The sequence below is a fragment of the Sphingomonas sp. DG1-23 genome, assembly GCF_030730875.1.
Classification (GTDB): Bacteria; Pseudomonadota; Alphaproteobacteria; order Sphingomonadales; family Sphingomonadaceae; genus Sphingomonas.
On the sequence record NZ_JAVAMA010000003.1, the window covers coordinates 274,914 to 390,256 of the forward strand.

Annotated in this window: 103 protein-coding genes and 3 tRNA genes (2 of these 106 cut by a window edge); 45 read left to right on the top strand and 61 right to left on the bottom strand. The window is 64.7% G+C overall.

Going from position 1 to position 115,343, the window contains the following annotated elements:
• The 6 genes from fabF to fabD all read right to left on the bottom strand — a co-directional run.
• A protein-coding gene (fabF, locus tag Q9Q95_RS06890; RefSeq protein WP_306095274.1) for a beta-ketoacyl-ACP synthase II crosses the window boundary here: on the bottom strand, positions 1-1,231 show its 5' portion. The gene continues 29 nt to the left of window position 1, outside the view; 1,231 of the gene's 1,260 nt are visible here — the first part of the coding sequence; its start codon is at positions 1,229-1,231; the stop codon falls past the left edge of the window.
• A 163-nt stretch (positions 1,232-1,394) separates the two neighbouring features.
• Positions 1,395-1,643: an acyl carrier protein gene (locus Q9Q95_RS06895; protein WP_056612581.1), complete on the bottom strand. Its 249-nt coding sequence runs from the start codon at positions 1,641-1,643 to the stop codon at positions 1,395-1,397.
• Positions 1,644-1,742: 99 nt separating this feature from the next.
• On the bottom strand, positions 1,743-2,267 hold the full coding sequence (locus Q9Q95_RS06900; RefSeq protein WP_306095279.1) for a hypothetical protein: 525 nt from the start codon (positions 2,265-2,267) through the stop codon (positions 1,743-1,745).
• Between the two features lie 2 nt (positions 2,268-2,269).
• Complete coding sequence (fabG, locus tag Q9Q95_RS06905) at positions 2,270-3,007, bottom strand: 3-oxoacyl-[acyl-carrier-protein] reductase (protein WP_306095281.1); 738 nt, start codon at positions 3,005-3,007, stop codon at positions 2,270-2,272.
• Positions 3,008-3,019: 12 nt separating this feature from the next.
• Positions 3,020-3,439 (bottom strand): GxxExxY protein, encoded by a 420-nt coding sequence (locus Q9Q95_RS06910; protein ID WP_306095283.1) that lies wholly within the window; start codon positions 3,437-3,439, stop codon positions 3,020-3,022.
• Between the two features lie 53 nt (positions 3,440-3,492).
• Positions 3,493-4,428, bottom strand: a complete 936-nt coding sequence (gene fabD / locus Q9Q95_RS06915) for an ACP S-malonyltransferase (protein ID WP_306095285.1) — start codon at positions 4,426-4,428, stop codon at positions 3,493-3,495.
• Positions 4,429-4,893: 465 nt separating this feature from the next.
• Here fabD and Q9Q95_RS06920 point away from each other — a divergent pair, with 465 nt between their 5' ends.
• The 7 genes from Q9Q95_RS06920 (at position 4,894) to Q9Q95_RS06950 (ending at position 9,129) form a co-directional block, all read left to right on the top strand.
• Complete coding sequence (locus tag Q9Q95_RS06920) at positions 4,894-5,247, top strand: RcnB family protein (protein ID WP_306095287.1); 354 nt, start codon at positions 4,894-4,896, stop codon at positions 5,245-5,247.
• A 131-nt stretch (positions 5,248-5,378) separates the two neighbouring features.
• Positions 5,379-5,906 (top strand): SPOR domain-containing protein, encoded by a 528-nt coding sequence (locus Q9Q95_RS06925; RefSeq protein ID WP_306095289.1) that lies wholly within the window; start codon positions 5,379-5,381, stop codon positions 5,904-5,906.
• A gap of 252 nt (positions 5,907-6,158) precedes the next feature.
• Positions 6,159-6,560, top strand: a complete 402-nt coding sequence (gene rpsF / locus Q9Q95_RS06930) for a 30S ribosomal protein S6 (RefSeq protein WP_306095292.1) — start codon at positions 6,159-6,161, stop codon at positions 6,558-6,560.
• A gap of 14 nt (positions 6,561-6,574) precedes the next feature.
• Positions 6,575-6,799: a 30S ribosomal protein S18 gene (gene rpsR, locus Q9Q95_RS06935; RefSeq protein ID WP_010543816.1), complete on the top strand. Its 225-nt coding sequence runs from the start codon at positions 6,575-6,577 to the stop codon at positions 6,797-6,799.
• A 12-nt stretch (positions 6,800-6,811) separates the two neighbouring features.
• A complete protein-coding gene (gene rplI, locus Q9Q95_RS06940; protein WP_306095336.1) occupies positions 6,812-7,414 on the top strand; it encodes a 50S ribosomal protein L9 in 603 nt (200 codons plus the stop codon).
• Between the two features lie 343 nt (positions 7,415-7,757).
• Positions 7,758-8,357, top strand: a complete 600-nt coding sequence (locus Q9Q95_RS06945) for a CAP domain-containing protein (RefSeq protein WP_306095338.1) — start codon at positions 7,758-7,760, stop codon at positions 8,355-8,357.
• Between the two features lie 82 nt (positions 8,358-8,439).
• Positions 8,440-9,129, top strand: coding sequence for a CAP domain-containing protein (locus Q9Q95_RS06950; protein WP_306095340.1), 690 nt, complete (start codon positions 8,440-8,442; stop codon positions 9,127-9,129).
• 18 nt (positions 9,130-9,147) lie between these two features.
• On the opposite strand, the gene Q9Q95_RS06955 is transcribed toward Q9Q95_RS06950, so the two are convergent.
• Positions 9,148-9,468: a hypothetical protein gene (locus tag Q9Q95_RS06955; RefSeq protein WP_306095342.1), complete on the bottom strand. Its 321-nt coding sequence runs from the start codon at positions 9,466-9,468 to the stop codon at positions 9,148-9,150.
• Positions 9,469-9,488: 20 nt separating this feature from the next.
• Positions 9,489-11,273, bottom strand: coding sequence for a DNA mismatch repair endonuclease MutL (gene mutL / locus Q9Q95_RS06960; protein WP_306095344.1), 1,785 nt, complete (start codon positions 11,271-11,273; stop codon positions 9,489-9,491).
• 147 nt (positions 11,274-11,420) lie between these two features.
• Between mutL and Q9Q95_RS06965 the strand changes: the two genes are divergently transcribed.
• The 6 genes from Q9Q95_RS06965 to Q9Q95_RS06990 all read left to right on the top strand — a co-directional run bounded on the left by Q9Q95_RS06965 (position 11,421) and on the right by Q9Q95_RS06990 (position 17,232).
• Entirely contained in the window at positions 11,421-12,461 is a 1,041-nt protein-coding gene (locus Q9Q95_RS06965; RefSeq protein ID WP_306095346.1) for a rod shape-determining protein, read from the top strand.
• 9 nt (positions 12,462-12,470) lie between these two features.
• Positions 12,471-13,385 (top strand): rod shape-determining protein MreC, encoded by a 915-nt coding sequence (gene mreC, locus Q9Q95_RS06970; RefSeq protein ID WP_306095348.1) that lies wholly within the window; start codon positions 12,471-12,473, stop codon positions 13,383-13,385.
• A gap of 20 nt (positions 13,386-13,405) precedes the next feature.
• Positions 13,406-13,894 (top strand): rod shape-determining protein MreD, encoded by a 489-nt coding sequence (mreD, locus tag Q9Q95_RS06975; RefSeq protein WP_306095582.1) that lies wholly within the window; start codon positions 13,406-13,408, stop codon positions 13,892-13,894.
• A gap of 1 nt (position 13,895) precedes the next feature.
• Positions 13,896-15,932, top strand: a complete 2,037-nt coding sequence (mrdA, locus tag Q9Q95_RS06980; RefSeq protein WP_306095351.1) for a penicillin-binding protein 2 — start codon at positions 13,896-13,898, stop codon at positions 15,930-15,932.
• On the top strand, positions 15,929-17,047 hold the full coding sequence (gene rodA / locus Q9Q95_RS06985; protein WP_306095353.1) for a rod shape-determining protein RodA: 1,119 nt from the start codon (positions 15,929-15,931) through the stop codon (positions 17,045-17,047). The genes mrdA and rodA overlap by 4 nt, the downstream gene beginning before the upstream one ends.
• Positions 17,048-17,156: 109 nt before the next feature.
• Positions 17,157-17,232: transfer RNA gene (locus Q9Q95_RS06990), tRNA-Lys, on the top strand.
• 289 nt (positions 17,233-17,521) lie between these two features.
• On the opposite strand, the gene Q9Q95_RS06995 is transcribed toward Q9Q95_RS06990, so the two are convergent.
• Complete coding sequence (locus Q9Q95_RS06995; protein ID WP_306095355.1) at positions 17,522-17,971, bottom strand: type II 3-dehydroquinate dehydratase; 450 nt, start codon at positions 17,969-17,971, stop codon at positions 17,522-17,524.
• A 166-nt stretch (positions 17,972-18,137) separates the two neighbouring features.
• Here Q9Q95_RS06995 and Q9Q95_RS07000 point away from each other — a divergent pair, with 166 nt between their 5' ends.
• From Q9Q95_RS07000 to Q9Q95_RS07035, 8 genes are all read left to right on the top strand, one after another.
• Positions 18,138-19,394: a hypothetical protein gene (locus Q9Q95_RS07000; RefSeq protein WP_306095357.1), complete on the top strand. Its 1,257-nt coding sequence runs from the start codon at positions 18,138-18,140 to the stop codon at positions 19,392-19,394.
• A gap of 258 nt (positions 19,395-19,652) precedes the next feature.
• Positions 19,653-21,158 (top strand): alkaline phosphatase family protein, encoded by a 1,506-nt coding sequence (locus Q9Q95_RS07005; protein WP_306095359.1) that lies wholly within the window; start codon positions 19,653-19,655, stop codon positions 21,156-21,158.
• Positions 21,159-22,901, top strand: a complete 1,743-nt coding sequence (locus tag Q9Q95_RS07010) for a B12-binding domain-containing radical SAM protein (RefSeq protein WP_306095361.1) — start codon at positions 21,159-21,161, stop codon at positions 22,899-22,901.
• Complete coding sequence (locus Q9Q95_RS07015) at positions 22,901-23,971, top strand: radical SAM protein (RefSeq protein ID WP_306095583.1); 1,071 nt, start codon at positions 22,901-22,903, stop codon at positions 23,969-23,971. Before Q9Q95_RS07010 ends, Q9Q95_RS07015 begins: the two co-directional genes overlap by 1 nt.
• Complete coding sequence (locus Q9Q95_RS07020; RefSeq protein ID WP_306095363.1) at positions 23,968-26,142, top strand: AMP-binding protein; 2,175 nt, start codon at positions 23,968-23,970, stop codon at positions 26,140-26,142. The genes Q9Q95_RS07015 and Q9Q95_RS07020 overlap by 4 nt, the downstream gene beginning before the upstream one ends.
• Positions 26,143-26,149: 7 nt before the next feature.
• Positions 26,150-26,431: a hypothetical protein gene (locus tag Q9Q95_RS07025; RefSeq protein ID WP_306095366.1), complete on the top strand. Its 282-nt coding sequence runs from the start codon at positions 26,150-26,152 to the stop codon at positions 26,429-26,431.
• Positions 26,431-27,150, top strand: a complete 720-nt coding sequence (locus tag Q9Q95_RS07030; protein ID WP_306095369.1) for an SDR family NAD(P)-dependent oxidoreductase — start codon at positions 26,431-26,433, stop codon at positions 27,148-27,150. The genes Q9Q95_RS07025 and Q9Q95_RS07030 overlap by 1 nt, the downstream gene beginning before the upstream one ends.
• The gene (locus Q9Q95_RS07035) at positions 27,147-27,857 is read left to right on the top strand and encodes a PIG-L deacetylase family protein (protein WP_306095370.1); all 711 of its coding nucleotides are present in this window, start codon (positions 27,147-27,149) and stop codon (positions 27,855-27,857) included. Before Q9Q95_RS07030 ends, Q9Q95_RS07035 begins: the two co-directional genes overlap by 4 nt.
• Here Q9Q95_RS07035 and Q9Q95_RS07040 read toward each other — a convergent pair.
• Positions 27,824-28,690, bottom strand: a complete 867-nt coding sequence (locus Q9Q95_RS07040; protein ID WP_306095372.1) for a glycosyltransferase family 2 protein — start codon at positions 28,688-28,690, stop codon at positions 27,824-27,826. The two genes, Q9Q95_RS07035 and Q9Q95_RS07040, sit on opposite strands and share 34 nt — an antisense overlap.
• Before the next feature lie 64 nt (positions 28,691-28,754).
• Between Q9Q95_RS07040 and Q9Q95_RS07045 the strand changes: the two genes are divergently transcribed.
• Genes Q9Q95_RS07045 through Q9Q95_RS21200 form a run of 4 tightly spaced genes read left to right on the top strand, consistent with a single transcriptional unit; the run spans position 28,755 to position 31,744 of the window.
• Positions 28,755-29,411, top strand: coding sequence for a hypothetical protein (locus Q9Q95_RS07045; RefSeq protein WP_306095373.1), 657 nt, complete (start codon positions 28,755-28,757; stop codon positions 29,409-29,411).
• Positions 29,335-30,366 (top strand): methyltransferase, encoded by a 1,032-nt coding sequence (locus tag Q9Q95_RS07050; protein WP_306095374.1) that lies wholly within the window; start codon positions 29,335-29,337, stop codon positions 30,364-30,366. The genes Q9Q95_RS07045 and Q9Q95_RS07050 overlap by 77 nt, the downstream gene beginning before the upstream one ends.
• A 53-nt stretch (positions 30,367-30,419) precedes the next feature.
• Entirely contained in the window at positions 30,420-30,920 is a 501-nt protein-coding gene (locus Q9Q95_RS07055) for a hypothetical protein (protein ID WP_306095375.1), read from the top strand.
• Entirely contained in the window at positions 30,917-31,744 is an 828-nt protein-coding gene (locus tag Q9Q95_RS21200) for an ROK family protein (protein WP_371876704.1), read from the top strand. Before Q9Q95_RS07055 ends, Q9Q95_RS21200 begins: the two co-directional genes overlap by 4 nt.
• Here the strand turns inward: Q9Q95_RS21200 and Q9Q95_RS07065 are convergent.
• From Q9Q95_RS07065 to Q9Q95_RS07100, 8 genes are all read right to left on the bottom strand, one after another.
• A complete protein-coding gene (locus Q9Q95_RS07065) occupies positions 31,719-33,587 on the bottom strand; it encodes a GMC family oxidoreductase (RefSeq protein ID WP_306095585.1) in 1,869 nt (622 codons plus the stop codon). The genes Q9Q95_RS21200 and Q9Q95_RS07065 overlap by 26 nt on opposite strands.
• A 2-nt stretch (positions 33,588-33,589) precedes the next feature.
• Positions 33,590-34,066 (bottom strand): hypothetical protein, encoded by a 477-nt coding sequence (locus tag Q9Q95_RS07070; RefSeq protein WP_306095377.1) that lies wholly within the window; start codon positions 34,064-34,066, stop codon positions 33,590-33,592.
• On the bottom strand, positions 34,063-35,391 hold the full coding sequence (locus Q9Q95_RS07075) for an FAD-binding oxidoreductase (protein ID WP_306095378.1): 1,329 nt from the start codon (positions 35,389-35,391) through the stop codon (positions 34,063-34,065). Before Q9Q95_RS07075 ends, Q9Q95_RS07070 begins: the two co-directional genes overlap by 4 nt.
• A gap of 118 nt (positions 35,392-35,509) precedes the next feature.
• On the bottom strand, positions 35,510-35,902 hold the full coding sequence (locus tag Q9Q95_RS07080) for a VOC family protein (RefSeq protein WP_306095380.1): 393 nt from the start codon (positions 35,900-35,902) through the stop codon (positions 35,510-35,512).
• Complete coding sequence (locus Q9Q95_RS07085; protein WP_306095382.1) at positions 35,895-37,112, bottom strand: DegT/DnrJ/EryC1/StrS aminotransferase family protein; 1,218 nt, start codon at positions 37,110-37,112, stop codon at positions 35,895-35,897. Before Q9Q95_RS07085 ends, Q9Q95_RS07080 begins: the two co-directional genes overlap by 8 nt.
• A 17-nt stretch (positions 37,113-37,129) precedes the next feature.
• Positions 37,130-38,194 carry a Gfo/Idh/MocA family protein gene (locus Q9Q95_RS07090; RefSeq protein WP_306095383.1) on the bottom strand — a complete coding sequence of 355 codons (1,065 nt, stop codon included), beginning with the start codon at positions 38,192-38,194 and terminating at the stop codon, positions 37,130-37,132.
• Between the two features lie 7 nt (positions 38,195-38,201).
• Entirely contained in the window at positions 38,202-38,471 is a 270-nt protein-coding gene (locus Q9Q95_RS07095; RefSeq protein ID WP_371876705.1) for a hypothetical protein, read from the bottom strand.
• Between the two features lie 167 nt (positions 38,472-38,638).
• The gene (locus Q9Q95_RS07100) at positions 38,639-39,343 is read right to left on the bottom strand and encodes an HAD family hydrolase (RefSeq protein WP_306095385.1); all 705 of its coding nucleotides are present in this window, start codon (positions 39,341-39,343) and stop codon (positions 38,639-38,641) included.
• Positions 39,344-39,593: 250 nt separating this feature from the next.
• Here Q9Q95_RS07100 and Q9Q95_RS07105 point away from each other — a divergent pair, with 250 nt between their 5' ends.
• Genes Q9Q95_RS07105 through Q9Q95_RS07115 form a run of 3 tightly spaced genes read left to right on the top strand, consistent with a single transcriptional unit; the run spans position 39,594 to position 42,557 of the window.
• A complete protein-coding gene (locus tag Q9Q95_RS07105; protein WP_306095387.1) occupies positions 39,594-40,907 on the top strand; it encodes an alkaline phosphatase family protein in 1,314 nt (437 codons plus the stop codon).
• The gene (locus Q9Q95_RS07110) at positions 40,904-42,154 is read left to right on the top strand and encodes a class I SAM-dependent methyltransferase (RefSeq protein ID WP_306095390.1); all 1,251 of its coding nucleotides are present in this window, start codon (positions 40,904-40,906) and stop codon (positions 42,152-42,154) included. Before Q9Q95_RS07105 ends, Q9Q95_RS07110 begins: the two co-directional genes overlap by 4 nt.
• Positions 42,147-42,557 (top strand): hypothetical protein, encoded by a 411-nt coding sequence (locus Q9Q95_RS07115; RefSeq protein WP_306095391.1) that lies wholly within the window; start codon positions 42,147-42,149, stop codon positions 42,555-42,557. Before Q9Q95_RS07110 ends, Q9Q95_RS07115 begins: the two co-directional genes overlap by 8 nt.
• Here the strand turns inward: Q9Q95_RS07115 and Q9Q95_RS07120 are convergent.
• From Q9Q95_RS07120 to Q9Q95_RS07155, 8 genes are all read right to left on the bottom strand, one after another.
• Positions 42,535-43,719, bottom strand: a complete 1,185-nt coding sequence (locus Q9Q95_RS07120) for a nucleotide disphospho-sugar-binding domain-containing protein (protein ID WP_306095393.1) — start codon at positions 43,717-43,719, stop codon at positions 42,535-42,537. The two genes, Q9Q95_RS07115 and Q9Q95_RS07120, sit on opposite strands and share 23 nt — an antisense overlap.
• 5 nt (positions 43,720-43,724) lie before the next feature.
• Complete coding sequence (locus Q9Q95_RS07125; protein ID WP_306095395.1) at positions 43,725-45,875, bottom strand: beta-ketoacyl synthase N-terminal-like domain-containing protein; 2,151 nt, start codon at positions 45,873-45,875, stop codon at positions 43,725-43,727.
• A 211-nt stretch (positions 45,876-46,086) separates the two neighbouring features.
• The gene (locus Q9Q95_RS07130) at positions 46,087-46,875 is read right to left on the bottom strand and encodes an alpha/beta fold hydrolase (protein WP_306095397.1); all 789 of its coding nucleotides are present in this window, start codon (positions 46,873-46,875) and stop codon (positions 46,087-46,089) included.
• Positions 46,876-47,880: 1,005 nt separating this feature from the next.
• A complete protein-coding gene (locus Q9Q95_RS07135; protein ID WP_306095400.1) occupies positions 47,881-48,609 on the bottom strand; it encodes an ABC transporter ATP-binding protein in 729 nt (242 codons plus the stop codon).
• Positions 48,599-49,336, bottom strand: a complete 738-nt coding sequence (locus tag Q9Q95_RS07140; RefSeq protein ID WP_306095403.1) for an ABC transporter permease — start codon at positions 49,334-49,336, stop codon at positions 48,599-48,601. Before Q9Q95_RS07140 ends, Q9Q95_RS07135 begins: the two co-directional genes overlap by 11 nt.
• Before the next feature lie 68 nt (positions 49,337-49,404).
• Positions 49,405-49,851: a hypothetical protein gene (locus Q9Q95_RS07145; RefSeq protein WP_306095405.1), complete on the bottom strand. Its 447-nt coding sequence runs from the start codon at positions 49,849-49,851 to the stop codon at positions 49,405-49,407.
• Positions 49,852-49,854: 3 nt separating this feature from the next.
• Positions 49,855-50,466 (bottom strand): SCO family protein, encoded by a 612-nt coding sequence (locus Q9Q95_RS07150; protein ID WP_306095407.1) that lies wholly within the window; start codon positions 50,464-50,466, stop codon positions 49,855-49,857.
• Positions 50,467-50,468: 2 nt separating this feature from the next.
• Positions 50,469-51,482, bottom strand: a complete 1,014-nt coding sequence (locus tag Q9Q95_RS07155; protein ID WP_306095409.1) for an ABC transporter substrate-binding protein — start codon at positions 51,480-51,482, stop codon at positions 50,469-50,471.
• A 276-nt stretch (positions 51,483-51,758) separates the two neighbouring features.
• Here Q9Q95_RS07155 and Q9Q95_RS07160 point away from each other — a divergent pair, with 276 nt between their 5' ends.
• A complete protein-coding gene (locus Q9Q95_RS07160) occupies positions 51,759-52,208 on the top strand; it encodes a copper chaperone PCu(A)C (RefSeq protein WP_306095411.1) in 450 nt (149 codons plus the stop codon).
• 49 nt (positions 52,209-52,257) lie between these two features.
• The gene (locus tag Q9Q95_RS07165) at positions 52,258-53,919 is read left to right on the top strand and encodes a M28 family metallopeptidase (RefSeq protein ID WP_306095413.1); all 1,662 of its coding nucleotides are present in this window, start codon (positions 52,258-52,260) and stop codon (positions 53,917-53,919) included.
• A 207-nt stretch (positions 53,920-54,126) separates the two neighbouring features.
• Here Q9Q95_RS07165 and Q9Q95_RS07170 read toward each other — a convergent pair whose 3' ends face one another.
• On the bottom strand, positions 54,127-54,705 hold the full coding sequence (locus tag Q9Q95_RS07170) for a TetR family transcriptional regulator (RefSeq protein WP_306095415.1): 579 nt from the start codon (positions 54,703-54,705) through the stop codon (positions 54,127-54,129).
• 168 nt (positions 54,706-54,873) lie between these two features.
• Here Q9Q95_RS07170 and Q9Q95_RS07175 point away from each other — a divergent pair, with 168 nt between their 5' ends.
• Positions 54,874-55,539 (top strand): O-methyltransferase, encoded by a 666-nt coding sequence (locus tag Q9Q95_RS07175; protein WP_306095416.1) that lies wholly within the window; start codon positions 54,874-54,876, stop codon positions 55,537-55,539.
• Positions 55,540-55,610: 71 nt separating this feature from the next.
• Here Q9Q95_RS07175 and Q9Q95_RS07180 read toward each other — a convergent pair whose 3' ends face one another.
• The 5 genes from Q9Q95_RS07180 to Q9Q95_RS07200 form a co-directional block, all read right to left on the bottom strand.
• Entirely contained in the window at positions 55,611-56,033 is a 423-nt protein-coding gene (locus tag Q9Q95_RS07180; protein ID WP_306095418.1) for a YbaN family protein, read from the bottom strand.
• 395 nt (positions 56,034-56,428) lie between these two features.
• Positions 56,429-56,641, bottom strand: coding sequence for a 4-oxalocrotonate tautomerase family protein (locus Q9Q95_RS07185; RefSeq protein ID WP_306095420.1), 213 nt, complete (start codon positions 56,639-56,641; stop codon positions 56,429-56,431).
• Positions 56,642-56,660: 19 nt separating this feature from the next.
• Positions 56,661-57,122 carry a DoxX family protein gene (locus Q9Q95_RS07190; protein ID WP_306095422.1) on the bottom strand — a complete coding sequence of 154 codons (462 nt, stop codon included), beginning with the start codon at positions 57,120-57,122 and terminating at the stop codon, positions 56,661-56,663.
• Positions 57,123-57,125: 3 nt separating this feature from the next.
• Complete coding sequence (locus tag Q9Q95_RS07195) at positions 57,126-58,025, bottom strand: SDR family NAD(P)-dependent oxidoreductase (RefSeq protein ID WP_306095424.1); 900 nt, start codon at positions 58,023-58,025, stop codon at positions 57,126-57,128.
• Between the two features lie 11 nt (positions 58,026-58,036).
• Positions 58,037-58,774, bottom strand: a complete 738-nt coding sequence (locus Q9Q95_RS07200) for an SDR family oxidoreductase (RefSeq protein WP_306095425.1) — start codon at positions 58,772-58,774, stop codon at positions 58,037-58,039.
• 95 nt (positions 58,775-58,869) lie between these two features.
• On the opposite strand from Q9Q95_RS07200, the gene Q9Q95_RS07205 reads away from it, so the two are divergent.
• Positions 58,870-59,763 (top strand): LysR family transcriptional regulator, encoded by an 894-nt coding sequence (locus tag Q9Q95_RS07205; RefSeq protein ID WP_306095426.1) that lies wholly within the window; start codon positions 58,870-58,872, stop codon positions 59,761-59,763.
• 11 nt (positions 59,764-59,774) lie between these two features.
• On the opposite strand, the gene kduI is transcribed toward Q9Q95_RS07205, so the two are convergent.
• The 4 genes from kduI to Q9Q95_RS07225 form a co-directional block, all read right to left on the bottom strand.
• Positions 59,775-60,611: a 5-dehydro-4-deoxy-D-glucuronate isomerase gene (gene kduI, locus Q9Q95_RS07210; protein WP_306095588.1), complete on the bottom strand. Its 837-nt coding sequence runs from the start codon at positions 60,609-60,611 to the stop codon at positions 59,775-59,777.
• A 17-nt stretch (positions 60,612-60,628) separates the two neighbouring features.
• Positions 60,629-61,780 carry a glycoside hydrolase family 105 protein gene (locus Q9Q95_RS07215; protein WP_306095427.1) on the bottom strand — a complete coding sequence of 384 codons (1,152 nt, stop codon included), beginning with the start codon at positions 61,778-61,780 and terminating at the stop codon, positions 60,629-60,631.
• Positions 61,781-61,890: 110 nt separating this feature from the next.
• Positions 61,891-64,839: a TonB-dependent receptor gene (locus Q9Q95_RS07220; protein ID WP_306095428.1), complete on the bottom strand. Its 2,949-nt coding sequence runs from the start codon at positions 64,837-64,839 to the stop codon at positions 61,891-61,893.
• A 231-nt stretch (positions 64,840-65,070) separates the two neighbouring features.
• Positions 65,071-65,865, bottom strand: coding sequence for a FadR/GntR family transcriptional regulator (locus Q9Q95_RS07225; RefSeq protein WP_306095429.1), 795 nt, complete (start codon positions 65,863-65,865; stop codon positions 65,071-65,073).
• Positions 65,866-65,948: 83 nt separating this feature from the next.
• Here Q9Q95_RS07225 and Q9Q95_RS07230 point away from each other — a divergent pair, with 83 nt between their 5' ends.
• The 3 genes from Q9Q95_RS07230 to Q9Q95_RS07240 are packed head-to-tail and all read left to right on the top strand — an operon-like array spanning position 65,949 to position 71,403.
• The gene (locus tag Q9Q95_RS07230) at positions 65,949-69,179 is read left to right on the top strand and encodes a glycoside hydrolase family 2 TIM barrel-domain containing protein (protein ID WP_306095430.1); all 3,231 of its coding nucleotides are present in this window, start codon (positions 65,949-65,951) and stop codon (positions 69,177-69,179) included.
• The gene (locus tag Q9Q95_RS07235; protein WP_306095432.1) at positions 69,176-70,105 is read left to right on the top strand and encodes a DUF4861 family protein; all 930 of its coding nucleotides are present in this window, start codon (positions 69,176-69,178) and stop codon (positions 70,103-70,105) included. Before Q9Q95_RS07230 ends, Q9Q95_RS07235 begins: the two co-directional genes overlap by 4 nt.
• A 29-nt stretch (positions 70,106-70,134) precedes the next feature.
• Positions 70,135-71,403, top strand: a complete 1,269-nt coding sequence (locus Q9Q95_RS07240) for a DUF2264 domain-containing protein (protein WP_306095434.1) — start codon at positions 70,135-70,137, stop codon at positions 71,401-71,403.
• 168 nt (positions 71,404-71,571) lie between these two features.
• Here Q9Q95_RS07240 and Q9Q95_RS07245 read toward each other — a convergent pair whose 3' ends face one another.
• The 12 genes from Q9Q95_RS07245 to Q9Q95_RS07300 form a co-directional block, all read right to left on the bottom strand.
• Positions 71,572-72,231, bottom strand: a complete 660-nt coding sequence (locus tag Q9Q95_RS07245) for a hypothetical protein (RefSeq protein WP_306095436.1) — start codon at positions 72,229-72,231, stop codon at positions 71,572-71,574.
• 62 nt (positions 72,232-72,293) lie between these two features.
• Positions 72,294-72,602 carry a hypothetical protein gene (locus Q9Q95_RS07250; RefSeq protein WP_306095438.1) on the bottom strand — a complete coding sequence of 103 codons (309 nt, stop codon included), beginning with the start codon at positions 72,600-72,602 and terminating at the stop codon, positions 72,294-72,296.
• 128 nt (positions 72,603-72,730) lie between these two features.
• Positions 72,731-73,366 carry a hypothetical protein gene (locus tag Q9Q95_RS07255; protein WP_306095440.1) on the bottom strand — a complete coding sequence of 212 codons (636 nt, stop codon included), beginning with the start codon at positions 73,364-73,366 and terminating at the stop codon, positions 72,731-72,733.
• 104 nt (positions 73,367-73,470) lie between these two features.
• Entirely contained in the window at positions 73,471-73,659 is a 189-nt protein-coding gene (locus Q9Q95_RS07260) for a hypothetical protein (protein WP_306095442.1), read from the bottom strand.
• A complete protein-coding gene (locus Q9Q95_RS07265; RefSeq protein ID WP_306095444.1) occupies positions 73,656-76,736 on the bottom strand; it encodes an efflux RND transporter permease subunit in 3,081 nt (1,026 codons plus the stop codon). The genes Q9Q95_RS07260 and Q9Q95_RS07265 overlap by 4 nt, the downstream gene beginning before the upstream one ends.
• Entirely contained in the window at positions 76,733-77,854 is a 1,122-nt protein-coding gene (locus Q9Q95_RS07270) for an efflux RND transporter periplasmic adaptor subunit (RefSeq protein ID WP_306095447.1), read from the bottom strand. The genes Q9Q95_RS07265 and Q9Q95_RS07270 overlap by 4 nt, the downstream gene beginning before the upstream one ends.
• Positions 77,851-79,323: an efflux transporter outer membrane subunit gene (locus Q9Q95_RS07275; protein WP_306095449.1), complete on the bottom strand. Its 1,473-nt coding sequence runs from the start codon at positions 79,321-79,323 to the stop codon at positions 77,851-77,853. The genes Q9Q95_RS07270 and Q9Q95_RS07275 overlap by 4 nt, the downstream gene beginning before the upstream one ends.
• A 125-nt stretch (positions 79,324-79,448) precedes the next feature.
• Positions 79,449-80,273: a MipA/OmpV family protein gene (locus Q9Q95_RS07280; RefSeq protein WP_306095451.1), complete on the bottom strand. Its 825-nt coding sequence runs from the start codon at positions 80,271-80,273 to the stop codon at positions 79,449-79,451.
• A 34-nt stretch (positions 80,274-80,307) separates the two neighbouring features.
• Positions 80,308-80,676 (bottom strand): hypothetical protein, encoded by a 369-nt coding sequence (locus Q9Q95_RS07285; protein ID WP_306095452.1) that lies wholly within the window; start codon positions 80,674-80,676, stop codon positions 80,308-80,310.
• A 124-nt stretch (positions 80,677-80,800) separates the two neighbouring features.
• A complete protein-coding gene (locus tag Q9Q95_RS07290; protein WP_306095454.1) occupies positions 80,801-83,161 on the bottom strand; it encodes a TonB-dependent receptor in 2,361 nt (786 codons plus the stop codon).
• A complete protein-coding gene (locus tag Q9Q95_RS07295; protein WP_306095456.1) occupies positions 83,148-84,113 on the bottom strand; it encodes a FecR domain-containing protein in 966 nt (321 codons plus the stop codon). Before Q9Q95_RS07295 ends, Q9Q95_RS07290 begins: the two co-directional genes overlap by 14 nt.
• Complete coding sequence (locus tag Q9Q95_RS07300; RefSeq protein WP_306095458.1) at positions 84,103-84,669, bottom strand: RNA polymerase sigma factor; 567 nt, start codon at positions 84,667-84,669, stop codon at positions 84,103-84,105. The genes Q9Q95_RS07295 and Q9Q95_RS07300 overlap by 11 nt, the downstream gene beginning before the upstream one ends.
• A gap of 475 nt (positions 84,670-85,144) precedes the next feature.
• On the opposite strand from Q9Q95_RS07300, the gene Q9Q95_RS07305 reads away from it, so the two are divergent.
• Positions 85,145-86,029 carry a DUF3313 domain-containing protein gene (locus tag Q9Q95_RS07305; protein WP_306095461.1) on the top strand — a complete coding sequence of 295 codons (885 nt, stop codon included), beginning with the start codon at positions 85,145-85,147 and terminating at the stop codon, positions 86,027-86,029.
• 182 nt (positions 86,030-86,211) lie between these two features.
• On the opposite strand, the gene Q9Q95_RS07310 is transcribed toward Q9Q95_RS07305, so the two are convergent.
• Both Q9Q95_RS07310 and Q9Q95_RS07315 read right to left on the bottom strand, forming a co-directional pair.
• The gene (locus tag Q9Q95_RS07310) at positions 86,212-86,805 is read right to left on the bottom strand and encodes a hypothetical protein (RefSeq protein ID WP_306095462.1); all 594 of its coding nucleotides are present in this window, start codon (positions 86,803-86,805) and stop codon (positions 86,212-86,214) included.
• A gap of 82 nt (positions 86,806-86,887) precedes the next feature.
• Positions 86,888-87,817 (bottom strand): formylglycine-generating enzyme family protein, encoded by a 930-nt coding sequence (locus tag Q9Q95_RS07315; RefSeq protein ID WP_306095591.1) that lies wholly within the window; start codon positions 87,815-87,817, stop codon positions 86,888-86,890.
• Between the two features lie 199 nt (positions 87,818-88,016).
• Between Q9Q95_RS07315 and Q9Q95_RS07320 the strand changes: the two genes are divergently transcribed.
• Together Q9Q95_RS07320 and Q9Q95_RS07325 are read left to right on the top strand one after the other, a co-directional pair.
• On the top strand, positions 88,017-89,534 hold the full coding sequence (locus Q9Q95_RS07320; RefSeq protein WP_306095464.1) for a sulfatase-like hydrolase/transferase: 1,518 nt from the start codon (positions 88,017-88,019) through the stop codon (positions 89,532-89,534).
• A 17-nt stretch (positions 89,535-89,551) separates the two neighbouring features.
• Positions 89,552-90,829 carry an MFS transporter gene (locus tag Q9Q95_RS07325; protein ID WP_306095466.1) on the top strand — a complete coding sequence of 426 codons (1,278 nt, stop codon included), beginning with the start codon at positions 89,552-89,554 and terminating at the stop codon, positions 90,827-90,829.
• 9 nt (positions 90,830-90,838) lie between these two features.
• Here the strand turns inward: Q9Q95_RS07325 and Q9Q95_RS07330 are convergent, their stop codons facing one another.
• The 7 genes from Q9Q95_RS07330 to Q9Q95_RS07360 form a co-directional block, all read right to left on the bottom strand.
• Positions 90,839-92,263 carry a sulfatase gene (locus Q9Q95_RS07330; RefSeq protein WP_306095467.1) on the bottom strand — a complete coding sequence of 475 codons (1,425 nt, stop codon included), beginning with the start codon at positions 92,261-92,263 and terminating at the stop codon, positions 90,839-90,841.
• A 30-nt stretch (positions 92,264-92,293) separates the two neighbouring features.
• Complete coding sequence (locus tag Q9Q95_RS07335) at positions 92,294-95,377, bottom strand: TonB-dependent receptor (protein ID WP_306095469.1); 3,084 nt, start codon at positions 95,375-95,377, stop codon at positions 92,294-92,296.
• 75 nt (positions 95,378-95,452) lie between these two features.
• Positions 95,453-96,397: a FecR family protein gene (locus Q9Q95_RS07340; protein ID WP_306095471.1), complete on the bottom strand. Its 945-nt coding sequence runs from the start codon at positions 96,395-96,397 to the stop codon at positions 95,453-95,455.
• A complete protein-coding gene (locus tag Q9Q95_RS07345) occupies positions 96,381-96,947 on the bottom strand; it encodes an RNA polymerase sigma factor (protein ID WP_306095473.1) in 567 nt (188 codons plus the stop codon). Before Q9Q95_RS07345 ends, Q9Q95_RS07340 begins: the two co-directional genes overlap by 17 nt.
• An 86-nt stretch (positions 96,948-97,033) precedes the next feature.
• Positions 97,034-98,935, bottom strand: a complete 1,902-nt coding sequence (locus Q9Q95_RS07350; RefSeq protein WP_306095593.1) for a family 43 glycosylhydrolase — start codon at positions 98,933-98,935, stop codon at positions 97,034-97,036.
• 22 nt (positions 98,936-98,957) lie between these two features.
• Positions 98,958-100,079: a hypothetical protein gene (locus Q9Q95_RS07355; protein WP_306095475.1), complete on the bottom strand. Its 1,122-nt coding sequence runs from the start codon at positions 100,077-100,079 to the stop codon at positions 98,958-98,960.
• Positions 100,080-100,096: 17 nt separating this feature from the next.
• Positions 100,097-101,674 (bottom strand): arylsulfatase, encoded by a 1,578-nt coding sequence (locus Q9Q95_RS07360; protein ID WP_306095477.1) that lies wholly within the window; start codon positions 101,672-101,674, stop codon positions 100,097-100,099.
• Between the two features lie 118 nt (positions 101,675-101,792).
• On the opposite strand from Q9Q95_RS07360, the gene Q9Q95_RS07365 reads away from it, so the two are divergent.
• Positions 101,793-104,540 carry a TonB-dependent receptor gene (locus Q9Q95_RS07365; RefSeq protein WP_306095479.1) on the top strand — a complete coding sequence of 916 codons (2,748 nt, stop codon included), beginning with the start codon at positions 101,793-101,795 and terminating at the stop codon, positions 104,538-104,540.
• A gap of 84 nt (positions 104,541-104,624) precedes the next feature.
• Here the strand turns inward: Q9Q95_RS07365 and Q9Q95_RS07370 are convergent, their stop codons facing one another.
• Complete coding sequence (locus Q9Q95_RS07370) at positions 104,625-105,785, bottom strand: MFS transporter (protein ID WP_306095480.1); 1,161 nt, start codon at positions 105,783-105,785, stop codon at positions 104,625-104,627.
• 217 nt (positions 105,786-106,002) lie between these two features.
• On the opposite strand from Q9Q95_RS07370, the gene Q9Q95_RS07375 reads away from it, so the two are divergent.
• The 6 genes from Q9Q95_RS07375 to Q9Q95_RS07400 all read left to right on the top strand — a co-directional run bounded on the left by Q9Q95_RS07375 (position 106,003) and on the right by Q9Q95_RS07400 (position 114,719).
• Complete coding sequence (locus Q9Q95_RS07375; RefSeq protein ID WP_306095482.1) at positions 106,003-106,734, top strand: FadR/GntR family transcriptional regulator; 732 nt, start codon at positions 106,003-106,005, stop codon at positions 106,732-106,734.
• 247 nt (positions 106,735-106,981) lie between these two features.
• Positions 106,982-108,616 (top strand): sulfatase, encoded by a 1,635-nt coding sequence (locus Q9Q95_RS07380; RefSeq protein WP_306095484.1) that lies wholly within the window; start codon positions 106,982-106,984, stop codon positions 108,614-108,616.
• Between the two features lie 209 nt (positions 108,617-108,825).
• Positions 108,826-111,114, top strand: a complete 2,289-nt coding sequence (locus Q9Q95_RS07385) for an FdhF/YdeP family oxidoreductase (protein WP_306095595.1) — start codon at positions 108,826-108,828, stop codon at positions 111,112-111,114.
• A 53-nt stretch (positions 111,115-111,167) separates the two neighbouring features.
• Positions 111,168-111,890, top strand: coding sequence for a formate dehydrogenase accessory sulfurtransferase FdhD (locus Q9Q95_RS07390; RefSeq protein ID WP_306095487.1), 723 nt, complete (start codon positions 111,168-111,170; stop codon positions 111,888-111,890).
• Complete coding sequence (locus tag Q9Q95_RS07395; RefSeq protein ID WP_306095489.1) at positions 111,887-112,426, top strand: molybdenum cofactor guanylyltransferase; 540 nt, start codon at positions 111,887-111,889, stop codon at positions 112,424-112,426. The genes Q9Q95_RS07390 and Q9Q95_RS07395 overlap by 4 nt, the downstream gene beginning before the upstream one ends.
• A gap of 148 nt (positions 112,427-112,574) precedes the next feature.
• On the top strand, positions 112,575-114,719 hold the full coding sequence (locus tag Q9Q95_RS07400; protein WP_306095491.1) for a TonB-dependent siderophore receptor: 2,145 nt from the start codon (positions 112,575-112,577) through the stop codon (positions 114,717-114,719).
• 221 nt (positions 114,720-114,940) lie between these two features.
• On the opposite strand, the gene Q9Q95_RS07405 is transcribed toward Q9Q95_RS07400, so the two are convergent.
• The 3 genes from Q9Q95_RS07405 to Q9Q95_RS07415 all read right to left on the bottom strand — a co-directional run.
• Positions 114,941-115,017, bottom strand: a tRNA-Pro gene (locus tag Q9Q95_RS07405).
• 84 nt (positions 115,018-115,101) lie between these two features.
• Positions 115,102-115,177, bottom strand: a tRNA-Ile gene (locus Q9Q95_RS07410).
• Positions 115,168-115,343: the 3' end of a polysaccharide deacetylase family protein gene (locus Q9Q95_RS07415; protein ID WP_306095494.1), read on the bottom strand. 826 nt of this gene lie beyond the right edge of the window; only the last 176 of its 1,002 coding nucleotides appear in the window; its start codon lies beyond the right edge, outside the window; the stop codon is at positions 115,168-115,170. Before Q9Q95_RS07415 ends, Q9Q95_RS07410 begins: the two co-directional genes overlap by 10 nt.

A 115,343-nucleotide genomic window follows, 5' to 3' on the forward strand; every position in this document is an offset into this window, starting at 1 on the left:
TGGTGCCGCCGAAGCCGAAGCTGTTGTTCAGCACCGCCTTGACCTTGCGCTCCTTCGCCTTGTGCGGGACCAGATCGACGCCGGCGCAATTCTCGCTCGGATTGTCGAGGTTGAGCGTCGGCGGCACGACCTGATCGCGCAGCGCGAGGATGCAGAAGATGCTTTCGACCGCGCCGGCGCCACCGAGCAGATGCCCGATCGCCGACTTGGTCGAGCTCATCGAGAGCGTTTCGATCGCACTCCCGAACAGGCGGCGGACTCCGCCGAGTTCGAGTTCGTCGCCGAGCGGCGTCGAAGTGCCGTGGGCGTTGATGTAATCGATGTCGCCGAAGTCGAGACCCGACTTCTTCATCGCCATCTGCATCGAACGGAACGCGCCCGAGCCCTCGGGATGCGGCGCGGTCACGTGATAGGCATCGCCCGACAGGCCATAGCCGATGACTTCGGCATAGATCTTGGCGCCGCGCTTCTTCGCATGCTCATATTCCTCGAGCACGACCACGCCGGCGCCTTCGCCCATGACGAAGCCGTCGCGGTCCTGGTCCCATGGGCGGCTGGCCCTGGTGGGATCGTCGCGGAAATTGGTCGAGAGCGCACGCGCCTGGCCGAAGCCGGCGATGCCGATCGGGCAGACCGCGCCCTCGGCGCCGCCCGCCAGCATGATGTCGGCGTCGTCCATCGCGATCATCCGCGCGGCGTCGCCGATCGAATGCGCGCCGGTCGAGCAGGCGGTGACGACGGCGTGGTTGGGGCCCATCAGCCCGTATTTGATGCTCACCTGGCCCGAGATCAGGTTGATCAGGCGGCCATGGACGAAATGCGGCGAGACGCGCTTGGGGCCCTTTTCGGCGAGCACCAGCGATTCGCTCTCGATGCCCGGAAGCCCGCCAATGCCCGCACCGATCGAGCAACCGGCGCGGAAGCGCGTCGCCTCGTCCATGTCCAGCAGCCCGGCATCTTCGATCGCCTGACCGGCGGCATCGATGCCGTAGACGATGAACGGATCGACCTGGCGCTGGACCTTGTGATCGACGCGCTTGTTGGGATCGAAGCCGTATTCATGCCCCGCCGGCTTCACTTCGCACGCGTAATTGCTGTGGAAATCGGTCGCGTCGAAGCGCGTGATCGTCGCTGCGCCGGACTTGGCGGCGATGATGTTCTTCCAGGCCGTCTCGACATCGGCACCCAGCGGGGTGACGAGCCCAAGGCCGGTTACGACTACGCGGCGCATGGCGTTCTCTCCGTCAAACGTGGCGATCACTGCCCATAGCGGGCGCGAACGCGGAAAAACTCGTTACGAAAACGAAACGGCTCCCCGCCCTCTCTTTCGAGCCCGGACGGGAAGCCGCTATATGGCAGTGCCGGCCCATCCGGGCAGGTCGCCGGAAAGGCAATCAGCCTTCCTGGTGCTCGCTGATATACGAGACCGCGTCGCCGACCGTGGTGATCTTCTCGGCTGCGTCGTCGGGGATCTCGACGCCGAACTCTTCCTCGAACGCCATGACCAGCTCGACGATGTCGAGGCTGTCCGCACCCAGATCGTCGATGAAGCTCGCTTCGGGCTTCACTTCGCCGGCATCGACGCCCAGATGGTCGACGACGAGCGCGGCAACGCGCTGGGTGATCTCTTCCTGGTTGGCCATAGTCCCTGTTTTCCTTTGTCTGGGCTCTGAATTCCGTGTGAACGCACCTAGAATGCCGCCGGTGCCGTTGCAAGGGGGCACGCCCCCGCGCCGCAAGCTTCACGCCTGGGAAAAATCGAAACTCGCATATTGGATCGTGCTGAGGAAGGCGAAATATTCGGCGAGCAGTTCGGCATTCTCCCGCGTCTGCTTCGCTTCCTCGGTCACCGAGACCTTGATCAGTTCCTGGTTCTCCGTCGGGGTGAGCGGGCGATTGCGGGTCTCCTCGGGCAGCGCCTGGAACCGGTCCTCGAGCGTCGCCGCCTCGAATCCGCGCGCGCCGATCACGCGCTCGGCGACGGGCAGGCCGAGCTTCGCCAGCGTATAGATGCGCGCCGCCTTCACCGCCGCTTCCGACCAACCATGTTCGGTGCCGCACGCCGCGGCGGCGCTGGCGATGCTGCCGCCCACCGCGGAGTCATAGCTCGGCCGTTTGCCGCTCTCGGTCATGTTGCGCGAGACGTCGGCGTGGAGCTTCGCAGTGGCCGCGGCGCTCACCTTGCCCGCGACGCAATCGATCGTCGCGAGATCGGCGGCGTTGGCAGGCGCGGCCAAAAGCAGCAAAAAGGGGACGAGGATACGCATGCTCAGAGCATCGCCATCCCGCCATTGACGTGCAAGGTCTGGCCGGTGACGTAGCCAGCCTCCTTGCTGGCGAGATACACGACCGCGGCGGCGATGTCCGCGCCGTCGCCGAGATCGCCCGCGGGGATGCGGGTGAGCAAGGCGGTCTTCTGCGCCTCGGGCAGCACGTCGGTCATCGCCGAGCGGATGAAGCCGGGCGCGACGCAATTGACCGTGATGTTGCGGCTGGCAAGCTCCTGCGCCAGCGCCTTGGACATGCCGACAAGGCCCGCCTTGGACGCGGCATAGTTCGCCTGGCCCGGATTGCCGGTGGCGCCGACCACCGAGGTGATCGAGATCATCCGGCCGAACCGCGCCTTCATCATCGGCTTGGCGGCGGCGCGCATCAGGCGGAACGCGGCCTCGAGATTGACGCGGATCACCGTGTCCCACTCCTCGTCCTTCATCCGCATCGCCAGATTGTCGCGGGTGACGCCGGCATTGTTGACGAGGATGTCGAGCTTGCCGAGCGCCTCGACCGCCTGCGGCACCAGCGCGTCGACCGCGGCGCTGTCGGAGAGGTTGCACGGCAAGGCGACATGGTCGCCGCCGAGTTCGGCGCGAAAGGCTTCGAGCTTGTCGGCATTCGAGCCCGACACCGCGAGCCGGGCGCCTTGCGCGGCGAGGCCCTTCGCGATCGCCGAACCGATCCCGCCCGAAGCGCCGGTAACGAGGGCGGTCATGCCTGTGAGGTCGAACATACCAGATTTTCCTTAGTTTATTTCGCGCAGAGGCGCAGAGGACGCAGAGGGGTTGTGATTGTTGACGAGCCGGCGGATGCCCTCTTTGAGCGTTTCACCACCGAAGTTGATCAGCAGCCCTACGGGCTGCCCGGTCAAACGAAGGTAGGTCAAAAGCTGCTTCGCATGCACCGGGGCGAGACGCTCCACCGACTTGATCTCGACGATCAAACGCTCGTCGATCAACAAATCGATCCGGAATGCGCAGTCGACCCGCACGCCTTCAAATTCTATATCGACAGCGCGCTGCGTCGCGACGGCGTACCCCATCGTCCGAAGGCGTGCAGCGAGAACAGCTTCATATACGCTTTCAAGAAGCCCGGGGCCGAGCTCGCGATGCAGACGCATTGCTACATCGACAACGTCGCCGCTGATCCGATCGATGTCCTTCAATACACCGCTCTCTGCGTCCTCTGCGCCTCTGCGCGAACCTCATATTTTCTATCTTACAGTGTTTTCGCCAGCGCTTCCACGTCGGCCATGGTGGCGAGGCTGGTGGTGGTGGCTTCGGGGGCGATGCGCTTGACCATGCCGGCGAGGACCTTGCCGCCGAATTCGACGAACTCGGTGACGCCCGCTTCCTGCATCGCCAGCACCGATTCGCGCCAGCGGACCATGCCGGTGACCTGCTCGACCAGCAATGTGCGGATCGTGGCCGGATCGCTGACCGGCGCGGCGGTGACGTTGGCATAGACCGGGACGAGCGGCGACTGGATCGCAACCGCGGCGAGCGCCGCCTCCATCGCGTCGGCGGCGGGCTGCATCAGCGGGCAATGGAACGGCGCCGAGACCGGCAGCAGCAATGCGCGCTTCGCACCCATTTCCTTGGCGAGCGGCAGCGCGCGCTCGATCGCGTCGCGATGGCCCGAGATCACGACCTGGCCCGGATCGTTGTCATTGGCGACGGTGCAGATCTCGCCTTGCGCGGCGGCGTCGGCGATCGACTGCGCCTTGTCGAGATCGACGCCGAGCAACGCCGCCATCGCGCCCAGGCCGACCGGCACCGCCGCCTGCATCGCGTTGCCGCGGGCGCGCAGCAATTGCGCGGTGGTAGCGAGATCGAACGCCCCGGCGGCGCACAGCGCGCTATATTCGCCGAGGCTGTGGCCGGCGACGAAATCGGCTTTCTCCGACAGGCGGATGCCGCCGTCCTTCTCGAGCACGCGCAGCACCGCGATTGCATTGGCCATGATCGCCGGCTGGGCGTTGGCAGTGAGGGTGAGCTGATCCTCGGGGCCTTCCGCCATCAGCTTCGACAGCTTCTGGCCGAGCGCCTCGTCTACTTCCTGGAAAACTTCGCGCGCATGCGGGCTCGCGGCGGCGAGCGCGCTGCCCATGCCGACGGCCTGGCTGCCCTGCCCGGGGAAGATGAACGCGCGCATGTGCCTCTCCTTGGTGAAGCGGCGCGGGTTAGAACCGTTGCGGGTGCGGGGCAAGTCCGGCCCGATTGGGCTGGCCGGTGTTTCACGCGAACGCGCGAAGGAAGAGAAGAGGTTCGCGCAGAGGCGCAGAGGACGCAGAGAGCGCCTGCGGGCACGACAGACGCCGCGTCGGCGGCAGCAAATGTGTCCAGCGAGCAACCCTGCCGCTGCCGCGGCGGCTGACTATCTCTGCGTCCTCTGCGCCTTTGCGCGAACCACCATTGTCCCGCGCCCCGAGAGTGCGCTGCACCTAGCCCTCTCCCCGGCCCTCTCCCGCAGACGGGAGAGGGAGAAGAAGATGAACGGAGGGGGCGCGGCTGCGACAATTGGTGACCATTTCGCCGCCCGGCCGGGACAGGGCTGCGACAACCGGCTCCTAGATTGGGTTCAACGCCAACGGATGGCGCGAACAAGAGGAGTGAAGACATGAAGAAGTTGATCCTCGGCCTGGTCGCCGCTTCGATCGCCGCCACCCCGGCCATGGCGGCCGCGCCGCAGCAATATCGCGGCCATGACGCGCCGCGCCACCACGTCCAGCGCGACGACCATCGCGGCTATGGCTATCAGAATCGCGGCAGCTATCAGACCCGCAGCTGGCATCGCGGCGACCGCTTCGACAGCCGTTATGCCCGCAACTACCGGCAGATCGATTATCGCCAGTATCGCGGCCTGCGGGCCCCGCCGCGCGGCTACCGCTATGTCCAGTCGGGCAACGACGCGGTGCTCGTCGCGATCACCAGCGGGATCATCGGCGCGGTGTTCGCAAACATGATCCGCTAAAACGCCGGCCTGTCCCCGGCACAAGGACGGCGGGGCCCTCGGGCTCCGCCGTTTTTGCGTCCCTTTTCGGGACCGGGGTGGAAATATCGGGGGCTCGTGCGTTAACGGTCGTTAACCGTAACGAGCCGCGCGTGAACCAGTCCGATTCTCTCTATCCGATCGCCCTCATCAAGCGCCCGCGCCGGCGCATCTGGCTGTTCGCCGCATTGGCCAGCCTGCCCCTGCTCGGGGTGATTCCGATCCTCGGCATCGCGCAGGCGTCGCGGCAGGCCCCTGCCCCGCGCGCCGCGGCGCCCATCGCCGCGATCGAGCCCTCGCCTTATTCGGTCGACCGACCTGCGACGATCACGCTCGGCGCGTTGATCGAAGTCCAGCGCCGCGCCCGCGAACAACGGCGGATGATCGCCGCGACCGAACAGCGCGCGGCGGAACTTCCCCCGGGCGAAGGCTGGCAGGCCCAGCTCGGCGCGTTCAGCTCGGCCGATGCCGCCGAACGCCAGCGCGCGCGGCTGATCGAGGCGGGGGTGCCGGTGATCGTTCGGCAGGAAGGGACGCTGCACCGGCTGCACAGCCTTCCGGCGATGCGCGCAGAAACCGAAGGGCTTTGCGCGCGGGCGCAAGCGAACGGCGTGGATTGCTTCGTGCGGCAGGCGATCTAGGGCGCCGTGCTCCTGCGCAAGCAGGAGCCCAGAGCCGCGCGGGATTCCCTTTGTCTCTCTGGGCTCCTGCTTCCGCAGGAGCACATGGTTTTGACGAGAGCTTCCTCCGCGCTTGCATTTCCCGCGCTTTGCCCGCATAGGCGCGCCAGCCGGGTGGAGACGTGTCTCCGCCCGCTTGCTTTTGAGACGACAGCCGGAGGGGCGCTGCACATGGGGTGCGCGTCAGCGATCGGCCAACATGGAAGAGAATGCATGGCTCTGTACGAGCACGTGTTCCTTGCGCGCCAGGATCTGGCACAGGCGCAAGTGGACGCTCTGGCGGAAACCGCCACCAAGATCATCGAAGACAATAAGGGCAAGGTCGTCAAGACCGAGACCTGGGGTCTTCGTTCGCTCGCCTATCGCATCGCCAAGAACCGCAAGGCGCATTACGTGATGCTCGAAATCGATGCCCCCGCGGGCGTCGTCGCCGAGCTCGAGCGCCAGACGCAGATCAACGAAGACGTGATCCGCTACATGACCGTCAAGGTCGACGAGCTGGAGCAGGGTCCGACCGTGATGATGCGCAAGGGTCAGGACCGCGAGCGCGGCCGCGGCCGTCGTGATCGCGACGATGCCGGTGGCAATACCGGTTTCGGCGGCGGCAGCGAATAAGGAGCAAAAGACACATGGCACGCCCGTTTTTCCGTCGCCGCAAGAGCTGCCCCTTCTCCGCGAAGGACGCTCCCCGGATCGACTATAAGGATGTCCGTCTGCTCCAGGGCTTCGTGTCCGAGCGCGGCAAGATCGTCCCCTCGCGCATCACTTCGGTGAGCGCGAAGAAGCAGCGCGAGCTGGCCCAGGCCATCAAGCGCGCCCGTCACCTGGGCCTGCTGCCCTACATCGTCAAGTAAGGAGCAGAGCATATGGAAGTCATCCTGCTTGAGCGCGTCGAGAAGCTCGGCGCCATCGGCGACGTGGTGAAGGTCAAGGACGGGTTCGCCCGCAACTTCCTTTTGCCCAACAAGAAGGCGCTTCGTTCGAACGCCGCCAATCGCAAGGTCTTCGAGGCCAATCGCGCGCGCATCGAAGCCGAGAACGCTTCGCGCCGCAGCGACGCCGAGAAGGAAGCCGGCAACTTCAACGACGTGTCGGTGACGATGATCCGTCAGGCATCGAACACCGGCCAGCTCTACGGCTCGGTCGCGGTTCGCGACCTGGTCGAGGCGATCACCGCCGACGGCCACAAGGTCAACAAGAGCCAGATCGTTCTCGACCGCCCGATCAAGTCGATCGGCGTGTACGAGATCAAGGTCGCGCTGCACCCCGAGGTTTCGGTGACCGTCAAGGTCAACGTCGCCCGTTCGCCGGAAGAGGCCGAGATGCAGTCGCAGGGCGTCGACGTGATGTCGGCGATGTTCGAGAAGGACGAGACCGGCTTCGTCGAGGATTACGATCCCAACGCCGAGCCGGGCGCGACCGCCGAAGTGCAGTCGGCACCCGCCGAGGACGAGAACGCCGAGGGCTGAGGCTTTCGATTTGCGCGAAAAACAGGCCGTCCCGGAACATCCGGGGCGGCCTTTTTCTTTGCGTGTCCGGGTATCGGCCAAGAAAAAACTCGCCGCACCGGGTGCGACGAGCCAAAGTGGGGGTTTCGGGGGCTTTATCCGCGCGCTGTTACGGGCACGAAACGCAGGCGCCGATCACCGCGGCGAGCGGGATCAAAGCGAGGACTAGAGGCAGCATCTTGGCCATCGGGCTTCAACCTTGTTCGACTATTCGAGATCAAAACGAGCCGGGACGAACAAGGTTGCAGCGCTTTGAACGCGATATTCGGCTTGCGTTCATCCCGGAGCCGCACAGATCAGGGCGATGCTGATCGCGCTCCTGCCCATCGTCGCGGCTTTCGCGCCGGCCCCGACGCTGGAACGCGATATCGTCGCCGAACTCAATTTCGCCCGATCGCAGCCGCGGCGTTACGCCGAACGGCTGCGCGACTATCGCCGCTATTTCCACGGCAAGATCGTGCGCTATCCCGGCAAGCCCGAGGGGTTGCGCACCGCCGAGGGTATCGCCGCAGTCGACGAGGCGATCGCCTTTCTCGAACGGCAGGCGCCCGTGGCTGCGCTCGCTCCCGCCCCTTTGCTCGCCCAGGCAGCGGGCGATCATGTCGCCGATCAGGGACCGCGCGGGGCGACCGGGCATCATTCGAAGAATGGCGACGATCCGCGCGACCGGGTCCGGCGGCGCGGCGGCGGCAATTACGTCGCCGAGACGATCACCTATGGGCCGCCCTCCGCGGAAGAAGTCGTCCGCCAGCTGATCGTTGACGACGATGTGCCGGGGCGCGGGCATCGCCGCACGGTGTTCGCCGCCGAAATGCGCTTCGTCGGGGTACGCTGCGGGCCGCATAAGACCTATCGCGTGATGTGCGTCGCCGAGTTCGGGCGCAAGGCGGACGGGCATTATTGACGGGTTACGGTCAATCCCGGAATATCGTCCGGGGCCGTCGGCGACCTAACATGGCAACGACCTTCCCGGGGGGAATTGTATCGTGCGTATCGGGCCACTTGCCGCCGGCTTCCTCGCCGCCTGCTCGACTCTGTCGGTCGCCGCCACCGACGCGCCGCGCGGACGCGGGCTCGAGGCGCAGGTGCTCGAACGGATCAACCATGCCCGCCAGAATCCGCGCGACTATGCCGACGAGCTTCGCGACTATCGCCGCTATTTCGAGGGCGACGTGGTGTTTGCGCCCGGCGATCGGAACGGGGTGTATACCCGCGAGGGGGTGTCCGCCGTCGACGAGGCGATCGCCTTTCTCGAACGGCAGGCGCCGTTGCCGCCGCTCGACCATGGCGATTTGCTCGCGCTGGCGGCGCAGGATCATGCCGGGGACCAGGGCGATGCCGGCGCGACCGGGCATCGCTCGCGCGACGGCGCCGGTCCGGGCGAGCGGGTGCGGCGCCGCGGCGGCGACGTCTATGTCGGCGAGAGCATCTCGTACGGCATGGCCGATGCCGATGCGGTGGTGCGCCAGCTGATCGTCGACGACGGCGTTCCCGGCCGCGGGCATCGGCGCCTGCTGTTCCAGAACGACTTCCGCTTCGCCGGGGTGGGCTGCGGCGCGCACCGCCGCTACGGCCATGTCTGCGTGGTCGATCTCGCCGCCACGCGCGACGGCGGACCGGCGCTGCCGCAAGTTGCGAACCGCGCGCGAACCCCTGCCCGCGCCCGCGCCCGCTGAGCGGGGCGCTGCTCACCTTCAGAATTCGATATTGTAGTTCGCGATCCGGCAAAAACCGCTCTGCAGAACCGCCTGAACCTGTATCGACCGGTTCGTCGAGGCGGCCGCGAGCAGTCCGGCCGTATAGACCTGATAGTTCGGGTCCGTCGCATCGACATAGAAAAACCCGTCGACACACTCCGGCACCGGCACATTCAGGAGGATTCGAAAAGCGTAGTTACCCGCCGCGAAAACGGAGACCCGCACAATCTTCCCCGATTTCAGGACGGTCTGGGCAGAAGCTTCCGTGGACGGAAACAACGCGGCGGCAACGAGACAGAAAAACAGACACGATCGCATTCCAATCCCCTTCACACTATTCACTTCCGGCCGAACAATTTCTCGATGTCGCCATGCGCGAGCTTCACCCAGGTGGGGCGGCCGTGGTTGCACTGGCCCGAATGCGGGGTGACTTCCATTTCGCGGAGCAGGGCGTTCATCTCGGCGACCGAGAGGATGCGGCCGGCGCGGACCGAGCCGTGGCACGCCATGGTCGAGGCGACGTGATCGAGGCGCTCCTTCAAGGACAGCGCCTCGTCGAAGCTGGCGAGCTCGTCGGCGAGATCGGTGACGAGGCCGTGGACGTCGCCCTGCCCCAGTGCCGCGGGGGTGGCTCGGACCAGCATCGCGCGCGGGCCGAAGCGTTCGAGTTCGAGCCCGAACTGGCCGAGCTCCTCGATCCGCGCCTCGAGCCGGTCGCAACCGGGTTCGTCGAGCTCGACCACTTCGGGGAGCAGCAATGCCTGGCTGGCGACGCCGCCGCCCTGCATCGCGCGGCGCATCCGTTCGAGGACGAGACGTTCGTGCGCGGCGTGCTGGTCGACGAGGACGAGACCGTCCTCGGCCTCGGCGACGATATAGGTCTTGGCGACCTGGCCGCGGGCGACGCCGAGCGGGAAGTCGATCGTCTGGGGCACCGGGGCGTGCGCGGGCTCGGCGCGGGCCTGGGGCGGCGGCGTGAAGAAGGTGGGGCGATCGCGCACCGCCATCCCGGCGAAGGCCGGGATCGCGGGCGACGCGCGATACGGCTCGAGATCCCCGCCTTCGCCGGGAGGACGGCTGTATTCCGGGCCCGGCTGCCACATCCCCAGGGCCGCCTCGCTCGGGCGCTGGGCGCTACGATGGCCGGCCTCGTCGAGCGCGCGGCGGAGGCCGCTGACGATCATGCCGCGGACGAGAGCGGGATCGCGGAAGCGGACCTCGGTCTTGGCGGGATGGACGTTGACGTCGACCTGATCGGCCGGGATTTCGAGGAACAGGGCGACCACCGGATGGCGATCGCGCGCGAGCATCTCGGCATAGGCGCCGCGCACCGCGCCGGCGAGCAACCGGTCCTTCACCGGCCGGCCGTTGACGAACAGATATTGGTGGTCGGCGACGCCGCGGTTGAAGGTCGGCAGCCCGGCGACGCCGCCGAGCGTCAGGCTCTCGCGCGCGAAATCGATCGCGACGCTGTTTTCGGCGAGATCGCGATCGGTGAGCGCCGCGACCCGCTCGGGACGGGACTCCTCGCTTTGGACCGCCAGCACCCGGCGGCCGTCATGCTCGACCGAGAAGGCGATATCGGGGCGCGCCATCGCCAGCCGCTTCACGACGTCGAGGCTCGCGCCATATTCCGCGCGGGCCGAACGAAGGAATTTCCGACGCGCCGGCACACGGCCAAAGAGCTGCTCGACGCGCACCCGCGTGCCGGGCGGCAGCGCCGCGGGCCCTTCGGCGACGACCTCGCCATTGTCGACGGTGCGCGACCAGCCATCGGCACCGCGCACCCGGCTCTCGATCGTCAGCCGCGCGACGCTGGCGATCGACGGCAACGCCTCGCCCCGGAAACCCAACGTCGCGACCGCTTCGATCGCGTCGTCGGGGAGCTTCGAGGTGGCGTGGCGCTCGAGCGCGAGCGCCATGTCGGCGGGCGCCATGCCGCAACCGTCATCGATAACCTCGATCAATTCGGTGCCGCCGGCGACGAGGCGGACGGCGATGCGGGCCGCGCCGGCATCGATTGCGTTTTCAACCAGTTCTTTCAGCGCACTGGCAGGGCGTTCGACCACTTCTCCGGCTGCAATTCGGTTGACAAGGTGCTCGGGGAGACGGCGTATTGACATGGCAGTCTGTCTAGCCCAACGGGCGGCATCCCGCGACCCGCAAGCGCAGCACCGAGGTGGATTTTTCGTCCGTCCGGAAGGGTCCGGACTAAAATCTGGTGCGAACAGCCGGCGGCGGGCGCCCGATCGGCAGGACGGAACTGAAGTATGGCTTTTTCCCGCTTTTTCAAATTCATGTCTCACGACATGGCGATCGATCTCGGCACTGCGAATACCGTTGTCTATCTTCGCGGACGCGGCGTCGTCCTCAACGAACCGTCGGTGGTGGCGGTCGAGACGCTGAACGGCGTCAAGCGGGTCAAGGCCGTCGGCGACGACGCCAAGCTGATGATGGGCAAGACTCCCGGCTCGATCGAGGCGATTCGTCCGCTTCGCGACGGCGTGATCGCCGACATCGATGTCGCCGAGCAGATGATCAAGCACTTCATCCAGAAGGTTCATGGCCAGCGCCGCTTCATGCGCTGGCCGCAGATCGTGATCTGCGTGCCCTCGGGTTCGACCTCGGTCGAGCGCCGCGCGATCCGCGATGCCGCGTCGAATGCCGGCGCTTCGCAGGTCTGGCTGATCGAGGAGCCGATGGCGGCGGCGATCGGCGCGGGCATGCCGGTCACCGAGCCGATCGGCTCGATGGTCGTCGACATCGGCGGCGGCACCACCGAAGTCGCAGTGCTCTCGCTGCGCGGCCTCGCTTATTCGACCTCGGTCCGCGTCGGCGGCGACAAGATGGACGAGGCGATCGTCTCGTATGTCCGCCGCAACCATAATTTGCTGATCGGCGAAGCCACGGCCGAACGGATCAAGCAGGAAGTCGGCGTCGCCCGGCCGCCCGTGGACGGCATCGGCACGACGATCCACATCAAGGGCCGCGACCTCGTCAACGGCGTGCCCAAGGAAATCCAGATCAACCAGGGCCAGATCGCCGAGGCGCTCAGCGAGCCGGTCGGGACGATCGTCGAGGGCGTACGCATCGCGCTCGAGAACACCGCTCCCGAACTGGCCGCCGACATCGTCGACCAGGGCATCGTGCTCACCGGCGGCGGCGCGCTGCTGGAAGGCCTGGACGAAGTGCTTCGCGACGAGACCGGGCTGCCGGTGACCGTGGCCGAGGATCCCCTGACCTGCGTCGCGCTCGGCACCGGGCGGGCGCTCGAGGATCCGATGTTCCGCGGCGTGCTCATCCAGGTCTAGGAAGCGGGAATGGCGCCGCCACGCAACCGGCGCCCCGGATTTTCGCGGCGGGCGCATTACGGGCTCTTCATCGGCTATGTCGTTGCCGCGGGCGGTGCGCTGTTCGCCGCCTTGCTGCTGCTGCTGTCGACGTTCAATCCGTCGGCATTCGCGGCGGTGCGCGGCGTGTTCGCGGAGATCACCACGCCGATCTCGTCGGGGCTCGATTGGGTCCGGCGCGGTCTCGGCGGCATTCCCGCGGGCGTAGGCAGCTATTTCAACGTCCATGGCGAAAATGCCCGGATGAAGAAGCAGCTCGCGGCCGATGCCCTGACGGTGGCGCGCGCGCAGACGCTCGAACAGGAAAATCGCCGGCTGCGCGAACTGGTCAAGTTGCGCGACGTGACCACCGACGCGATCGTCGCTGCGCGGCTGGTCAACAGCTCGTCGTCGAGCACGCGGCGTTACGCGACGCTCAACGCCGGATCGTGGCAGGGGGTCAAGCGCGGCCAGCCCGTGCGCGATCCCTCCGGCCTGATCGGCCAGGTGATCGAAACCAGCCCCAACAGCGCGCGCGTGCTGCTGCTGGTCGATCCCGAGAGCATCGTGCCGGTGCGCCGGGTCCGCGACGGGCTGCCGGCGATCGCCTCGGGCCGGGGCGACGGGCTGATCGACATCCGTTCGGCGAGCGTCGCGACGATGGGGTTCAAGGTCGGCGACGTCTTCGTCACTTCGGGGACCGGCGGAGTCTTCTCGCCCAACATCAGCGTCGCGCGCGTGATCCGCACCCAGGGCGACATCGCCATCGGCCAGCCTGCGGCCAATCCCGACGCGCTCGACTTCGCCCTCGTCCAGCAGACCTTCCTGCCCGAACCGACGCCGACGCCGACGCCGACTCCCACCCCCTCCCCTTCGCCCGCCGCGCAGCCGAGGCCGGCGCCGTGACTCCGATCGAGTTCATCCCGATGGGCCAGTCCGAGAAACCGCCCCGGGCGGTATGGCTCGCGCCGCTCTCGGTGATGCTGGGCTCGCTGATGACCTTGCTCCCGCTGGTCGCAGTGGTGCCGTTCCTGCCGCCGTTCGGGCTGATGGTGCTGCTCGGCTGGCGGATGCTGCGCGCCGATTCGATGCGGGTCTGGGTGCCGGTGCTGCTCGGCTTCTTCGACGATATGGTCAGCGGCCAGCCTTTGGGCTCGGCGATGCTGCTGTGGACCCTGTGCGTGCTGGCGATCGACGTGCTGGATACGCGGCTGGTATGGCGCGATTTCTGGCAGGATTGGCTGATCGCTTCCGGCGCGATCGGCTTCTGCCTGATCGCCGGCCGGCTGGTCGCCTCGCCGTTCGGCTCGCATGTCGATACCGCGTTGCTGCTGCAGGTCTTGACCTCGGCGGCATTGTTCCCGCTGATCTACCGGCTCTGTGCCTGGTTCGATCGCGACGTGAGGAAGCATTGAGGTGCTGAAGGTCACCGAAGCTTCGCAAACCTATAGTTTCTCGCGGCGCGCCGTGCTGATGGGCGGCGCACAGGCCGCAGTCGCGCTGGTGCTCGCCGGGCGGATGACCTGGCTCTCGGTGTTCGAGAACGAGCGCTACAAGCTGCTCGCCGAGAGCAACCGGGTCAATCTGACGCTCAGTCCGCCGCGCCGCGGCTGGATCGTCGACCGCAACGGCCAGCCGCTCGCCAACAACCGCACCGATTTCCGCGTCGACCTGATCCCCGACCGGCTGGAGAGGCGCGAGGAGACGCTCGCCGCGCTTCAGCAGATCCTCGGGCTCACCCCCGAGGACATGGCCCGGGTCGCCACCGACCTGAAGCGGGCCCAGGGCTTCCAGCCGGTGCAGGTCAAGGAAAGCCTCGACTGGGAACGCTATGCCAGAGTGCTCGTCCGGCTGCCCGAATTGCCGGGCGTTCAGGCGACGCAGGGGTTCACGCGCAACTACCCGCTCGGCGCCGGCGTCGGCCATCTGATCGGCTATGTCGGCGGCGCCTCGGCCGAACAATATAAGGAAACCAAGGACCCGCTGATGGTCACGCCCGGCTTCAAGCTGGGCAAGGACGGGATCGAGAAGACGCTCGAGGACCGGCTGCGCGGCAAGGCCGGCGCCAAGCGGGTCGAAGTGACCGCGCGCGGCAAATTGGTGCGCGAGCTGGCGACGCGGCCCGACGTGCCGGGGCAGACGGTCAAGCTCACCATCGACGCGGGGCTGCAGGAATATTGCGCCCGGCGCCTCGCCGACAATTCGGGGTCGATCGTGGTGCTCGACTGCATCACCGGCGACGTGCTGTCGATGGTGTCGATGCCGGGCTACGACCCCAACAGCTTCTCCGACGGGATCAGTCAGAGCGAGTGGAAGATGCTCGCCGAGGACGATCACATCCCGCTGATGAACAAGGTGCTGCAGGGGCTCTATCCGCCGGGCTCGACCGTCAAGCCGATGCACGCACTGGCCATCCTGCGCGCCGGCATCTCTCCGAACGCGACGGTGCATTGCGGCGGATCGCTGCAGGTCGGGCGGCGCGCCTTCCACTGCCATAGCCGGCGCGGGCATGGCGCGGTCAACATGGAACGCGCGGTCGCGCAGAGCTGCGACATCTATTTCTACGCGATGGCGCGCGAGCTCGGTTACGATGCCTTCGCGCCGACGGTGCGCGAGATGGGGCTCGGCGCGCGCTTCGACCTGCCTTATCCCAGCCAGCGCTACGGCACCGTCCCCGACAGTGCGTGGAAGCTGAAGAAATACAAGCAGCCCTGGACCATCGCCGATTCGGTCAACGCGTCGATCGGCCAGGGCTATGTGCTCGCCAATCCGCTCCAGCTGGCGGTTATGGCCGCGCGCATGGCGCAGGGCCGCGCGATCGTGCCCCGCCTGCTGCTCGATACGCCGCACGAGCCGGCGCCGTCGCTGGGGATCGACCCGCAGCACATCCAGACGGTGCGCCAGTGCATGTGGGCGGTGATCAACGGCGGCGGCACCGCCGGCAAGGCGCGGCTGCCGATCCCGGGGATCGAGCTCGCCGGCAAGACCGGCACCGCGCAGGTTCGCGCGATCACTGCCGCCGAGCGGCGTTCGGGCGTGCTCGGCAACGCCTCGCTGCCGTTCCGCCTGCGCGACCACACCTTGTTCGTGTGCTTCGCGCCATGGGACAATCCGCGCTATGCCGCTTCCATCGTGCTCGAGCATCACGGGCATATCAACCCGCTCACCGACGTGTCGCCCACCGCGCGCGACATCATGACCTTCCTGTTCGATCGCGAGAAGGCGATGGCCTCGCTCCACACGCTCGAGCAAGGCTGGGGCGGCACCTATAAGGAGCGGATGGCGAAAAAGGCCGAAGCGTTCAACGCCGCGCAGGCGGCGGCGCGCGCCGCCCCGCCGCCGCCGGTTCCCGAGGATGCCGCCGCGGCGGCGAGCAATGTCGCTTCCGAGGCGGCCAATGCCACCGTGCCGGTGGGCGACGTCGCCGGCCGGGCCGAGGATCGCGCCGAATGAGCAAGCTCGGTCCAGGCATCGTTCCCGCCCCGCTGGCGCAATTGCCGTGGAAGATCATGGTGCTGGTGCTCGCCATCGGCTGTTTCGGACTGGTCGTGCTCTATTCCGCCGCGGGCGGCAGCCTCTATCCCTGGGCGTTCTCGCAGGGGACCAAGCTGTTCGTGTTCTTCGGCATGGCGATCGCGCTGTCGCGCGTGCCCGAAAGCTGGTGGGCGATCGGCACCTTCCCGATGTATGCCCTGGTGCTGCTGATGCTGATCGGCGTCGAATTGCTCGGCGCGGTCGCCGGGGGCAGCCAGCGCTGGCTCGATCTCGGGATCATCCGGCTCCAGCCTTCCGAGCTGATGAAGCCGATCATCGTGCTGACCATGGCGCGCTTCTACGAGATCCTGCCGGCGAGCGAGATCCGCAAGTTCGGGGCGATCTGGCCCGGAGCGGTGCTGATCGGCCTGCCCGCGGCTCTGGTCATGCTCCAGCCCGATCTCGGCACGGCGCTGATGATCACCGGCGGCGGGATCGCAGTGATGTTCCTCGCCGGCATCCCGCTCCGGCTGTTCATCGGCGGCGGGCTGGCGCTGGCCGCGGCGATCCCGCTCGTGGTCAATTTCGTGCTCCACGACTATCAGCGCAACCGGGTATTGGTGTTCATGAGCCCCGAAAGCGACCCGCTCGGCACCGGCTATCATATCAGCCAGTCCAAGATCGCGATCGGATCGGGGGGCATTTTCGGTAAGGGCTTCCTCAACGGCACCCAGAGCCATCTCGACTATCTCCCCGAAGGCCATACCGATTTCGCGCTGGCCACGATGATGGAGGAATGGGGGCTGATCGGCGGGCTGTTCGTCATCCTCGCCTTCGGCTGCCTGATCGGCTGGGGGATCAGCGTGAGCATGCGCGCGAAGAGCCGGTTCGGCCGGCTGACCGCGGCCGGGCTGTCGGCGACGATCTTCTTCTATTCGTCGATCAACATGCTGATGGTGATGGGGCTCGCCCCCGTCGTCGGGATTCCGCTGCCGCTGATCAGCTTCGGCGGCACCGCGCAGATGACCTTCATGATCTGCTTCGGCATCCTGATGTCGATCGATCGCGAGAGCCGCCGCAAGCAGCGCTGGTAGAATTTTGGGTGCGGCGCATTTTAGGGTTTGCAAGCTGCGAAAGCTTTGCTAACCGCGCCCCTCCAAACGCGGCGGCGCACTCACCAAGAGCGCCGGAAACGCCCGGAATGGACGCATAGCTCAGTTGGTAGAGCAGCTGACTCTTAATCAGCGGGTCCTTGGTTCGAGCCCAAGTGCGTCCACCATTCTTTCTACTAGCATCTCGACATCTCACGCTGTCCGGTGACGCGCGCGACTGCGCGGGGATGCGGGTGATTTTGCACCATCGGCTTCAGCAGTTTTCTGCGCCTTACCGCCTGCGCGCCCTGCCGAAGAGCGATGATGTCATGATCGGCGCCTTTGCGAGCACCCGGTCCCTGTCCGCGATCGCCTCGTCGATGCGGCCGAGGCGAGTCTGCGACTGTCGATGCAGCCGGCGCCTTCAGGCTGGCGCCTGGCGTTCGATAGCACCCCGCACCCGGGACAGGCGCGATCCTAGCCGGCGCGCTCGCGCAGCCATGCGATGTGACGGACCGCCAGTGGATACCCGTTGATGCCAAGACCCGTGATGATGCCTGTCGCCACCTGGGTGATGATGGACTTCGATCGCCACTCGGCCTCACGCTGATAGATGTTCGAAATGTGGACTTCAACGACCGGGCTATCAACGAGCCTCAGCGCGTCCAGAATCGAATAGCCGCAATAAGTGAACGCCGCCGGGTTGATGACGATCCCGGCCGCACCTCGACGCGCAGCCTGAATCCAGTCGACCATCTCATGTTCGGCATTGGTTTGGCGAAAAACCAGTTGATAGTTAAGCAGTTCCGTCTCGACCCGGCATAGCTCTTCGACACTGCGCAACGAGTCATGCCCGTAAATTGCCGGCTCCCGCTCGCCAAGCAGATTGAGGTTTGGTCCGTTCAATACATGGATCGTATCAGTCACGTCACCTATTCCTTCTACCTGTTCGGACAGCGACGTTTTTAGTACGTGTCTTATGTGTTACCTTATACTTTCTACTCAGATACCAAGCAACCCGACCGTGCCCCGCCGCTTACGATTCATCGTAAGCATCGAGAAAAAAGCATCTATCTTTTACGGAGATTTTGCCATGATCGAGAGCGGAAAAACAAAGGACGAGATCAACGACCGGGAAGATGCCGACAGCGGTCAGCGGCCTTTCAGCGACACCTTCGCGCCTGACATACCCGAACTTACCCAGCCGGTCATGCAGGCATGGATGCAACATGAGATCGGCGAAACCCTGCCGGTCATCCCGAGCGTAATCGTCCCCGATATTGCAGCCACCCCGGTCGACGTCGAAATATCTTCGAGGTTGCTAAAGTCCTACGCCGCAAGCTCGAGGGAACTGAAGAACCATCCTTTGGCCGCACCCGACCTGTGGTCGTCCATCTGCAAGCTTCAGCAACATTTCTTCTCGCTTCTGGAGCAAGGAAATCCAGAAGCTCTCGCCGGCTATCTCTGCAACATGGCCCGGCACGACGCCACGATTGGCATTACGCAGGGGATACAGGAGCATGACCTGATCGCGTCGAATTCGGACTACGCCTATTTCAGGCGGCTGTTGATAAAGGACAAGTTGATCTCGTTTGCTGAGGCGGTGGGCGCGATCAGATATGAGTGTCCCGAGCAAGGCCCCTGGGGTGAGCATCTCCACAGCGACCTCGACAATTTGCTCCAGACGCTGGAAGCACATGTGGGGATTTCATTGACACCGCCACCGATTGATGGAGGCTTGCTAAAGATACCCGCAGGAGAAGGTTTATTCCATGATCGAGACCTGCATGCGCAGTTCGCGGCATGGAGCATGCGCGCCCTGGTCGGACCGGGCGCCGCCGTTTGCGAAATCGGCGGCGGAGTCGGACGATGCGCCTATTGGGCACAGCAATTTGGGCTCGGTCAATTCACTCTTATCGACCTGCCCCACATCAACGTCCTTCAGGGCTACTATCTGCTGAAATCGCTTCCATGGAACCATGTTCAACTTTTTGGCGAGACCGACGGAAATGCAAGGGTCAGGATCTGGCCGAATGCTGCCAAAGATCAAGTCTCGACAGAGGAAGTCGAAATAGTATTCAATCAGGACGGCCTGCCGGAATTTCACCCTACCGTCGCCCTGGACTATATCGCCTGGAGCAGGCGCATCTCGCGCAAATGGCTGTATAGCATCAATCAGGAATCCGCTGCCGCATACGCGCAGGAATTTTGCGCGCCTGCCGGGGAAGGTGACACCAAACAGAATGTCGTGGGCACGCTGGTCGCGCAGAGCGATGGTTTTCAGCGCACCATGCGCGCCCCCTATTGGTTGCGGAAGGGATATGCCTCCGAACTGTTCCGGGTGACGTGATCGTTTGGATCGCGGCCCAAGCCGAGAGCGGCAGCATTGAACCATTCGACCAACGGCATTCGATACGATCTGAATACGGATCTCAAACCGCTGGTATATACAGATAAAACCCAAGAAATCATAATAGCGATATCATCGCCTTCCCGCGGATTTGCCGGGTTCAGATGAACATGCGAAGTTCCGCCTAGGTCGAATCTCCGGCTGTGTTGCGTGCGTCTATGCAATGAGCTATGATTTGTCCGTAGTCGGGAGGGTGTCGTGAATGCACTCAAACTATGTTTTATTGGGATAGATGGCGCTCCGTTTCCACTTATCATGGAGATGGCTCAATCGGGGCAACTTCCCAACATTACAAAGCTTTGCGAGCGAGGATCGGTTGGCCCGCTTGCGTCGACCATTCCTCCGCATACGGCACCTGGCTGGACTTCGATGTTTACCGGCGTTTCGCCTGGCAGCCATGGCATCTTCCAATTCTGGAAACTCCAGTCGAACAGCTATCGGCACGACATCGCAGGGTCGGCGGACTGGTGCTACGAGCCGATATGGCAAACGCTCGGCAAAGCGGGAATTGCCTGCGGGGTCTTCAATGTCCCGATGACCCATCCTCCCGAACCGCTCCCTGACGGCTGGATGGTGTCCTGGCCGCTCGCACCGACGCTTCACTACACCGCCCCCCCATCGTTGTTGCAGGAGCTACGGGACGCAGGACATCGGCCGAACACCGACTTCATGATGATGTGGGCGGGCCTTGAAGAATATCCGGCTGCGGCATTGGCTGGAATCGGCGAGCGGCTCGAGATGACTCGCTATTTGCTCGGTCGACATCCGGTCGATGCCCTTTTTCTGGTGCTCACCGAGTTCGACAGAATTGCCCATTACCACACGACCCCCGCCGGCTTTGGAGAACCGGCCAGGGCGGCGCTGCGCGAAATGGATCGGGCGATCGCAACCCTGATTGCGGAATGCCCCGATGACTGCACGATCATCTTCGCATCCGACCATGGTTTCGGGCCGTGCCTCGGCGACGTGAGCATCAACGCCTTGTTGCGCGAAGCCGGACTCATCCATCAGACACGGCCGCTGGCCTCCGAACGGCTGGAGCGTGGACTCGACGGTATTGCGCGCGAAGATCATGCCATCGGCTGGTCATGGAGCGAGGACGCCCAAGGATCCGTGGTCGATTGGAAACGCACGCATGCCTATATGCCGGTGCCCGGATGCTATGGGATCAATCTAAATCGCAAGGGCCGACAGCGCGAGGGCGTGATTGAATCTGCCGACATACCGCATGTCGAGCGCGATCTTTCCGATTTGCTGCGGACAGTACGCGATCCCCGGGGTCGGCCCATTTTCGACCTCATCCCTGCCCGCGACGTCTATTCGGGACTGCAGGCGGGCGCCGCCACCGATTATTTGCTCATCCCGTCCGACTGGGGCTGGATGGCCAGTTGCGCACTGGAGGGAGCCGTGATGGCTGCGCCTCAGCAGCCTGGCGTCCACCGAAGAGAGGGGTTCGCAATGGTCAGGTCTCCGTTCACGCGCACGGAGATCGGGGGGGCGGCGCAAATAACCGCCGTCTATTCCACTATCCTGGCAGCGTTGGGCGTACCCCCCGCATTCGAAACCGAATGCGAGCCGCTCTGCGGCATCCCGCCGGCCGGGCGGCCGTCCGAAAGTCGCCAGACTTTTGCGGCGAGGGCGACATCCGACATCGCGTATCAGGCACTGGCAGAGCGCCATCTGCATGCGCTGGGGTACCTCTAGATGATCGGCGCATCGACGCTGCCCGAGGTCGAATTGGGCGGCGCGCGCCCGTTCCGCGTATATCTGCCCGTCCTGCTTTCGGGCGACCTCGTGCAGAGTGCGGAACATCTGGGTCCAGCCTATCTGGCCGCCGTGCTGCGCAACGCCGGCGCCGAGGTGCGAATTCGGACGCTTCCCGGAATCCATCCCGCACACTGGCACGAAGATATCCTGAAATTCGCCCCCGACCTGGTCGGACTGAGCCTGACAATGGTCGCCAATGCCGATGCGCAGGCCTTTGGAGCGATGCTGCGCCAATCGCTGCCGAATACACCGATCGTCGGAGGCGGACCGCTGGCAACGCACCTCGGCGAGGCGCTGCTGCGCACTCCGGGCTGGGATTTCTTTGACGGACTGGTGCGCGGTGAGGGCGAGGCCCCAATTCTGATGCTTGCCGATGCGCTGAAGCACGGACACGAACTTTCGACGGTTGGCTCCCTGGTGTATCGCAGCGACGATCGAGTAATTGCCAATCCCGTCACCTTGGGCGTCGGCAATCTCGACCTGCTCCCTCCCCCGGCGCGCGACCAATTCCTGGAATCGGGCAATGCCCTGCCCTATCTCAGAATCAGCACCAGCCGAGGGTGCACATCGCACTGCACTTTCTGCAACGCGCCGCACGTGCGCAATCGAGTGGGATCAGCCACGAAGCCGTGGCGTGGCGCAAGTCCCGGCAAGATCGTCGACGAGATCGAAGATCTGGTGCGCCGTTACGGAGTCAACACATTCGATTTCGTGGATTCGACGTTTGAAGACCCGGGGGGCGGCAAGATCGGTAAAGCCCGGATCGCGGCGATAGCCGAAGGCCTGCTCGATCGCGGGATCTCCATCTATTACAATGCCTGCATGCAAGCGGCCAACTGGAATGAGGGCGATCGCGATCTGCTCAACTTGCTATGGCGCTCGGGGCTCGAGAAAGTGCTGGTCGGGATCGAATCGGGCTCGGATCTGGGGCTCGCACGCTGGCAAAAGAAATCCACCGTTGCCGACAACGTCCGGATCATCCGTCTCTTGCGGGAGGCGAACGTCTATGTCGCATTTGGATTTATCGCCTTCCACCCGTGGATAACCTTGGAAGAATATGAATCCAACATTCTCTTTCTCAGAGACAGTTTCGGACATAATCTGCGTAGATTCACGACGAGACTGGAACTATATCCCGGTTCGGAAGTGATCGGCCAGCTTCAACAGGACGGCCTGCTCGACCAAAGTTACACTGAAAATCTCAACATCTATGGATACCGCTGGGTTGATGAACGGCTCGAGCGCATCGCCAACACGCTCAACGGTCTCTATGGAACGGAATATGCCGAAACCGGCAAGATAGACCGAGAACCGGCCGTCTTCCGATTTGAGACATTCGACATTACTACGCACAACTTTTCCTCACGGTTGGCGCGAGCGCTGCAAGATCACCGAACCGGCAGCGCAATATTGCGCGAGTTCGACGTGGAAACGGAAGAAATTCGCAAAGAATTGGCGGATTTCAATTTCGCGCTCATCAGTGACATTATCGAGTCTACACGCGCCGGTCATCTCGACACCGCCGCGGTTCACGCGCGCGCCCCGGAGATCGAAACAGTCTTTTCCCAAGCCATGGCACGCATCGAGCGACTGAAATTGATAGCTGGAATGAATCTACGCCGCGCCGGGATAGATACGCGCAACATCCTGTTCAAGACATCGGTCGCAGAGGTGGCGTGATGCGCCTGTTATGCAACGATCTGGTCATCAAGGAAGAGAGTTGCAATCTCAGCTGCAATTATTGTCTGACCGGCCAGAGCAATCTCAAGGCGTCGCACGGCGACCATCTGATTTTCGACCCGCCCCGACGTGAATCGCTCAACGATCCGGGTCTCATCGCCCGACTGCTGACCATCCTGGACCGTTTCGACGCACTCTACGAGCCCGCGATGCTGAAGATCACAGGCGGAGAAGTTTTTCTTATTCCTGAAATCACAACTTTCATCGATGAATGCGCAAAGCGCTACAAGCGACTGCTCGTACAAACAAATGGGGTCGTTGCGAGCGACCGTCAGATCGCCAGCATGGCGCGTCACGACAACATCGTCATCCAGGTTTCTCTCGACAGCCATCTGCACCATGGCAATTCCTATCGAGTCCGGGATGCGGGGCAACATGGCAAGGTGCTGGAGCGCATCGAACGCTTCTTCGTCAGCCCGCTCCCGATAGAGGTTTATTGCGTCATCAATGACAGGAGCATCGAAACGCTGCTTCAATTCGCACATTATCTCGCAGACCGAGAGCACCCCCCGCAACTGACGCCCTTTCCGGTGCGCGGCCCCGATGCTCAAATGTACGCGCCACGGCCTGAGCAACTCGGCCATTTGCGCGCATTCGCGACCGGCGTTGCGGCGCTTCCGGAAGTCGCGCCACCAAGAGCATATCTCGATCGACTGGTCAGCTTCTATGCGGCAGGCCAAAGAACGTTCGCCTGCCATCTGCCTAAACTGGTGGCGTCCACGTTCGACGACGGCATGCTCACGCCTTGTCCGAACATCTGGTTTTCCGATGCCGGCAATCTGACACAGGCCGGCTGGCACGAAGCCGGGACACGCATGGAACGATCCGGGATACGGAAGGCGCTTCTCGAAAAATCGCCGAGGCTGTCGGCGTGCAAGGGATGCCTCACGCCGTGGGACACCTTGAGCATGTACATGGATGGTGAGCTTGGCCTCGACCAACTGTGCCGTTCCCACGCCTATCGCGGCCTCGAGGGCGAAGTTGAACGGTTCAAGGCGGACACGCGGTGATCCGCGAACCCGGTTTAACCGGCCGACGGCTCACCGTCGGCGATGTCGCGACGCGATTGGACCCGGAACAATTTGCGGATGCGATCGAGCGGGAACGGGCATGCGAGCTGCCAAATGAACACCGCGGAAAACTGATTGCCGTGCCGTTGCGGAATGCTGCCGCGGATTTCGCTCGTTATCTCGCAGCGCTGAGCGATGGACTGGTGCCGCTGGTCCTCCCTTCGAATTGCCAACCGGCCATCCGCGACGCCTTGCTGGACAGGGCCGCCAAACAGCTGGGGGCAAGCGGGAGCGTCGGCCCATTTCCATGCACTTCGCGTGAACCGGGGATTGTCTTGCCGAGCTCGGGATCGACCGGAGAACGCAAAACGATATTTCGGTCGCTGGCCAGTCTGCACGCGGAGGGTCGTCGTTATCGCAGCCTCTGGGGGATGCTGACCGACAAGAAGGTCCTGATCATGGCGCCGCTGCATCATGCCTACGCGCTGGGCGTAGCGCATGGCTGCCTGGCCGCGGGCGCAGACATCCAGTTGTGCGAGCCGAACCAGCTCGACGCGGCGCTCGAGGCCTTGCGATCGTGCGAGCATGCCGCACTAACCCCCGCAATCGCCCGATTGCTGATCCTGCGCGCGCGATCACAAGGCTGGCGGGGAGCTTTGACTTGCACGGTCATGGCAGGTGCCGGACAGGTCGATGCGCAACTCGACGCCGATTTCGAGGCGCACTTTGGCATCCGGCTCGCGCGCAATTATGGTTCGGCTGAAACCGGAGCCATTCTGTTTGGCGAGGCGGGGCTGGCGCCGCTGGCGGCGGGGAGACCGATGGATGGGGTCCAGCTCCGGATCGACTCCGCCGCACAGGGAAGGCTTTCCGCCAAGGTTGCAGGCAACGAACCGGCCGACTGGCATGCCATGGGCGACATCGCGCGGGTCGACGGCAATGGGTGTTACTTCATCCTCGGCCGGGAGAATTTCGCGATCAGGCGCGGCGAACGCTTTGTTCCCCATGTCGAGATCGAGCAATTTGCCGCGTCACGCCTCGACCTGACTGCCGCCCGCTGCCGCAGCGAGCGGCGACAGGATCGTCCCGGAAACTTCGCACTCGACGTCTGGCCCTATGATCGGACAAGCTTCGATCCCGCGCGCTTCCGGGCTGATCTGGCGCAGCATTTCGCGGCGGAGGATCTGCCCGACAGGATCGTACCGCGCGTCGTTCCACCTGTCACGACAAGCGGCAAACTGGCGCAGGTTCGACGATATCGACAGGCGAGCCCCGACGTGCTGCGTGAGCACATCTTCGCCTATAAGCGCGCGCACCTGGCGTTCGCCCTTTCCGCGTTGGGCGTGTTCGACGCCTTGGCCGAAGGCGACCTGGACCATGCGGCAACCCGCTGCGGCGTCGACGTGGGGCAGCTTGAATATGCCCTCCTGCTCGCCGAGCGCTATGGCATTGTGGAGCAGGGCGCCCCGACGAACGAGAATGCCGACGAAATACGGGCGATGACGGAACTCGAGGCAGAGCTTTCGCTCGGGTACAACGCCGTTGCCGCGATCATCGAAAGTTTGCGCCATGGGCCCGTCGCCGTTGGCGGCGACTGCGCATTTGTCGGGCGATACAGTGCAGTTATGACGGGACGCGGCCTCCAGACCCGAGCGCGCATGGTGCTGCGCGCCATGTCCGCAAGGCCCGCACCGGATCGCGTGGTCGAAGTTGGATCGTTCGACCCTGTCTATCTACAGAATCTCCCATCGAACTGGCAGTCCGCCGAGCGCCTGTTTATGCCGCTCGCGTCGCCGGACGCGAGGGTGACGACGGGCGCAAGGGAGATCCGAACGCTCCGACGCGCCGATGCATGGCCGGGCCCGGTGCCTGTGGTGATTTTCACACGTAGCCTGCATTGGCCGGGCGCCGGTCAAATACTCCATCAAGCGCTCGACGATTTGGTCGCCGGGGCAGGCAGCATCATCATCGACGACATTTTTCTCGACTCGTCGGCATCCGCCCCCGATTTCGGCCTGGACTGGCTGACACATGCGGGCACGACGTTCTGGTCTAGAGATATTTTATTCGAATTCGTTCAAAAACGCGGAGCAAACATCGAAAAAATAGCAGTTCCGGATTTTAAATTTCGAAACACAAATGATAGTCATGTCTTTTCTATCACGAGGTGATCCTGCCATGACAGACGCCCATCAATCCATTCAAAGGCGCGAGAAAATCAAGCTGATCATTCGCGATTCTCTGCGTCGCAGCGAATTGACCGACGAACAACTCGAAGCCGCAGATCTGATCGGCAGCCTGGGAATCACGTCGGTCGATGCACTCGAGATTCTGATCGGCGTCGAGGCCGAATTCGACCTTCATATTCCAGACGAAGATCTGGATCGAAAACTGATCGATTCGCTCGATTCGCTTGACAGCTATGTGCAATCTGCACAGGCGGCCAATCAAGCGACCTGATGACCCGGACCTGTCTCCTCGCGGGAGCAACCGGAAGGGTTGGAACGGCCCTCGTCGAAGCATTGGGCGACCAATTCGGTCGAATAGTCGGTACGTATCGCAGCAATGCCGCGGCGGCCGCGGCACTCGAGCGTCGCTTCACCTATCTCGAGACGCTGCAATGCGATATCTCCGACCCCGTACAGACCGACAGGCTGATCGCGCATTTCCGTAGCGTCGCGATTGGCGAGCTGGCTTTGGTCAACTGCACCGGCTCAACCCTGCGCAAGTCCGCCCTGGTGACGGGTCGGGACGAGCTGGCGCAAATATTCCTCGAAAACAGCGTCGCTCAGATTGATCTCGCCCGACGCTTCCTGCGCCTGATCCTGCCCGCGCGGAAAGGCAGGATCGTGCTCGTGGGATCACGTGCCGGACACGCAGGTGCGCCAGGGCAAGCCGGCTATGCCGCATCGAAGGCCGCGCTGGCCGGTTGGCTCAAATCAGTCGTCGGCGAATTGCCTGCAAGCGAAATCACGATCAATCTCGTCGCTCCTGGTGCGATCGATGATGATTCCGGGCTTTATTCCGACGAAGATCGTGCGGCAGCGATATCGCGCATCGGCCTCAAGCGGTTCGCGCGACCCGACGAAGTCGCTGGTGCCATCCGCTTTCTGCTCTCCCCGGAAGCGTCCTACGTTCATGGCACAGTGCTCGAGGTTGACGGCGGGGCAAGGTTTTGACCGGTGCAACGACGCGCCCCGAGCCGACAAGGGCCGAGAGATGGGTCTTCGTCTCACCCCATGCGGACGATGCGATATGGTCGGTCGGTGGAATTATCGCATGCTGTTCAGCGATGCGCGAAACAACCCTCGTAACGATTTTCGCTCCCCCGCCCGATTGCCGGGCCACGCGTGAAGCCGAGGATCGGGCGGCAGCTGGCGTGCTGGGTTGCCGATTGGTTTCGTTAGGATTGCCAGAAGCGCGGTCACGCAGGAACGAGACCGGAAACCTCTATAGATCGTCCCTCGCCCTGCGCCGCAAGCCGTTGGCGAATGATCCGGCGGCGGCGGCGGTCGGAAGTGCTGTCGCGGAAGTCTTTCCGGGAGCGTCCGCCATATTCGTTCCGCTCGCGACGCATTCCCATGTCGATCATGTGATCGTGCGAGATGCCGTGCTGGCTTGCGCCGAACCGTCAATTGCGATCATGGCCTATCCAGAATTTCCCTATCATCGGCACAAGACAGAATCTCTATCACAGAACCCCGCGCTACCCTGCGATCCAGTGGCCTGGCTGGCAGCTGCCACGCTCTATTCAACGGAGGCGATTGCCATGTTCGGCACGCGGGAACGATTCGAGCACGCGCTACGGGACTTCATCTCGGAACGCACCTGCGACAGGAGCGGCAACTGCGCTCAATCGATCATTCCACTTCGGCCCGCCTTGTAGGCGGCGATCGACCCGTTCGGGCCCAGCAAGCGTTCGAGCAAGAGCACGTCAGGATCGCCGGAAAGCTCGGCGAATAGCGCCAGGGAAGCGCGATGATCCGACCAGCGGCTCGGCTGGGGGTGGGACAAGTGATAGGCGGGCGCGGCACGCACATAGTCGATCGCGACGCCCGCACGAAGGCAGCGATGGCTGAATTCAAGATCTTCGCAGCCCCAACGCCGACCAAATTGTTCATCCTGGCCGCCAAGCTGTGACCAGACGGCGCGCGGGATTGCGAAATTGGCGCCAGAACTCGCCAGCCAGGCGGGCATGTCCTCGTCGCCCGAAAGCTCGCGACATTCGACGGCAGTCTCCAATAAGGATCGCATGGTCCGATAGCCGCTCGGGTCAAACCCTTCTCGGGCCAGCCTGCCCGGATCCAATGCCGGAAACCCCCTGCCGCCGCGGCAAAGGGTGGCCACCGTTGGAGTCGCGATCAATTCGACGATCTTGCCGCGGCGCAACGCCGGCCGGACATCTGGATCGCCGCAAAGCCGGATCAGCCAATCACGTTCGACCAACATGTCGCCATCAAGAAATGCGATCCAGCTCGCCGTGCCCTGGCTCGCGCCGAAGTTCCGCGCCGCCGACCGCCCCTTCATTGGTCCCTGCACGATCCGCGCCCGGACCGCGCCGGGCATGTGCCTGGCATATCGGATACAATGATCGTCGTGCGTATCGACGACAATGATCATCTGCATCTCGGGCGATTGCACGCTATTCGACACAAGGGCAGCAAAACATACCTGCAATCGCGCCAAGTCACCACTTGTAATGACGACAACATCGATCATAATAACGATGCGCCATACCGCATCTTGCTACAGCGGCGGTTAACCAGCTGGTAGAGATACGACATTGGATTTCCTACCTCTCGCCATGACGATATTTGGAACAGATGCTTGTGTGGCTGGCGTTGGCGACCAAGGCAAGTGGGTTCGTCCAGTTCCTATCCGCCCAGAGCAGGTAGAGGGAACGGATCCGGACTTCCGGTACGACCGCTATACAGATGTAGAGCTTGGTCCCGCGCCATCCGGCGGACAGGCCGAAGACCGGACGTTACTCAAAATCTCCAAAACGACCCGGTCCATCAATCCGAAGATGCGATTGCAATTGCTTGACGAGTCGATGGATCCCAGCGTCGCTGCAGCATTGTCCCCCGGCAGGAGCCTCGGCCTGGTGTCCGCACGCAATTGCCGGCTCGAAGCGCGACGACATACCGGCGGGCGAAAGTATCTACGAATTTGTTTCATGGATGCAGCCGGCGAAACGTACGACTGGATCTGCGCCGAGCTGACTCTCAACCGCAACTGGCGGAAAGCGATGCGCGAAGATGAATCCGGATGGCTCGATCGGGTGGGACGCGTTCTGTCGGATCTAGACCTGGTCCATGCCGTTGCCCTTGGCGATCGCAACGATCGCTTTCCCGGACGTTACGATGGCCGTCATCCCCTCTGCGTTGGCATTCATGCCCGCGACCTTGCTGGTGACGCACTCGATGCGCTTCTCCGATAGACCAGACGTACTGAGCTGGATGCTGGCGGGTCGGGTCGCCGATGCTGTCGCGGCGCTCGCGCAAACCGGATGCCTCGAAGCGCTACGGGACTGGATTACGGACGATTGCCTGGCGCGATCCCATAAACTCGACCCCGCAGGACTGGCGACATTGTTGCATCTGCTCGTCAAGGCCGGTTTCGTCGACCGGCAAGGGGAGCAATACCGGTGGTCGGAGCAAGCGCTTTCCTCTCTCGATTTCATCGCGATCGAACTGCGGCTAAGGCAATTGTTCGCGGCGGGTGGCGGACTCACCGCAGGGCTGAGAGGGCGGTTGTACGATCCGCTGGATACGCTGGACGATCCGAACTTTATTGCAGCCTATGCTGCGACCATGCAGGTGAACGCTCGGCCGCTGGCGCTGGCGATCAGGCGCATATTCGGACCGCTCGGCAACGCCGCCATCCTCGATCTGGGAGGTGCCGATGGCGCGATGATTCACGAACTGTCAAAGTCGAACCCACATGCGAATGCGACCGTCGTGGACCGCGCTGTCATGAGAAAGCCCTTTGAGCGGCTGCATTCACCCAGCGGGGCGTCGAGCCGATGCAGCTTCGTAGCAGCAGATATCAAAGTCCCTGAATCCTATCGTGCGTTGATCGCCGGGAGCAGGATCATCGTGCTTTCGAATGTTGCCCATTTGATCGGTCTCGCATCCGTTTCACGGATCATGCGGGAGATTCGCGCATGCGCTCCTCAAGATTGTCGAGTCGTAATCTATGATATGTTCGTCACCGAGGAAGGGCCGGTGGGATTTGCGGATCTCGCCGCGATCGACTGGGTGGCGGGGGGGCACGGTTTCGTCCGGACAGTGACCGAGGTCGCCGGAATGATCGCGGAGCTGGGCTTCTCGGTCCGAAGCGTGCACCCGGTCCCGCTGTTGCCCGGCAGCATGATCATCGCGTCCGCACCATGACAGGAAACGATCAAATCGTCGTCGTATCCGGTCTGCCGCGATCGGGCACCTCAATGATCATGCAGATGCTCGTCGCGGGGGGTATGCCTGTGCTGGCCAGCACCGACCGGCAGCCCGACGCGATGAACCCGCGCGGCTATTTCGAATATGCACCTGTGCGAACGATCGCACATGATCAAGATTTTCTCTCGCTGGCGCGGGGGAAGGCTATCAAGATCGTTGTGCCGCTGATCGCCCTTATCGAGCCCAGCCTGCCCTACAAGCTCATTATGATGAGGCGCAGGATAGCGGATGTGGCCGCTTCACAGGCAGCGATGCTGCGCCATGGCGGCCACGCAGTGCCCGATGGCATGGAGCCATTGCTTGCCTGGCAGCTCAAGTCCACCATCGAAACTCTCGGCCACATCCCTCAGATCGATCTGGATTATGAGCTTGTGATCGCCGATCCAGAACGCAGCGCAAAGGCGATCGCCGCATTCGTCGGACGAGACCTGGATGTCGAGGCCATGGCGCGGACCGTCGATAGGTCGCTCGCTCATCACTATCCGCGATGACCGGTAGAGCGAGATATCTCGCCCTGGACATCGGCGGGACCTGGACACGCGCAGCCCTCCTCCGCGAGCGGAGCATCCGTTTCATCCGTTTGGCGACGGCAGAACCGCAAACAACCATGCGAGATTTGCTCGCATTCGCAACATGCGGCGGCAGAATGCCCGACCGCGTCAGCTTGGCCCGGGCTTTCGATATCGATGGTGGTGGCCTGTGCGCGGATTGGCCCAGCCGGCCAGATTGGCAAGGCTTCGATATCGGTCGCGCATTAGCCGGATTGCAGATGGGTGCGCTTGCCCCGCTCCACTGCGACGATGGTCGTGCCGCGGCGATGGCGGAGGCCAGAGTCGCCGGCACCGACGACGCACTTGCCGCCGTTCAGTTCGGTACGGGGCTGGCGATCGGCATCAGCATCCGCGCCGAGCCTATGTTCCTCGGCGATGGCTCCCTTGTGCTGGCGCATTCTCCGGTTCCGGCTTCCAACGCGTTGTGCCGCTGCGGGCGGCGTGGATGCCTCCAGCTTTACTTGGCGCCCGCCGCCGGCGAGCCGGACCGTGACCGCTTCTGCCAGGCTCTCGATCTGCTCGTTGACCGATTGCGGCAGCATGCGGATTGCAGTGCGATCGTTTTCGGTGGGGGGCGCCTCGCACAAGTGCGGCCGTTGATCGAGCACTGGGGTCGCGGAGCCCCGCGCATCGAGTGGCGGTGGTCGAACATAGCGGATTGCGCGCCGTTGCTCGGTGCCGTCGCAGCCCTGAACCCTCGACTGCGCGGAGAAGATCTGATGCGCGTCTCGCGAACCTTCAGGCACGATCCCCCATCCGGATAGGCCGTTCCGACCTGCACTCCTTGATGACGTGGTCAGCGGTACGCAGGCAAAGTGCGGCGAGCGTCAGGCTGGGATTGGCTGTTCCGAACGTCGGAAACGACCCGCTTCCGACGATGTAGAGATTGCGATGATCCCAGCTGCGCTGCCAGCTATCGACCACCGAGTTGCGCCCGCTGCCGCCCATGCGGAAGGTTCCTCCGATATGGCCGGCGCCGAAGTAACGAACCTTGCGGGGGCGACCCTCGACATCCGGGCTGATATCGATCGCCGCGGGATGAGTGGATCGCATATCGGTATGGTCGCTTGCGCCCAATTGAGCATGGATCCGCGCGGAAATGTCAGCAGCGTGCGAAAATCCCGCGCGGGTATAATCGCACAAGTCGTAGGTGATTTTTGGTCTTGGCAGCCCAAGACCATCCAATTCCTGGGCCAGAGTGACCCGGTTCGATTCTTGCGGAGACTGCTCCAACTCGAAACTCAGATGAAACTGACGGCTAAGCAGGTTGGCGAGTCGCCGGGTCAGGGCAGCGCCTCCCAGCGCCTCGCAGCCTGAATTCAATCCGGAATTGTTAGTGCCGCGAATAAAATCGAGTGTCGTCGTGTCTGGATCGCCAAGCGGGAAATTCCACCCTACGTTACCGATCTCGATGCGAAACGCACTGCGCTTTTCGCGAAAAGCGCCGTCGCGAAAAATCTCGATCCCGGATGTCGCAAGCGGCCCCCTATAGGCGCCGACCGGTTCGGGCATCAAACCCCAGCTCACAAGGATCGGATGATCCATCAGGTTGCGGCCGAGCTGTCCGGACGAATTGGCAAGCCCGGCCTCGGGATTACTCCCTCCGCGAGACATCATCAAAAGCCTGACAGATTCGATCGCGTTGGCTGCAACGATAAACCGGCGCGCCCGGATCTGCCTGCGCGCGTTGCCGACGTCGCTCGTCGCCGAGGTATCGCTACGGATCAAGGTCACTTTTTCAATTAGCCCGCCATCACCCATGTCCAGGCGAGAGGCCACCCAGCCGCTGGCCAGAGTCACATTGCCGGTTTTCTGCGCGGCGCGCAGCGTGGCGAGCGGCGAAAAACGAGCGCCGCTCGGGCACAGCGGAATACAGCTGGTGCTGCCCTCGCATGCAGGCTTTCCCGGTATCCCGCGGGAGCGTCGCGCCGATGGAGTACCCCGTATCGTGACATCGACCCCGTCCAACTGCAGTCCATCTATTCTGCGTCTGACTTCCTCGTCGAACCAACTGGGCGCCAGCGGCGGCTGTGGATAGGCGTAATCCTGGCTGAAGTTGATACCGAAATAGGTTTGCTCTGCAGCGTCACCCGACACTGAAAGCGCTGCTTCCGCAGCGTCGTACCATGGCGACAGCGTCTCGTAGTCGATTGGCCAATCTGTAAATTGGCCAAAGCGTTCTCGCATCCGGAAATCGCTAGGCAGCATGCGCAGGGCGATTCCCATCCAACTGCGCGCGGTACCGCCGACCAGACGCTCATAGCCACTCGCAAACGGCAACGGCCCATTCTGAACATAATAGCTCTGGCGCGGATCCCGCCAGCGCTCTCGATCGAGGCTTAGCACGACCGGCCGGCCCGCGGCCTCGCTCGAGGGATCGCGCAGGCCTTGGCCCGGACCATAAATTTCAGGAGAAAAGGGAGCGCTGGGAATCTTGATGGAAGCGGCGTGGTAGGCATCTACGTCGTCGGTCGCGTCCGCGCCGGCTTCGACAACCAGCGTTCGGATGCCACACTCCCCCAAACGCCCCGCGATCAGCGTGCCGGACAAACCCGACCCAATGATCACGATATCGTAATATTCGTTCTCGACCGCAGAGTCCGACATGGTCACACCATGTTCCGCGGGGGCAAGGCCCAGGAATTGGGGCCGCCCTGCGGAACGCCCATAGGCGTTGCCCCGATCAGGTGCCAAACCAGCGATTGTCGATAGGCCTCCGCCCCCATGACGCCGGCCTGGACCGATCCTGTGCAATCTTCGGTTTCGAACGGCAGATATCTGCCCAGCAGCCAAGCCGCCATGATCGTCTGCGCGACCGACCTCGCCGCGCAGCCTAGCGTTGCAAGCACTTCCGCCGCGTCGACCTTTCTTGCGGCGTGAAACCTGTCCTGAAGCTCTTGTAGCGGCGCTCCGCGCCCATCAGCGAGCAAACGCCGCAACAAGGTTTCGGCGAGCTCCCTGCGATTCGCAAACATCGTCGAACTGCTCTCGGGGAATCCCAGCAACCAAGCCGAAAGCGGGAGCAGACTCTGTCCAGCCTCTTCGAAATCCGACTGCATTTCGCGTGATTCCGATCCAATTTTCATAAATTGAACCCGTCAATAGATTGCGCGAAATTAAACACGTTGAACGGATCACGATCCTTTTTAATACTTCTTAATCTATTCGCATTTTTTCCGTAGTAATCCTGCTCCCAATCTTTAAGTTCCGGATCTGCATAATTGACGTATGCTCCGGAAATATATGATCCAAGTCCATCAAACAACGCATCGACCCATTTTTTCACCGCAATCTGTTGATCACCCGTCTGCCACGGCGCCTTCATTTCCAGAAGGTAATCGGCCGAACGATGAACGAACGCGGATTCATCCGGGCGAATGCTGGCAATCCGGCCGCCCGCATGAGTCCAGATTATGATCGCATCCGAGTTCGGGGCACTCGCCATCGACTTCGCAAGCACCTCGCCCATCCTCGGCCATGCAGCGCCGAACTGAACGAAGCCCGATCGAACCAGGGCAGGCTTGCCGCCCAACTTCGTCCGCTCCCCTAACGTGTCTGCAAAGCGATGCATGGTGGATCGCTGGACATCGACGATGACCCCGCCAAGGGTGAGCAATGGCTCTAGTCGTGCGACGATTTCTTCTGGCGGACAATCGCCGACGCACGTGAGCTGCACCCGCTGTCCGGATCCAGTCGCTCCCGCAGCGAACCACCTTCCATAGGCAGCGATGTCGGTGCTCAGCGAGGCGGCCCATGCGTGATAGCGTTCGAGCATTGGCGCAATCGCGCCGTCAGAAAAGACGCATTCGACGAACGCCAGTTCCGCGTGATCGGGGCGTACCGTGGCGAGTTCAAACTCGGTTACGACGCCGAAGTTGCCGCCGCCGCCGCCTCGGCACGCCCAAAACAGGTCCGGATTGCTGTCTTGCGAAGCAACTACCGCCGATCCATCCGCCAAGACCATTTTCATGGCGCGCACATGGTCGCAGCCAAGGCCAAACTTCCGCGACAGGAAGCTATACCCCCCGCCAAGCAGGAATCCGGCGACCCCGACATCGGCGCACGCCCCCCCGATGAGCGCCAAGGCTTCATCGAAAGCAGCAAGGGCGGCATATGCATCGAGCCAACGGACGCCGGCCTCGACCATGACGCTGTCCCCCGTCGGCGAGATCGCGATGCGGTCAAGGCGATGCATGTCGATCGTCACGCCGCCTTCGACGAGGCAGAATCCCGCTGCGCCATGGCCGCCACCCTTGATCGAAACGGGCCAGCCATGCTCGGTGGCAATGGAGACGGCCAGGGCAACGTCGCGGACGCAGCGCGGCGAAACCACGATCGCCGGCAACGCGACGCGCGCGCCGTTCTCGATCGCGACGCGACGATCAAAGCCCGACTGACCACGCGCCAGCAAGTCCCCGCTGAAGCCTCGCGACCTCGCTGACTTCGCAAATCCCGAAGCAACGGCATCATATATGGCAGTCGACAAAGGCCGCTCCCCTCACACTTTCGACGCAAGCGTTGGGTCGGGCCTACTCGTCAAAGCCCTTGTTGACTTCGACGAGCAAGCCTTGCGGATCCCGGAACTGGGCTGCACGCACCCCCCAGGCGGCGCGATCTGTCGGTGCGACGACAGGGGTCGCATGCGTAGCGAGCTCGGCGCTTTCCTCGTCAACTGTGCCGTCGGCTTTGAATATCAGCATGAAATCATCTGCCGGGTCGGACTCACCTCCCTCGTCCTTGAGCACATCCAGCATCATGTCCTTCTGAAAGATTGAAAGGCTTACCTCTCCTTCTTCTCCGAATTCGGCATAAGGACCATTTTCGTCGCCGTACAAAACGGGCAATTTCATCCTCTCGCTGTAGAAGCGATAGCTCGCTGGATAGTCTTCTACGAGCAGCCGGATCGATCTCAATCTAGACATGAACCATCTCCTTGTTCTTCGTAGGAACGAAGTTGCCGAGCGACCTTGAAACCTCTGTTGCCAGCTTTTCCAGTACTGCCTCGTCGGCCAGCAGGACGGAGTGGTGGAACCACAACACCCGCTTTCCTGCCGCTTCGGACACTGGAGTCGTTAGCGAACGGTAGTCCGGAAATTTGAAATCTGACCGCAATGCCGCAAATCGCAGCTGGGCCGGCTCGAACATCCTGGTATGATGAACCGGGGGGAAGCACTTGAAGGCGGGGATGCCCTGCCTGCGCAATTGCATCGACAAGTCGGCGGTATCAATACAGCCCGGCTCGTCGGCGTCGACCCAGGCCATGGCCATATAATGGCTGTGCAGCGTGGTATCGGGCTTCGATTTCAGCGGTCGCAAGCGCGGGTTTCGGGCCAGCAGGCCATCGAACACCGGCGCGCGCTTTTCACGGAGCGCCAATTGGCCCGGCAATCTCGCAAGCTGCGCCCTGAGCACGGCAGCCACCAACTCAGGCGCGCGCCAGTTGCCGGCTATTTCGAGGTGGCGATAGTCGGTATCGCCACGCGGTCGTCCGCAGGAATGCAAAGCGAAGCTTCGCTCGGCGAGATCGTCGCGGTTGGTGACCACCGCGCCGCCTTCGCCCGCAGTCATCAGCTTGCCATTCTGGAAACTGAAAATGGCCACATCGCCAAATCCGCCCAGTGGACTGCCGCGCCACCGCGCGCCATGCGCATGCGCCGCATCCTCGATTACGAACAGGCCATGTCGGCGGGCGATTGCCATAATGGCGTCCATTTCGCAGCCTTGCCCGGCCATATGCACAGGGATCACCGCTCGCGCTCTCGGCGTACACTTTCGCTCGAGATCCTCAGGATCGATGCACAATGTTTCGGCTTCGACATCGACCGGGATCGGACATGCGCCCATTCGCAGCACCGCGGAAGCCGTTGCGATGAACGTGCACGCCGGAACCAGAACTTCGTCTCCCGGGGAAATATCGCCCAGTTGCAAGGCGATCTCCAGCGCGCCGGATCCGCTTGAGGTCAACCTTGCATGGCGAAGGCCAAGGAATTTGGCGAACTCGGCCTCGAACAGGTCGCACTCGCTGCCAGATCCCCGCCACCAGGTCCGGCTGGCCAGAACACGCTGCACCGCCTCCGCTTCTTCTGGCCCATGGATCGGCCAGGCTGGAACTCCAAGCGCATTCGTCTGCATGGCGGCGTCCCTCCTACTCACACCTGACAGCATTCGGCAGAAAGCGTCGCCTGCTCACAGAAGGCGGCGACGAACGCGGCCTGGCGACGAAATCGGTCGCTATCCGCCCCGATAGTCACCTGCTCGAACGCGCCGAGCAATTTGGCGAACGCCATGACATGTTCATCTGGGCAGACAGGAAATCTAGCCGCGCGCACGAAATTTCCGGATCGGTCGAGGTGCCTGGTGTGCGCATGGTTCAAAGCATGGTCGTTCGAGCAACCGATCAATCCATCGAACTCGATTTGCCCGTTACTGCCGAAGGCGCGGATCGTGGTCCGATCGCCCGGCTCGAGACTTTGCCAGGAAACTGCGATACGGACCGTCACGCCTGCCTGCACGAACTCAAGCTGGGCTGCCGATGGAACCTCGCTTGGAATCGATTTGCTGACCCCGTGCCAACCAGCGGTACTGACCACCGCCGAACGCTCCCACTTCGCGGATACCAGTTCGACGAAGTCCTGCGGATAGCCAAGCAGGGCACCCGCGATGTCAACCAAATGTACGCCCAGATCAGGAAATACGCCCGTCCAGCCGCCTGCATCAGCATGATGCCAGTTCTTGGCCGGAGCGCCTGATCGGCGGTGCCACGCGAGCTCGATCCTGTCGATGACCCCAATTTCGCCGGCATGGCGCAGCAACCAGGCGATGTCGCGGCGGCGGCAGGTTGGATCCGCTGCCATCACCCCCACCCCCGCCTGCCCCGCCGCCTCCGCCAGGATCATGGCCTGGGCCACCTGGATACAGGCAGGCTTTTCGATCAGAACGGGTCGGCCGGCGGCAATCGCCTCGCGTGCCTGATCGAAATGCAGTGCGTTGGGCGTCGCAATCAACAGGGCGTCACATGCCCCGAGAAGGCTGGCGAGGTCATCTGCCGGCCATCCCCCGATCTGGCGGCAGGCCTGCCCGACTCTGCCCTTGTCAGTATCGAACAAGGGGCCCGCCCTGAAGCGCGCCGCCGCCCCGGCGAGATGCGGCGCGTAGCAATTCTGCGTCACCCAACCGCAGCCTGCTATCCCAAGGATGGGTCTGGCGTCCGGCATAGGAACACTAGTTCTTACGGCGACGCTTGGGCTTCAACGGCTGCGCCTGGCAAAAAGCGATGCTGGCGGCGAGCATTTTCTCCAGCCGTTCACGCCCTGGACCATAGGATTCCTCAGGCAGGACGGTGTAGCTCTTGCTGGGAGGATCATCGGGATCATAGCGCAGCGGATAGCCCCGCGCCTCCCCAAGCAGAGCTGCCCTGTCGGACTCGGGCAATTTGAGGGCAATTCCCGCATTCGACAGCGACGCGAAAGGCCGCCCCATGGTATAGGCCATATACCCTCCGAACATCGCCCGAAAGGAAACTTCTTCCGAAATCCCCTTAGGACCCAACACTTCTTCTATAGTTCGCTTTAGCTCAGAGGAATCTGAGTTCCATCGCGGAGATATCATAACTTTTGCTATCTCTCTCTCGGCACAGCCGATTTGCAGCTGTTTGGTCGTTAGCATGATTTCACGCTGACAAGCGCAAGGTCACGCAATTCGAACGGCGATTGAACAGCTATGATTTCATTGTCGTCAATGTTGGCGTGCTGAAACCACGTCGCCAAAACAAATCGAATTTTAGCGCCCCGTGCAGCGAGATAATCCGCGTGCGCATCACCAATCATCACCGTGTCTCGCGGAGCGATCCCCGCTTCGCCGATGCAACGCAGCACCATATCGGGCGCGGGTTTGCCATTAGCGACATCGTCGCTGCCGATGATCCGATGGAAATATTTGAGCAGGTCGAAATGCTCGAGCACCCAGCGCGCCCGAGAACGGGATTTCCCGGAAGCGATCGAGAGGGAGACCCCTGCATTTTGCAGGTCCGCAAGCACCTCGCCAATCCCCTTGGCAGGACAGGTCAGGTCGACATAGCGGCGACTTAAGCGCGAAAAAGCAGGCTCCATCGCCAAAGGCAGGCCTAGCTGCTCCAGGATCATCCCAAAGGGCTGACCTTGCCGGGAGACCAACTCGGGGAAAGGCGAGTCTCCGATACCGCCGCATTCCTGAAAAGCCTCATCGAAGGCGCGCCTCATGGTCCGCGAATTATCGAGAATGGTACCATCGAGATCGAAGATCACATGGTCGATCGCACGATCCCGTCGCCCCGCCGCAATCACTGGCAGCGTCGCGCCCCGGCATGCAGCTTCGGCGGAAACCATAACGCCCTCCCTCCAACCCATCCCCTCGTCAAGATATAAAGCTAAACGTCTCCGAAATATCTCAAAAATTCTATGGAAATGCTTCCACTGTCATACCCGCTCGCGAAAACGCGCTTGACTTTAACCTCTTTACAGCCCGTCGTCACTTGTACAATCATCGCATCATGTAGGCAAATAGGCAAATGATTCTCAACTTTGAGTACTCTTCGATCCGAAGAAGACATATTCAGATGCTGGAGTCGATAGATCGATGACGATCATTGTTGCCATTGTCGAAGGAGCAACTCGCGATATGTTCGATGCGGCGAGCGCATTGGGGCGCTCGCCATGGTGGAAGGAATACTGCCAAGATCGACCTTGGCAGGCATTGTACTGCGGTCCGGCGCCCTATGAGCCGTCGAACCTCGCCACAGCGTTTACCGGAACCCCACGGGGTGAGCATGGATGCTTCTCCTATTGGCACATGACCGATCCGAATGGCGGCCGGCCGGGCGTCCTTGCTTCGAGCGACGTCCACCGCGATTGGTTCTGGAACTGGTCAGAACTGAAAGGATTCCGCAAAGCCGTGGTCAATGTTCAGTTGACCCACCCGGCGCGCGAGATTGAGGGAAGCCTCGTAAGCTACCTGATGAAGCAAACGCTACATTTCACCCATCCGCCTGATCTTGCCCAAAGGCTCCACAGGGAAGGACTGGCGTTCGGCCACGACGTTTCGGCCTTTTACCGCGGCGATGGGCCACAGTGGCTGCTCGACAGGGCGGGCAAGATCGCCAGCCATCAACTCGATGTCGGGATTCGACTGGGCGCCGAAGCGGACATCCTGATTATCAATCTGACATTGATCGACCGGATTTCGCATTTTTTCTGGCAGGACTTTGGCGCGGTCTCGTCGCTGCATGAGGCGCCATCTCCTCTTCTCCAGGCCTATGCGCAGGTCGATTCGGCACTGGCCCGGTTGCATCGACTTGCCGACGGCGATCCGATGGTCGTTTTCAGCGAAATCGGCTTTGGCCCCCTCGACGCCTTCGTCTCGATCGACAGTTTACTCGAGCGTGAAGGGCTGCTCGCTCTCGACGACAACCTGCAGACCGTGCCGGGATCCGCGTTCGTCCGCGAGACGCCACAGGGATCGCACGGCTTCGTCTGCCGCGAAGGGGACGGTCGACGTTCGCCGGCACTTTGCAACGACGCTGCGGAATTTCTGCGGAGCTTGCGCGACGAAGATGGGCTGCCGATGTTCGCCTCGGTCTGGCAGGCGGCGGAGATATACTCCGGAAGCAAATTGTCGCTCGCTCCCGACATCGTGGTCGAGCCGTCCGACCCTCGCCGACCGCCAATGGGCGACCGTCGCTGGGCGAACCATGTCAATCGCCATCTCCAAACCGGCTGGCATCGTGATCAAGGGTTCTTCCAGGCGCTGAACTTCGACCCTGAGTACGGCCCCGCCTTTCGCCTCGAAGACATCGCGCCGACATTGGCGGCTTTGCTCGGTGCTGACGCTCCCGAGGGGATCGGGGGGATGGCGTTCGGACAAAGGGCTCACGCGAGGCTCAGCGTCTCGTGACCGGTCTCCCGCCAGCGCCGAACGAATGCACGATCCGTTGCCCGCTATGCGGGTCCGCACCCTTGCCGATCATGTCGCTCGGAACACAGCCGCTGGCGCAAGATTTTCTCCTGCCCGATCAGGCGCCCAGTTCCGTTCAATATGAGCTGCTTCCTCAGATCTGCCTTGATTGCGGTCTTGCACAACTCAGGTATCGCCCGGCCTCGGCGACCGTCTTTTCCGAGAAATACCCCTATCGCAGCGGCGTCTCGAAGACGATGCGGGACCACTTGCAGTGCCTGGCGGAGTATTGCCTCGATCTGGTCGCGGACAAGCCGGACCCCTTGCTGGTCGAGATCGGGTGTAACGACGGCACGCTCAGTCGACATTTCGCCGAGCGTCATTTGCGTCATCTCGGCATCGACCCGGCGCGCCGTGCGGTCGCGCAGGCGGCAGCAAGCGGCGTGACGGTCCTGAATGCGGAATTCAACCCCGAGACCGGGCGGTCCGTTCTTGCGAAATATGGCAAAGCCGACTTGATCGTCGCGGCAAACGTGATCGCCCATATCTCCGACCTGCGTCGAACGATCGAACAGATCTGTGCGTGCTTGACGGCCGACGGCAGTTTTGTCTTCGAAGCGATCTCGCTTTTCGAACTGATGCAGCGACGTGCGTTCGATCTGTTTTATGACGAGCATGTCTATACGTTTTCCGCGACTGCGGTCGACAGGCTGGCGCGCTCGTACGGACTCGAGCTCGTCGATTGCCAACCGGTCTCTACGCAAGGCGGATCGCTGCGCTATAGCCTGGCGAAACCCGGAGCGAAATCACCCTCCCCAAGGGTTCGCGAAGCAATTCGCACCGAACAGGCCCATGGTTTGCTGGATCCGGATGCCTGGAACGACTTTGCTGCAGCGGCGACGCATTCCGCCCAATCGCTCCGACAGACGCTCGACCGGCTGCGACGGGCCGGTTCCGCCGTGGCAGGATATGGTGCCACCGCCAAGAGTTCGGTTGCCCTGACGTTCGCAGGGCTTGGCCGCAAGCAACTCGATTGCATCTTCGATACGACGCCGGAAAAGGTGGGCCTGACCTCCCCTTGCGATCGCATTCCGATCCGGTTTCCTGCCCCCGACCTGGTCGATCGCTATGATTATCTGGTAATGTTTGCCTGGAATTTCCTTCCGGAAATAGAAGTTCGCGAACGAGCATTCAGGACCATGGGCGGAAAGTGGATCACCTATCACGGGAGTGTCTGCATTGCCTGAAACGCCCTCAGCCGATCGCTACCTCGAAATCGAGACCGAACTCTTCTCGGAGTATGCGCGGCGTACCGTGTCGCTGTTTGCGGAGCGCAATCAGGTCTATCGCAGCCAGTTCCGCCGCGAGGGCCTGCCGGCAGTCCTCGGCTGGATCCGAACCAAACTGCAGCGTGTTGCCTCCTGTTTGCACGGTGACATTGTCGACGATGAAAGTCTGGCTGAGAACTTCCTCGATATGGGCGCGTATTGCCTGATGGGCGCCATGCTCGCCGAAGACCCGATGGCACCGGAAGACTGCGCGCATCTTTTGCGCCTGACAGGTGAAGGTCAGTCTGTCTGCGTGCTGTGCGGCCTTGAACTCGCCCTGGGGCCAATACCGGAGCTGCCTACGCCCGCGCCGCCGACCTGAGCTTTCTCACCAGTTCGCCGGCGACGTAACTCCTCGCGATTGCCGCTGCCAGGTCGCGCGCGCGATCCAGGCGGCTCTCGTCGTTCAATCCTGCGGCAATGGCGCCCCCGATCTCGACTGGACTGGCAGTCTTCGACAATGTCGCCGTCACACCAAGATTTTCGAGCATTCGCGCCGATTCAAACTGGTCTTGAATAAACGGCACCGATATCTGCGGCACCCCGCAGGCCACGGCGCGTACGACCGTCCCGTTGCCTGCGTGATTGATCATCAAGCGGCAACGGGGCAGAACCGCATCGAAATCGACAAAGCGGAACACCTTGCCCGTGGCCGCGGAGTCAGGGGTCGAAGCCCCTCCTGCGACGAGCAGCTCGATCCCGGCAGGCAATTCCGCGCGAAGCAGGTTGTTCAAGAAAATGTCCTGCTCGGGCGTAATGATCGTTGACAGCGAACAGAAGACGAGCCGGCAATCATGGCGGCCTTTCGGAGCCCCGCAGGGTGCGAACTGCGGCCCGACGAAACTGGCCTTCTCCGGCAAGGGAAATCCGTTGAGTTGCGGCCAGCTCATCACGACGGTCTCTACCGCGCCCCGCAGATAATCCTCGGGATGGAGCCAGGGCGACAGGCCCAGGCTGCCGCGCAGCCGGTTGATCCGGGCATCCGCGGCCAGTTCCGGACGGATCATCCTTGCAAACAGGCTGGCATAGAGCGACGGTCTCGGCGGAGCGGCCGTCGGCAGCGGATAGACCGTGTCGGAAGCCACCAGATACGGAATAGCCAGCTTTTCGGCCGCACACATGGCGCCAGGCAAGGTATAGTCTATCAGCATAACCTGCGGCAGAAAGGCGTCCGACAAGGCCGCGACGTCGGCGGCGATGGACGGGGCAGGACCGAAGACCAACCGGTCGGCGATTATACGGTTACGCGCGGCGACGGATTCGCCCTCATGCGCGCGCACGATGTCCCTGTCGCGACGCCCCGGATCGTGCGCGGCATAGCTGGAGAAGCTCGTGAAGCCTAGTCCTGCCGCCGCTGCCTGAGCTTGCAGCGCAGCATTCGACAGGATCATCGCTTCACCCCCGGCATCCTGCCAGGCGCGCGCCGCGGCCATGATCGGCCTGACGTTGCCGCCTCCGAACCATGTGACGAACAGGCAGCGCACGGCCTTTAGAGCGGCTCGATGCGCACTGCGGCCTTGGCGCCGTGATCCTCGCCGACCAAGACGAGTACCGGTCGACAAATCGGCAGTACCGATCTTAGCGCGACCGCAAATTGCGCCGCACCGCTATGCACCTCCCGGGTGTCGCAGATGCTGCACGAGTCCTTGCCGCTGGCGATCCGTGCCGCAAGCGCGCGCAAACCCGCTCCGCCCGGAGACGCCACTATGATCGTCCCAATGTCTCCGGATAGCAGAGGACCGAGCTTGCGCAGCACCGCGTTCAGACCTTCGTCGGCGAGCCCGAGGCGATCGCCGAAATCACGTCCGCCGCGCAACAGACCAAGAACTGGCGCACCGCGATCGAGCGCGGACTCGCGCGCCTCGCACAGCAACGCTCCCGCGCCGTCGCGCAGACCGGCAAGGTCTATCTTCGGCAGGCGGCGAGCGATTTCGGCAAGGCGGGGGTGCTCGACATCATAGGACAAGGCGAGCGCCGCCCGAACCGCCCTCCGGCGGATAAGTCGGCCAGCCGCGATCAATGCCTGGAGGCCGGAAGCGAGATGGCCGCAATAGTTGGTTGCGAAGCCGATCAGACCAAGACGTCTGGCGAGAATGATCGACCCGAGATGCGATCCGTTATTGAATGCCATGCTGGGCAGGAACAGCGGCGGTTGTTTCGACAGGCCCTCGCAAAAGGCCTCGGTGGCGAAAGGAGCACCCGCGATCCAGGATCCGCTGAGGATCGCGGTGTCCCGACCAATGGCTGGATCCCCGTCGAACAGACCACTGGCGCGGGCAGCCATGATTCCTGCAATGGCTCCGACCTGGCCAGACCGGTTCATTTCCCAGACTCCCTCTGAACGGTCGAACCAGGCGTCGGACTCGAACCAGTCCGTCGCCTCGGCGGGAGCTTGCACCGCTTCCACAGCGGTGATCGCGACAGCGCATTCGGTCTTATCCGCAGTATCGATACTCTTGCGCGGACGACAGGTAGCCAATGCAACCGACGTGTTGATGCCGCCGCTGCCACAGGCGTTCGACAATGCTATCGACACCGTACGTTCCAGCGATTGCGCTGGCATGACCGAGCATCCGAGGGCCGGATCGGGCACCGTCAGCGCGGCGTTCCCGTGAACTATCCCGGCGCGCATCTGTGCGACGCAGGCGACAATTTCGGCAACGGCCGAGGCGCCGGACATGTGCCCGGTCATCGATTTGAAGGCGTTGACGCCAACATGCTTTGCAGTGCCGCGCAGGAGTCTCCCGATTGCCCTGGTTTCGAGCAGATCGATCAGCGGCGTTCCCGGCGAATGGGTCGAAATCAAATCCACCTCCGACGGCGCGAGCCCGCCGGCCGCCAAGGCATCCTGCATCGCGGTCGTGAAAGCCTGCCCGTCCTCCTTGAAGAGGATGATGTCCGCACCATCCTCACAAGACATTGCCGAACCGCGCAAACTGGCCAAGGCGCGTTGGCGGCCATCGCGCTCGAGCAGTATCGCAGCGGCCCCTTCCCCCAAGACGGTTCCAGCGCGCTGCGCATCGAAAGGCCGCAAGCTGCGGCCGACAAACCCGGATCGCTCCGCTCCCCAAACCCCGGTGAGCGTGAACCGTTCGGCGCCGACGACCAGCATGCCTCGAGCATCGCCCTGCTCGATCAGCTCTTGAGCGACACTGCATGCGATGTTGCCCGATGCGCAGGCATTGCTGATCGTAACGATCGGACCATGCAATCCAAATCGCCTGGCGATCCGGTTTGCAATCGATCCCAGCGGATAACCCGCCAAGGCCCCTCTAGCCTTTCGCGACAGCGGAGCCGTGGCACTTTTGCTGGTCGTTTTCAGCGCTGCATACTGGCTCTCAACATCTTCGATGTCGCCCCAGCATGTGGTTACGATGACGCCAAACCGGGTAAGGTCTGCCGCACCGAGCGCGCTCATTGCCAACGCTTCGCGAACAGCGCGCTCGGCCATGCGCCAAGCCCGCGCGGGGACATGGAAGGGGATGGCGGGTTGACCCGCAAAACCGGCCTTGCCGTGAGGAACCTTCCCGTAGGGCATGGTTCCAATGGCCTGCACGGGATTGGTGACGGCTTCGACCAGTTCCGTATAATCTTTGGCTACCGAACAATATATTCCGACCCCGGTCAGATCGAGCGGCACCGCGTTGCCAATCGTTGCTGGCCTCGGCCGATGTACCGGCTCATTCACTGGGTACTTGTCCCCTCCATGCCGAGGATCACAGCATCGGAAAAAGGTGCACGGCCGACCTCAAGCCGAAACGACAGCGGCAAATCCGACGTGCACGAAGCACCGCTGTCCAAGCGTAACGTCGGCCCCACTTTCTGGTGGGCCCGACGTTCCGAAACACCGGTCAGCTGAGCGTTTCAACGAAGGACTTGATGACCTGCATCACCTGTTTGGTTTTCCCGGCGAGAAAATGGTCCGCTCCGTCTATCCACATCACCGAGGCGTTGGGGATTGCCTTTGCGACACGCGCCACGTTCGACCGGATGCTGCTGCGCGTTCCGCCAATGACCAGGGTGGGAACCCCGATCGTGCCCAGCCGACCTTCGTCGATTGGCGAATGGAGTCGGGCGAGCGTCTCCCCAAGAAACGAAGCGCCGCTCTTGCCGTAGAACTCCTTGGCGTGCGCAATCGCCGCTTCAAGTTCTTCGCCGGAGATCCTCGGGTTGGCGAACTTGAAGGTCAGGCGAAGCGCTTCATCCACCTTGCCGGCCTCGAGCAGCTTGACCCGCCGCTGAAGATGCCCTTTTTCGAGCAACATGGCAGGTTCGACCAGCACCAAAGCCTGGACCCTGCCAGGTTCATCCAACGCAGCCAGAGCTGCGCCGTCGGCGGCGTGCGAATATCCCAGCACGATCGGCGTCTTCACCCCCGCCGCATCCGCAACGGACAACATGTCCGCGGCGTAGCCGTTGATGGAAAAGTCATCGATCTCGCGCGGTGCCTCGCTGCCGCCCTGGCCCCGGAAGTCCACTCGCATCACGGGACCACCGATATCGGCAAAGTCCATCTGCCCGCTGCATGCTGCGGCAATGATGGCCTTGTTGAGAGCAGCACCGGACGCACGGGCGTCGGTTGGCGTGTAGGCGATCTTCAGGCCATCGGACTCAGCAAATTTCAAACTTGCAGCAACCATAGCTCCCTCCTCATCAACGGATGGACTTGAAACGATGCAATGGCACCTCGGTACGGCCAATAGACATCGTACCAGAGCGCTAGCTATATCGAAAAGACCAACTTGGCACAAGAGCTAGTCGTTGGGATGATACTTGATATATTCGATACATACAAGACAGGGCATGTAGAATCGATATTTTCGTTGTACTGTATTCAAGTTAAATGATTTTATCCTGCTAAAAGAAGATGGCCGCCATAGTCCTCCAGACCAAGTGATCGTAGGGGCCGTGAGAACAAGCAGCGACGCATGCCATAATCACCTTGAGGCACCTTTCTCGTCGCAGCCCTATGGGCGCAGCCTGCGCTCCACCCGAATTCCGAGTCTTTTCTGCCGCCGGCATCGACGGTATCCTGAATTGCATGGGATCAGCCAATCGACTCGCGGCAGTCATCGACTATCGCGAGCGAAGACAACCGGCAGCGCGGTGCAAAGCAAACTGCCACGAAGCAAGGTTGATCTGCTCGATCTTGCCGGCGAACCGGACACCGGCTGCCGAAGGCGGCCTCCCGATCATGCAACGCCTTTATCCGGCCTTTGATCGCCTGCCGCCGTTGTCGGACGTTCGTCGCCTGCGTCGCGCTCAGCTTGTTGAGTGCCCGTCCAGCCATGATCGCGCCTCCCGGCGCCGGATATGGCTCTACTTCCGGTCCCGCTCTGTGCGCGCGACAGGGTGATATATCCAAGAATGGAGCAAGACCCTAAAGTTTACCAAGGCTCTGAAATTCAGGGATCTCTCGATAGGCGGGACGCCGGTGCCACTCGCCGCCCCATTCACCTTCGGCGATTAATGGAGAGTCTTCAGACCTCCTTGTCCCCAATCTCGACCTCGGAAGGTCGGGGCGACCGCCCACGCTGACCCGGCCAAAAGTGCGTGCACCGTTCTTCCGACATATCGGGCTCAGAACGTCCGGAAACGGATTGCCACCCTCCGCCGCCTGACCAGCCGCAGGCGGCTCTGCATCGCTAGAGGCCGAGTTCCTTCAGGATGGCCTCGCGCAAGCGCTGCGCCTTCGGATCGGAAAGCTTGCGCGGATGCGGCAGATCGACGTCGAACAGGGTCTGGATCGTGGTTGGCCGGGGGGACAGCACGAGGATGCGGTCGGCGAGGTAGATCGCCTCCTCGACATCGTGGGTGATCAGCAGCACGGTGTGCCGCTCCTCGTCGAGGATACGCCGCAGCTCGGTCTGCATTCGGAGGCTCATCAGCGCGTCGAGCGCCGAGAACGGTTCGTCCATGTAGAGGATCTCGGGCTTGACCACGAGCGCGCGCGCGATCTCGGCGCGCTTGAGCATGCCGCCCGACAGCTCGTGCGGATATGCCTTCTCGAACCCGGCGAGCCCGACCATGGCGATGTACCGCTCGGCACGCGCCGCTTGGCGGTCATGGCTGGTGCCGGTCAGCCCGAACATGAGATTTTCCTGCACGGTCAGCCACGGGAACACCGAGCCGTGCTGGGAGATCATGATGCCGTTCTTGTTCGGGCCGGCCCGCTCGACGCCGTTGACCCTGACACTGCCGCGGTCCGGGCGCTCGAAGCCGGCGATGATGTTCAGCAGCGTCGACTTGCCGCAGCCCGACGGGCCGACGATCGCGACGAACTCGCCGTCGCCGACCTCGAAACTGACATTGTCGACGACCGAAAGCGCGCCGAACCCCTTGGTGATGCCGTCGACGACGATCTTAGCGGACATAGCGCCACTTCACGATGCTGAGCTGCTCGAGCAGGCGGGTGGCCCCGTCGAGCAGCAATCCGATGACGCCGATGATGATCATGCTGGCGATCACCAGATCGTAGCGGTTGCCGGCGTTGCGCGAGTCCATGATCAGGTATCCGAGACCGGTGTTCAAAGCGATCATCTCGGCGGCGACCACCACCAGCCATGCGACGCCGAGACCGATGCGCATGCCGATGATGATCTCCGGCAGCACCGCGGGGATGACGACGCGGGTGAAGAGCACCCGGCGCGAAACGCCGAAATTCGCCGCCGCACACAGATAGCGCCGGTCGATCGTGCGTACGCCCATCGTCGTCTGCACCATCATCGGGAATACCGAGGATATGAAGATCAGGAATATCGGCGACAGGTCGCCCACCCCGAACCATAGAATCGCGACGGGGATCCAGGCGATCGGCGAGATCGGGCGCAGCATCTGGAAGAGCGGGTTCAGCGTATAGAAGGCGCTGGACACCCAGCCCATCCACAGGCCCAGCGGCACCGCGACGAGAAAGGCCAGCCCGAAGCCGAGCTCGACGCGGAGCAGCGACGCTTCGATATGCTGCCACAAGGTGCCGTCGCGCAGGAGCCCCCATGCGCCGGTGGCCACTTCCGCCGGGGTCGGGAAGATCGGGCTTTCGCTCCGCGCCACGACGATCCACCAGACCGCGATCAGCAACGCGATCAGGAGGATCGGGGGCACGATCCTCTCCAGCTTGCCGTCCGTTTTCCGCGCGGTCCCCCGCGACCGCCCCCGCACCGTTCCCATCCTCACACCTTGTCCGTCAGTTTGCGCCAACGCCAGAGGAACCTTTCCCATCCCGGCGCGGGCGCCGGCGCCACGATCACCTCGAGCTGGCCGTTGGCATGCGCGGTGCACACGAAACTATAGGTCGATGCCGTCCTGAACGGCAGGCGGAAGGTCTGGCCCGGCATGATCAATGTCGGGCCGAAGATATGCGGCGCGGTATCGGCGTTCCGGAACGCCAGCACGTCGTTGAGCCCCACGGTCAGCCGGATGGTCTGCGGCAGGATCTCGCGCCTCTCCCCTGCCATGCGATGCGCAAAGGTGCCGCGCGGGATCTCGAACAGCTCCTCGTGCGAAGCCACCCGTATCGGCGCCAATGCGGCCCAGCCGATCGCGCCGGGCACGAGCGAGACAAATGCCCATGCCAGGATGCGCAGGTCGAGGAAGCGGTTCGAGGACGGCGATCGCATGCCCTATTCCGCCAGCAACAGATTCACGTCGTGCACGAAGTCCGAAGCCTCGTGCCCGAACGGCATCATCGCCCGCAGCTTGCCGGCGCGATCGATCAGGAAGATCGACGAGGTATGCGCCATCGCATAATCGGGACCGGCGCCCTCCTTCGTCGCCGCGACGCCATAGGCTGCCCGCGCCTTTGCCAGCATTTCGGGCGTGCCCGTCGCGCCGATGAAGCTGCGATCGAAAGCGGCGAGATATTGCTTCATCTGGGCGGCATCGTCGCGTTCGGGATCGACCGTGACGAAGATCACCTGCACCGCATCCGCATCTGCACCGAGGCCGCGGCGCGCCTGCGTGAGCGTCGCCAGCGTCGTCGGGCAGACCGCCGCGCAATACGTGAAGCCGAACGTCAGCAGCACGACCTTGCCGCGGTAGCGCGCGAGCGTCACTTCCGACCCGTCGGACCCGCGCAGAGAAAGATCGGGCGCGGCGTGCGGCGGATCGAACGCCCCGGCCCGCATCCCCTGCGGCGGCGGCGCGGGCTTGCGCTCCACGAACATCAGAGCGGCGCCCGCCACGAGCAGTGCCAGCAGCAGGGTCGCGGCGAGGCTTCGGGCGCGCAGACGCATGGTCAGAGCGCGATCGACGCGGGCCGCGCCGCGCGTGCGAAGCTCTCGTCGACATATTTCGCATAGGGAACCGGGCGCGACAGCGCGCCCGCCGCGACTGCCATTTCCATCAATTCCTCGAACTCGCGCGGGATCATGCGCAAATCGCCATAGGTCACGCGATCGGACGGGTTGCTCATCACGAACCGCAATATCTCGGGATCCTGGTTGAAATATTCGCGCCTCGCGGCGAGCTGGATCGCCTTCTCGCGGTTTTGGCGCTGCCCATCGAGCCAGGCGCCCGCGGCGAGCACGTAGTTGACGAGGTTCTGCACCAGCGGCCGGTTCTTCCGGATCAATTCCTCGCGCACCGTCAGCACGCAGCACATGTATCGCGGCCATTCGTCGCGCGTCATCCGCAGCACGCGCGCATAGCCCGCGCTCTGCGCCGCCGCGCCGAAGGGCTCGCCGGTGCAATAGGCATCGACTCCCTTCACGTAGAGCGCGGCGGGCATGTCCGCCGGCGCCATCTCGACGATCTCGACATCGTCGGGCGTCATGCCTTCATTGGCCAGCATCCTGCGCAGGAACAGGAAGTCGACGGCGAAGCGGCTGGGGATCGCGATACGCTTGCCGGCGAGATCGCGGAAGCGCCGATAGGGTGCATCGGTGCGGACCATGATCACCGCGCCCGAGCGGTGGCCGATCGAGACGATCTTGACCGGAACTTGCTTGTCGGCGAGGTCCATCACCAGCGGGGCGAGCATATAGGCCGCCTGGAGATCGCCGGACATCAGCGATTCCTTCAATTCGGGCCAACCGGTATATTTGCTGAATTTGAATGCGAGTTGGGCTGCATCGCTCATGCCGAACGGGTTGGCGGCTTCGTTGGCGGCGCTGGCGATCGGGAGGGTCAGATTGCAGGTCACCGCCAGACCGCCGACCTTGACCGGCTCGACGGCGGGAGCAGGCGACAGGAATCTGCGCGCCGGGAGCTCTATGGCGGCGGCCGCACCCGCGCCGAGCGCGCCGCGCAAAAGCCAGCGCCGGCCGACATTGCGATCGACGCCCGCGGATGATTGCGATGGCCGCTCCGGTTCCATGGTTCGTATGGCTAGCGGCGCATCCAGGGGCGTACAAGGGCGACTCCAACCGAGGTCGCAGCCGGTTGGGCGCGCGTCCAGACCGTGTCGGATGGTCCGGGAGCGCGGGGGCGGGAGACATGAATTTCCCGCTCGTATTTCCGGCGAAGTTCGTGGAAGCTCGGCAGCGCCGCGAGGGGCATGGAACCGAACGTCAAAGGGGAGAGTGCCGTGAGAAGACTGGCTTGCGCCCTGTTTCTGCCGGTGACCGTCATCGCCTGCACCCAGCCAGCGCCGCTCGAGGTGAAGGACGTGTGGACCCGCGACAGTGTCGGACGTACGGCAAATGCCGCCGTCTACATGACGATCCGTTCGGGTAGCGCAGATCGCCTCGTCGGCGCTTCGACTCCCGTCGCCGGAAAGACCGACCTGATGACGATGGAGGCCCGTAACGGGACGATGGCGATGAAATATATCGAGGGCATCGATATTCCGGCGGGCGAGCCGGTGCGCCTGAACGCGCGCGGATTGCACGTCTGGCTGGCCGATCTGCACCGGCCGCTCACCGCCGGGCAATCCATTCCACTATCGCTCGAATTCGAAAAGGCGGGCGAGCGCCAGGTCACCGTCTCGGTCATGTCGCCCGCTGCAGCGCCGGTCGCATCCGAAATGGCGATGTGAGGCGAGCTGCGGGCCTTGCCTGCAGGAGCCCGGAGCCTAAACCCGCGGCATGACATCCTTTCGACTCGCGCTTGCGTCAACCCTGCTCGCCGGCGCCCCTTTCGCTTCATGGGCACAAGACGGCGCCGCCGCACGCGTCACCGAGACCGTCCAGACGCTCGCGTCCGATACGTTCGAGGGCCGCGCGCCCGGCACGGCGGGCGAAGATCGGACGATCGGCTATCTGATCGCCCGATTCCAGAGCCTCGGCCTCCAGCCCGCCGGGCCCCACGGCCAATGGGTGCAGCGCGTGCCGCTGCTCCATACCCGGCTCGGCAAGCCGGCCATGCTTTCCTTCAGCGGCTCCAAAGGCACGACGCCGATCGACATGGCGAAGGACATCTATCTGTCGACCATTCGTCCCGACGACCGCGCCATGATCGACGCGCCGATGGTGTTCGTCGGCTTCGGAGTCAACGCGCCGGAACGCAAATGGGATGATTTCAAGGGCGCGGACCTGAAGGGCAAGGTCGTCGTCTTCCTCGTCAACGATCCCGATTTCGAAGCGAGGCCGGGCGAAGCCGTCGCGGGCCGCTTCGGCGACCGGACCATGACCTATTACGGACGCTGGACCTACAAGTTCGAGGAGGCCGCGCGGCAGGGCGCGATCGGCGCGCTGATCGTCCATGATACCGCAGGCGCGGGCTATGGCTGGAACGTCGTCGTCAGCCCCGGCGGCGAGAATTACGACATCGCGCGAAAGCCGGACGCGCTGACCAGCGTGCGGCTCCAGGGATGGCTGTCGGAAGCGACGGCAAGGAGCCTTTTCGCCTCGGCCGCACTCGATTTGGATGCGATGAAGGCGGCCGCGCGCCAGCCGGGGTTTCGCCCCGTCGAGCTCAAGGGCGTCAGGTTCAACGCCGATATCCCGGTCACGCACGAAATTTTGACCAGCCACAACGTCCTCGCACGCATTCCCGGCACGACCCGCGGCGACGAAGTGGTGATGTACGGTGCGCATTGGGACGCATACGGCAAGGGCGCGCCCGACGCGCAAGGCCGGATCTATCGCGCCGGTGCCAATGACGACGCCTTGGGCATTGCCGGAATGCTGGAGATCGCGCGATCGATGATGGCGGCTCCGCCCCCTGCCCGCAGCGTCGTCTTCGCGGCATGGACGGCGGAAGAGCGCGGGCTGCTGGGATCGGAATATTATGCCGCCAATCCGGTCTACCCGATGGAGAAGACGGTCGCCAACCTGACGCTCGACATCCTCCAGACCGCCGGGCTTGCCAACGACGTGGTGCTGGTCGGCAAGGGGCAGAACTCGCTCGAGGACGATATGGCGCGCGTCGCCGCGAGCCAGGGCCGCCGGGTGACGCCCGAAAGCCTTCCGGAGCGTGGCCTATTCTATCGTGCCGACCATTTCTCCTTCGCCAAACGTGGCGTGCCCGTGATGTTGCTGATGGGCATTGCCGGCGCGTCCGACCTGAAGGCGGGCGGCACCGCGGCGGGACAAGCGTGGATCGATGCCTATACCGGCAACTGCTATCATCAGGCCTGCGACGCCTGGGCCCCGGACTGGAAGCTCGACGGCGCATTGCAGGACATCGCGCTCGCCGGGCAGGTCGGCAGCGAGCTTGCGCACGGCGATAAATGGCCGAGCTGGAAGCCGGGATCCGAGTTTCTCGCCATTCGCGAGAAGCAATTGAAGACCGTCGGCGCGAAATAGCTGCCCGTCCCGCTCTGCCATGAAAAGCGGGCCGGTCCTGGATGATCTCTACCGGACTTCCGGTCGCGTCAGGGCGCCAGCGCCACTGTATTGGCCTCGCCGTAAGCATCTTGACGCGCCTGGTCTTGAGCGGCCCCGGGCGTATTTGGCGACCCAGCCATCAGCGATCGCCGTCAGCAAATCCCGGATGGGCCTGCAGGCAATGGACTAGCGCGCGCGCTCCGGCGCCGGATTACGCGTCATCAGGCCCTCGAGATAGACGCACAGCATGTCCGCGAGCGCATCGGCATAGGTCAGGATCTCCGCAGGCGTGCGCGGCGTCTCCGAGAAGCTGCTGCCGACCTGGCTCAGAGTCGTCCTGATCAGATCGGCGGCGAGCGCGTGCGTTTCCGCCGAGGCCCGGGGGAGCGCCTCCTGCACGAATATCTCGAAGATATGCTCTCCCGAGGCCCGCACTTCGGACGCCTCGGGCGCATCGCGGTAGAGCGGCGCCGCGTCGTTCAACGCCAGCCGCACCGTCGCCTCGTCGCACTCCGAACCGATAAAGGCATGCACGAGCCTGCGCAGCCGCAGCAGGGGCGGGCACGCCCTGTCCTCCAGGATCTCGCGGAGCAATTGCGTCGTGCGGCGCCACTCGTCGCTTTGCAGACGGAAGAGAATCGCCGCCTTGTTGGGGAAATACTGGTAAAGCGACCCGACGCTTACGCCGGCACGCGCGGCGACTCGCGCGGTGGTGAATCGCTGCGCACCTTCGTTCGCCAAAACCTGAATAGCCGCGTCGAGCACCGCCGCGACGAGATCGTTCGAACGTGCCTGTCGGGGGTGTTTGCGCGAGGCGACACGCGGGGTCTGAGGGGTCCTTGCAGTCATCCCGAGCCAATGCGAATAGGAAACCTGACGAACTAATCGTATTTAATCCGGCGAGCAATCGCTGCTCGAAACCGGAGAAAATGCATGACCAGTCTCACTGCGGCGCCCGTGGCGCCGCTGCTCGATCGCCTGTTCGCTGCGGCGGAGGCGTCTTCGCCCTCGGCAAGCCCGGCATTCGCGTCGCTGTCGAGCGAGGAGCGCTATCGCCTGATGCGAAGCAAAACCGCCTATCGCGAACTGTACGCGAACCTGAAGGACTTCGCGCTGCCGGTCTCGCGGGAGACCGGAAAGCTGCTCTACATGCTAGCGCGGGCGACCCGCGCGCGATCCATCGTCGAGTTCGGGACGTCGTTCGGCCTTTCTACGCTGCACCTCGCCGCTGCGCTGCGCGACAATGGCGGCGGCCAGCTAATCACCAGCGAGTTCGAGCCGTCGAAAGTGGCGCAGGCGAGAGCGCATCTCGAGGAAGGCGGCCTTGCCGACCTGGTCGAGTTTCGCGAGGGCGACGCGCTGGAGAGTCTCGCATCGGCCCTGCCGGAAGCCATCGACCTCGTCCTGCTCGACGGCGCGAAGGCGCTGTATGCCGACATATTGGGTCTGCTGGAGCCCCGGTTGCGCCCGGGCGCGGTGATCGTCGCCGACAATGCGGACTATTGCCCGGAATATCTCGAGCAGGTGGGCTCGATCGCCGGGGGATATATCTCGATGTCGTTCACCGATGACGTCGAGCTCACGGTGCGGATCGGCTGACGGAAGGCGCGGGAGCATCGGTGCTCCCGCGCCCGATCGCCAATCGACCCGTCTCGTTCGCGAGGCTTCGCCTATCTCGCGTCTTTTGGTTGCGGCGCCGGACGGCTCACGATGAATGCCGCGCATCCGGCCATGACCAGCCCGACGATCGTCTCGGCCGCCAGACCCGGACGCGCGCCCCACCAGAAGAGTCCGTAGCCCAGCGCGATCCCGGTACACGCCAGCACCTTCGCCCGGGGGCCGATCGCGCCCTCTTCCTGCCATGCGCGCAGCGTCTGCCCGAAGCGGGGATGCCCGAGCAGCCAGGCCTCGAGCCGCGGCGAGGAACGCGCGAAACAACCGGCCGCGAGGATCAGAAAGATCGTCGTCGGCATCAGCGGCACCAGCGCCCCGATGAACCCGAGGACGACGAACAGCAAGCCGAGCGCCAGCCATAGCGTCCGCGAGACATGGCGCACCAGTCGGCGCGGGCTACGCTCAGGCGAAGGCGGCATCGACCACTGGCGGCACGCGGGTGAAGGCGGCTTCGGTGCCGGAGATCAGCTATTCCTCCTCTTCGATGGCCGGATCGGGCGTATCCGACGCAGCGGCATTCGCGCCGGTGTCGCGCCCGCCCGTCCCGGGGTTGTCGCAAGATGCCGCGCGCCGAACGGCGCGTCGAGGCCCAATCGACGGCTCGATAGAAGGACCGCGTCGGGAAGATCGCACTCGGCGATGCCCGGTCGACCGCTTCCCATCCGCCGCCCGGTGCCTTGTACAGCGCGGCGAGCTGATGCAGGTCCGGCGCCCGGCACTGGATGGCTGGTCCTCCTTTCGAAACCCTCCCGCGCGCGGCCAAGCTGCGCAAGGACGACGACCGGCCTGCAGCGCCTCGCGCCGGGCAATGGACTCAATCCCCGGCCCGATACGCCTGCGGAATTACGAACACTTCGTCCGCACGCGCGTAACCGCCATCCTTGACCTCCTCGATCAGGACCATCGTATGCGGGCGAGCGGCCTCTGAAAAATACTCGGCCAGCAGGTCGGTGGTGCGGTGGACGATCTCTTCCTTTTGGCGGAGGGACAGCGCGGCTTCGGGAATCTTGAAATTGACGAAAGGCATGAGGAGCTCCGTGGTTTGATCAGCTGCGGTTGGAGATCATTCGGTCGAGCGAAAAGCGCCCGCCCCCGCGCATCGCGACGGCCGCGCCGACGAGACCGAGAATGATCGGATATTCGATACCGCGGTCGATCCACGGATAGGTCGGCCCGAGCGCGAGGCAGATCGCGACCATCTGCACGGCAAAGGCCAACGCCAGCATCCGCGTCGCCAATCCGGCGGCGAGCATCGCGCCCCCGACGCCCTCGAGCACGGCGATCGCCATGGCGATCTGCGGCGCGAACGGCAGGCCCAGCACCGTATCGATCAGCCGGGTCGAGCCCGCCATGGGATCCGCCATCGAGCCGTGCGGAAGTCCGAACAGCTTGGGGACGCCGTGCGTGACCAGGGTCAATCCATAGCCCAGTCGCAACGCCGCATAGGCGACCGGCTCGCCGGCCGCAAAGACGCGCGGGGGCAGCGCCGACAGGAGGCCTGGCGCCATCGCTCAGCCCCCTGCCCGCGGATGCAGCAGATCGGCATGGCCGATCCGGTGCAGAAATTCGGCGCGAACCCGGTCGATCACCGCGAAGCTCACTTCCGCGCCGTCGCTGGCCGGATCGACATGGACGCGGAGCGGCCGCTCGCCGCGAGGTGCGGCCACGATATTCACGACTGCCCTGCCGACTGCCGCCGGGTCCGCCGATTCCGGGACGGTCGCGGCCAAGGCATCCTTTATCCGGTCGGCGAATGCAGCGGGCCAGGCCGCGGCATATTGCCCGGCGGTCTGCGCGTCGGCCGGGCTGCCGGCATGCGCGAAATGATTGGTGCCGGTGGTGAAGGCGCCCGGTACGACGATCGAGGTTTCGATGCCGAGCGGTGCCAGTTCCTTCGCATAACAGATCGCGAGCGCGTCCATCGCGGCCTTGGCCGCGAAATAGGGGCCGAGCAGCGGCGGCACGCCCCCTGCGACGCTGCTGCTGCCTATCCATATCTGCAGCCCGTCGGCTGCCGCGCGCATGTGCGGCAGCACCGCCCGGTTCACCCGTTGCGCGCCGAGCACGTTGATGTCGTACACTTCGGCAAGCTGCGCGGGCGTGAAGGCCTCGCTCGGCCCCCAGGTCATGTGCCCGGCATTGTGGACGACGACATCCAGTCGCCCCTGATCGGCGATGATCGCGTCGACCGCCGACGCTATCGAGGCTTCGTCCTGCACGTCGAGTTCTGCCGTACGCAGATCTGCTCCGTACTCGCCGGCCCAGGCGGCGGCCTCGGCGACCGCAGGCGCATTCCTGTCGCGCGTGCTGCGCATCGATGCATAAGCGACGTGGCCCGCAAGCGCGAGATCGCGCGCGATGATCCGGCCGAAGCCGCTCGACGCGCCGGTTACGAGAATGGTCTTGCCCATCGTCCTGCTCCTCAGATCACGCCGCCATTGGCGCGCACCACCTGGCCGTTGATCCAGCCCGCGTCGGGACCTGCCAGCACGGCGACGACGCGCGCGATATCCTCGGGGTCGCCGATGCGGCCGAACGGGTTCGTGCCGGCGATCGCCGCGACCTGATCTTCGGACTTGTCGGCGAGGAACAATTCGGTCGCGACCGGCCCCGGCGCGACGGCGTTGACGGAGATCCGCCGGGCGCCGAGCTCCTTGGCCAGGACGTGAGTCATTGCCTCGACCGCCGCCTTGGTCGCGGCGTAGACGCCATAACCGGGCTGGTAGAGACCGACGACGCTCGACGAGAAGCTGATGATGCGCCCGCCATCGACAAGGCGCTTCGCCGCCTCGCGCATCCCGCGGAACACGCCACCAAGATTGATCGCCACCTGCTGCGCGAAGGCGGCATCGTCGAAGTCCGCGATCGGGGCGAGTTTCATCATGCCGGCATTGTTCACCAGCACGTCGACCCGGCCGAACGCCTGTTCAGCGGCGTCGAACAGCCCGGACATCTCCCCGGTGTCGGCGACATCGGCGCGCACCGCGATTGCCCGGCCGCCCGCCCGGCCAATCGCGCCGACAAGCTCGTCGGCCGCCTCGCGGCCATGGGCATAGTTGACCGTCACGGCGAATCCATCCGCAGCCAGTCGACGCGCGATTGCCGCGCCGATCCCCCGGGAACCACCGGTTACGATTGCACTGCGGGTCTGCTCGAACATTGGCTATCTCCTCGAACGAGCAGATAGCATTCGGCTCCACCGGGATAATCCGGCTTGATTTGACAACTATGTTCGGCTCGCGCGAACAATAGCGGATGGATCACCTCCACGCGCTCCGACTGTTCACCCGCGTCGTCGAACGTGGCAGCTTCACCGGCGCGGCAAGCGATCTCGGCATTCCGCGCTCCTCCGCAACCGAGGCGATCCGGCAACTCGAGGCGCGGTTGGGCGCGCGGCTGCTCGATCGGACGACGCGGCATGTCGCAGCCACGATCGACGGCCAGCTCTATTACGAACGATGCGTGCGCATCCTCGCCGAGCTCGACGAGGCCGAAGCCGTGCTCAGGGACAGCGAACCGCACGGTCTTTTGCGGATCGACGCGCCCGGACTGCTCACCCGGACCTTCCTCCTTCCCGAATTGCCCGCATTCCTCAGCCGCTACCCGCGCCTCCAGCTGCAGATCGGCCAGACCGACCGGCTGGTCGATCTCGTCCGCGAAGGCGTGGATTGTGCGATCCGCGTCGGCGAACCCGCCGATAGCGGGCTGATGCTACGCCGGCTGGGCACGCTGCACGAGGCTACGGTCGCGAGCCCCGAATATCTCGCCCGGCATGGCATTCCTCGATCCGTCGACGACCTCGAAGGTCATTTGATGGTGGGGTTCTGGTCGTCTTTGACCGGCGATGTCCTCCCGCTGGAATTCACCGTCGATGGCCAGTTGCGAACGCTGCGGCTTCCGATGCGCGTCTGCGCCAATCATTCGGACACGACGGCGGATCTGGCACGCAGAGGCTTCGGGCTCGTCCAGGCGCCGCGCTATCGCTTCGCCGGAGAACTGGCGGCAGGAACGCTGGTGGAGGTGCTGGCGCATCAACCGCCCTCGCCGACGCCGCTGTCCGCCCTTTATCCGCAGCGCAAGGAGCTTTCTCCCCGCCTGCGGATCTTCCTCGACTTCATCGGCACGATTTTCCGGCGGGCCGCATTGTAACACGCTCCACGCTAGCGGAGCTGACAGACGTCGAGGACGTCCATGTCGTTATAGTCGAGATTCTCGCCGGCCATCGCCCAGATGAAGGCGTAGTTGCGGGTCCCCGCCCCCATATGGACCGACCAGGGCGGGGAGATGACGACCTGCTCGTTCTCCACCACGATGTGGCGCAGATTATCGGGACGGCCCATATAATGGAAGACGCGGTCGTCGCCACCGAGCTCGAAATAGAGGTAGATCTCCGAGCGCCGCTCATGGACGTGCGGCGGCATGGTATTCCACACGCAGCCCGGCTCGAGCCGGGTCAGGCCGAGGCACAGCGACGCGCTCTGGCAGGTGTGCGGCAAGATGAGCTGGTAGATCGTCCGCGCGTTCGACGCCTCGCGACTGCCGCGCTCCATCGGCTCGATATCGGCCGCGGTGATCTTGCGGAGCGGGAATGCGGCGTGCGCCGGCACCGACAATAGATAGAAGCGCGATCCGTCTCCGGAGAAGCTGACCTCGCGCGCTCCCATCGGCACGTACAGGGCTTCGTATTTGGCGAGCCGGATGGACTGGCCATCGACCTGAACCAGTCCGTCGCCGTCGCCGATGTTCACGACGCTCAATTCGCGCCGTTCGAGCAACGGATGTCCGGCAGCGCTCGCGGGCTCGACCTGGTCCGGAAGCCGAAGTACTTCCTTTCCCGGAACCGCACCCCCGATCACGAACCGCTCGCCATGCGAATAGGTCAGCACGATCTCTGCCGGGCGGAAGAGATCGGTAACGAGATGGCGATCGCGCAAATCCGCGTTCGAGGCGCCGTTCATCGCTTCCGGATGCGCCGCGTAGTAAGTCGTCCGGTACAAGGTCACGGCTCCGTCCGTCACTGCGGACGCTTGTCGAGGACGGCCATCTGCGTCGCTGCGAGCAGGAACGCGCCGACTCCGTAATATTGAGTGTCGGCGGGCTCGACCTTCTCGGGCCGGTCGCTCACCTGCTGGACATAGCCGAGCCGCCCGTCCGGCTGGATCGCGCGCCCGAGCGCGGCCCAACCCCGGCGCACCGCGGGCTCGTAATCGGCGCGCGGCAACAGGCCGGCGTTGATCCCCCATGCCAGGCCATAGGTGTAGAAGGCGGTGCCGCTGGTCTCGGGCGGCGAGTCCTCGGGAGCGAGCAGTGAGGGCGCCCAATAGCCGTCGGGCTTCTGCAGCGCCTTGAGCCGCGCGGCCATCTGGAGGAACAATCCCTCCATGCGATGCCGGTCAGCGCCGTCCTTTTCGAGCAATGGGATGGCACGTGCCATCCCCGCGAACACCCAGCCATTGCCGCGGCTCCAGAATTCCTTGCGGCCCTTCCCATCGCGCCGCTCGAAGAAACGGCTGTCGCGATAATATAGGCGCTCGACCGGATCGAAGAGAAAATCGGTGGTCGCCCAGAATTCGCGCATCGCGAAGTCCCGGTAGCGGGCATCGCCGGTCTGGAGCGACATTTCGAGAAAGGCCGGCGGGGCCATGAACAGTGCGTCGCACCAGCACCAGCGCTTCAGGCATTCGGCCGCGCCATAGCCTTCGGGCGGGATGTAGAAAGCGAGCGAAGCCGTCGCCGGCGCGTTGATCACGCGATCGAAGGTGCGCCGGGCCGGCGCCCGAGCGGCTTCGCCGGCACCGTTGCGGGCCGCCCAGAGATAGGATTGGGCAATGGCGTGATCGTCCGCAAAATAGGGCTTCTCGCCCGGGAGCCAGCGATTGGCGGCGCCCATGTCGAGGAGCGCCTGGCGGATGCGCGGCGGGGCGCCCGCATCGGCGAGGGCGGTCATGCCCACCCAGAACACCGCCTGCTCCCAGGCGCGGGGATTGCGCGTCTCCCCGGTGGCGCGCGACACGGTGCCGCCGTGCATCTGGCCGAGCTGCCAGTCGGCGAGCTTTATGGCGGCCTCCATTGCCGATGCAGCGGGCTTCGCCGCCGTCGGTCCCTGTGCCAGCGCCATGGATGGGGCCGCGATCAACAATGCCGATGCCAGCGCGAAATGCTTCATTCTGCCGTTCTCCGGATTTTGCGCCGAGGAGGCGCGCCGGCCGTGTCCCGGCCGCGACGCGGATGATGAAAGAAGGGGGCGCCTGCGCGACAAGCGCCCCCAGGGAGGAACTAGAATCTGCCGCGGATGCCGAAGGAGATCGTCGTTCCGTTGAAGAACGAATTGTCGCGGCGGCTCAGCCCGTTGCCGTCAGGCTGGGTCGGGTTCTCGTAGTAGAAGTAGACATTCTCGTTGGTGATGTTCAGCGCGTCCACGCGGAGTTCGAAAAGATCGTTGATCTTGTAGCTGACGGTGCCGTCGAGGAATCCCTGCGGCGCGAGATAGGGGACCTGGTCGTTGCCGGTATTCGTCGAATTCTGCCCCGTCTTCGCGCGGTAATTATAGGAGCCGCGGATCGAGAACGGTCCCTTCTCGTAGAATGCGGTGACGCTGTAGGTATAGTCCGGCACACCCTGCATCGCGATGCGGTCTCCGTTCCGCAGCACGAAATCGTCGCCCTCCTGGTCGATGAGCGTGAAGCTGCTGGTGATGCCGAGACCGTCGAACGGCTTGGGCAGGAACGTGAAGTTCTGCTGATAGGCCAATTCGAGGCCCTTCAGCTTCAGTTCGTTCTGGTTCACCGTGATCGTGCGATCGAACAGGAAATTCGGGTCGATCGTGCTGCCGCCGAGCGCGGGCGGGCAGGCACCGGACCCCAGCGAGGAGCAATTGAACAGGTTCGATGGCAGCCCCAGCGTGCCGAACGGCACGCGCTCGACTACCGAGAAGGGACGATCGACGATGTTCTTCTGGAACACGCCGCCGCTGACCAGCCCGCCGGGGGCGAAATACCATTCGAGCGCCGCGTCGAAGGTGGTCGCGAGTTGCGGCCGCAAGTCGGGATTGCCGACCGTGACCGCGGGGTTGAAGATGTTCGGCACCCGCGTGCCGGCCGCGATGGTCGCGAGCGAACCGCGCGTGATCGTCTGGCCGGCGGATCCGCGCAGCACCAGCTTCGGCGTGATATCGAAGGCCAGGCTGGCCGAGGGGAGAAGGTTGGTATAGCCGCCCTCGCGCTCAGCCGGAACGAACCCGCCGCCCGGGGCAGTCTGGTAATTGTGGATCTGCGTCTTGGTGTCCGAGAAGCGGATGCCGAAATTGCCGCGCAGGGCATGGCCGCCGACCGGAATCTTGAAGCTGGTCTCGAAAAAGGCGGACTTGACGATTTCCTCGGCGGTAAAGGCCTGGTTGAGCGCCGGGGTGGCGGCGCGGTTAGCGGCGTTCGCGTCGAGCACATCCATCACGAATTCGCGCGAGAAGGTCGCGAACTGCGACGGGTATCCTGAGTTTCCGCCATTCGCCAGCGCACCGAACTGCACGTACGGGTCCATGTTGGCGAACACGCCCGTGGGATTGCTGGCGAAGGTGCCGCCCTGCGGTATGGCACGGGTCGCGGCGATGCTGCTGCCGTCCTGGCGCTGAACCCGCTTGGTGGTCGACACATAGCTGCCACCCAGCTTGAGCGCGAGCATCTGGTCACCGGTGTCGACCGGTTTCCAGTCGAGCACGGCGCGGGCGGTCTTTTCCCTGTCGAACTCGTCGTTGATCGCGAAGCCGAGCGACGGTGCGCGATAATTGGCGGGATTGGTGAAGTCGACGGGTGAACTGATCGTCGGATAGGTGATGTTGTCCGAAGGATCGAAGGTCGTGGTGATGCCGTAGATGTTCGAAACGATCCGGTTTTCGGAATAGACCGCGGTGCTCTCGCTCAGATTGGCCTGGGCCGAAAGCTTCATCGTGTCGGTGACGTCATAAGCGGCGCGGACGATGCCGTATTTGAACTTGGTGTGCGAATCCCGATAGAAGCTCTCGGTCAAAAGGCTCGTATTCCCGAACGTGCCGTACAGGTTATTATACTGGTCGAGATGCACGTCGAGCGGGATCAGGCCCGAATTGGTGCCGGTGCCCGGGGCCGAGGTGCTGCCCGCAACGGTCCGCGAGTTGCGCACCGGTACGCCGAAGGTGAACTCGTCGGTCTGGTCGGTCAGGTCGGAATAGATGCCGTCGATGCTCGCTTCGAACCGGTCGCTCTTGTACTGGAGCGACCCGACGAAGCCGAGGCGCTCGCGCTCGTTGTTCGAGGCGAAGACGCGGTAGAAGCGCGGCAGATAGGCGTTCTCGATTTGCGCTCGGGTGAGACCGCTGAAATTGGCGAGCGGGCTGTCGAGGTTCAGCTCGAAATTGAATGGGCCGCTCGTATTGGCCGCCGGTGCCGGCGCATAATAGGGTCGGCGGCCGAGCGCCGAAGAATTATAGCCGCTGGTCCCGCCGCCGGTCGACTGGAAGCCCGAACGTTCGTTGACGTTCTGCGCATAGGCCACGCCGAACAGAGCGCCGAAATTGCCCCAGGTGTCGCTGAGCAGCAGCGAGCCGCGCGGGCGCCATTGCTTCGACTGGGTGTTGTAATTGGCCTGCGCGGTGTAGCGGATTACCCGGCCCTCGCTGTCGAACGGGCGCGGCGTCTGCAGGTCGACATTGCCGCCGATGCCGCCCTCCTCGAGATTGGCCTGCGGCGTCTTGTACACATCGACCCGGCCGAACAGCTCCGAAGGGAAGACGTCGTAATTGAAGTCGCGGCTCGAGCCGCCGACGTTCGTCGCCGAGGTCGTGCGGACCGGCGCGCCATTGATCGTCGTGACAGTGAATTCCGAACCGAGCCCGCGGATGCTGATGCGCTGACCTTCGTTGGACGCGCCGTCACGCGACAGGATCACGCCGGGAATACGCTGTAGCGAGTCTGCGACGTTCGCCTCGGGGAATTTGCCAATGTCCTCGGCGACGATGGAATCCCGGAAACCGATCGATTCGCGCTTGAGTTCGATCGCCTTGTTGAGGCTGCCGCGGAAACCGGTGACGACGATCTCGTCTGCGCTACCGGCCTCCTCCTGCGGCGCGTCCGCGGAAGCGTCCTGCGCCGTCGCAGCGACCGGCTCCGCGGTCTGCGCAACGGCGGGCGCGCCGGCGAGCATGATAGCGAGCGCGCCAGCCGAGACGGCGCACGAAAGAGCGTTCTTTGCCATTTTACCTCTCCCCATCACGTTCACGGTTAGCCGTGCGTGCCGGAGTTATATGACAAGTTGTCGGCGCCACGTCAATTGCCAGACAATTCCTCCGGCCGGGGCGGTATAGTGCCAAGGAAAACCCGCAGAAAACCCGCTTTTCGGGCACTGGCAACACGCATCGGCAATCCGCATGCGCACCCGAATGATATGACAACAGCCGGCAGCGAGACGCGCGGCTGGGCGAACCCTTCAGTCCGAAACCCGGCCGGCGGGCAGAGGCCCCCGCATCCGCAACGACGCGCTCAAGGTCGAGTGGCGCGTGAGGCTCTCGTGCATGTGCTGCCGCGCAGCCTCGCGCGCCCGCGCCGAATCCATCCGGACGATCGCGTCGACGATGGCGTCATGCTCTGCGAGGACCTTGGCCGCATAGGATTGGTGCACCTCTTCCGGCTTGTCGCCGAGGTAGAGGGTCCGCGAGGGCACGAGGCGCAGCCCCAGAAACTCCACGAAGCGCACATAATATTCGTTCTGCGTGGCGCGCGCGATCGCGAGATGAAAGGCGCTGTCGGCCTCCGCGGATGCCATCGGATCGTTGCCGACGGCGATCATGTGCTCGAGCGCCTCGCGGATCGCACCGATATCGGCGGTGGTACGTCGCGCGGCGGCGAGTCCGGCCATTTCGGTTTCCACGGCGAGGCGCATCTCGAGGAGCTTGATGACGTCGGAGAGCTCGTGGAGTTCGTCGCGCGTGATCTGGAAGGCGCGATATTCGGCGGTCTCGGCGACGAAGACGCCGGCTCCCTGGCGCGACACCGTCAGGCCATGCGCGGAAAGCCGGGCCACGGCCTCGCGCACGACCGTCCGGCTGACATTCTCCGAGAGCGCGATTTCCTTCTGCGAGGGAAGCCGCGAGCCCGCGCGCCATTCCCCCGAGCGGATGCGTGCCTCGAACTTCGCGAACAGATCGTCGGTGAGCGATCCGGTCTTGCCGGTCTCTTCGGCCGGATCGCCACGCTTTTGCGCGGCATCGACTGGACTTGTCATACTAATCTCCGGAAGCTACGCACCCGTATCACCATTGAAGACGCTAGTCGATCCGGCTTGAACCGGCGGGGGGGAGAGGATTTATGCGATCACTTCGCGGACTCACGGCCGTGCTCCTGGCTGGCGCACCCTGCGCGCTCCTCGCACAGGATCCGGCACCGCTGCTTCAGCCGCAGGTCTCGCCGGAACGGCCCGACTGGGAGAACCCCGCAGTCTACGCCACCAACAAGCTGCCTGCGCGCGCGACCGGCTTCCCCTTCGAAACTCGCGAGAAAGCCTTGGCGGGCCACCGCACCAAATCTGCGCGGTTCCTGTCGCTGAACGGGCCATGGCGATTCACGTTTTCTCCCGATGCGGACCGGCTGCCGACCGGCTTCGAGAAGCCGTCCTTCGACGTCTCGGGATGGAAGGAGATCAAGGTACCCGCGGATTGGCAGACCGAGGGATACGACCAGCCGCGCTACAACAACATCACCTACCCGTTCCCCGCGAACCGCCCGCTCATTCCGCATGCCGCCAATCCCGTCGGCTCGTATCGTCGCGACGTGGACGTGCCGGCGGACTGGAACGGTTCCGACGTGGTCCTGCACATCGGCGCGGCGGGATCGGCATATTATGTCTGGGTCAATGGGGAGAAGGTCGGCTATTCGGAGGATTCCAAGCTTCCTTCGGAATTCGACGTCACGCGGTTCCTGCATCCGGGTCGGAACACGGTGGCGATCCAGATCTTCCGCTGGTCCGACGGTTCCTATCTCGAGGATCAGGATTTCTGGCGCGTCTCGGGAATCGAGCGCGAGGTCTTCCTGATGGCAGCGCCGAAGACGCGGGTGCGCGACTTCTTCGTCCATGCCGGTCTCGACGAGACCTATCGCGACGGCAGGTTGGCGGTCGACGTCGCCGTGACGCCCGGCGCTGCTGCGACCACCGCACGCGCGATCCTGCTCGATGGCGACCGCAAGATCGTCGAGCTGTCCCAGACGGTGCCAGCCGGAGACGCGGAGCGCACGGTGACGCTTCGCGGCGATGTGAAACAGGTCAAGGCATGGACCGCCGAGACGCCCAACCTCTATATGCTGCTGGTCGAATTGTACGACGCAGAAGGGCGGATCCTCCAGTCGACCTATAGCCGTATCGGCTTCCGCACCGTCGAGATGAAGAACGGGCTCGTGACGGTCAACGGCAAGCCGATCACCATTCGCGGAGTCAACCGGCACGAGCACGACCCAGAGACCTTCCACGTCATCTCGCCGGAATCGATGGAGCGCGACATCCAGTTGATGAAGCGCAGCAACATCAATGCGCTGCGCACCTCGCACTATCCGAACGACCCGCGCCTGTACGAGCTCGCGGACAGATACGGCCTCTACGTCATGGACGAGGCCAATATCGAGAGCCACGGCTATATGGACTGGGCCAACAAGCATCCGGAAGTCCGCGGCAAATATCAGATCGGCTTCGACCCGGCCTGGGAAGGCGCGCATGTCAGCCGCGTCACCAACATGGTCGAGCGCGACAAGAACCATCCTTCGATCCTCTTCTGGTCGCTGGGGAACGAGGCCGGAATCGGGCCCAGTTTCAACAAGGCGGCCGCTGCGGCGAAGGGGCGCGATCCGGGCAGGCTGCTGAGCTATCTCGGCTGGGGCACCTTCCCCGACGTGCCCGACCACCGGCCCAACGATTATGCCGACATCTATGCGCCGATGTACGACAGCGTCGCGCGGATGGTCGACTATGCCGAGAACTGGTCGTTCCGACAGCCGCTGATCCAGTGCGAATATGCCCATATGCAGGGCAATTCGGGCGGCAACCTCAAGGAATATTGGGACGCGATATATGCGCACCCCGAAAAGCTGCAGGGCGGCTTCATCTGGGATTGGGTCGACCAGTCGATGTACCGCTATACTCCGGACGGGCGGCGATATTGGGGCACGGGCGGCGAATATGGCCCGAACCCCGGCGGCGACGTCGAGTTCGGCGACGGCCTGATGCAGCCGGATCGCACCCCTAACCCGCATCTCTTCGAGTTGCGCAAGGTCTATGCGCCGATCCAGTTCGCGAATTTCGACGCGGCGAGCGGCGCACTGACCGTGATCAATCGCCACGACTTCACCGACCTGTCCGGCTACGATTTTCGCTTCGAACTGCTCGAGGACGGCACTTCGGTTGCGAGCGGTGCCCTGCCCGCGCTGCACACCGGGGCGCGAAGCCGCGAAACCGTGCAGCTGTCGCTGCCCGCGGTCTCGCGCAAGCCGGGCAAGGAATATGTGCTGACCGTTTCCGCCCTCGCGAAAGCGGGGACGGTGCCAGCCGTCGACGCCGGCACGGTGATCGGATGGGAGCAGTTCGAGCTCGGGCGGGCCCCGGGCAGCGACGCCGATGCTCCCGGCAAAGTCGCGATCGTGGACAGCAACGGAAAGGTCCGCCTCGCCGCCGGCAGCACGGATCTGGTGCTGGATCGCAAGACGGGCCTCATCGATCGCTACGCCGTCGACGGACGCGTGCTGCTCGCAGGCGGCGTACCGAACTTCTACCGGGCATTGACCGACAACGACATCGGGACGGGCGTCGAGCGGAGCCATGGCGTCTGGAAGCGCGCTTCCGAAGACCGCGTCGTGCAGGCCATCGAGACGCGCAATCTCGGCTCCGGCGGCGCGGAAGTCACCGTCCGCTACACGGTGGGAGGCGACACGGCGAGCTTCGTTTCGCGCTATCGCATGGCCGGCGACGGGACCGTTCGGGTCGAAGGCAGTTTCGCGCCGCTCAAGGCGGACCTCCCCGATCCGCTGCGCGTCGGCATGGCGTTCACCATGCCGTCGCGGATCGATACGCTCGAATGGTATGGCCGGGGGCCGCACGAGAGCTATCAGGACCGCAAGACCGGCGCGCCGCTCGGGCTCTGGCGCGGCCCGATCGCCGGCCAGAACCACGATTACATGCGTCCCCAGGAAACCGGCAACAAGGTCGACGTCCGATGGATGGAATTGCTGCAGACCGGAGTCGGCGGTCTGCGCGTGTCGGGCGAGGCGCCGCTGTCGATGAACGCCCTCGCCTTCCCCTATGACGACCTGTCGCGCCGTCCGCCCGGCACCCGCCGCTCGACCGACATCGTGCCCCGGCAGGAAGTCTCGCTGATGGTCGACGCGGTCCAGTCGGGCGTTGGCGGCGACAATGCGTGGGACAAGGGTGGACGGCCGTTGCCGCAATACCGCATCGCGCTGAAGCCGCTGCGGTACGCGTTCCGCCTCTCCCCGTTCGCCGGCGACGGCACCGGTGCGGACAAGGCGAAGCCGGCATCGGCGGGAGATCTGCGGTGATCGCCCGCCTCTTCCTCGCGGCGGGCGCCACGCTGCTCGCCGGCGCCGGCCTCGCGCAGGATGCCCCGCGCGAACCGGCATTGCCGCCAGTCGTCAGTCCGTTGCCGCCTCCGCCGGACCGGGCGCCGCGCGCGACCGTCGTGCTGGCGGACTATCGCTATGACGATCTGCTCTGGGAGAATGACCGGACCGCGCACCGTATCTACGCGCACGCTCTCGAAAAGGCGGAGCCGCCTTCGGGATCGGGGATCGACAGCTGGGGAAAGAATGTCGTCTGGCCCTATGCCGACCGCCAGCTCCGCACCGGCGATCAGCATGCCTATCATGGCGAAGGTCTGGACTTCTACAATGTGGGCACCACCCGCGGCGCCGGCGGGCTCGGCATCTGGCACGACAACAAGCTGTGGACCTCGCGCAATTACCGCAGCTACCGGATCCTGCAGAACGGCCCCAAGATTGTCGATTTCGAAGTCGATTATGCCCCCTGGCCCGTCGATGTCGCGCGGAAGGTCTGGGAGACGCGCCGGTTCACGCTGCCGCTCGGCACGCACTTCACGCGCATGGTCTCGACGCTGCGATCGGACAGACCGGGCCCGCTGATCGTCGGCGTCGGCATCGGCAAGCGCACCACCGGCGACGGCGGGGAACTGACCATGGATCGCGCGCGCGGCCTGCTCGCCTGGTGGGGCCCCGACGATCCGCACCATGGCCGGATGATGATCGGGTTGCGCGTCGATCCGAAGATGATCGTCGAAATTCGGCAGGATGCCGACAATTACCTCGTCCTGCTCAAGGTCCAGCCGGGCAAGCCGTTCGTCTATTATTCGGGGTCGGGCTGGAATCTCGGCCAGGACCGCGTCGGCGATCGCGCATCGTGGGACCGCCTCGTCGCCGCCGAACCGGTAGACTTCACTGCATCGAACTAGTCCCTGCCCCTCCAGCTTCGGATAGACCCATGGAACGCCGCAATTTCCTCGCCTCCGCGCTTGGTGCGGGCACGCTCGCCACCATAAGCACGCCTGCACGGGCCGCCACGCGCCGCGGCGCCGGTGCTTCCGACGGCAGCGCGGATCGTCGCTACATGGTCGATCTGCTCGCGAAGATGGCCAGTCCGATCCTCGCGCCGATGGCGCAGGGCAGGCTCCAGGCGACATGGCAGCCCGAACTCAGTCAGACATGGGACGGCCGCAACCCCAAGGTCGGCTATCTCGAGGCGTTCGGTCGCCTGATCTCGGGCATCGCGCCGTGGCTTGCTTTGCCCGATGACGCCAGTCCCGAAGGCCGGCTGCGCGCGACGCTGCGTCAGCAGGCGCTGGCCAGCTATGCCCATTCGGTCGACCCGGGCAGCCCCGATTATCTGCTCTGGCGGAGCGAAGGCCAGCCGCTCGTCGATTCCGCCTATTTCACCAACGCCCTGATCCGCGCCCCGAAGCAGCTCTGGGAGCCGCTCGACACCGCGACGAAACGCCGGGTGATCGCCGAGATAAAGGGGCTGCGCCGCGTATCGCCTCCCTACACCAACTGGCTGCTCTTCGCCGCAATGAACGAAGCGTTCCTGCTGTCGATCGGCGAGGAATGGGACCCGATGCGGATCGATCTTGCGGTCCGCAAGATCAACGAATGGTATGCCGGGGACGGCTGGTATGCCGACGGCCCGCGGTTCCATTTCGATCATTACGGGTCGTACGTCATCCACCCGATGCTGGTGGAGATCCTCGAGGTCCTGGTCGCCACGGGGGCCAGGTTCAACAATCTGCGCGCCCAGGAACTGCTCGACCAGGCCTATAGAAGAATGCAGCGCTATGGCGAGCATCTGGAGCGACTGGTCGGTCCCGACGGGGGCTACGCGCCGATCGGTCGTTCCCTGACCTATCGGACGGCAGTGTTTCAGCCGCTCGGCCTGCTGGCGTGGCGCAAGCGGCTTCCCAAATCGCTTCCGACGGGACAGGTCCGCGCGGCGACCCTCGCGGCGCAAAGAGCCATTTTCAACAACCCGTCGAATTTCGACAAGAATGGGTATTTGACGATCGGCTTCGCCGGCCACCAGCCCAGCCTCGGCGACATATATTCCAATGCCGGCAGCATGTACATCGTCTCCGAGAGCCTGATCGCCCTGGGACTTTCGCCTGCCGACGACTATTGGACGGTACCTGCCCTCCATTGGACGGCAAAGAAGGCCTTCGCGGGAGAGAAATTCCCGAAGGATTATTATGTCGACTATTGACTGGTCGCGCAGACTGCCCGGCCGCCGACTGCTCGCCCGCCAAGACCTGGATAACGATCATCGGCGACGGCCGCTCCGCGCTCGGTCCCGCGCAACCGGGCGATTACGGACTGATGGTGCTCGATACGCTGGCGCCGGTTCTGCGGGCCGAAGGCGTTCCTTCCCTGCCTAGCTAGCGCCGCCGTTTCTTAAAGCCTGAACCCGCAAGCGGGGGAATACCACCTCGAGCGGCTTGGTGTCGGGCAGCACGTACACATATCCGCCTTTCTTGCGGAAAAGCGGACGCACGGTCTTGCTGTAGAAGGCTGCGGGCACGTTGATGCACCCAAAGGTGATGCGGTTGTCGTCGGGCGTGGGCGAGAGCATGCGCTGGCGCCGCCGCTCCTTTTTGGTGGCGCTCGTCGGGATCGGGTGAAGCGCTACGGAAGTGGCATAATCGACCCAGAGCACCCGCTCCTTTCCGGCCGCCAATCCAAATTTCGCGAGAAAGCGCCCCGCGGGCGTGGTTTTCTCCGCGGGGCCGATCTCGGCAAGGTTCTTGCTGCCGATGCCGGGGCTCGCGTCATCCCCGATGGCCACCCCGAGCAGCACCGGCGCCTCGCCGAGCGGCTTCCCTTTCGCATCGAACAGAAACAGGGCAGCACCCGTCTTGTCGACGATGATGTACGGCAGCGAGCGATTATCTCCCGATGCGGCGATCCAGTCGGCAACCTGCACGGTTGCCGCCGAAGCGCTGCGTTCAGGCTTCGGCGACGTGACTGGTGGCCGAACATCCGTCCCCGCCGAAACACTCACAAGCGAGGCGAACGCCAGAAACACGGTGATCATCGATTCAGGCGCTCAACATGCAGGGGTATGGATGACGGAGGCACGGGAGATGACGGCGATTATCAGTTGCGCGGCCGCTTTCCGCGCTTTTCCTGCGCCTGCATCCGCTGCTCCATGCCGTCCACCCGGCCGTTGAGCTGATCGAGACGCTGGCCGTTGTTCTGCGCCTGGCCGGACGCGGCCTGCGCCTCTGCCAATGCGGCCTTGGCCGTGCCGTCGGTCTCCTGCAACCGCGACTCGAGTGCGTCGACGCGCTGACTCACGGGAGCGATCTGCTCTCGCACGTAGGACTTGGATGCGCAGCCACCAAGGCCGATCGCGCCAACCAGAATCACGGCTGCGGGAATACGCTTGTACACAGTGGGCGACATGTTTTTTCTTTCAATAATTAACCAAGTGGCACAACCCAAGCTCAGCGCCGGGGTTCCAACAATCCCGATTCTGTCCGGCTGTGCATCTTCTCGGGCCAGTGGATCGCGGAAACCGCGCCGCGCGCCCTTCAATCCCTCGATTTCCGCCCGGCGTCGGGCGCGAACGGGTCCTTGGGTATCTTATCGGAACGCCGCGTCTCTCGTGCACCGGCCACGGGCTTCGCCGCGTGAGTGCCGACGCAATGGTGTAGCTCCGCAACCGCCGCGCCGCTCCCGCCGAGATCCAGTTGCTCGACCGGAACGTCGCCGCGATAGATGTGCAGTGCCTTGGACGCGGCGAAATGAGCGGGGAATTTCGCGTCGAAATTCGTGACGAACCCCTTTTTCCCGTCCGACGCCATGCCGACGACCGGGTGGTTGGGATAGCCCCCGCTGGAGAGCCGAAAGGTCAGTTTCCACCGGTCCTTTTGCTTGATCGACCAATTCTCGTTCAGAACCGAGAGATGATTGCCGCCGTCAATGTCGAGGCCGAGAAGCAGGGTCGTCTGCCCGGTTCCCGCATAGGTTTTGGTCAGGAAGCAGCCGCGTCCGTCTTTGCTCGCCGCCACCGTCCAACCGCCGACATCGCGCGCAGAATATTCCTGGGCGGAGGCATGCGCGGCCGCGAGCAATCCGCTGAAGAACGCGAACCCGAAGAATGTCGGGCGGACGATCGCCCGAAACCAGGAATGGACTAAATGCGGCATTCGGCAGCGATCCTCCACGGCGATCTATCCCATAGCGGCGCCGTTGGCCACGAACGCAGCGCGAGGATGGACGCTCCACAGCCGATTGTACGAAGGATCGCAAGGATCCGGCTTCCGCGAGCTCATCGGCGCCGCGTGAACGAAGCCCGAATCGCGAGGACGAGCAGCAGGGTCAAGGCCGCCGCCATCGCGCCAAGCTGTGCGGAACGCAATTCCCGCGCGACCGACACCGCGATCTCGACGAGTATGAGCAAGCCGGCGAGCCACAGCAGCGCCCAGCCGAAGCGAAATGCTCCGTGTTTCACGGTCAAGTGCGGCCGCCTTCGGGTCGCGGTTCGGGCTCCGGCCGGTGCGCGCGAAGCCCGGCAAAGGCGCGTCGCAATCGCCGCTCGAACCCGTCCACGAAGGTGAACACCACCGGCACTACCAGCAGGCTGAGGAAGGTCGAGGTGAGCAGCCCTCCGATCACGGCGATCGCCATCGGCTGGCGGAAGCTGGCATCGGCGCCGAAGCCGAGCGCGATGGGCGCCATTCCGGCGATCATCGCGACCGTCGTCATGATGATCGGGCGCGCGCGCATCCGACAGGCGTCCAGCAGCGCGTCGGTACGCGACAGTCCCCGCTCGGCAATGCCGAGGATCGCATATTCGACCAGCAGGATCGAGTTCTTGGTGACGATCCCCATCAGCATGACCAGTCCGATCATCGCCGGCAGATCGAGCGCGCTGCCGGCCAGCAGCAGCGCCACGAACGCGCCGCCCACCGAAAGCGGGATCGCGGACAATATCGTGATCGGCTGGAGGAAGTCCTTGAACAGCAGCACCAGCACGCAAAAGATGCACAGGATCCCGGCGACCAGCGCAGTGGCGAACCCGAGCGCGATCTCCTCGCCGATCTCCGCGCCGCCGGCAGGGTCCAGCACCACGCCGGACGGCATGGCGGTGATGGCGGGAAGCGCGTTGATCCGCGCCAGCGCGTCGCCCTGCGCCATGCCGTTCAGGTCCGCCGTGATGGTGATGTAGCGCTCGCGATCGTAGCGATCGATCTGCGACGGCCCGCTTTCGATCGCGATGTCGGCGACGCTCGCCAACGGCACCGGCCCATCGCGCCCGGCGACGCGCAAATTGCCGAGCGTCTCCAGATTCCGACGTGCTTCGTCGGCGATCCGGGTGCGGATGAACAATTGCCGGTTGTCCAGATTGAGCCGCGCCACTTGCGCGTCGAAATCGCCGCTCGTCGCGATCCGGACGACTTCGCCGATCGCATCCGTGGTGACGCCGCGTTCGGCCGCGCGCTGGAGATCCGGCCGGATCACGATCTCGGGCCGGTCGAGGCTTGCCGTCGAAGCGATGTTGGACAGGCTCCCGACTTCCCGCAATTCGCGTTCGAGGCGCTGGGCGGTTGCCGCCAGCGCGCGTGAATCGCTGCCGGCGAGGATCAGGTCCAGCCGCGCGGTGCCGTCGCCCACGGTAAAGCGTGCGCCGGGCACTTTGGCGAGACGTTCGCGGACGAGGGTTTCTATCTCGGACTTGGAGGGCCGCGATCCGCGCGGGGCCAGCAGCAGCGTCGACGACGCCAGGCGGACTCCGCTGGCATCGTCTCCGTCGCTTCCCGCCTGCCCGACCGTCGTGAAGACGTTCTCGACCCCAGTGATGTCCTTGACCGCCAGGCGAACCTCCTCCGCCAGAGCGACGGTCGTGCCGAGCGCGGCGCCCGGCGGGAGCTCGATCGAGAGTTCGGTGGTGCTGCGGTCGTCTGCGGGCAGGAATCCGGTCGGGATCAGCGGCAGCAGCGCGACCGACGCAGCGAGAAAGGCGAGCGTGGCCGCGATGGTGGCCTTGGGGTGGCCGAGGCACCATCGCACCGCGGCGAGATATGGGCGCATGAGCCGCTGGTTCTCGGGCTCGGGCGCCGCATCTCCCTTCAGGAGATAGGCGGCCATCATCGGGGTCAGCAGGCGTGCGACCAGCAGCGACGCGAGCACCGCAATCACCGCCGTCCAGCCGAAAGGTTTGAAGATGAGCCCGGCAAAACCGGACATCATCGCAGTCGGCAGGAACACCGCGACCAGCGTCATCGTCGTCGCGATCACTGCCTTGGCGATCTCGGCCACGGCTTCCTCGGTCGCCGCCATCACCGGTTTGCCCATGCGCCGATGCCGCTCGATATTCTCCACCTCGACGATCGCGTCGTCGACGAGGATCCCGACCACTGCTGCAAGGGCGAGCAAAGTCAGCGTGTTGAGCGAATAGCCGAGCCACTGCATCGCGGCGAAGGTCGGCAGGATCGAAAGCGGCAATGCGGTCGCGGCGATCAGCGTCGCCCGCCAATCGCGCAGGAACAGCCAGACCACGAGGATCGCGAGAAGCGCGCCCTCGTAGAGCATCGCCATCGAGCCTTCATATTGCTCCACGGTGTAATCGACCGACCCGCCGACCGGCGTCAGCGTGAGACCCGGGTTGCGGCTCTTGAGCTGGTCGAGCGCCGCGGTGACGCCGTTCGCCACCTCGGTCTCCCCAGCCCCGCGCGCGCGATAGACGCGGAAGCCGATCACCGGCTTCCCGTTCAGCGACGCGGCCTGGATGCGTTCGCCGGCGCCGTCGTTGATCGTCGCGACCTGATCGAGCCGCAGCCGCCGTCCATCGGTCAATACGATCGGCAGCGCCGCCAATTCCGAGGCCTGACCGACGATCGCGACCGTCCGGATCGCCTGCTCGGCGCCGCCTAATTGGGTGCGGCCACCCGACGATTGCTGCTGTGCCTCGCGCAGCGCACGCGAGACCTCGCCCGCCGTGACGCCGAGCGCTACCAGACGCGCAGGGTCGACGGTCACGCGTACCTCGCGCTGGATGCCGCCGAGGCGTTCGACCCGCCCGACGCCGGGAACCGAACGGACCGCCTTGGTCAGGCTGTCGTCGACGAACCACGAGAGCTCCGCCTCGTCCAGCCCGGGCGACGCGATCGCATAGACCAGAACCGGCGCCGCGGCGAAAGTAACCGCGCTGACGGTGGGCTGCAGCATGTCGGCCGGCAAGTCCGAGCGGATGCCGTCCATCGCGTCCTTGGTCTGGATGAGCGCGTCGGACAGCGGCTTGTCCAGTTCGAACGCCGCCTCGATCCGCACGACGCCGTCGGTGATCGAAGTGGTGACGTGCCGCAGCCCGTCCAGCGCCGCGAGCGCGTCCTCGGCCTTCCGCGCGACCTCGGTCTCGAGCTGCGCCGGGGTGGCGCCCGGAAGCGCCGCGACGACCGAGACCGACGGCAGCGTCATGTCGGGCAGATCCTGCACCGCCAGCATGCCGAACCCGCGAATGCCCGCGATGGTCAGCAGCACGAACAACAGGATCGACGGGATCGGATTGCGGATCGACCATGCCGCGAAGTTCATCGCCCGGCCCCACGCGCATCGGCAATGCGGACGACATCGCCGTTGTTGAGGAACCCCGCGCCCTTGAGGACCAGCCGCTCGCCTCCCCCGAGACCCCGCAGGATCTCCACCGTATCGCCGTCGCGTCTGCCGGTGGTCACGCCGCGCAGGACGACCTGCGGGGCCGCGGCCGTTCCGGCGACTTGCATGACATAGCTGCGTCCGTCGCGGATCACGACGCATTCCGCCGGCACGGCCAGCGCCGGCGACTCCCCGAAGGCGATCTCCCCGGTCACGTACATTCCCGCCCGCGCCCGGCTGCCCGGCACGAGATCGGCATAGACGATGGCGAGGCGCGAGCCGGCATCGAGCGCCGGCGCGGTCTGGCGAATCACCGCGCTCGCATTGCTCCCGTCGGGCAGCGCCAGCGCGATCCGCTGCCCCGCAGTGACGGCATTGAGTTGCGCGGCGGTGAGTTCGCCGCGCCATTCGAGCCGATTCTTGCGGATCATCCGGAACAGTTCCTGCCCGGACGGCACGACCGCCCCCAACGTGGCGGCCCGCGCAGTGATCACGCCATCGTCCGGCGCCAGAACCAGGGTGTAGCGCAGCTCGAGCCGCTTGGCGGCGAGCAGCGCCGACGCGGTCTTCGCTTCGGTCGCGAACTGGAGCACTTCCTGGTCGCTGATCGCGCCGTTGGCCTGCAGCCCCTTCGCGCGCCGGTCATTCGCTTCCGCCTGCGCGTGACGCGCAAGCAATTGCGTCTCCTCGGCGCGGAGCAACGCAGGGTTGATCCGGGCAAGGACGTCGCCGCGCCTGACCTGGTCGCCGACATTCACCCGCACCTCGATCAGTTGATAGCTGCCGATCTGGGTGCCGATGCTCGCTTCCTGCCACGGCGCGATGACGCCCGACGCGGTCAGGCGCTGCGGAAGGGTCACGCGCTTCGGCGTGACCACGGTGACGGTCAGCTTGGGTCGCGGTGCGGTCGGAGCAGTTTGCGGCTCCTGTGGCCAGAACAAATACGCACCGATGCCGAGCACCGCGAGAAAGACCGCGATCGCGATCACGCGCCGGACGATCGGCCTTTGCGGAGGTGTCGCGGACTGCCGTTCACCCATATTCATCGCGTCGCTCATCGACGACCATTCCCGTTTCCAGAGCCAATAGTGTCGCCCGGCGCGCTTTCGGCGCCGGGCTCGATGGGGGGCGCCTGCCAAGGCGTCCCGGTTCGTCGCACCAGCGCGACCCATGCCCGTGCCCGGTCGGCCGAGGCGACCACTGCGCTCTCCTGTGCCCGGTTCGACTGGCGGCGGGCTTCCTCGAGTTCGAGCTGCGCGATCGAACCGGCGCGCCAGCGGGCCTCGCTGGCCGAAAGCGTGAATTGCGCCGCCGCGAGTGCGTCGCGCGAGGTCTCCATGCGGGCGGCGGCCGATTGCTGCGCAGCCAGGGCGTCTTCGACGTCCCGAACCGCCGTCCGCACGGCAAAGACGAGCTGCGCCACTGCTTCGCGGTACGACGCCTCGGCGAGCCGGACGTTCGCCGCGCCTGCGCCGCCGTCGAAGAGCGGCGCCGTCAATCCAGCGCCGATCGAGCCGTTGGCCCAGGAATCGCTCGATCCGAGCGCGCGGAGCCACTGCCCGGTGAGCAGCGCCGTCAGGTCGATCCGCGGCAGCCGTTCGGCGCGGGCCACTGCGATCTCGGACCACCGCGCAGCCACTTCGCGCTCGGCCGCGACCACGCCGGCATGCCGGAGCAGGATCGTCGCCGGCAGCGCCGGCACGAAGGGCGGCGGTGCTGGCATGTTCCCGTCGTCCTGCGCAGTGCCCCTCGGCAAAAGCCGGGAGATCGTCGCGGCATCCAGACCGGACAGCGCCACCAGCGCGTCGACGTGGCGCCTGCAGGATTCCTCCTGCGCGATCCGCTCGGTCCGCACCGAGGCCAGATTGCTCCTTGCCGTGGCGACCGCGACCGGCGCGACATAGCCGAATGCCAGCCGCGCCTCGATGATCCTGAGTTCGACTTCGCGCGAGCCGATGTCGCGCTCGCGGATTCCGTGGACGAGATTGCACGCGCGAAGCGCCAGAACCGTATCCGCTATCTCCGCGACGATCGACAGACGCGCGGCCTCGGCGTCGGCGGTGCGGGCGGTCAGCCGGTGCCGTGCCGCAGTCGCGGTCTCGCGGAGCCGGCCCCAGAGATCGAGCTCCCATGCCAGATTGGCACCGATATTGGCCGAGGCCTGGGCCACCGTCGCGGTGCCTGAACCGGTCCGGTCCTTCACGCCCGATACGTTCGCCGTGACACCGACGCTCGGCTTGCGGCGTGCATTCTCGACCGTCGCTGCCGCCCGCGCCTGATCGACGCGCGCCGCCGCCTCGGCGAGCGTCGGATTGTCGCGCAGACCGGCCGCCACGAGCCGGTCGACGGCAGGATCGCCCAGCAGCGTCCACCACCCCTCGCGCTCGATCACGGGCTGCGCCGTCTCGGCGGGGGCATTGCGCCATTCTCCCGGAAGATCGAGCGGCGGGCGCTGATATGCGGGTTGCAACGCACACCCGCCGACCAATGCGACGGGCATCAACACGAAACCGGAAAACCATCTCACCAGAAAAGAACTCCGCGCATCGGCATGTTGAAAGACGGGCGAGAGCCTCGGTCGTCCGGATGCATCATCAGGCCGGAAAGGGGGGCGCCCCGCGAGGGGGGAAACGGGGCGCCCCGGACAGCCGCTCAGAAGTTGTAGCTGACGAACCCGATGCCGTAGGGCTGCGTCTTCCGCTTCACGATCGGGCTGTCCTTGACGTCGCCGAGCAGGGTCGTGACGCCGCCCACGACGCCGACGCCGATCCGATCGGTCAGGCGATATTGCAGGCCGAGATCGGCCTTCGCATCGATGAAGCCGCTTCCCGCGCGAAATTGCGACAGGCCCGATGCCAGCGACTGTTGCGCATTGACGCCAAAATAGCGGTTATTGTGCTTTCGATCGCCATAGGTCGTCCCAATCGACGGGTTCAGCATCAATTTCTCGCCGAGCATCACCGGATAGGACAGGCTCGCGTCGACCAGCATGCCCTTGGTGCTGCCGGCGACGATCTTGGTGGCGCCGAGCGTCGCCTCGAACCCGAACTGGCGGAGTTTCACGAAGCCGCGCGCGCCCAGCCCCATCGAAAGCTTGCCAATGCCCGCCGGCGCGTCCTTCTTGCGGTATCCGTCGGCGGGGGTGAGACCGACGCCCACGGTCACGTTCTCGCTGTCGAACAGATTGGCGCCGATCCCGTCCTGAAAGTTGACGAAGAAGCGATCGATCTTGATGTCGATCGCCGGGAGCGGCTGGAATCGATATTTATTCGACCCCCGATATGCTGGCATATAGGCGGCGCCGGCACCGATCGAGATATGATCTCCGTCCTGCTCCTGCCCGCCGCCTTCGGCCTGGATCGGCACCGCCGCCTCGGCCTCGGCCGGAATCTGTGTCTGCGCGAGCGCGGCGGCGGACCAGAAGAGCGGCACGGCCATGATTGCTGCGCCACCGGTCATCATCGTCGTAAGTTTCATGAATAATCCCAACAAGTTGATTGTTTCTGCCAGTTCAATTCCAGCTGACCGCCGGGAAGCAGCTTCCATCGAAGACGAAGAGATTTCCCTCGGGCCCGGACTTCGCGCGCCGATGCTGCCGCGACGGGTCGACCAGATCGTCGATCTCCTGGATCTTCGAATTGTCGAAGCCGGCTTCGTGGAGCTGTTCACGCTCCGCCTCGACCCGGGCGGCCCCGTGCACCCGGCGGAGGATCGCGTAGCGCCGCAGCGCCTCGAGCCGCGGATTGGCGAGCGGCAGCGGACCGGTCGGCAGCCCGAGGATCCAGCCGCGCTTGCGACTATTGGGCCGCAGGCTCGAGATGGGGTCGGCGCGCGACAATGCGACCACCGCCCTTTCGAGCGGCGTCAGTTTTTCGGACATCAGGGCTTTCTCCTTCCTGCCCTGAGACACCGACAGATCGGGGGACCCTCACCAAAAATGTGGGGCTTTTTGTTCGCCCTTGCAGAAAGGGAGGAATTCGGCCCGCGCGTTGCGGCGCCGGCGCTCAGAAGCGCGCGTCGAACCCCAGCCGGACGGTGCGCGGCCGGAGCGGCGTGATCTGGTTTTGCCGGCTCAATCCGAAAGGATTGCCGAACGCGAAGGTGTTTGCCCGCGCGTCCGCGATATTGGCGACATCCAGCGAGATACCGAAGCGCGCGAAGTCGATCCGGGCGCCGAGGCCGCCGACGAGATACTGGCCCTGGGTCACGTCCATGGGCGGAGTCGCACCCAGATGCGATCGTCCGACATAGTGCGCGGTTGCCTCGGCGGTCAGCGTGGCATCGCGCCCCAGATCGAACCGCCATGCGCTGCCGATCCGGATGCCGTCTCTCGGGATGTTCGGCAGCGTGATCTCATCGGGGTTCGTCACTGCCGGATCCGTGCCGACCACCTTGCTGTCGTTCAGGAAGGCGGCGGCCGTCAGCGTCCAGGCCGACGATGCCCGCCATGTCAGCTCACCGTCCAGCCCATAGATCCGGCCGCTGCCGATATTGGCGGTGGTGGGGAGGCCCGAACTGTCGACGAGGTCGGCCTGGACATGGTTCCAGTCGACGGCGAAGATCGCCGCGCGGATGGACAGCCGGTCCCGGGCCTTGTCCCGCCAGCGAATGCCGAGCTCGATCTGGCTGAGGTCGTCGGCCTCGAATTCCTGGCTCTCGGTGACCGAACCCGACGCCACCGCGAACCCGCCCGGGCGAAATCCCTGCTGGTAATGCAGGAAGGCCGACAGCGACGGCGACAAATGCCAATCGAGCGCCACGCTCCCCGCGAAGCGCAGGCGCGCGCGCGACGATTCCCCTTCTCCGCCACTGACGTCGTCGAGCAGCTTTCCCGCGCCGTCGGAGACGGTCAGCCGCCCGCCGCCGGTCACGACCAGTGACGAAGCGATCGGATGCGAAGCCTGTCCGAAGAAGGATATCTCCACTTGCCGGTTGCGCACCCCGGCGATCTGACCCGGATCATCGGGAGACCCCAGGAACCGTGAGAGGCGGCTCACGCTGTAGATACCCGACATGCCCGCCACCCACGGCGTCCGCCGATCGCCGCCCGAAAGCCGCGTTTCGTTGGAAAGGAGCGCGATGTTGTTCTTCTCTTCGAAGCGCCGGGGCGAGGTCGTGCCGTCGGAGCCGGTCGCGTCGAACACCGTCTTCAGATCGTGCCAGACCAGCGATGTCGTCGAGACGAGCTCGTTGCTTCCGAACACCGGGCGCCGGGCAGTGACATAGGCCAGCCGGTAATCATTGCGGAACGGCTGCGCCAGGGCATTGCTGCGCGCGAGCGGCGGATCGCCGCGCAGGACATATTGGCCATCGTCGGTGGTGATGTTCTGGACAACGACCCCGGCATCGATCGTCCATCCCGCCAGATCCTCCATGCGGAACATCAGGCGGTGGCCGAAGCTCAAACTGTCGTTGATGTCGCGCAGATTTCGCGAGGGATCGTCGATATAGCCAGGCTCGCGCGTCCCGTAGACGACGAGGCGGAGCGCCATCCGGCCCTTGGCGAGCGGCAGATTGAGCATTGCCGCAGCGTCGCCCCCCACGCCGCCGAAACGCGTCGCGCTGACGCCGGTGGAAGCGGTCGCATAGGTCTGGTCGCTATCGGGCTCATTGGGGATCAGCCGCACGACGCCGCCCAGCGAGCCGGCGCCGTACAGCGTGCCCTGCGGGCCGGCGAGTATCTCGACCCGTTTCAGATCATAGAGATTGAGGTCCGGATCCGGCGCATTGTAGTTGAGCCGGGCGTCACCGAGATATTGCCCCACTGTCGCTTGGGTCGGGCCGTTGAAGCTGCTGTCCGCGATGCCGCGCACATAGAGCTTGTTGCGGCCCGGACCGAGATTGGTCGAGCCGAGCGTCGGCAGCGTCTCGATCAGCGCAGCCGTCCCGCGCGATCCATTGCGCGAAAGCCAGGCCGGCTCGAAATCGATTATCCTGGCAGAGCCGGGATAGTTGTCGAGCAGGATATTCTGCTTGCTCGCGGTGACGACGATCTCGTCCGGCTCGGCGGGCGGATCGGGCATCGGGACCCTCGCCGGCTTCTGCCTGACCGGGAGCGGCTTCGCGCGCGCCCGGACGATCCTGACGGTGTTCTTGTCGTAGAACACGGCGCCGGCGCCCGTTCCCCGCAACGCCCGCTCCAGCGCGCCACGCACGGAGAACTTGCCGCGGACGCCGGGCGACAGGCGCCGCGCGAGCTCGGGATCGGTGACGGCGACAGTGACGCCCGCCCGTGCGCCGATGGCAGCCGCGACTTCGCCGAGCGGACCCGGCGCGATGTTGAAAGTCTCTGCCCGGGCGGCACCGGCCGCGCCGAGACCGAACGCAATCGCGACGACGGCCGCCGCCCGTCTATTTCCCCGCACTGCCGACCGGTCTCATGATCCACCCGTCAGGCCCCTTGTCGAGGCGCACGTCGAGCGCGCGCTGCAGACGCCGGAGCTGCTCGGGACCGCTGCCGTCGAGAGCGATCGTCCCCGAAAACGGACGATCGGCGAGGCCCGGGGCAACGCTGATGCGGACCTCCAGCGAGCGGCTCAGATCGGCCGCGACCTGCGACAGGCGGGCGCCGGAATAAATGAGCGATCCGCTCTTCCACGAGCCGACCCGCTCCGCCGGAACCCGCGTGACGTCGACGACATCCGAGGAGTCGCGGTCCACCAATGCCTGCCCGGCATCCAGCGACACTGCGCCTTGCCCGGGATTGTAGACGATCTTGCCCTCGGCAACCGCGACCCGAACCTCGCCGGTCTCGTGGACGACATTGAACACCGTACCGGCATCCTCGACGACGTCGTCGCCCACCTCGAGCCGGAAAGGTCTGGCGCTGTCGTGCCGGACCTCGAACAGGGCCTCGCCTTTGGCCAGCGACGCGAAGCGGGGATTCTCGCGGTCGAAGGTCATGCGCGTCGCGCCGTTGAGCGTGACGCGGGTGGCCGGATCCAGCTGGACAACCTGCCGTTCGCCCGGGCGGGTGGCGATCTCGTACCGGCTGGATTCCGCCTGTGGCAGCAGCAGGAACGCCGCGGCAATCGCCGCCGCGAGCCCGCCGCCTGCAAGGCCCCAGCGCCATCCGTTGCCGGCCGGCCGCTCCGGTCGCTCCCCGGTATCGTTCGCCGCGGCGCGGATGATTACGTGCGGCAGCAGCGGCTCGAGCGCGAGATCGGCCTCCTCGACCGCATCATAAGCGGTCGCATGGCGCGGATCCTCCGCGAGCCATTCGGCGAATCCCTCCCAGATTGCGTCGTCGCCATCGCGTAGCCTGATGTGCCACTCGATAGCGCGCGTCTCGATGCTGTCCGGCGTCTCAGATGGCATGGCGGCCTCTTTCCCCAGTGAGACTCCGCCGACCCGGATGATCCTCATTCAATCGAAGCTTCGCGGCCGAAATGGCTTCATACGCCCGTGCGAGATGCTTCTCGACCGCGCTGATGCTGATGCCGAGCTCGCCGGCGATCACGCGCTGCGGCTCCCCGTCGATCCGGAAGCGCTGAAAGATGGTCCGCGTCCTTTCCGGCAAGCCATCCAGAAGCCGCTGCAGGATCGCGAGCTGCTCGCGCGCGATCATCTCGGTCTCGATCGACGGCTGATCGTCCGCTTCGCCGCCGCCGCCATGCGCACTCACCCAATCCTCTTCGCGGCGCTCGCGCCGGCCGGCGGTGCGACGATGCAGCAGGAAATGGTTGTTGGTCATCTTATAGAGATAGGCGCGCGGCTGCGCGACCGGCCCGGACCGCTCGGCGAGCAGCTTGATGTTGACGTCCTGCAGGATGTCCTCCGCCTCGTCGGCCGAAGCCCCGCGTGTCTGGAGAAAGCGCGCCAATGCCGGCCGCAGCTCTGCGAACAGGGGAATGAGACCGCCGCCATTCAACATTTCATGCCCACATTCGGCTTTCGGCAGCGACAATGGATGGACGCCCGCTCATGTCCGTTGATCGCAGGGCCCGGACGACGGCATCACGGCGGGTTCTATTGCATCGCAACCGGAATGACGTCAACGCCGCGCCCGGAGCGCCGCCGCGACCCGCCTCGCGACCTGCACTTCCCGCGATTGTCGAACGGCCTGAGGTGTTGTCCACAACTCCCTGCCGGAACGTACTTTCCGATCGGCTGAGCCGCCGGCCGGCGGTTCGCCGATGAACCGAGCGATGGCTCCCCTGGTGCGGCCCGAGGTCGAAGCTGAAAGCTGCAGATGCGATTCCTGGTGAGGGTTCCCGTCCACCCCGGTGTCTGAGGGAGAGAAGCGCAAACGCTTTCAAACGGACCTCAGGGACAAAAGGGTCGTGGCGCGTGCATCCGCTCTCGCGGGTGCCCGTCGCCTTGCTCAGCAGTGAATTGGGAACTTGCCTATGTTGGATTATCCGCTCGCTGGCGACTTATCCGTCCGCGCCATTATCCATCCCCGCCGCACCGTTCGATCGTTCGTGGCGTGCCTCGCATTATCGTCGCTCGCCGCATGTGCGACACCGCCGATGACCAGAAGCGGCGCCCTCACCTCCTACGACCATCTGGTGCGTAAGAAGGGGCGCACGACCCAATCGCAGGCGCGGGTCAACAAACAGGATCTCCTCGCCGCCAGGACGGTGCGGATCCTGCCTGCCCGGTTCGCCGACGGCGTCGGCACCGACGTGGCGGAGAAGAACCGGAACCTCGTGGCCAATGCCCTCGATCGGTCGCTCTGCCGCAAGCTGAGCAAGCGCTTCGACATCGTAGAGGCAACCGAGCCCGCCGATCTGAGCGTTCGCACCACGATCACGCACATCGGAACGACCAGCAGGATCGCGGCCGGCGCATCGGCGATCGTCGGCTTCATTCCCTCCGCGCTCAGCAGCATCCCGCTGCTCAACCCCCGGGTCCCGGTGGGCCTCGGAAGTCTCACCGTCGAGGCCGAAGCTCTCGACCGGAACGGCGAGCAGGACGCCGCACTGATATGGGCGCGCGGCGCCGACTCCATTCTGAGCACGGCCAGAGTGTCGGAAGTGGGAGATGCCTATGCGCAAGCCGGCGAATTTGGCGACAAGTTCAGCGAAATGCTCATCACCGGCGAAACCTCCCGCGGCGGATTGAAGCTCCCCAGGCTTCCCAAATTCGGCGGCTCGAAGAAAGACGGCGATTGCGGGATCTTCGGTTCGGATCCGGGACTTCTCGGCAAGGTCAGCGAGAATCTGGCGCTGCCGCCTGCGACGGTCGACAAGGGCGCGAAACGGAAGAAAGAAACTCCCCCTGACCAGTGAACCAATCTTTCCGGGTGGCGATACCCCGCCCGGAGAGCGGGGACAGGTCCACGAACGGACCTGCCGCCGGTACCGCTCGTCAGAAGCTGGTCTCGAAGGCCCCGGGCCGCTGACCTCCATGGATGCAGGAGCCCAGGCCCGGGCCGTCGGCTCGATACGGCGAAGCGAGCGGCGGCTATCGATCAGCGCGCGCCATAGGCATTGTTATAGCGGCGATTATAATGATCGATCACCCCCCGCGCCGCGGTTTCGGCACCGAAGGCGACGGGGAAGCGAAAGGCATAATGCATGTCGGGCTGCTGCGCCCCCGGCGTCACGAAGCGCAATTCGAGGATCGACGGCGGCCCGGCGCTCAGCCCCGCCCCCTTCAACTCTGCCAGCGCCACGCGGTGAAAATCGCCATCGACCTGAAGACAGTCGTCGCCGATCACCACTGCAACGACGCGCCTGGGCTTTTCCCTCAGGCGGATCGCGTTGTTCAGCCTTCGCTTGTCACGCTCGGCCTCGCGATCGTCGGCGACGAAGCGCGCCCAGGTCGCGGGATCGATCTGCCAGCGGGCGATGACGCCCTCGCCGGCGTTGAGACGCCGCATCCGCCGCAGGTTCAGCGTCAACAGAATGGCGGCTCCGAGGCCAATTACTGCGATCATGCCGCCGACCACGACCCAGGCGCCTTCTTCCGCGCGGCCGGAGTCGACGAACGGGATGCTGACGGACAGCAATCCCGCCAGCCCTGCGACCAATGTCAGGTTGCGTAACCGCTCCGGATTGCGCATCGCTCGCTCCCGATCTCCCGGTTGTCCCGACGCGCACCATGCGACCGGGCCGGCTGACTGGCAATCCGCCCCCGCCCCGTCGCTATCCGCGCAGGATGCACCGAAAGCCGATATGGCTGGTCGAGGAATCCACCATCTGCGGGTGCCGTGCGGCCGGCCGATAACGCTGGCAGTAATTGGCCGCACATAGATGCGATCCGCCCTTCAGCACCTTTCGCGGAATCCGCATCGCCTGCATCGCCGGATCGAGGCTGCCCCCGCGCGATCCGCCGCGCGGATCCACCTCGATGCCGCCGCAGCACGAAGGCGCCGGCTTTCCCTTGCGCGCACTGCGGGAACGATCGGCATACCAGTCCGCGGTCCATTCCCAGACATTGCCGATCATGTCGACCAGACCATAGCCGTTCGGCGGATAGCTACCCACAGGCGAGGTGCGCTCCCAGCCGTCGAGCAACTGATTGGCGAAGGGAAACAGCCCCTGCCAGTAATTGGCGAGCATCGCGCCGCCGGGCGCCAGTTCGTCACCCCAGGCGAATTCGGCCTCCTCGAGTCCGCCGCGCGCGGCATATTCCCATTCGGCCTCGGTCGGCAGCGATTTGCCCGCCCAGGCGGCATAAGCCTCGGCATCGGCATGGCTGACATGGACGACGGGATGCTCTTCCAGTTCCTCGATCCCGCTGTCGGGGCCCAGCGGATGCCGCCAGTCGGCGCCGGCGAGGAACGACCACCATTGCGAGGGATCGCGAACGTCCACCGGGGTCGCGGTGCGATGGAAGACGAGCGATCCGGCATAAGCCATGCCGTCGAGCATGCCCGGATAATCGGCGGGATCGGGCGCCACCTCGGCCGTGGTGATATGGCCGGTTTCGGCGACGAAGCGGGCGAAGTCGCGATTGGTCACCGGCGCACGGTCGATGCGAAACGGTCCCACCCGCACCTGCCGGCATGGCGCCTCGTCGGCATAGAAGCGTTCCGACCCCATCGTGAACGTGCCGGGCGGCAGCGCGATCATATCATGGGTGGAAATCGGGTTCATGTCGGGGATCGGGCTTGGCGCATTCGGTACATGGCTACTTGCTCCGGCCCGAAATCGCGGTCAAGATAAATAGGATTAATGAGCTTTACTCGCGCTTCGCGGGTCTCATACGGTGCATCGGCACGATCAGGTAACCGACAGGGCAGCGAAACTGTCCGGTCGAAGGAGAGCGACATTGGCCGAAACGCATCCAGCCGCGAGGCTGAGCGCACGCGCCCGGCGCGCGATCCGCGCCGCAGGACTCCACGTAGCGCTGGCAGGCCTGCTCGGCTTTGTCCCCGCCCCGGCATTCGCCCAGCCTGCGCCCGATGGCGGGGCAGAGGTCCGGCCGATCGCGGGTGCGCGGCCGAACATCCTGTTCATCCTCGTCGACGATATGGGCTTTGCCGATCTGTCGATCATGGGCAATCGCAAGGTGGCGACGCCCAATCTCGATCGGCTGGCGCGCGAAGGCGTGCTGATGACTCGATTCTACGATGCCGCGCCGATCTGCTCTTCGTCGCGCGCCGGGTTTCTCACCGGCCGGTTTCCGCCCGAACTGGGCTTCGTCAGCATCACCGGTGCCCGCAAGCGCAACGCCGAGCTCGGTCAGGTCGACTGGCTGGATCCTGAATTGCCCAATATCGCCCGCACGCTGCAATCCGCCGGCTATGCCACCGCGCATTTCGGCAAATGGCACCTCGGCGGCGGACGCGACATCGGCGATGCCCCACGCCCCACTGCCTACGGCTTCGATCGCAGCTTCACGACTTTCGAAGGCCTGGGTCCGCGTGTGCTCGTGTCGGACGAGGAGCGCGATCTGGCCGAGCAGTCGGACCGGCTCGGCAACGGCGCACGCTTCTGGGAGATCAAGACGCGGCTGACTGGCCTCTATTGCGACATGGCTGCCAGCTTCATCGCCGAGCATGCCGACCGGCCGTGGTTCGTGAATCTGTGGCTCAACGACGTCCACGATCCCTGGGCACCCGGCGACGAGGCGCTCGGCGACGTGATGGGCAAAGGCGACGGTCCCGACGATGATCGCTTCCTCGCCACGCTGGTGAAGATGGACAAGACGCTGGGCCGATTGTTCGACCGGCTGCGCCAGATGGGCGAATTCGAGAACACGCTGATCGTCGTCACCTCGGACAACGGTCCGTCCTCGCTGCAGCGTTATTATCGCGACGGCGCGAGCGCCCCCGGCAGCGCTGCGGATCTGCGCGGCCGCAAGTTCAGCCTGTACGAAGGCGGGATCCGCCAGCCGCTGATCCTGTCTTGGCCGCGCCACGCCAGGGCGGGGACGCGCGACGAGCGCTCGGTCGGGCACGGCGCCGATCTGCTGCCCACCTTCGCCCGGCTCGCGGGCGTCCCGACACCAAGGGAGAGCGATGGCGTAGACCTGTCTTCGGTCATCGAGGGTCGCCCGATGACGCGCGGCCAGCCATTGTTCTGGGCCTATGGCAAGGAAGGCGCCCCGGTTCAGCCGAGCACCCCTTCGCAGCCACGCGACGTCTCTCCGCGGTTCGCGGTGCGCGATGGCGACTGGAAGCTGCTGGCGGAGGCCGGCGGCGCCCGTCCCCAGCTCTTCGACCTCGCCGCGGACCCGACCGAGACCCATGAAGCCGGCGCGCGGAACCCGGCGGTGCGCGATCGATTGCTCGCCCGGTTGAGGGCGTGGATGGCGAGCCTGCCGCCCTACGCGTCTCGCCCATGACCGCGCAGGCAGAACCCATGTGCGCCCTCCCCGCCGCGACCACGCGCGCCGTCACGCTGCGGCTGATGCCGCTGCTCGGCCTCGTCTATCTGATCGCCTATATCGACCGGCAGAACGTCTCCTATGCCAAGCTTCAGATGGCGGCGGATCTCGGGCTCGGCGAGGCCGCATTCGGGCTTGGCGCGGCATTGTTCTTCGTCGGTTATTTCCTGTTCGAACTGCCCAGCAACCTGTTCCTGACCCGGGTCGGCGCGCCGCGCTGGTTCGCGCGGATCATGGTGAGCTGGGGCGTGGTGACCGTGCTGCTCGGCTTCACCCGCGACGCGACGCAATTCTATGTGCTGCGCTTCCTGCTCGGCGTGGCCGAGGCGGGGCTGTTTCCCGGCGTGCTCTATGCGCTGACGCTCTGGTATCCGCCCGCGCACCGCGCCCGCGCGGTCGGGCTGTTCATGATTGCGGGGACGCTGGCCAACGCCACCGGCGCAGCGATCGGCGGCGCATTGCTCGATCTCGACGGGGCGATGGGCCTGCGCGGCTGGCAATGGCTGTTCCTCGTGACCGGGCTGCCGGCGATCCTGCTCGCCCCGGTTCTGCTCAAGCTGCTGCCGCGCGGGCCCGAACAAGCGCGGTGGCTCGACGAGGCACAGAAGGACTGGCTGCGCGCCGAACTCGAACGCGAGCGCACGGCAGTGGAGAATGTCGGCCAGAAACAGGCGTTGCGCGCCATCACCGATCCGCGCGTGCTGATGCTGTCGCTCACCTTTTTCGGCTTCCCGCTGGCCGCTTATGGGCTGAGCTACTGGCTGCCGACGATCGTGCGCGACATGGGGGTGTCGAACACCGCGAACGGTCTCCTCAACGGCCTGTTGTGGCTGTTCGTCGGCGTGACCTTGTGGCTGGTGCCGCGCGACGCGGCCCGGCGCGGCAGCGCCCGCTGGCACGGCGTGATCCCGCCGCTGATCGGCGCCGCGGCGCTGGCCGCCAGCGTGGTGCTGCCCGGATCGGGGCTCAAATTCGCCGCGCTGACCCTGGCTGCCTGCGCGATCTTCGCGGGCCAGCCGATCTTCTGGACGCTGCCGCCGCGCTTCCTGAGCGGCACCGGCGCCGCCGCCGGCTTCGCGGTGATCAACGCAACCGGCAATCTCGGCGGGTTCGCCGCGCAGGCGCTGGTGCCGCGGATCGCGACCGCCTCGGGCAGCGCTTTCGCGCCGATGCTGTTCCTTGCCGCCGGACTGGTTCTGGTCGCGATCGGCGTCTTTTTGATCGACCGGCGCCTGTCGCGCACCCGCGCGTAACGAATCCGCTCAGTCGGCCGGCGGCGCGGGCTCGCCGTCGATCGGTCCCTCCTCGAAATGCGGCTTGCCGGCGACGGCGTGGTCGTCCTTCTGCGCCGCCCGCCAGCCGGCGAGGCGCGTGCGCAAACCCTTCAGGACGCGGGCATAATGCGGATCGGCCGCGAGATTATGCTGCTCCTGCGGATCGGCCGCGAGATCGTACAGCTCCTCGCCGGGACGACGATAATAATTGTCGACGATCGCCTTGGCCGCCGGATCGGATGCCGCGGCCTTGCGCCATGACGGAAAATACTTCCCCGAATCCACGCGCTTCACCCATTGGTCGATATGGGTGGTGTAGGCATATTCGGGGTGCAGATTGTGGATGTACTTCCAGCGATCGGTGCGGACGCTGCGCATCGGATAGACGTTGATGCTGCCGTCATTGTTATGCGTGGTGAAGATCTCGCTGCGCCCCCGAAACTTGACCTTGCTCCGCAGCGCCCCCGCAAATGACCGGCCGTCGATGTCCCCGGCGGGCTTGCCGCCGGCGACGTCGACCAGGGTCGGAAGGATATCGACCCAGCTGACCATCGCATCGGTGCGCGCGCCGGGCACGACATGGCCGCGCCAGCGCACGATCATCGGCACACGGATGCCGGTGTCGTAGAGATTCCATTTGCCGAACGGCCATTGCGCGCCGTGATCGGACGAGAACAGCACGAACGTATCGGGACCGAGCACGCTGTCAACCGTGTCCAGCGTATCGCCCAGCTCCCGATCGAGCCGGGAGATCGCCGCATAATAGCGCGCCCGCGCATCGCGCGTGACCGGCGTGTCGACGGTCTTGGCGGGCAGCGCGATCGCCGCGGGCTGAAAGCCTTCAGTCGTCTCGGGCCACGGAACGTGCGGCCAGTTGCTGCCGATGAAGATCGCCAGCGGCTTCCTGTCCTTGCGCGCCTTGAGCCAGCGGATCGCCGAGGGCACGCCTTCGGGATCGTGGAACTTGTCGTGCTCGAAATGATCGAACCCGTACATCCCGGTCTGCTGATAATGCGAGACCTTGCCGAACGCGACGACCTCATAGCCGAGATCATGCAGATAGGAGGGCAGTTTGCGCACGTCCCGGCGCGGCGCGGACTGGTTCGCCTCGGCGCCGTTGCGCGCGGGCATCAGCCCGGTCAGCAGCGCCGCGCGGCTGGGCGCGCACGCCGGCGAGGCGACGAAGGCGCGATCGAACGCGAGCCCTTCCGCGGCCAGCTTGGCGATGTTCGGCGCGCGCGCATTGGTGTCGCCCCAGGGCGGAACGTCGTTGCCGAGATCGTCGGCGAGGAAGATCACCAGATTGGGCCGCGCCGGCGCCTCGGCCTTTTGCCTGTCGCGGGCCAGAGCACCCGCCTGGCTCAGGGCCACCAGCGACGCAGTCGCCAGCGCGGATCGCAGGGCAGATCGCAATATCATACCATTCTCCACCCGATAACCGGCTCAGAAGCGCACGCGGGCGCCGATCGTGTAGGTCGCCTCGTCGCCGTACAGGACGTAATTGAGATATTCCTGTCCGCGATATTGCGACGTCCTGCTGCGCAGGATGTTGGTCCCGCCGACATCGATGCGGAACGATTTGCTCACGTCATATCCGACGCTGAAGTCCAGCCGGCCCGCGGGACGGGCGTACGAAAGCAGCACCGGCGTATAGACTTCATTGACGCGCGCGGAATCGATCGGACGGAGCTGCACGCCGCCGCTATTGTCCTCGATATAGTAGCGCGATCGATAGGTGTAGACGAGGCGGCCGCTGAGCCCGGCTTTGTCGTAGAGCAGCCCTGCGGTGTAATTGTATTTCGACACGCCGAGCAGCGGATAGCCGGCGAGCGGATCGCTTCCGGTGATCTCGGAATCGACCAGGGTGAACGCGCCCTGCACGCCAAGGCCGGACAAGGCGCCGGGCAGGAAATCGAAGAAATATTGGGCGCTGGTCTCGACGCCCTTGAGTTTGACCGAACCGACATTGCGCGGGCTCGATATCAGATAGTTCAGCCCGTCGATCGTTTCCTGCGTCGCGGAATTGACCACGCGATCCTTGATCGAGCGGTAGAAGCCGGTGACCGCGACATAGCCGCCGCGGAAATAATATTCCGCCGTGGCATCGAAGCTGTCGGACTTTTGCGGCCGCAGCTCGGGATTGCCGCGCGAGCCGGTGTTGAGCAGGAAGACGTTGCCGACCAAAGTGAGCGTCTCGGCGGGGTTGAGCGAGACGAAATCGGGGCGCCGGATCGTGCGCGACCAGGAGAGCCGGCTCTGGAAGCCGCCGGGAAACTGGAGGCGTGCCGTCGCGTTGGGGAGTAGATCCACGTCGGAAGTAGTGGCGCTCACCGGCTCGATCACCCCGCCGCTGCGGGTAAATCCGCTAATCGTCCGGTCAGTCTTGGTGACGCGCGTGCCGATCACGCCGTTCAGCGTCATTGCGCCGACCGGTATCTCGTAATTGGCCTGAGCATAGCCGGCATAGGTCGTCTCGTCGGCGTTGAATTCCTTCGTCGGATCGTAATCGGGCTGGCGCAGCGCAACCTTGAACAAAGCGCGCAGTTCGTTGCGACCTTCCTCCGAACGCAGATAGGCGGGATTGGCCCCGAGGAAAGCCGAACCATTGTTGATCCGCGGCGCGAAGGCGATCACGCCGAGGAAGTTGGACGACAGCGGCAGGGACGAGACCAGCCGCGCGGTCGCCTCGCTCGGCGTGCCGATATTGCCGAAGCCGATCGCAGCGACCGGAACGGTCTGCAGCACGCTCTGCTGATGCGCCTCGCGCTTTGCAAAGCGCAGCCCGAGCTGGAGCTGCTGGAGCAATCCGCCAATCTCATAGCTGCCGTCCAGCTTGGTCTGGAACAGCGATCCGTCGACATAAGTGAAATTCTGGTTGAACGAGTTGCGCAGCGACAAATTGGCCGAGCTCGGCGGAATCGCGGGATCGAGCGTAATCCGCGGGCCGTTGTCCACATCGGTCTCGAGCAAAAGTGTCGAGACGCGCTGCCCGACCTCGGCGTTCACATTCTCGGTGAACGCGCTCGACGTCTGATACGCGACATCGAGCGTCACCCTCGCCGGGCCCTGATCGTAATTCAGGCCGCCGGCGATCATCTTGTTGCGCTGGGTCACCTGGTTCGACGACGAATTCTGATTGACCACGATATTGTTGAAGCGCGCGCTCTTGATGTCGCACAAGGTCTGCACGGTGAACGGCTGGAGCGACCGGGTGCCGTCCGCGTTGTTGACGATGGTCGGATTGGTCCCGCCCGCATTGACCCGGGTCTGAAAGCAATCGTCGCTGGCGACCACGTCGGTCATCGTGGTGCCGTTGGTGAAAGGCTGCGGATTGAATCCGGCAAAGCCCGTCGTGGTGCGAAAATAGGTGTACAGCCCCTCGGCATAGGCCTGCAGCGAAGGCGAGGCCTGCCACTGGATCGCGCCATTGGCCTGCCAGCGCGTCACCGCGCCGACATCGGGCATGTTCTGGATCACCTGCGGGATCAGATAGCCGGGGCTGTTGAGCGGTGCGCTTCCCGAGCTGCGGCGGTCGGTCATGTTGCTGGCGCTGCGGATCGTGTCGGCATGCGAATAGGTGGCGTTGGCCAGCACGCCGATCTCGCCGATCCCGGTGTCGAACCGGGTCGTCGCCAGCGCGCCGAACTGCGGGTTGCTGGAATCGACCGCGACGCCGTAATTGTTGCGCGCGCTGAGCACGACGGTGGTGTCGCGGAAGCTGAACGGCCGGTTGAGCTTGAGGTCGATCGCCCCGGCCACGCCGCCTTCGATCTGGTCTGCGGCCTGCGACTTGAAGGCGTCGATCCGCGCGAGCGCTTCCGCCGGCACGTCCTGAAGATCGAAGCCACGGCCGGTCGAGGTGAAGACCTCGCGCCCGTTCACCATGGTGAGGATATCGGTGAGACCGCGGATGCGGACGCTCGACAGTTCGTTGTTGCGGTCGTTCTGGACCTGGATGCCCGGCACGCGCTGGAGCGCCGAGGCGACGGTGGGGTCGGGCAGCTTGCCGATATCGGTGGCGACGATCGAATCCACCACCTGCACCGAGGTCCGCTTGACGTCGGCTGCGCGCTCGAGCGAATTGCGGATTCCGGTCACGACGATGTCCTGCTCCTCGTCGGCGGAGTCCTCCGCTGCGGGGATCTGGACGGGCTCCGTGCCGCTTTGGGCAATGGGCGCCGATTGAACGCCTGCCGGCACCGAAGCGATTTTCCGGTCCAGCGCGCCGCGTTGCCTGAGCACGACCTTGGTACCGGACATCACCGGGACGAGATCGGTCCCGGCGAGCAATGCGCGCAGCGCCGCCGCGATATCCATCACTCCCTTGACGCGATTGACCGAAACGCCGTCGGCGATCGTGCCCGATACGAGGATCTGAATGCCGGCCTGACGCGCGAACAGGGGTATGCCGGTGCTCGCGGGCTGCGGTGCGACGTCGAACTGCCGGACTTGCGCCATCGCTTGCGCGGCGGTCGCGGAACCACAGAAGATTGCCGCGCCGGCCAACAGATAACGCGTACGAGACACTCGACCCTCCCCAGCACATGATCGCGCCAGCTTCGGTGGCGCTCTATCCCAAGAGTCGGATCCCCTCGGTTTCCGTCAGCGCGGCGCGGCGGTTTTTCGCGCGATGCGAATTTCCGTGGGACCGGCCGTCACCTCGACGTCGAGCGATGCCGCGAGCATCGCCGCGAAGTCGGCGGGCTTGTCGATCTTGAACAGTCCCACCAGCCGCTCGTCGGCAAGGCCGGGATCGGCGAGCACCATTTGCTGGCGATTGTAGCGATTGAACTGGGCGATCGCCTCCGCGAGCGACTCGTTCTCGAGCGAGATCTCGCCATTGCGCCATGCCAGCGCACGCTCGATGTCTTCCGGCGCGGATCCGATCACCGGGCCGGCCGCAGCCGACCGGAAATTCGCGAATTGCCCGGCTTGCAGGATGGTCATCATCCCCGAGGAGTCGCTCGGCCAGACCGCCACGGCGCCCTCGGTGACCGCCACCTGCACCCCGTCCCCACCGCGAATCACCGAAAAGGCAGTCCCGACGGCGCGTGCCTGCGCGATGCCGGCATCGACGAGGAACGGGCGGGTTCGGTCCTTGGCGACCTGAAACCAGGCCTGACCTTGCTCGAGCTCGATACGACGACTGTCGCTGTCCAGCCGGATGCGCAATTCGCTGTTGGTATTGATCGTCGCGATCGAGCCGTCCTCCAGCGGCAGGCGACGGATCTCGCCGCGCGCGGTAGCGACATAGCGGCTGCCGCGAGGCCAGCCGATCGCCGCGGCGACTCCGGCCGCGATCGCGCCACCCCCGCCGGCCAGCATCCAGCGGCGCGTCGGCAATCGGGCCGGGCGCGCCGGCGGCATGGCGGCATCCTCCGCCACCAGCGCGCATTCGATCGCGCTCAGCCCTGCCATCGCGCGCAGCAGCGCACCGCGACGGCGCGGATCCTGCGCGAGCCAGTCGTCGAGCCTGGCCCGCCCGTCCGAATCGAGCGGGTGTCGCACCGCCCAGTCCGCTGCCTCTTCCTCAATGCGATCGTGCATGACGGTTCCCCGCTGGCATGACGGTCTCGGGTTCGGGCACGGTCATGAGCTTCAGGACCGCCCGCAAACTCCGGCTGGCATCGTTCTCGACGATCGCCTCGCTCACGCCGAGGGCATTCGCGATCTCCTTCTGGCTCAGGCCATCGACCTTGCGCATGATGAAGATACGCCGGGCGCGCTCCGACAATGTCGCGAGCGCTTCCTGCAAGCGGCCCAGATCCTGCCGTGCCGACGCAATTCTCTCAGGCGTGAGCGCACTGCTCTCGATCTCCGCGTCAAAGGTGTCGGAAAGCGTCTCGAGGCGCACCACCGAGGCGCGCTTGCGCTGCTGTCGGGCGAAGTTACGCGCGATCGTGAAGAGATAGGCACGCGGCTCGGCGATCCGGGTGACGTCGCTGAGCTGCGCGAGGCGGCAATAGCATTCCTGGACGATGTCCTCGACGTCGACCGCCGCGACGAAGCGCCGCTGCAGCCAGATCCGCAGGTCGCGCTCGTGGGGCAGGATCTCGCGTCCTACCCACTCTGCCAAAGTCTCCCGATCGCCGGCCATGCGCCTCCTCTCACCTCTTACGAGTCGCTTGGGCAGCCTTTCCTTCAATGCGGGCGCGAAATTATTCTATTGGGCGCGCGCGAGCTTCAATCGCGGAGGGTGCCGATCCGCGGAACCCCGATCGACGCCGGATCGCCAATGTCGATAGGCACCAGCCCGAACTGCATCCGCCAGGGCGCGGTCGGGTCGTTGCCGAACATCGTGTACCAATAGCGGCCCTGTTTGTCGGCGAACGCAGTGCCGTGACCGCCGTGCGGCGCGCCCATCCGGCGCTGGCTGTAGGGGCCGAACAGCGATTTCGACGTGCCGTACATCATGTCGTAGGTGCCATGGGTGCGCAGCGGGCCATGCCATTCGGCGCCGGTGAGAAAATAGACGCCGTTCACCTTGATCAGGCCATTGCCTTCATAGCCGACCGCGTCGCCGTCCACATCGACCAGCTTGCGCACGGGTCCGTCGAAGCCGTCCCGCGCGGCATTGAGCCTGGCGATCCTGCCGCCGCCCCACAGGAAATAGAGGCCGTCGTCATCCTCGAACGGGAAGCCGTCGATCCCCTCGACCAGATAGCTTTTGGTGACGTTGGCATAGGGGCCTTCGGCCTTGCCGCTGGTCGAGCGATAGAGCCAGGTCTTGCCCCCGACGCCGCGCTCCATCACCGAGAAGGCCAGATAGAAGGTCTTGTCGCGTTCGACCCATTTGATCTCGGGCGCCCAGAGCTCGGCGATGTTCTTGCCGAAATCATAGCCCATGCCTTGCCAGCGCCAGACGAAGCCGACTTCGTCCCATCGCTCGAGATCGGCCGAACGCCAGAGTTTCACGCCCCCTTCCGGCTTGTGATAGCCATAGCCGTCGAGCGTTCCGACCAGATAATAATAGCCGTCGCCGCCGAGCGTGACCGAAGGATCGCGCATCGTCTCGCCGGTGATCAGCGGCTTGCGCGCCGCGACTGCGCTGTCCTCGGTGATCGCCGACGCCGCCTGACGCAGCCGCCCGTCGGGCGCGCGCTCGAGCGGGACGAGACCAACCTGCTCGCAGAACAAGGCGAAGCCGTCATCACACCTGGGATTATATGCCGCCGCGAGCCGGCCATCGCGGAACCGCACGACCGAACCGCGACCGGCATGCGGAACGGCGAGCATGCGCCGCGTGAAAGGGCCGTACGGCGTCGGCGCTTCGGCCATGAACAGATCCTCGGTCGCGGTGCGCATGCGCCCGGTCACTTCGCTCGCGGCGAGCACGTAGCGATCGCCGTCACGGAACATCGTCGTGCCGGCCCGACCGACGCGCGTGCGCACCGGCCAGTCCTTGCCGACCGGCGGGTGCTCGGCGAACAGCTTCTGATCGGGCTTGAGGAAGCGCGGCGCCTCGGCGAGTCCCGCGAAGCCGGGCTTCAGCCGCGCGATATAGCCGCCGCCCCAGAGCAGATAGCCCGCGCCGTCGCGATCGACGAAGAGCGACGCATCGGCCGCGTCTTCGACCAGGCAGGGTGAAGCGGCGAAGCTGCCGCCCGGATCGGCCACGGCGCCGGCGGCGATGCGGGCGCAGCCCGTCTTGTCCGAGAAAGCGAGATAGAGCCTGTCGCCGGCGACCGTCACCGACGGCGCGAGATAGCGTTCGGAAACGTCGCCCGGAACGATGCCGTTGCCGCTGATCCTGGCCGGGCCCCACCCCTTCCACGCCGTCGCGTCCCGCGCCGTCGTCCACAGCTCCACGCCGTGGCGCGCGTAACTGCGCAGCGTGGTGCCGGTGAGGATGAAGCCTCCGTCGGGCATCATCGCGATCGACGCATCGCCGATCGGCCGTTCGGAAAAGAACGGCATGATCGGCTTCGCGTCGGCGGCGGGCATCACCACCGCATTGCGATCCATCGAAGGGTGATCGGCGAAGATGTCGTCGGCCACCGCTTTCTTGAACTGCTGCGCCAGCGCCGCTGGCGTGACGCAGAGCGCAGCGGGCAGCAGCGTGGAGAGCAGCAGGCGGTAGTGCATATTCGTCACTTTCTCTGCCTCCTCACTTTCTCTGCAACGCCCTGAAGTCGTCGATCCACGCATAATTCGGCGCGGCGCTGCCGTCGGCATTGGGCTGAACGGTGCGGCCGGCATAGACGCTGTTGAGCAGCCATGGCGTCTTTTCCGGACCCCATTTTGCCGACATCGAGCTGCCTTGCTTGAACCCATAGGTCGCGACGGCGAGGCGGCCGGTGTCGCGGAACAGCTTCATCTGGTTGGCCAGATAATGCTTCCGGTTCTCGAACCACGGGCTCTGCGCGAGGAACGCGTCCCATTGCGGCTTGGGAAAAGGCGTCTCGAGCGCAGCCTTGATGATCTGCCAGTTCCGGGCATCGCGCGGCGCGCCATATTTATCGGCGAACGCCGCCGGCACCGGTCCCTTCATGTTCGCCTGCCACCACCAGACCAAAGAGAATTCGGTGACGAGGAACTTCTGCTCCGGACGCATGCGCGGCAGGATATAATCGAGGAACGCCCTCGACTCCTCGATCGCGCGAATATGCGGATGGATGTTGACGCCGTCGAGCTCGGGAGTCGTCTTGACGAAGGACAGCCAGCGCTCGGTCGCCGGCGTGCGCCAGGCGGGGCGTTCTATATGATTGAGCGCCCCCATGTAGAGGTGCGTCTTGCAGCTGTCGGCGCAATGCTGCGCGCGATACGCGATGACGCGCCTTGCCAGCCGCTCGTAGAATTCGTTGAAATTGGCGTCCCAATCCTGTTTGCGGCTCTCGATGAAGGGCTCGTTGCCGATCACGAGGATATCGACCTTGCCCATCACCAGCGGCAGCACCGCATCGAGCCGGGCGAGCTGTTTGGCGAATTCGGCGCTGTCGACCTTGGGAAATGCGACGCGGTTATAGGGAAATTTCAGCGTCAGGATCGTCTTGTAGCCGCGATTGCCGGCGTCGAGGATCGTCCTGACTGCGCCATGCTCGGCGACCGGCCCGCGATCGACCTGCGGCATCGGCAGGAAAAGCCGCACCCAGCTGGCGTCCGCCTTTTCGAGATCGCGATAATCCACGTCCTCGAAATGCTCGTTATAGTTCGCGCCGAGCGCTCCCTGCGCCACGGCCGGGCCGGACGCGAAGAGCAAAACCGCACCGATCGCCAGAAGCTTCCGCATCCTTCTCTCCTCCGATTTCAGGGACGGCTGCGGCCGTCGCGTTCGATTTTGTCGAGCCACGTGGCGAGGGTCCGGGCGCGATCGCGCAGCTTCGCCGCCAGATCGTTGCGCTCGCCTGGGTCCCGCGCGAGATTGTAGAGCTGGTCGCGCGGCGAAGTGCCGATGGCGTTGCCGTGAAATGCATGCGGCGCGCTGCTGCCACGGATCAGCTTCCAGTCGCCGGCGCGCAACGCGAGGATCCGCGCGCCGCTGCTCTCCACCGTGCCGCCGGTGGCAATCATCAGCTTGGTGTCCTCGACCACATGATCGCGTCCGCGATCGCTTTGACCGAGCAACGGCGTGAGCATGTCGAAGCTGTCGACCGCCGCATCGCGCGGCAGTTCCTGTCCGACCAAAGCGGCCAGCGACGCGACCAGATCGACATGGTCGACGAGCGCGCGCGACACGTGGCCGGCGCGGACCCGGCCTGGCCAGCAGGTGATCATCGGAACGCGGGTGCCGCCTTCGTAGATCGCATATTTGCCGCTGCGATACGGTCCCGCCGGGCGATGGCCGCCCGCCAGTTCGACTGCGCGATCCTGATAGCCGTCGAACAGGATCGGGCCGTTGTCGCTGCTGAACACCAATAGCGTGTCGTCGGCGATCCCCAGTGCTTCCAGCCTGCGCATCACCTCGCCGACGGTCCAGTCGAGCTGGAGGATTGCGTCGCCGCGCGATCCCATGCCCGACTTGCCGGCGAAGCGCGGATGCGGCGCGCGCGGCACGTGCGGCTCGTTGACGGCGTAATAGAGGAAGAACGGCGCGTCGCGCTTTGCCGCAATGAATTCCACGGCCTTGCGGAGGAGCACATCGCTGAGTCTCCCGTCGTTCCAGCGTGCGGCACGGCCGCCGGTCATATAGCCGATCCGGCCGATGCCGTTGACGATGGTGTTCGAGTGCTCGGGATCGCCGGCGAATTCGAGCTGGTCCGGATTTTCGGCGCCGGTTGGCTCGTCGCCGATCTTGCTGAGATAATCGACGGCGATCGGATCGGCCGGATCGAGATTCACCACGCGCCGGCTCTCGATCAGCACGGTGGGCACCCGATCGAGCGTCGCCGGCATGAAGAAGGCATGGTCGAAGCCGATGTCGAGCGGGCCCGGGGCGATCTCGCCGTTCCAGTCGACCTTCCCGTCGCCGAGCCCGAGATGCCATTTGCCGACCAGCCCGGTGGCATAGCCCGCCTGTTTGAGCATCGACGGCAGCGTGAACTTGCCTGGCCGGATCAGCGCAGGCGCGTCACCGGGCAGGATCTGCGTACCCGAGGCTCGCCATGCATAATCGCCGGTGAGCAAGGCGTAGCGCGACGGGGTGCAGGTCGCCGAAGGCGAATGCGCATTCTCGAAACGCGTGCCGCGCGTCGCCAGCCGATCGAGGTTGGGCGTGCGGATCGCAGTGGCGCCGTAGCAGCTCAAATCGCCATAACCGAGATCGTCGGCATAGATCAGCACGATGTTGGGCTTGCGGGCCGGGGGCGCCGCCCGCAGTGCTCTCGGCGCCACCAATGCGGCTGCCCCGGCGAGCAGAATCCCACGGCGATTTGTCGCAGCCTTCATATCCGCCTCCCACCCTCCGATTGCACCAATTAGCGCGGCGTCGAAGCGGCTCTTGTCAACACGGATTAATATGATAATTACTTAGCGTCAATTATCATAACATAAAGGGGGAGGATCTGTGTTGAATCGCAATTTCTATTCGCTGCTGGCGACCGCATCGGCGCTGGGACTGGTGACGGCGCCGACCTGCGCCGCGGCGCAGGAAGGCCCTCGGCCCAGTTCCGCCGAGGAACCCGGCGTGGTCGGCGCAGATATGGGAGAGTCCGAAGGCGACATCGTCGTCACGGCGATCCGCCGCAGCCTCGAGACTGCGCAGGCGATCAAGCAGGATTCCGACCAGATCGTCGATTCGATCGTCGCCGAGGATATCGGCAAGCTTCCCGATATCAGCGCGTCCGAATCGCTCGCACGCGTCACCGGGGTGCAGGTCACGCGCAATGCCGGCATTGCGCAGGGCGTCACCGTCCGCGGCCTCGGCGATCTCTCCACCACCTATAACGGCCGCGAAGTGTTCACCGCCGAAGGCCGTTACGTCCAGCTGCAGGACTTTCCTTCGAACGGCATCGCGCGTCTCGACGTGTTCAAATCGGCGACCGCCGACCAGCTCGAGCCGGGCCTTGCCGGCCTGATCGACGTGCGCTCGCGCCGCCCGCTCGACTTCCAGGGCACGCGCATCGCCGGCGCGATCATCGGTCTGCACTGGTATCAATCGCAGCGGCTCGGCCTGGAGGCCAACCTGCTCGCCAGCACGCGCTGGAACACCGGCATCGGCGAAATGGGCTTCCTGATCGAAGGCTCCTATGCCGACACCAAATTCACCGATTCGGCACGCAATATCAGCCAGACGATCCTTGCGCCCACGGCCAAGGCGCCGCTGCGCTACCCGTCGTTCGTCAACACCGACTACAATATGGGCACGCGCCACCGGCCCAACGCGGCGGCGTCATTCCAGTGGCGGCCGAGCCATATGCTGGAAATCTATCTCGACGGCCTGTTCCAGGGCTATCGCGGCAAGAACGAGCCGCGCAACTTCCAGGTCGCCTCGGGCGATGCCGCGGTGCTCACCAATATCGAGTTGTTCGAAGGCACCAACCTGATCCGCAGCATGGATGCCAGCGGCGGTGGGCTCCCGAATGGCGTGCAGCAGGTCAACGACCAGTGGACCGACACCTATCAGGCGGGCGGCGGCTTCATCTGGAAGAGCGACAAGATCAAGATCACCGGGGACGCCGCGTTCACTGATTCGACCTTCACCAACCACAATTACGCCTTCAACTATCAGCTGACCGCCGCCCCCGGCCGCCATTTCGAGTTCGACACCGATCAGGGCGTCGGCGGCGGCACCGTGACGCTGCTCAACAATTTCGACCTGTTCAATCCGGCGCTCTATCGCTGGACCAACATCGTCGAGGGCGGAAACCGCGGCCACGGCCGCAGCGTCCAGGGCCGGCTCGACCTGGATTACAAGCTCGACTCGTTCGGCATCACCAATCTGCAGGCGGGCATCCGCTACAGCACCCGCGATGCGGACAATTATGTCTACAACCGCACCGACACCGCGCCGGCCGGACGGCTCTTCACGCTGCTGCCGCTCGACTATGTGTCTGCGGACCGCGGCTTCCGCAACGACGACGCGACGTCGCTCGTCACGTGGCTGACGCCGACCCGCGACAGCCTTCGCGCGAACATCGAGGCGCTCCGCACTGCCGCCGGCCAGCCGACCGGCCGCCCCTCCTGGGGCAGGCCCGTCTATACCGGCAACGAGAAGACCTATACCGGCTATGTGCAGGCCAAATACGCGTTCGATATCGGCGTGCCGGTCGACGGCATGATCGGCCTTCGCGCGACGCGGACCGAAACGACGATCGACGGCCTGCAGGCGACGAGCGGCGCCAGCGCGAACCAGCAGGTTTCGCGCTCCACCGCCTATACCGATTTTCTGCCCAACCTCAGCGCGCGCTTCCACTTCATGCCCGAGCTGCAGTTGCGCCTGGCGTTCACCAAGACGCGCACCCGGCCGGGCTTCGGTCAGCTCAATCCGACGGTGACGATCGGCGCGCTGCCCGCGAATTTCTGCACGCCGAGCCCGACCAACCCCGAAGCCGGCCCGAACAATCCGGACTGCATTCGTCCGGCGTCGAGCGGCAATCCCGATCTGAAGCCGATCGAATCGACCAATTACGACGCATCGCTCGAATATTATTTCAGCCGCAGCGGTTCGATCACCGTCGGCGTGTTCCGTAAGGATCTGAACGGCTTCATCAACAACTTCACCAACGACGTCGCGGATCCCGAATTCACCCGCCTGCGCTTCACGCGCCCGGAAAACGGCGGCAAGGGCCAGATCAACGGTATCGAGGCCGGCGCGCGCACCTTCTTCCGCGCGCCCTGGCTGCCCGATTGGCTGGGCAAGTTCGGCGCGCTGGTGAACTATACCTATCTGGATCACGGCACCGAGCTGGCCCCGAGCCTCGCGGCGACCTTGCCGGGGATGCAGCGGATCGCTGGCATCTCCGACCACATCTTCAACGTCTCGGGCTTCTACGAGACCCGCGGCTTCTCGGCCCGGCTCTCGTATAATTACCGCTCGGACTTCGTCTCGGGCTATGGCCAGGTGGTCGATCCGGGGCTCGGTGCCGGCGTGCTCGGCCCGACGCTCCCGGTGACCGAGGATGGTCGCGGCACGATGGACTTCGCCGCCACGCTGTCGCCACTCGAGAGCGTCACGCTTTCGTTCAATGCCACCAATTTGCTCGGCGCCGCCGCGACCAATGCGCGCGTGTTCAATGCGCAGGGACAGAGCTATCGCTGGCAGACGCGCTTCCTCGAGAGCGTCTATCGCGTCGGCATCCGCTTCCGCTTCTGACGCCGGCGGCACCGATCCACGACCGGGCGTGTCACCCAAATCGGGTGTCACGCCCTTTCGTTTGCGGTGCCGGGACTGCGGCAATCAGGCGCCGTCGCGGCTGAGCAGCCGGGAGGCGATCAGGCAGCTGCCTCCTGCGACATAAGCGAGCGCCAGCGCCAGCAATGTCGGCACATAGCCGGCCCCCGCGGCGACCGACCTGCCGACCAGCATGAGCGATCCCACCGCCAGAAGATTGCCGGCAAAGGCGGCGATGCCGGCGATCGTGCCGGTGCGTTCGCGATATTGCGCATCGCTGATCGTCGAGAAGATCAGCACCGAGACGATCTGATGCCCGAAGATCGCCAGCGCGCAGGCGCCGACGCTCACCGCGCGTACCGGCTGAGTCGCCAGCAGGAGCAACCCCGCCACCCCCAGACAGCATGCCGCGATCCAGATCTGCGCGCGGATCCCGCGGGCATGCGGCCAGCGCACGGCGGCGAGTGCGCCCGCCAGACTTCCCAAAGCTGCCCAGACATAGATGCCGGTCACGCTGCCGGCCCATGCCATGGTGCCGTTGCCGTGCAGATGGAAGAAGACGGGCAGCCAATAGAGAAACACCCACCAGAGCTGATCGGTCAGCCCCTTGGCCGCGATCAGCAGCCATGTCGCGGGTCGCCGAAGCGGGCTGCCGCCGGCGCGCGACGCCACTGCCACGGGCGTTGCCGGGATCGTCGTTGCGCTCACCCGGAGCCACCAGACCACCCACACGAAGCCGATTCCACCCAGAAGGATCGCGGCCCACCGCCAGCCCAGCGACCAGGCCAGCATCGGCACCAGCACCGGCCCGACCATCGCGCCAACGCTCGGCGCCATGTTGAACAAGCCAAGCGCGAGCGCGCGCCGCCGCGCGGGAGCGAGCGCGCCCAGCACCTTGAGCGCCGCCGGCGTTCCGATCGCCTCGGCGCCGGTGAGGCCGACGCGAACGACGAGCATCGATTGCGCGCCTGTCGCCAGCGCCTGCGCGGCGGTGAACACGCTCCACGTCGCCACGCCCCACGCGAAGCAGCGACGCGCCGGCACCTGATCGACGATCCACCCCATCAGCGGCAGGCAGAGCGCGGCGGAAAGCTGCGCGGCGGCGGTGATCCGGCCGTAGCTGTCGCTCGACCAGCGGAATTCCCGATCGAGCAGCGGCTTGATCAGCGCCAGCATCTGGCGATCCACATTGTTGAGCACGATCGCCGCGAGAATCGCGGCGACCACTCCGGCCCCCGCCACAGCGCCGGGAAGGCACATTAATTGCGCGCCGGTCGAGGACGATGCCAACTGCTTCGCTCGATCGCCGGAAAGGACCATAAGGCGGCTATAGATCGCCCCATCTTGTCCGTCACGGGCGGCCGCGGCGTGTTCATCGGGGATTTTTTCCGCTAGCACCCGAACGCACCCGGCGGGGCGGGCGCCAATGAGGAAAAACACGACGATGGCGACTTGGCCGAAAGAGGAACTGGATAGCGGCAACCAGTTCGGTCGGACGCTGACTCTGAATCTGGTCGACGCGGTCGGTCGCGCGATCGTGCGCGGCGAATATGCCGACCGGCCCTTCCCCACCGAAGCGGATCTGAGCAAGGAGCACGGCATCAGCCGCTCGGTCACCCGCGAGGCGATCAAGATGATCACCGCGAAGGGATTGCTCGGCGCGCGTCCGAAGATCGGGACTTTCATCCAGCCCGAAGAGAGCTGGAACCTGTTCGACGTGGATGTCCTGCGCTGGCTGATGGAGCAGAAGCTCTCCAGCGCGTTGCTCCGCCAGTTCAACGAATTGCGCCTCACGGTCGAACCGCAGGCGGCGGCATGGGCGGCGCGGCGCGCGCGCCCTGCGCAGGTCACCGCGATCCTCTCGGGCCTCACCCGGATGCGCGAGGCGGCCGAAGGGAATGGCGATCCGCTTTCGGCGGACATCGATTTCCACGTCGCGGTGCTTCGCGCCTCGGGCAATCCCTTCCTGTCGCAGTTTCGCGACATCGTGACGACTGCGCTGCGCACCTCGATCCGGGTCACCAACCGCCAGGCCGGCGGCAAGGCATGCATCGACGACCACGCCGCGGTCTACGAGGCGATCGCCGCGGGCAAGCCGGAAGAAGCCGCCGCCGCCATGGCCAAGCTCATCGACGACGTGCTCGATTATATCGACCGGACACCGCCGCGCGACTGACGCCGCCGCGGACGACAGCGCGTTTCCCGACAGCGGCGGCGACGCCCCTGCCGACGCGGCTTACGCGCGCGCGTCATCTGCGGGGTGGCAACACTGGGGCGCTGGACAGATGAATTAATCTGTCCGCCGCGGAAAAGTATTTATATGATAAAATACGATCGAATCGGCGGATATGATCTGACCGGTATCGGCCAATGGAGAGGCGGGACGTCTTCGCGACGCATCCGCAGGAATGGAAAGGAACATCATGCGGCTGCGCATCACCAAGGCTTCGCTCCGCGGCAGCCATGTCGGGGTGGCTGGCCCCCGCTTCGGCGCCGCCTGCGCCGTGGCCGCGATGCTGGTTTCCGCCGGCTGCGCCACCGTGCGCGACGGGCGCGAGACAACCCCTCGGCAGGCGATGACCATGCCCGTCGCCGCGGAGCGTCCCAACATCCTGCTGATCCTGGTCGACGACCTCAAGCCGGCGATCCATGCGTTCGGCGATCCGGTGGCGATCACGCCGAACATCGATCGGCTGGCGGCGCGCGGCACCCGCTTCGAGCTCGCTTACGCCAATCAGTCGGTCTGCGCGCCGAGCCGGATCAATCTGATGACCGGCGCGCGTTCGACCTCCACCGGCATCTATGATTTCGGCCAGAATTTGCGCGACTACCTGCCCGACGCCGTGACGATGCCGCAATATTTCATGGCCGCCGGCTATCGCGCCGAGAGCGTCGGCAAGACCTTCCATATCGGGCACAACACCAAGGGCGATCCGCAGAGCTGGTCGACCACGCCCTACAAGGACCATGTGATCGAATATGTCTCGCCCGAGGGCAAGGCGCTCGGCAAGACCCGCGAGGCGGCGTTGTTCAACGAGTTCGAGATCCCGAAAGGCGATGTCTGGACCTATGCCCGCACGCTCGCGCGCGGGATCGCGTGGGAGTCGCCCGACGTGCCCGACGAGGCCTATGGCGACGGCCGTGTCGCGGCGAAGGCCGTCACACGGCTCGGCGAGCTCGGCGCCGCCGGCCAGCCATTCTTCCTCGCGGTCGGCTTCGCGCGCCCGCATCTGCCCTTCGCGGTGCCCAAGCGCTATTGGGACAAATATGATCGCGCGAAGCTGCCGCTGCCGGCATTCGAACGCATGCCCGAAGGCGCGCCGGCCTTTGCCGGCAAGGTCGGCGGCGAGATCAACGCCTATGCCCCGATCGACGATAAGGTGCCCGAGACGCAATATCCCGAAGCGCTCAAGCGCACGCTGATCCACGGTTATTATGCCGGCGTGAGCTATGTCGACGCGCAGATCGGCAAGCTGATGGCCGAGCTCGACCGCACCGGGCTGTCGAAGAACACGATCGTCGTTTTGTGGGGCGACCATGGCTATCATCTCGGCGACCATGCGATCTGGACCAAGCATACCAATTACGAGCAGGCGACCCATTTGCCCTTGCTGTTCGCCGGTCCGGGCATCGGCGCGAACCAGGCCACCCGCCAGCTCGCCGAGACGGTGGACATCTACCCTACCCTCGCCACGCTGGTCGGGCTGCAGCGGCCGGCGGGACCGCAGCCGATCGACGGCGCCGACCTGACCCCCGTGCTCCACGATCCGGCGGCGCGCGTGCGCGGCTATGCCTATCACGCCTATCCCCGCCCCAACCGCGTCGGCCAGGCGATACGGACCGAGCGCTACCGCCTCGTCCGTTGGACCCAGGAGCAGACCGGCGCGCGCGACTATGAGCTGTACGATCTCGTCAACGACCCGCTCGAGACCCGCAATATCGCCGCAGCCCAACCGGAGCTCCGCGACCGGCTCGACGCCCTTCTCGACGCGCAGCCCAAACCGCAATCGGTCAATTTACGCCAGCTGCGCGCGCGTGGCGGGATATCCGCGAACTAGCGCCATGTCGGTGCCGGCATTTGCTCGATTGTCCGAAATCCTCGGGTAATCCCGGCACGCACTGCTGCGAGGAATGCCTGAAGAGAGACCGCAAGCTGCGCGCATTGGCGTTTTTTGCTTGAAGTTACAGGCGCCCAAACCATTGTCGCGCTAAACCGTTGTGCATTGGCGAGGCTGCCAGGCGTCCCCGGGCAGTGAAAAGGTATCCCGTGTCGAAACAGCGTTCGGACAGGCCGGAGATCAAGCCCTTTGCCGGACCCGCGGGCGGCTGGGGCTCGATACGCTCGCTCGCGGAGATCCTGCCGCGCGAGCGCGTCACGCCCGATGCGCTCGTCCAGCTCGCGCGCCAGAACAAGCCCGAGGGTTTCATGTGCACCAGTTGCGCCTGGCCCAAGCCCGCCGATCACCATCCTGCCGAATTCTGCGAGGAAGGGGCGAAGGCGACCGCGTGGGAATTGACCACGCTGCGGACCACCCCTGAATTCTTCGAACAGCACACACTGACCGAGTTGCGCGACTGGAAGGATTACGATCTCGAGCAGCACGGCCGGCTGACGCATCCGCTGCGCTACGACGCGGCAAGCGACAAATATGCAGCGTGCGGCTGGGAAGAAGCGTTCGACGCGATCGGCGCCGCGCTCCGCCCGCTCGATCCTAAATCGGTCGCTTTCTATTCGTCGGGACGCACCGGCCTCGAGGCATCGTACATGTACGGGCTGATGGCGCGGATGTTCGGCAACCAGAACCTGCCCGACAGCTCGAACATGTGCCACGAATCGACTTCGGTGGGCCTCAAGGCCGCGATCGGCGTGCCGGTAGGGACCACCCGGCTCGCGGATTTTCAGGCCTGCGACGCGATCTTCTTCTTCGGGCAGAATGTCGGATCAAACGCGCCGCGGATGCTCCACGACCTGCGCAGCGCGCGCAAGCGCGGGGTGGAGATCATCACCTTCAACCCGCTCAAGGAACGCGGGCTCGAGCGCTTCACCAATCCGCAAAACCCGATCGAGATGCTCACCGGGGGCGAGACGCAGATCTCGACTCAATATCATCAGGTAAAGGCCGGCGGCGACATTGCCGCGATGCTCGGCATCGCCAAGTTCCTGATCGAATGGGACGACGCTGCGCTGACAGCGGGCGATCCGCCGGTCCTCGATCATGAATTCATCGCGCAGCATACCAAGGATTTCGATGCGTTCGCCGAAGCCACGCGCGCAGCCGAATGGGCCGATATCGAGCACGAGTCCGGCCTGGCGCAATCCGCGCTGGAGCAGGCAGCACGGGTCTATGCGAGATCGAAAGCGGTGCTCGCCATTTACGGCATGGGGCTGACCCAGCATGTGAAGGGCGTCGAAAATGTCCGCATGGTGGTCAATCTGCTGCTGCTGCGCGGCAATATCGGCAAGCCCGGCGCCGGCCCTACCCCGGTCCGCGGCCATTCCAATGTCCAGGGTCAGCGCACCGTCGGCATCACCGAGAAGACCGAATTGGTACCGGTCGACAAGCTCAAGGAACTGTACGGCTTCGATCCGCCCACCGAAAAGGGGCTCGACACCGTCGAGACCTGCAGCGGCGTGATCGACGGTTCGGTCAAGGCGGTGATTGGCCTCGGCGGTAATTTCCTGCGCGCGGTGCCCGAAACGGCAGCCATGGAGGAGGCCTGGCCGCGTCTCGACCTCTCCGTCCAGATCGCCACCAAGCTCAATCGCAACCATCTCTTCGCCGGCAAGGTGACCTATCTCCTGCCCTGCCTCGGCCGGATCGAGGAGGATGTGCAGGCAAGCGGCCCACAGGCGGTATCGACCGAGGATTCGACCAGTTGCATCCACGGTTCGCGCGGCAAATCGAAACCCGCCAGTCCGCATTTGTTGTCCGAGCCGCGCATCGTCGCCGAGATCGCCAAACGCATCCTGCCGCCCAATCCGCGAGTCGACTGGGACGGCTGGGTCGCCGATTATGCGCGGATCCGCGACGCGATCGAGGCGACCTACCCGGCGATCTTCAAGGACTATAACAAGCGCCTGTTCACGCCGGGCGGCTTCTGGAAGGGCAACAAGGCCGCCGAACGCATCTGGCTTACGCCCAGCGGCAGAGCCGAGTTCCTCGCGCCCAGCTGCCTCAGCGCTACCGGATTCAGCGACGCGGAGGGGCGCTTCCGGCTGATGACCCTGCGCTCGAACGATCAGTTCAACACGACGATCTATGGCTATCACGATCGTTTTCGCGGCGTGAAAGGCACGCGCGACGTGCTGCTCATCAACCGCGAGGACATGGCCGCAACGGGCGTGTCCGAGGGCCAGATCGTCGCGCTCGAAAGCGACGCCGGGGACGGCAAGCTGCGCCGGCGCGACGGCCTGATCGTCACGCCCTACGACATCCCCCGCGGCTGCCTCGGCGCTTATTATCCCGAGGCGAACGTGCTGATACCGGTCGAGCATCATGCCGAGCAGAGCCATGTCCCGGCTGCCAAATCCGTGCCGGTCCGGATTCGCGTCTGAAACCCGCCCTGCCCTTGAAATTCGAGCAGATCGGCGCCGACGGGTCCACCGGAATGCGAAGCCGCGCGATCGCCGAGGAAGTTCCGGTCGCGATCGAGTGCAACGGACTCGGTTATGCCGTGCTGATGGCCAGCCCGGGCGACCTGCTCGACCTCGGTTATGGCTTCGCATTGACCGAACGGCTTATCGACCGCGCCGACGACATGCTCGACGCCGAAGTCCATGCCGTCGAACACGGCATGCTGCTCCGTCTGACGCTATCGCCGCGCGTCGCGGACCGGCTGTCCGACCGAATTCGCCACCGCACCGCGGATTCGTCGTGCGGGTTGTGCGGGATCGAGAGCCTCGAACAGGCCTTGCGCCCTTTGCCTGCCCGGCAACGGCGTTGGGCGGGCGAAGACCATGCGGTGTTCGTCGCGCTCGAGGCGCTCGAAGCGGCCCAGCCACTAGGCGCCGCCACGCACGCGGTGCACGCCGCGGCCGCCTGTGCTGCCGACGGCACGATCCGGCGGGTTCGCGAGGATGTCGGCCGGCACAATGCCTTCGACAAGCTCATCGGCGGGATGCTGCGCGAGGGAATGGGCTGGGACGATGGCTTCGCGCTGCTCACATCGCGCTGCTCCTACGAGCTGGTCGAGAAGGCGGTGCTTTCCGATTGCCCGATGCTCGCCACCATTTCCGCGCCCACGGCCCTGGCACTCGCGCGTGCGGGCGAGGCCGGGCTCGCGTTGCGGGTCCTTGCCCGCCCCGATTCCCTGTTGCGGCCCGTCGCATGAAAATGCTCGGCGCCATTCTCGCCGGCGGCGAATCCCGCCGCTTCGGCAGCGCAAAGGCCGACGCGATACTGGACGGCCGAAAGCTGGTCGATCACGTCGCCGAGGCGCTTCGCCACGATTGCGATGCGCTGGTGATCTGCGGACGCACCCACCCGAAAATTTTCCGCCTCGAGGATCGCCCCACTGCGGGTCTTGGCCCGCTCGGCGGGCTCTGCGCGGCATTGATCCATGGCCGGGACAGCGGTTTCGACGCGGTGCTCAGCGCCCCCTGCGACGCGCCGAACTTGCCGGCAGGTCTCTTGCTTCTGCTCTCGCAGGGCGGCCCGACGGCTTATGTTGCCGATCATCCGGTAGTCGGGCTTTGGCCCTGCGCGCTCGCAGACCGATTGCTTTCCCATCTGGAGCAGAATGGCGATCGCTCGTTGCGCAATTGGGCGCGCGCCGCCGAGGCCGCTGCGATCGGTCTCCCGCAGCCAATCAGCAATATCAATACGCCCGACGATCTCGCGGCGATTCAACGGCGATGCGCGCTCTGAAGCGCTCGCGCGCGTAACGCACATACCCCCTGCGATCGCCAGATTCCGGCCGCGGAACCTCCTTGCAATTGCGATTTAATCGCATTAGCGACGCCGAACTTGGCTCCGGCGGCCCGATTGGCGCGCTTCAGTCAAAAAGGGGAAAATGATGCGCCGTTCAATTTGCTTGCTGCTGGCAGGCTCGGCATGCCTGTTCACGCCGGCACTGCTTCACGCGCAGGAAGCGCCACAGCGGGATGCGTCGACCGAAGACGCGGCCGAGGACATCGTCGTTACCGGCTACGGCCGAAGCAACGAACCCACCACGGCGACCGGGCTTCCCCTCAAGCCAATCGAGACGCCGCAGACGATCAGCGTCATCACCCGACAGCAGATCAGGGATCAGGCGCTGACGTCGATCAACGACGCGCTCGATTTCGCCGTGGGAATCTCGAAGAAGGACATCGATCGCGGCCGCAGTGCGATTTCGGCGCGCGGATTCGAGGTCCAGAATTTCCAGCTCGATGGTGCGCCGTTCGTCAACGGCAATGTCGGCTTCGGCGAGACGAGCACCGTGCAGTATGAGCGGGTCGATCTGGTTCGCGGCGCGGCCGGGCTGATGCAGGGCGCGGGCGACCCTTCGGCGGTGGTCAATTTGATCCGCAAGCACGCGGATAGCAGCGAGTTCGCCGGCTATGCCAGCCTCGAGGCCGCGTCATGGAACCGCTTTTCCGGGACGGTCGACGTCCAGTCGCCGCTCAACGCCGCGGGAACGGTGCGGCTGCGCGGGGTCGCCCAAGCCTATCGGCAGGACGGCTTCGTCGATCGCGAAGAGAAAAAGGGCCTCCTGCTCTACGGCGTGCTGGATGCCGATCTGGGGGAGCGCACCAGACTGTCGGTCGGCGCGAGCTATCAGCGCGACGATCGCGATGGCGTGATGTGGGCGCAGTTGCCTTACTGGTACACTGACGGCACCCGCACCGATTGGCCGCGATCGAAGACCACCGGCACCGATTGGGGATTCTGGAACACCACCGAGATCTCGGCCTTCGCCACGCTCACGCACGATCTGGGCGGAGGATGGCGCATCCGCGGTGACCTCGGCTATCACAAGGGTCTCGAGGAATCGAAGCTGTTGTGGCTCGACGGCACCCCGGATCGCATAACCGGGCTGGGCGTGAACAGCTCGGGCTATTGGTACAAGGCCGATCCCGAGCAATGGCACGGCAGCATTCAGGCAAACGGCACTTTCACGCTGCTCGGCGGAACGCACGATCTGTCGGTCGGCGCGATGGCGAGCTATCTCGACGGCGGCTGGACCAATCGCACGCCGCTTGCCATCGATCCGATTGGCGATTTCAATCGCTGGGACGGCACGCTCGCCGATCCCGAATGGGGCGAACGCTATGTGCTTTCGGGCATGGGCAACACCACCCAGACCGCCTTGTACGCCACGACGCGGATCAACCTGATCGGCGGACTGAAGGTCATCGGCGGCGGACGCTTGAGCTATTTCACGCGCAACGAGGAAGCCGATTCCTTTGGCGGAACGGCGTATCGACTGAAGTACAACAACGTGTTCACGCCCTATGCCGGGCTGGTCTACGACATCACCGCCAACCTGTCCGCTTATGCGAGCTACACCAACATCTTCAAACCGCAGGGCAATGTGCGTGATCGCGAAGGCCGGCTGCTCGATCCGCTCGAAGGGAAGAGCTACGAAGCCGGACTGAAGGCGCTGTTCCTCGACGACAAGCTTCTCGCGACGGCTGCCGTATATCGCATCGAACAGGATAATCTCGCGGTTCCCGATCCCGGCCAGGTCGTGCCGGGCACGTCCAATCCGGCCTATCGCGGGGCGACGGGCACCGTCGCCAAGGGCTATGAGCTAGAGATCGTCGGCAAGATCACTCCCCAATGGGACATCAGCGCCGGGTGGAGCCATTACAGCGCAAAGGACGCCGACGACGTCGACGTGCTGAGCCATCAACCGCGCCGGGTGTTCAACTTCGCGACCGCCTACGACTTTACCGGCCCGCTCGACGGACTTCGGCTCGGCGGTGCGGTCAAATGGGAGAGCCAGCCGCCGGTCACCGCGGCCAATCCGGGCACGGGCGTGGTCGAGAATATCGGCCAGCCCGACTATGCGATCGTTAACATCATGGCGCGCTACGATCTGAGCGAGCAGCTGTCGCTGCAGCTCAACGTCGACAATCTCTTCGATCAGACCTTTTTCAGCGGCAACAGCTGGTTTCCCGGCTTCGTCTATGGCGAGCCGCGAAATGGACGCGTGACGCTGCGATTCGCATTCTGACGTCGCAGATATTGATCGATCTGAGTATCCGGATGGCCGCAGGCGGCCGTCCGGAAATGAACCGGTCCGCCCGAAAAGTAATCACCACAGGTCCATTCCCGAAGCCGGGGTCCGGGTATCCCGGTCGCGATCCTCCGAGGGATCACGACCGCACCAACCAGCGAGCGAAGCAAGCGCGCCGGCCTCGATCCTGCAAGCTCCAGGGATCTCGGAAAAGCCTTTGGTCGGGGAGACAGGATTCGAACCTGCGACATCCTGCTCCCAAAGCAGGCGCGCTACCGGACTGCGCCACTCCCCGACGCCGATGCCGCCTAGGCCCTTGTGCCGAAACGCACAAGTGGGTCGAGGCGACTGCGTCGTCGAAACGCGAAAAACCCGTCGCTGGTGGGCCCGGCAGGACTCGAACCCGCAACCTAGCCGTTATGAGCGGCCAGCTCTAACCATTGAGCTACAGGCCCCCAGCGCCCGCGGCACTAGCGGAGGTTGGTGCCGCCCCGCAAGCCGCGTCGAGGACCTCGGCCAGCGAAGCCGGCGCAACACCGAGCCGCGCGAGCAATGCGAACATCGCATCCCACCAGCGCCAGAACGCGGCAAGATCCGCGGCGTCACGGACATAGGGCGTGT

What these genes read in the sequence shown, in the direction of transcription:
- Q9Q95_RS07095 (WP_371876705.1), bottom strand. Translation starts at nt 38,471, where the DNA reads ATGGCCTATACCATGGGGCGGCCTTTCGCGTCGCTGTCGAATGCGGGA.
- Q9Q95_RS07215 (WP_306095427.1), bottom strand. Translation starts at nt 61,780, where the DNA reads ATGAAGCATTTCGCGCTGGCATCGGCATTGTTGATCGCGGCCCCATCC.
- Q9Q95_RS07085 (WP_306095382.1), bottom strand. Translation starts at nt 37,112, where the DNA reads ATGCAGACGAATGCGCTTGGAGTTCCAGCCTGGCCGATCCATGGGCCA.
- Q9Q95_RS07300 (WP_306095458.1), bottom strand. Translation starts at nt 84,669, where the DNA reads ATGTTGAATGGCGGCGGTCTCATTCCCCTGTTCGCAGAGCTGCGGCCG.
- Q9Q95_RS06965 (WP_306095346.1), top strand. Translation starts at nt 11,421, where the DNA reads ATGGCTTTTTCCCGCTTTTTCAAATTCATGTCTCACGACATGGCGATC.
- Q9Q95_RS07025 (WP_306095366.1), top strand. Translation starts at nt 26,150, where the DNA reads ATGACAGACGCCCATCAATCCATTCAAAGGCGCGAGAAAATCAAGCTG.
- Q9Q95_RS07375 (WP_306095482.1), top strand. Translation starts at nt 106,003, where the DNA reads ATGGCGACTTGGCCGAAAGAGGAACTGGATAGCGGCAACCAGTTCGGT.
- Q9Q95_RS07130 (WP_306095397.1), bottom strand. Translation starts at nt 46,875, where the DNA reads ATGGTTGCTGCAAGTTTGAAATTTGCTGAGTCCGATGGCCTGAAGATC.
- Q9Q95_RS07225 (WP_306095429.1), bottom strand. Translation starts at nt 65,865, where the DNA reads ATGACAAGTCCAGTCGATGCCGCGCAAAAGCGTGGCGATCCGGCCGAA.
- Q9Q95_RS07230 (WP_306095430.1), top strand. Translation starts at nt 65,949, where the DNA reads ATGCGATCACTTCGCGGACTCACGGCCGTGCTCCTGGCTGGCGCACCC.
- mreD (WP_306095582.1), top strand. Translation starts at nt 13,406, where the DNA reads ATGGGCCAGTCCGAGAAACCGCCCCGGGCGGTATGGCTCGCGCCGCTC.
- rpsR (WP_010543816.1), top strand. Translation starts at nt 6,575, where the DNA reads ATGGCACGCCCGTTTTTCCGTCGCCGCAAGAGCTGCCCCTTCTCCGCG.
- rpsF (WP_306095292.1), top strand. Translation starts at nt 6,159, where the DNA reads ATGGCTCTGTACGAGCACGTGTTCCTTGCGCGCCAGGATCTGGCACAG.
- Q9Q95_RS07080 (WP_306095380.1), bottom strand. Translation starts at nt 35,902, where the DNA reads ATGTCTAGATTGAGATCGATCCGGCTGCTCGTAGAAGACTATCCAGCG.
- fabD (WP_306095285.1), bottom strand. Translation starts at nt 4,428, where the DNA reads ATGCGCGCGTTCATCTTCCCCGGGCAGGGCAGCCAGGCCGTCGGCATG.
- Q9Q95_RS07380 (WP_306095484.1), top strand. Translation starts at nt 106,982, where the DNA reads ATGCGGCTGCGCATCACCAAGGCTTCGCTCCGCGGCAGCCATGTCGGG.
- mreC (WP_306095348.1), top strand. Translation starts at nt 12,471, where the DNA reads ATGGCGCCGCCACGCAACCGGCGCCCCGGATTTTCGCGGCGGGCGCAT.
- Q9Q95_RS06920 (WP_306095287.1), top strand. Translation starts at nt 4,894, where the DNA reads ATGAAGAAGTTGATCCTCGGCCTGGTCGCCGCTTCGATCGCCGCCACC.
- Q9Q95_RS07195 (WP_306095424.1), bottom strand. Translation starts at nt 58,025, where the DNA reads ATGGGCAAGACCATTCTCGTAACCGGCGCGTCGAGCGGCTTCGGCCGG.
- Q9Q95_RS07050 (WP_306095374.1), top strand. Translation starts at nt 29,335, where the DNA reads ATGGCCGTCATCCCCTCTGCGTTGGCATTCATGCCCGCGACCTTGCTG.
- Q9Q95_RS07305 (WP_306095461.1), top strand. Translation starts at nt 85,145, where the DNA reads ATGTTGGATTATCCGCTCGCTGGCGACTTATCCGTCCGCGCCATTATC.
- Q9Q95_RS07200 (WP_306095425.1), bottom strand. Translation starts at nt 58,774, where the DNA reads ATGTTCGAGCAGACCCGCAGTGCAATCGTAACCGGTGGTTCCCGGGGG.
- Q9Q95_RS06900 (WP_306095279.1), bottom strand. Translation starts at nt 2,267, where the DNA reads ATGCGTATCCTCGTCCCCTTTTTGCTGCTTTTGGCCGCGCCTGCCAAC.
- Q9Q95_RS06955 (WP_306095342.1), bottom strand. Translation starts at nt 9,468, where the DNA reads ATGCGATCGTGTCTGTTTTTCTGTCTCGTTGCCGCCGCGTTGTTTCCG.
- rplI (WP_306095336.1), top strand. Translation starts at nt 6,812, where the DNA reads ATGGAAGTCATCCTGCTTGAGCGCGTCGAGAAGCTCGGCGCCATCGGC.
- Q9Q95_RS07270 (WP_306095447.1), bottom strand. Translation starts at nt 77,854, where the DNA reads ATGAGCGACGCGATGAATATGGGTGAACGGCAGTCCGCGACACCTCCG.
- Q9Q95_RS07265 (WP_306095444.1), bottom strand. Translation starts at nt 76,736, where the DNA reads ATGAACTTCGCGGCATGGTCGATCCGCAATCCGATCCCGTCGATCCTG.
- Q9Q95_RS07105 (WP_306095387.1), top strand. Translation starts at nt 39,594, where the DNA reads ATGACGATCATTGTTGCCATTGTCGAAGGAGCAACTCGCGATATGTTC.
- Q9Q95_RS07065 (WP_306095585.1), bottom strand. Translation starts at nt 33,587, where the DNA reads ATGTCGGACTCTGCGGTCGAGAACGAATATTACGATATCGTGATCATT.
- Q9Q95_RS07205 (WP_306095426.1), top strand. Translation starts at nt 58,870, where the DNA reads ATGGATCACCTCCACGCGCTCCGACTGTTCACCCGCGTCGTCGAACGT.
- Q9Q95_RS07070 (WP_306095377.1), bottom strand. Translation starts at nt 34,066, where the DNA reads ATGAAAATTGGATCGGAATCACGCGAAATGCAGTCGGATTTCGAAGAG.
- Q9Q95_RS07175 (WP_306095416.1), top strand. Translation starts at nt 54,874, where the DNA reads ATGACCAGTCTCACTGCGGCGCCCGTGGCGCCGCTGCTCGATCGCCTG.
- Q9Q95_RS07245 (WP_306095436.1), bottom strand. Translation starts at nt 72,231, where the DNA reads ATGATCACCGTGTTTCTGGCGTTCGCCTCGCTTGTGAGTGTTTCGGCG.
- Q9Q95_RS07325 (WP_306095466.1), top strand. Translation starts at nt 89,552, where the DNA reads ATGTGCGCCCTCCCCGCCGCGACCACGCGCGCCGTCACGCTGCGGCTG.
- Q9Q95_RS07030 (WP_306095369.1), top strand. Translation starts at nt 26,431, where the DNA reads ATGACCCGGACCTGTCTCCTCGCGGGAGCAACCGGAAGGGTTGGAACG.
- Q9Q95_RS07340 (WP_306095471.1), bottom strand. Translation starts at nt 96,397, where the DNA reads ATGCACGATCGCATTGAGGAAGAGGCAGCGGACTGGGCGGTGCGACAC.
- Q9Q95_RS07150 (WP_306095407.1), bottom strand. Translation starts at nt 50,466, where the DNA reads ATGCGTCTGCGCGCCCGAAGCCTCGCCGCGACCCTGCTGCTGGCACTG.
- Q9Q95_RS06895 (WP_056612581.1), bottom strand. Translation starts at nt 1,643, where the DNA reads ATGGCCAACCAGGAAGAGATCACCCAGCGCGTTGCCGCGCTCGTCGTC.
- Q9Q95_RS07090 (WP_306095383.1), bottom strand. Translation starts at nt 38,194, where the DNA reads ATGCCGGACGCCAGACCCATCCTTGGGATAGCAGGCTGCGGTTGGGTG.
- mutL (WP_306095344.1), bottom strand. Translation starts at nt 11,273, where the DNA reads ATGTCAATACGCCGTCTCCCCGAGCACCTTGTCAACCGAATTGCAGCC.
- Q9Q95_RS07390 (WP_306095487.1), top strand. Translation starts at nt 111,168, where the DNA reads ATGCGAAGCCGCGCGATCGCCGAGGAAGTTCCGGTCGCGATCGAGTGC.
- Q9Q95_RS07015 (WP_306095583.1), top strand. Translation starts at nt 22,901, where the DNA reads ATGCGCCTGTTATGCAACGATCTGGTCATCAAGGAAGAGAGTTGCAAT.
- Q9Q95_RS07100 (WP_306095385.1), bottom strand. Translation starts at nt 39,343, where the DNA reads ATGGTTTCCGCCGAAGCTGCATGCCGGGGCGCGACGCTGCCAGTGATT.
- Q9Q95_RS07355 (WP_306095475.1), bottom strand. Translation starts at nt 100,079, where the DNA reads ATGCGGAAGCTTCTGGCGATCGGTGCGGTTTTGCTCTTCGCGTCCGGC.
- rodA (WP_306095353.1), top strand. Translation starts at nt 15,929, where the DNA reads ATGAGCAAGCTCGGTCCAGGCATCGTTCCCGCCCCGCTGGCGCAATTG.
- Q9Q95_RS07360 (WP_306095477.1), bottom strand. Translation starts at nt 101,674, where the DNA reads ATGAAGGCTGCGACAAATCGCCGTGGGATTCTGCTCGCCGGGGCAGCC.
- Q9Q95_RS07345 (WP_306095473.1), bottom strand. Translation starts at nt 96,947, where the DNA reads ATGGCCGGCGATCGGGAGACTTTGGCAGAGTGGGTAGGACGCGAGATC.
- Q9Q95_RS07250 (WP_306095438.1), bottom strand. Translation starts at nt 72,602, where the DNA reads ATGTCGCCCACTGTGTACAAGCGTATTCCCGCAGCCGTGATTCTGGTT.
- Q9Q95_RS07220 (WP_306095428.1), bottom strand. Translation starts at nt 64,839, where the DNA reads ATGGCAAAGAACGCTCTTTCGTGCGCCGTCTCGGCTGGCGCGCTCGCT.
- Q9Q95_RS07165 (WP_306095413.1), top strand. Translation starts at nt 52,258, where the DNA reads ATGACATCCTTTCGACTCGCGCTTGCGTCAACCCTGCTCGCCGGCGCC.
- Q9Q95_RS07190 (WP_306095422.1), bottom strand. Translation starts at nt 57,122, where the DNA reads ATGGCGCCAGGCCTCCTGTCGGCGCTGCCCCCGCGCGTCTTTGCGGCC.
- Q9Q95_RS07280 (WP_306095451.1), bottom strand. Translation starts at nt 80,273, where the DNA reads ATGAAACTTACGACGATGATGACCGGTGGCGCAGCAATCATGGCCGTG.
- Q9Q95_RS07310 (WP_306095462.1), bottom strand. Translation starts at nt 86,805, where the DNA reads ATGCGCAATCCGGAGCGGTTACGCAACCTGACATTGGTCGCAGGGCTG.
- Q9Q95_RS07350 (WP_306095593.1), bottom strand. Translation starts at nt 98,935, where the DNA reads ATGCACTACCGCCTGCTGCTCTCCACGCTGCTGCCCGCTGCGCTCTGC.
- Q9Q95_RS07180 (WP_306095418.1), bottom strand. Translation starts at nt 56,033, where the DNA reads ATGCCGCCTTCGCCTGAGCGTAGCCCGCGCCGACTGGTGCGCCATGTC.
- Q9Q95_RS07240 (WP_306095434.1), top strand. Translation starts at nt 70,135, where the DNA reads ATGGAACGCCGCAATTTCCTCGCCTCCGCGCTTGGTGCGGGCACGCTC.
- Q9Q95_RS07400 (WP_306095491.1), top strand. Translation starts at nt 112,575, where the DNA reads ATGCGCCGTTCAATTTGCTTGCTGCTGGCAGGCTCGGCATGCCTGTTC.
- Q9Q95_RS07395 (WP_306095489.1), top strand. Translation starts at nt 111,887, where the DNA reads ATGAAAATGCTCGGCGCCATTCTCGCCGGCGGCGAATCCCGCCGCTTC.
- Q9Q95_RS07135 (WP_306095400.1), bottom strand. Translation starts at nt 48,609, where the DNA reads ATGTCCGCTAAGATCGTCGTCGACGGCATCACCAAGGGGTTCGGCGCG.
- Q9Q95_RS07285 (WP_306095452.1), bottom strand. Translation starts at nt 80,676, where the DNA reads ATGTCCGAAAAACTGACGCCGCTCGAAAGGGCGGTGGTCGCATTGTCG.
- Q9Q95_RS07010 (WP_306095361.1), top strand. Translation starts at nt 21,159, where the DNA reads ATGATCGGCGCATCGACGCTGCCCGAGGTCGAATTGGGCGGCGCGCGC.
- Q9Q95_RS06945 (WP_306095338.1), top strand. Translation starts at nt 7,758, where the DNA reads ATGCTGATCGCGCTCCTGCCCATCGTCGCGGCTTTCGCGCCGGCCCCG.
- Q9Q95_RS07040 (WP_306095372.1), bottom strand. Translation starts at nt 28,690, where the DNA reads ATGATCGATGTTGTCGTCATTACAAGTGGTGACTTGGCGCGATTGCAG.
- Q9Q95_RS07295 (WP_306095456.1), bottom strand. Translation starts at nt 84,113, where the DNA reads ATGCCATCTGAGACGCCGGACAGCATCGAGACGCGCGCTATCGAGTGG.
- Q9Q95_RS07145 (WP_306095405.1), bottom strand. Translation starts at nt 49,851, where the DNA reads ATGCGATCGCCGTCCTCGAACCGCTTCCTCGACCTGCGCATCCTGGCA.
- Q9Q95_RS07185 (WP_306095420.1), bottom strand. Translation starts at nt 56,641, where the DNA reads ATGCCTTTCGTCAATTTCAAGATTCCCGAAGCCGCGCTGTCCCTCCGC.
- Q9Q95_RS07000 (WP_306095357.1), top strand. Translation starts at nt 18,138, where the DNA reads ATGATCGAGAGCGGAAAAACAAAGGACGAGATCAACGACCGGGAAGAT.
- Q9Q95_RS07315 (WP_306095591.1), bottom strand. Translation starts at nt 87,817, where the DNA reads ATGATCGCGCTGCCGCCCGGCACGTTCACGATGGGGTCGGAACGCTTC.
- Q9Q95_RS07055 (WP_306095375.1), top strand. Translation starts at nt 30,420, where the DNA reads ATGATCATGCAGATGCTCGTCGCGGGGGGTATGCCTGTGCTGGCCAGC.
- Q9Q95_RS21200 (WP_371876704.1), top strand. Translation starts at nt 30,917, where the DNA reads ATGACCGGTAGAGCGAGATATCTCGCCCTGGACATCGGCGGGACCTGG.
- fabG (WP_306095281.1), bottom strand. Translation starts at nt 3,007, where the DNA reads ATGTTCGACCTCACAGGCATGACCGCCCTCGTTACCGGCGCTTCGGGC.